This is a genomic window from Bradyrhizobium vignae (assembly GCF_004114425.1).
GTDB classification, from domain to species: domain Bacteria; phylum Pseudomonadota; class Alphaproteobacteria; order Rhizobiales; family Xanthobacteraceae; genus Bradyrhizobium; species Bradyrhizobium vignae.
This window is the reverse complement of sequence record NZ_RDQF01000019.1, coordinates 56,084-143,504: the sequence shown is the minus strand read 5'-3', so window position 1 is coordinate 143,504 and position 87,421 is coordinate 56,084. Positions and strand designations below refer to the sequence as shown.

Sequence of the window (87,421 nt, the reverse complement as noted above, 5' to 3'; positions counted from 1 at the left end):
CTGCCGTCGGTCACAACTTCCGCCGCATCCTCGCCTGGCTGAGGGTTCTTTGGTGCCTCTTCCTGGCCACCCTCATCGCAGCCATCAGCGACCGCTCACCGCTGCAATCGGCTTCTTAACGGACGACTCGCTATGTACCAGTTGACAAAGCGCACCTGCGCCGTCCGCTTGCCCTCGACGCGCGGGTTTTGCAAATCACTGCCCACGACGATTTGCCAGGGAGCTTCAATGAACCGACTAGCCATCTGGAAGAAGCGGCGAGCAATTCCTTGCGTTCCGTTTGCCAAACACTCGCGCAAGGCCAGCGATTCCAGACAGGCTACCGTCATTCCTTGACCATAGGCTGGATCGAAGCTGCACAAGGCGTCGCCATACACCAGATAGCCTTCCGGAAAGCGGCGCAACTTCTCGTAATGGCGTCGCAAGTTCGAAACAAACTTGTATGACGTAAGCGGAGTAAGTGGTTCTGCATTCTGGATCACGTTGAATATTTCCGGCTGTTGCAAGCTGCGCGCAAACTCAAGGAAACCAGCATCATCCTCTGGCACTTGATCGTCCCTGTAACCGCCTAATGTCACAGTCCAACGTTCGCCCTCCTGTGGCAAAAGAGCACCGAAGCGAAAATCAGGCGAACACGCTGCCATGATGACGAACTTCCTGCCATGCAAACAATTCGTCATATGTTCGGGTTTGAGACGATAGAAGCGGGTCACATACCCAAGATTGACAGTGATCTGCTCCTCTGGCGGCTTTGCGAAACCAAACGCACTCAGCCATGCGGGGCTCGATGATCCGCGACCGCTGGTATCAACCACGAGATCGGCGTCTATTGTTTCCCCGTCATGTGAACCATCTTTTGATTGGACGCGAACGCCAGTCACGCGGCCCGATAGTCGATCAAACACCGGCTCCACAACGTCACGTCGCTCCCACACCCGAATATTGGATAGTTGAACGAGCCGCCGTCTCACGAAGCCTTCCAGCGTCGGTCGGCTCACCCCGAGCCCGACCATCTTGCTGGGGGTGTTGTGAAGATAGACGCCGTAGTTGAACCAAAGCCCATCGTTGACGAGGTCCGCAGGTACTGCTCCCTGAGCAATCATTCCCTCGGTAAAGCCGGGAAACGACTGCTCAAGTATCTCGCGCCCACGAGCAAGCAATCCGTGCGTATGCCGTCCTTGCGGAACGCCTTTGCGAGGATCAGGCAAATCCGGAAGCGCATCACGCTCAAGTACGGTCACTTCGTCGAAATGATCCGCCAAAGCGCGAGCGGCCAACAGACCACCCATTCCCGCGCCCACCACGATCGCGTGCTTGCCAACGTGTGCCATCGACCTCTCCCAGCACTTACTTGACCGCAGGACGAAACGTTGAACATTCGCCGGTACCATCGATCGGGCCCGGTCCAGCATCCTCTTAGATGCTGGGTGCGTGATCGAGTCAGCTCCAACTGCGTTGGTGATTTTTCATCGCTAGTGATTCAGGCTTGCTTCACGGCTCTCGGAAAAGTGTTTCGCAAGGGCGGATTTCGGTTTCATGCCATTTGCGCGACGAGTCCAAAGGCTAAGCAGAATACCGTTCGTGGACGTGCCAAGGGGAGTGGGTGATCCTAAGCGGCCTTTCGGCCCTCATATGAGGCAATGAGCCTGACGTATTGAAAGCCGATTTTTCACCATGGTAGATTACCACTTTATCCCGATTGGTTTGAAGCCGTCCTGTAGTGCTTTTTTGTACTGTGGAGGACATTTATGCGAAGCTCTCGCGCAATCCTTTATTTGCAACGACTTGGTGAACTCGCCTCTCAGCTCTCAGAACTGGAAGATCTTCGAAGTCTAGTCGCAGATGCAGAGCGCGCCGCCCGCGGTGCGCCTGCATTGCGCTCCAGACGCCATGCTTCGCGCTCCCTCCGAGGTTGTGATCTCGGCGCCTCGTCGGTCCGTCTCCGTCGCTACTCGCCACCAAGCAGAGGTGCAGGAGGTCTCAGGGCCCCTCACAACGACAACCAAATCGATTGGATGTTGCTTGCGCCATTTCCCGACGGATGGTGGGCTTCCCCCTAAGCTCTTCAACGGCTGCTAGTGAATCAAGTTTTCTCGTCCGCTTATTGCCCGTCGCGGCCAACACCGCCCGCTGCCTAACCGTCAGCTATGAGGGGTAGTCCGGGTGCGGCCGAGATTCGCACCAAACCGTCGAGAATGACCCATTTGAGACTCTCGGATTTGCGCCAAGGACGTCCGCTGAGCAGATTGGCGCCGCACCCGCAGCTCTAGTGTGAGGGACCGCAGCTCAGCTCCTTGATCCTCCCGGCGGCGTCAAACGCAAAATGCGCAGTCATGACACCAGTACTGGTGCTGTACGAGATAATGATGCTGTCCTGGGAGAGATTGAGATCGTCCAACTTGCCTGCCGGATAGTCTCGAAGGCGCTCGACCCAATAGGCACGAAGTGCCTCGCGGCCGGTAATGGTTTTGGCGCCGCCACAGCCGCAATGAACCACGGCATCTTCGGCATACATGTCCAGGATCGCCTCGAGATCGCCCGCGCGGTAGGCATCGAGCCAGTCAATCGCAACGGCCATCGAGTCAAATGACATATTTTTTTTTCTTTTTTCTCACCTAAACGCCGTCAAAGCTTGCGACTTTAGGTAGGGTTAACCCCGTTAAGCCTCTTTCTCCGAGCAGTTAATTGTATTTTAATACCCTCACCCGGCCCCGGCCATATGCCGAAACTCATAGATGCCGGGCCGAGGCAGAGTCCATGTTAGACGTGACTGCCAAGCAGGGGATATCCGCGCGCATCCGGCTCGTGATCGGAGATCGACAACCGATCGTGCTACAGGGGCTGAGATCGGTGCTCGGGGCACAGCATGACTTCGACGTCGTCGCATCGTCCAGCGACGGGACGAGCTGTCTCGAGGCAATCCGGAACTTGGCGCCCGACATCGCGCTTCTTGCTGACACCCTGCCAGATCTGACGGCAACCGAGATCCTCGCGATTGCGAAAGCTGAGAACCTTGCCACGCGCCTGGTGTTCTTTACCGAGTCCGAATCCGACCGCGGTCTAACCGCAGCGATCGCTGCCGGCACCTGCTGCGCAATTTCGAAGTACGCCTCCCCCGACAGCATGCTGCGATCACTGCGGCTGATGATGAAGCGCAGTGTCTCGCCCGAGCAGTTCGAGCTCTCGCCAACCGGCAACGACGCTGACGGGGGCGGCAAAATTGAGAAAATGCTGGAGCTCTTGACGCAGCGCGAACGTCAAATTGTACGACTAGTGTCGGAAGGAATGTCGAACAAGGAGATCGCGCGCCAGCTGGACGTTTCTCCAGGAACAGTCAAAGTACACCTCTACAATATATTTCAGAAGCTTGAGATCACCAACAGAACCGTACTCGCGACCCTCGCGTTGCTGCAGCGCCCCTCCGGCTTCGGCACGCTCGCGTTGGCCTTTCTGGCGATCGCCATCGCGGACGAACTCAAGGCGTCGGAAGCGAACGACATGCTTCCGAATGACGACGGCATCGGCCACGCGGGAGAGCACGCCGAATATGAGCCTTGGAAAAAAGCCATTCTCCGCCACCTCGTCGTCTGGGAATCCTCCGAGCCGCCTCCGCTCATCCAGCGAGAGTTTTCTGCCAAGCTGAGCCGAGTCACGAGCCCGGCGGCGGCAACGGAGGCGCTGCACGCGGCCGAACAATCCGCAGGCGCGAAAGCGTGGAAAGACCACGGTCCTGCTGGATCGAGCGCGTCGAATCTTGCTCCGCTCTCGCTGCGGGGGATGAACGGCATACAGATTGGAGGTGACCCGACCCCGGAACATCAAATCCCGCGGCCTGCGTCCAATCCGACGTCGGTTCACGGGGAGTATGGCACCTTCGCCGCTCTCGCCGGCGCGCTGATCTACGCGCTGCACGATCCTCATCTCGCAGCCGCGCAGACGCATGACGCGGCTCATGCATCGATCGACAGCTTCCAGGCCGTCACCGGAGAGAATGCCACCACGAAAGTTGCCGCGATCAACAATGCTGACGCTCATCATGTCGACAACTCGGTCGCGGGTTTCCCTTCGCACGAGGCCCACCTGCCTTCCGCGTTCCTGACCACTGGAAACGATGGCGTCGCCGGAGAAGGCGCTCGGAGCCAAATGAGCGATGACGCCGCGGGTGACAACCTCCAAAAAACGTCCGGCTTGGTGGAGCTTGGTCACGATGTCAGTCTTGGCAGAGATGGCCGCGATCAACTGACGGGCGGCAACGTTGAAAAGGTTGTTCACCGTTCCTCGACCGATTCCAGTTCCACCGCGTCCGACGTTGTGTTCGATTTCGCATCCGGGCCGAGCAGGATCAATCTTGCAGCTTTCGGAGCGCTTGCCTGGTTGCATATGACCGCGGCAAGCAAGTCCATACCGCCACACACACTCGCCTGGATCTACGACTCCGCAAGCAATGAAACGATCGTCTATGTGAATCCGACCGATCATGTTCTCGATGTCGGGGATCGCAGCCTGCTGGAAATCCATCTGCAGGGGATTGTGTCCATTGCGGACGCGGATCCCGTCCATCAGCTGGAAGGCACGGCTGTCGCGATCACCCTGGAGGAGCTCGAAGGAGCGCTGATATCGGTGGCCGCAACCGATGAGACTGTCCAGAGTGCGGATAATGTCCATGGCATCGTAGGCGAGGACACAGCCGGGGCGGATGGAATCTGGAACACACTCGCCGACGACGGCTTGAGGTTTCACTTCGGGCAGACGCGGGCCGGTTCAGGAGCGTCGACGAAGTTCAGGACCGTCACCGCCGATTCGGCGGCTGCAACGGAAGAGAGGGATGGTGCCTCTCACGTCTCGGTCCGCGGTTCATCAACCGAGCCTGCTCATAGCGCGATGGCTGCGGCAGCTGGAAATCTCACGTTCAAGAGTGAGCCGGAGAAGGCGGACACCGGCATTTTGTCGCCTGTGCCGAACGAGGTGGTCGGACCGAGCTTCGCAGCGGCCGCTGACGCGGACCGCGGCAACTCGCAGCACGCATCGGAGCCAGAGTCTGCAAAGCCGGCAGCCACGGAGTCGGCTGAAGCCGACTCCAAACCGGGCAAAGGCGACGGCAATGAAGCCGAGCATCACGCTTCGGCTTCGAAGGCCACGCCGGGGTCGGCGAAGAAGGCAGAACCAGGTGGCGCGGAACACGGCAATTCGGGGCACGATTCACGCTCAGCCGCTGCAAGCGCACCGGAAGCATCCGAGATCGTCGAACCGGGTGTCGCAATGGCCGACACCAAGGGCCGCGGTAACTCCGAGCACGCTTCGGAGCCGGGGTCTGCACAGGCGGCCACAGGGTTGACTGAAAAGGGCAACGGCGTCGGCAATGGCGCCGAGCATCACGCTCCGGCTTCGGACGCTTCGCGAGGTTCGGCGAAGACGGCAGAACAAGGTGGCGTGGCACACGGCCATTCGGGGCACGATTCACACTCACCCGCTGCAAACGCATCGGAGGCAGCCGAGATCGTCGGACCGAGCGTCGCAACCGCCGAGAAGGCGGGCCACAGTAACGCGCACCACGCCGAGCCAGGCTCTGCGAAGGCGGCAGCCACGGACATGGGCGAAGCGAGGTCCGCACCGGGCAGCGGCGCAGGTACTGACAATGGGCATCATTCCTCGGCTTCGGACGGTTCGCGAGGGGCGGCGAAGACGGCAGAACCAAGCGGCGTCGAACATGGCAACTCGGGTCACGATCCACACCCAAGCCCTGCAAACGCACCGGAAGCAGCCGAGACCGCCGAACCGAGCGTCGCAACGACCGACGGCGCGGGCCGCGGTAATTCGCAGCACAGTTCGGAGCCAGGGTCTGCAAAGCTAGCGGCCACGGAGTCGACTGAAGCTGGTTTCACACCGGGCAATGGCGCCGAGCATCACGCTCCGGCTTCGGATGCTGCGAGCGCGGCAGCCGCAGTGGCGACGGCAGAACCGGCCGCCGCGGCACACGGCAGCTCGGGGCACTCAACCGCTGCAAACACGCCGGAAGCAGGCGAGATTGCCGCACCGAGTGTTGCAGCCGGCGGTGACGCTGGAGGCGGAAACGCGCAGCAGGCTGCGCAATCTGCTGCATCAGAAGCCGCACAGCCGGCTAAAGCTGCTTCCAAGGTCGGCGGCGCGGATCAAGAACTGGTGTTCCGCTTCGATGGTGAGACAGCTCCTTCCACTTCCGTCGCGGCAGTCGAGCTCAAACGAGTTCATGATCCTCTCGATCCGCACGTTCCGCTCGGTCAGGAAGGAGACCTCGAGATGATCGTCAAAATGGCGCCTCAGGCCCCGGTCGAGCACACCGCCGACCACGGCACCAATGGTCCGCATCACGGCATTGTACCCGCGCCTCATGACTTGCTGATTTGAAGCGTTGCATCGCGGCGCACCGTTCGAAAACGATGCGCCGCCATGTGATCATGCGGCCTCGGCGTCGACCTTGCCGATCCAGTCGCGGGCCAAAGTCACGTCGGCTTGTGACAATTGATGGCCAGCCGGCAGGACCTCGTGCGTCACGCTCGCGCCTGCTTGCGAGAGCAGAGCCGCTAGCCGTGCCGAGTTGCTCGCCGGCACGATCGGGTCGCCCTGTCCCGAGAGGAGCAGAACGGGCTTGCCTGCAAGGTCGGCGTTCGGCGGATCCGACAGCGGCACCATGGCGCGCAGCAGGATCGCGCCGGACAACACCTCGGGCTTCAGCAGCAACAGCGCGGCTGCAATGTTGGCGCCGTTGGAGAAGCCGACCGCGACCGGCGCGGCGATGCCATATTGCTTCCGCGCCTCCGCGACGAACTCGCCGAGCTCGATCGCGCGTCGCCGCACGTCCGCCTCGTCGAACACGCCTTCAGCCAGACGCCGGAAGAAGCGCGGCATGCCGTGCTCGAGCACGCGGCCGCGCGGCGAGAGCAGGGCCGAGCCGGGCGAGATCATCTTGCCGAGCCCGAGCAGGTCGTTCTCGTCGCCGCCGGTGCCGTGCAGCAGCAGCAGGGGAGGGGAGCCCGCGTTGATCGCGGGCTCGAAGCGATGGATGAATGCGGTTTCGGTCATGACGCGGTCTCTTCCAGGCTCGGCAAGACCTCTTCGATCTGCTTGCGATGTTGTTCGAGGAAGGTCGGCAGCTTCAGGTCACGTCCGAGCGTGGCGACGGGCTCGTCGACGGCGAAGCCGGGGATGTCGGTCGCGATCTCGAACAGCACGCCGCCGGGCTCGCGGAAGTAGATCGAGCGGAAGTAGTTGCGGTCGCGCTGCTCGGTCGGGTGCAGGCCGTGATTGCTCACGAGCCTCGCGGCCATCTTGCCCTGTTCGGCATCGTCGGCCGCACGGAAGGCAATGTGGTGCACCGAGCCGCCGCCCTGATGTCCCCGCAGGAAACCTTTGGCCTCGTAGATGTCGACGATGCTGCCTTCGGCATCGCCCGGCGCCTTGAAGCGGATCACCGAGCCTTCTCGTCCCATTTCCTTGAAGCCGAACACGTCGGTGAGGACGGCAGCCGTCTTCGCCGCGCTGTCGAGCAGCAAAGTCACGCCGTGGAAGCCGCGGATCGCATGCTCGGCCGGCACCTCGCCATTGCTCCAGCCGGGCTCGTTCTCCGCGCCGGGGATGCCGACGAGGGCCAGCGCCATGCCATCGGGGTCGGTGAACGGCAGCACGGACTCGCCGAAGCGCTTCTCCAGCGCCTCGTAGCGAATGCCCTTCTCGGTAAAGCGCTGCGTCCAATAGCCGAGCGAGCGTTGCGGCACGCGGAAGGCGGTCTGATGGGTCTCGCCGACGCCGCGGCGCCCGGCCGGAACGCCGGCCCAGGGGAAGAAGGTCAGGATCGTGCCGGGGCGGCCGGTCTCGTCGCCATAATAGAAGTGATAGGTGCCGGGATCGTCGAAATTGACCGTCTTCTTGACGAAGCGCAGCCCGAGATCCCGGGTGTAGAAGCCGAAATTGCGGATGGGATCGCCGGCAATCGCAGTGACATGGTGCAGTCCAGACATTGTCGTCCTCCAGATTCGGGAAGCGGTCTTGCTCTGCGTGGAAATATCGTTGCGCTTTGGATTGGAGACAATCCATGCAAATATGACGACTATGTCTACGATTTGGAAACAATCTGCGGGGTCGCCCCTTGGATAAGCTCGGCAGTCTCCGGGCCTTCGTGAAGGTGGTCGAAAGCGGCAGCTTTGCCGAGGCCGGTCGGCAGCTGCGGCTGTCGCGCTCGGCGATCAGCAAATACATCGCAGATCTCGAGGAGAGCCTCGGGGTCCAGCTCCTGAATCGGACCACGCGGCACGCGAGCCCGACCGAGAACGGCCAGCGCTACTTCGAGCGCGCGGTCGTGATCCTCTCGGAGATCGAGGCGGCCGACCAGGCCGTGACGCAGGCCCAGTCGGCGCCGCGCGGGCTGCTCCGCGTCAATGCGCCGATGTCGTTCGGCACCATGCGGCTCGGGCCGGTGCTGGCCGATTTCATGGCGCGTTATCCCGAGCTTCAGCTTCAGATCGTGCTCAGCGACGATCTGCTCGATCCCGTCCAGGATGGATTCGACGTGACGCTGCGGATCGCGGAGCTGGAATCGTCCAGCTTGATCGCGCGCAAAATCATGCCGGTGGCGCGCATGATCTGCGCTTCGCCGGATTATCTCGCGCGGCATGGCACACCAAAGCATCCGCAGGATCTGCGTGAGCACGCTTCACTCACCTACGGCTTCCTGCTCACGGGCAACCAGTGGAAGCTTACCGGCAGTGACGGCGACCACTGGATCCAGCCGGCCTGGTCGCTCTGCGTCAATAACGCCGAAGTGCTGCGCGACGTCGCGATCAAGGGCAGGGGGCTGGCGCTGCTGCCGGAGTTCATCGCCGCCGATGCTTTCCGGAAGGGCGAACTGCGCGTTGTGCTGAACGACTATTCTGCGCCGCCGCTCGCGCTCTACGCGGTATATCCGCCGACGCGGCATTTATCGGTGAAGGTGCGGCTGTTCATCGACTTTCTCGTCGAGCGGTTTGGGCGCGACGTGGACGAAGCCGGCGGGCGCAGACGCGCGGAGGCTGGGCCGTGAACTACCGAAGAGCGCCTTCGAAGCAAGCCTTGGTCAGCTTGATCAGATCGCCCGTTTCGACGCACCGAGGATCCCACGCTGTACCAGCTGGTTGGATGCAGTCCGCAGCCCGGCCTGAGCGCTGATTTGCTGTGACGACCACATCACGGACCGACGCGGTCACCCCACTGGTCCCGATCGTAGGCCTGCAGGATGCGGACAAAATCAGCCATGCTGGATTGATCTCGGTGTTCGGCCACAGCGGCCACCTGAATATCGGATGCAGGCTGGTTCGCTTGCCAAAACCGCACGAGGAGATCGGCGATGTTTCTCATGGCGTTCTCTCAGCACCAACTGTGACGGTCGACACCAAGAGCGGCATCCTGCCGCTCGATCAGGAGTCCGGCGGGCGCTACGCCGCCGGACCTGTCTTGCAACTGCCGCTCGCGGGACCGGTTCCGTTGCCCTTCACTGTGTGCTCGTAGATAGCAAGAGCACCTGGTTGTCGCCATTGTGCGGGGGTATGACGTGAACATACTGACGTAGGGTCAGCCGCTATGCGGCGACTTTGGTCCCGCGAGCGCTGCTCGCGGGGCGGAGCAGGTCGATCTGAAAGCCGTTCGAGCGCTGGGCCTAGCGGCGCAGCGTGAACTCGTCGGCGCCTCGTCGATGCTCCCACTTCGCCTGCTCCAGCTCGGGCCGGTCGCATTCGGCTTCCGGATAGCCGATGCAGAGATAGGCGATGAATTTCCAGGAGTGCGGCACATCGAGAATGGCGTGGATCCGATCCGGGCTCAGGATCGACACCCAGCCGATGCCGATACCGTCGGCGCGCGCGGAAAGCCACATCGCCGTGATGGCGGCGACCACGGAATATTCTGTTGTCTCCGGCATGGTCGCACGGCCGAGGCCATGACCGATGCTGCTGGCCTTGTCCGCGAACACGGCGAGATGACCGGGAGCCTGTTCGAGGCCCGACAATTTCAGCGTGGCGTAGCGCGCTGCGCGGTCGCCGAAATAACAATTCAGCGCGTCGGCATTGCATGCCTTGAAATCGTCGGTCACGGCCCGGCGCCGCGCGGCGTCATCGACAGTGACGAAGCGCCAGGGCTGGCTGAGTCCGACCGAAGGCGAGAGGCAGGCCGTCTCGATCAGGCGTTCAATTGCACCCTCCGGCAATGGATCGCTGCGAAAGCGGCGCACGTCGCGACGCCACACAAACAGCTCGCGCAAGTGCTGGCGGAAGGTATCGTCGAACTCGACCATGAGGTCAGCGTCCCATTTGGAAGGAGGCGGCCACGAGCAGGATCAGGATCTCGCCCGTCTGCTCGAACGCGCCGAGGACGTCGCCGGTCTGCCCGCCGATCTGGCGGATGGCAAGCCGCGCCAGCATGAGGCCGGCAAGCGATAGCAGGAGCAGTCCGACCAGCGCCTTGCCCGGCCCCAACGCCAGGGCAAGCGCGAGCGTTCCAAGCGCGAAGGCAATGGCGATGCTGCCGCCCGGCGGCGCTCCGGCGCTGGCCGACAGGCCGTCAGGTCTCGCAGGCGGCACCAGCGACATGAAGGCCGGCACGCCGGCGCGGGCAGCAGTTTGCGCCGCGCACAGTGCGAACGCGACGGCGAGGGGATCGGCGATGGTCGCGAGCGCACCCCAGCGCAAGCCGAACGACAGGATCAGTGCGCAGACGCCATAGGTCCCGATCCGGCTGTCGCGCATGATCTCGAGCTTGCGCTCACGCGTACGGCCGCCGCCGAGTCCGTCCGCGGTATCGGCAAGCCCGTCCTCGTGCAGCGCGCCGGTGATGAGGGCGGTCGTGGCCAGCGCGAGCAGGGCGGCAAGGTTCGGTGTCAGTCCGAACCGGATGGAGATCTTGTAGACCAAGGCGCCGGCGAGGCCGACCAGCAGTCCCGCGACGGGCAGCGCCCAGGTCGCGCGCGCGATCGCTCCGTCACCGGCGGGCTTCGACGACGCGACGGGCAGGATCGTCACGAATGATGCTGCGATTCGAAGATCGGCGACGACGTCCCGCAAGAGTTCGGCGCGCGGCATCATTTCAATTTCATCGGCAGGCCGGCGACGACGAATTCGACCTCGTCAGCGACATCGGCAATGATCTGATTCATGATCCCGGCGGCATCGCGGAAGCTGCGCGCCAGTGCGTTGTCGGGCACGATGCCGAGGCCGACCTCGTTGGTGACGAGAACAGCCGGGCTCTTCAGCCGGGGCAGGGCGCCGGCAAGCGCATTCACCTCGTGCTCCCAGTCGCGCTCTGCATGCATCAGGTTGGAGAGCCAGAGTGTCAGGCAGTCCACCAGCCGTGCGCCGCCGCCATCGGTTGCGAGCAGCGCGGGCACGAGATCAAGCGGCACCTCGCGCTCGATCCAATCGGTTCCGCGCCGCGCGCGGTGTCTTGCGATGCGTTCCTCCATTTCGCCATCGAGCGCCTCGGCCGTCGCGATGTAGACCGGCTGGCCGGAAAAGGCGCGCGTGCGCGTTTCCGCACGCTTGCTCTTGCCCGATCGCGCTCCGCCCGTGATCAAGATGGTGGTCATGAAGGTCTCCCGTGAGCCTGACTAACCATCAATCGTGACCAAAGACAAAGCCGAAATCAGGGGGCGAGGGGCTTGCGCTCCGTCCTCGCTTTGCGCAACAGGGGTGGACAGGAGGCGGGTGTGGGCTTTGCGGGTGCGATGGTGGTGGCGATGGCGGTGGATGCCCTTCTGGGCTGGCCCGCCCCGCTGTTCGCGCGGATCGGCCATCCCGTCACCTGGCTCGGCCGGCTGATTGCCGCCATCGACGCCGCCTGGAATCGCGCGTCCGATCCGCCGGAGTGGCGCCGAGCTGCTGGCATTGCCGGAGCACTGGCGGTGATAGCGCTCTCAGTTGCGCTCGGCTGGATCGTTCAATCGGTGCTCTCGCTGGGCTGGATCCAGATCATGTTGATTGGCATCCTGGCCTGGCCATTGGTCGCGCTGCGCTCGCTCCATGATCACGTTGCCGCCGTCGCGATGCCGTTGCAGGCGGGCGACATCGCCGCCGCACGCGAGGCGGTATCGCGCATCGTCGGCCGCGATCCCACAGCGCTCGATGAAGCCGGCATCGCGCGCGCGGCGATCGAGAGCCTTGCCGAGAACTCCTCCGACGGCATCGTCGCGCCGGTGTTCTGGGGCGCGCTGTTCGGTCTGCCCGGCATCTTCGGCTACAAGGCCATCAACACGCTGGACTCCATGATCGGTCATCGCAGCGAACGACATGAAGCCTTTGGGTGGGCGGCGGCGCGCATCGACGATGTCGCCAATTTCATTCCGGCGCGCCTGAGCGGATTCCTGTTCGTGCTGCTGGCGTCAAGGCGATCGGAGGCGCTGTCGTGCATGGCGCGCGATGCGCGCCGGCATCGTTCGCCGAATGCCGGCTGGCCGGAAGCGGCGATGGCGGGGGCGCTCGGCGTGCGGCTCAGTGGTCCCCGCATCTATCACGGCAGCGCGACCGACGAGCCCTGGCTGAACCAAGGCGCGCGCGATCCGCGCGCCGCCGATATCACGGAGGCGCTGACGGTCTACCGCCGCGCCATGATGCTGCTCGCCGCCCTCCTTGCGATCCTCGCCTTCGCATGACAGAACGAGGCATGCGCGAGCACGGTGGAAATCTCGATCTGGCCCAGCAGCGGTTTGGCGGCCGCGCGGAGGATTGGATCGATCTGTCGACGGGGATCAATCGGTTGCCTTATCCCGTGGGCGAGGTGAACTCGCGCGCGTGGAGCGCGCTGCCGTCGCGCGCCGAGATCGATGCCTTGCATCAGGCCGCGCGGCAGGCCTATCGCACGCGTGCACCGGTCGTTGCGATGGGCGGCGCGCAAGCCGCCATTCAATTGCTGCCACGCCTGACGTCGTCCGGTCGCGCGCGCATCCTTGCGCCGACCTACAATGAATATGCAGGGGTGCTGTCGGCTGCAGGCTGGGATGTCCAGGAGGTGACGGAGCTCGATGCGCTGGCGGGCGCGGATCTCGCCATCGTCGTCAACCCCAACAATCCCGATGGCCGGCGTCATTCGCCAAAGGATCTGCTCGCACTGCTGCCGCGTGTCGGCCGCCTCGTGATCGACGAGAGCTTTGCCGATGCCGTTCCGCAATTATCGCTTGCGCCGGAGGCGGATCGGCCGGGACTATTGGTGCTGCGCTCGTTCGGAAAATTTTATGGTCTTGCCGGCCTCCGGCTTGGCTTCGCAATCGGCAATGCGGCCGACGTTGTGAAGCTTACGGCGATGACGGGTCCATGGCCGGTGTCGGGCACGGCGATTGCGATCGGCTGCCGGGCTTTGCGCGATGATGCCTGGGCCGAGGCCACGTCGGCGCGGCTCGCCCGCGACTGTGTTCGTCTCGACACCATGGTGCTGTCGCAAGGCTGGCGGCTCGTCGGCGGGACGCCGCTGTTTCGTCTTTACCAGATCCCCGACGCGCTGGCCGCGCAGGAGAGGCTCGCGCGTGGCCAGATATGGTCCCGCGTCTTTGCGCAAACGCCAGCATGGCTGCGCCTCGGGCTTCCCGGCAGCGAAGCCGAATGGGCGCGCCTTGGCGAGGTCCTAGCGCGCTAGCGCGAGCAGGCCTTCGATGTCGAGATGCTTTTCGATGTGATCGGCCAGCGCCTCGAGTGCGCTCTCGATCCTGGCATGATAGGGCTCTTCGCCCGCGGGAATGTCGAGCTTGGCCAAAAATGCCTTGCGGAAATCATCCGACGTGAACAGGCCATGCAGATAGCTGCCTTGCACGCGGCCATCCGGCGAGATCGCGCCTTCCGGCTCGCCATTCAGCTTCGCGAACGGGCGGACGCGATCGGGGCCGTCGGTGCGGCCGATGTGGATCTCATAGGCCTCGATCGGCTGCTCTGTGGCGGCATGCGCGGCCGCGACGCGCGTCAGCGTCTTCTGCGGGCTCATCACGGTCTCGACATCGAGAAGCCCGAGGCCCGGCGTGTCGCCCGCGGGACCTTCGATGCCATCGGGATCGGCCACGCTGCGGCCGAGCATCTGATAGCCGCCGCAGAGGCCGAGCACATGGCCGCCGCGACGATGGTGCGCGAGCAGATCGATGTCCCAGCCCTGCGCGCGCAGGAAGGCGAGATCGCCGCGGGTGGATTTCGAGCCGGGGATGATGACAAGCCTGACATCGCCGGGAATTGCTTCGCCCGGACGGACCATGACGAGATCGACGCCTGGTTCGAGCTTGAGCGGATCGAGATCGTCGAAATTGGCAATGCGCGACAGTGCGAGGCAGGCGATCTTGCACTGGCCCGGCTTGCGCGCATCGCTCAGGCCCAGCGCGTCCTCGGCTGGCAGCTCGCCGGCGCGCGCGAACCAGGGCAGCACGCCGAGGCCACGCCACGACGTCTTCTGTTCGATCAGCCTGTAGCCGTCGTCGAACAACGTGGGATCGCCGCGGAACTTGTTGATGACAAAGGCACAGATCATCGCGGCATCGTCGGGGTCGATCACCGTCTTGATGCCGACGAGCTGGGCGATGACCCCGCCGCGATCGATGTCGCCGATCAGCACCACCGGCACGTCCGCCTTGCGGGCGAAGCCCATATTGGCGATGTCGGACTTGCGCAGGTTCACCTCCGCCGGACTGCCGGCGCCTTCCACCAGCACGAGATCGGCGCGCGCCTTCAGGCGCTCAAAACTCTCCAACACCGCGCTCATCAGCGAGGGCTTCATTGCGGCATAGTCGCGAGCTCGCGCAGTTGCGATGCGCTTGCCGTGGACGACGATTTGTGCGCCGACGTCGGTCTCGGGCTTGAGCAGCACCGGGTTCATGTCGGTGTGCGGCTCGACGCCGGCGGCGAGCGCCTGGAGCGCCTGGGCGCGGCCGATCTCGCCGCCATCGACGGTGACGGCGGCATTGTTGGACATGTTCTGCGGCTTGAACGGGAGCACGCGCAGGCCGCGGCGCGTGAAGGCGCGGGCAAGGCCGGCGACGATGAGCGATTTGCCCACGTCCGAGCCGGCGCCCTGGATCATCAATGCGCGCGCCGTCATGCCTTCAGAACTCGACGCCGGCCTGCGCTTTGATGCCGGAGCGGAAGGGGTGCTTGACCAGCGTCATCTCGGTCACGAGGTCCGCGATCTCGATCAGCTCGTCCTTGGCGTTGCGTCCGGTGAGCACGACATGCGTCATCGGCGGCTTCTGCGTCCTCAGGAACTCGACGACCTCGGCGATGTCGAGATAGTCGTAGCGCAGCGCTATGTTGATCTCGTCGAGCACGACCATGCGCAAGTGCTCGTCGAGAATCAGCTCCTTGGCCTTCTCCCAGCCGGCGCGTGCGGCGGCGATGTCGCGGGCGCGGTCCTGCGTCTCCCAGGTGAAGCCTTCGCCCATCGCGTGGAACTGGCAGAGGTCGCCGAAATGGCCGGTGAGCAGGCGTCGCTCGCCGGTATCCCAGGCGCCCTTGATGAACTGCACGACCGCGCAGGGCAAGCCGTGGGCGACGCAGCGGACGATCATGCCGAAGGCAGAGGAGGATTTTCCCTTGCCGGCGCCGGTGTGGACGATGATGAGGCCCTTTTCGCCGCTCTTGGTCGCCATGATCTTGTCGCGGGCAGCCTTCTTCTTCGCCATTTTCTGGGCGTGCCGGGCGTCGGTTTCCTCAGCTGTTTGGGTATCCGGTTCAGGCGTCATCGGTCCCGGTCCTTCGGCTTGACAAGTGGCGGCCACCGGCAAATGGTGGCCGGGCGTTGGTTCCTGTCCTATGACAGGCGAAGAGGGAATGCGATAGGGTCCGAATCGGCAAGATTTGGGTCCAAAATGCAGCCGCCCCCGCGACCGTGACCGGAGAGATGCCCGAAGCCACTGATTCCCTTGGGAATCGGGAAGGCGGGGATCGAAGGGTGAAAACCCTGCTCCGCAAGCCGGGAGACCTGCCAGCGCGAACGTGTTTTGGACCGGCGGACGGGGTGTTCCGCGACGGGGAAGCGGGCCCTCAGGAGAACGGTCCGCGCGCCTCATCGCCTCCCGCTGTTTATCCTGGAAGAGGCGATGACCGTCACACTTCACGTCTGCATCACCTGCCGCGCCGGCCAGACGCTCGGCGAGGGCGACACGACGCCCGGCAAGCGCCTGCATGGTGCGATCCTCGAGGCCGGCGTGCCCGATGGCGTCAGCGTGGTTCCCGTCGAATGCCTGTCGGCCTGCAGCCAGGGCTGCTCGGTCGCGCTCAGCGCGCCCGGCCGCTGGTCCTATGTCTATGGCCGTCTGTCGGATGCCAACGCGCGCGACGTGGTCGCGGGTGCTGCGGCCTATGCCGCCGCGCCTGATGGCATTGTGCCCTGGCGCAGCCGGCCGGAAATCTTCCGCAAGCAATCGCTTGCCCGCATTCCCCCCATTGCCGTCGTGCCGGAGGCCGCTGAATGAACTCGCTCGCAAAAGTCCCGGTCACGGTGGTCACTGGTTTTCTCGGCTCCGGCAAGACCACGCTGATCCAGCATCTGCTGACCAATGCCAACGGCAAGAAGCTCGCCGTGCTCGTCAACGAGTTCGGCAGCGAGGGGGTCGATGGCGAGATCCTGAAATCCTGCGCCGACGCCAATTGCCCGGAGGAGAACATCGTCGAGCTCGCCAATGGCTGCATCTGCTGCACCGTGGCCGACGATTTCATTCCGACCATGGAGCAATTGCTGGCGCGCCCGGTGCGGCCCGATCACATCCTGATCGAGACCTCGGGCCTGGCGCTGCCGAAGCCGTTGCTCAAGGCGTTCGACTGGCCGGAGATCCGCTCGCGCATCACGGTCGATGGCGTGATCGCGCTGGCCGATGCCGAGGCTGTCGCGGCCGGCCGGTTCGCGCCAGATCCGGCGGCCGTCGAAGCGCAGCGCGCGGCGGACGAAAATCTGGATCACGAGACGCCGCTGTCGGAAGTGTTCGAGGACCAGATCGCCTGCGCCGATATCGTGCTGCTGACCAAGGCTGATCTTGCGGGCGCGGCGGGCATCGAAGCCGCAAAGGCCGCGATCGCTGCCGAGATGCCGCGCCGCGTGCCCATGCTGCCGATCACCGACGGCGCGATCGATGCGCGCGTCATCCTCGGCATCGGCGCTGCCGCGGAGAACGACCTCGCCGCGCGCCCCTCGCATCATGACGGCGAAGAGGAGCACGAGCACGACGATTTCGCCTCTGTCGTGATCGATCTTCCGGAAGTGGCGGACGTCGATGCGTTGGTCGCATCCGTCCAGAAGCTCGCCCGCGAGCAGAACGTGCTGCGCGCCAAGGGCTACATCGCGGTCGCCGGCAAGCCGATGCGGCTGTTGCTGCAGGCGGTCGGAGAGCGCGTGCGCCATCAGTTCGACAGGCCCTGGGGCGCAGGTCTCAGACAGTCAAAGCTGGTCGTGATCGGCGAGCATGGCGACATCGACGAGGCCGCGATCAGGGCAGGACTTGCTCTTTCAGGATCTGGTATCTGATGCACGTCGTCTTCCGCGAGAGCCGCGGTCTCGAGGAGACCGCGACGCCAAGAGACATCGGCCAGGACCCGGCCGATCTCGTGGTGCTCTCGTATTCGGATTCCGATCTCGCCGCGTTCGCGGCCGGCTGGCGGCGTGGCTGCCACAGCCTGCCGTCGCTGCGGCTCGCGAATCTTGCGGAGCTGCGTCACCCGCTGTCGGTGGACACCTATATCGAGCGCACGCTGTCGCAGGCACGCGGCATTCTGGTGCGCCTGATCGGCGGCGAATCCTACTGGCCGTATGGGCTGGCGGCCCTGCAACAGCTCGCCAAGGACCGCAATATCGTGCTGGCCGTGCTGCCGGGCGATGGGCGCGACGACCCGCGGCTCGATGCATATTCGACGCTGCCAGTCTCGACGCTGCGTCGGCTCAAGGTGCTGTGCGATACCGGCGGCCCCGTTGCCGCTCAAGCCGCGATCGCGCAGCTTGCGTTGGCTTCGGGCCTCTATGCAGGGCCGGTCACCGGCGAGATGACCGTGCCCGAGATGGGTTTTTATGATCCCGTTCGCGGCGTCATCACCGCCCCTGCGGCTACCAAGGGAAAACCGGGCGCGCTCGTCGCCTTCTATCGTTCCTATCTCACCGCCGCGGACACTGGCCCGGTCGACGCGCTGATCGTGGCGCTGCGCGAGAAGGGGTTTGACGCGCACGGCGTGTTCGTCACCTCGCTGAAGGCTGCGGGCGTCGCCGATTGGCTGCGCGCGTATCTCGCGCAAAATCCAGCGGCCGCGATCGTCAATGCGACGGCGTTTTCCGCGATCGGCGACGACGGCACCACGCCGTTCGATGCCACGTGTCCGGTGTTTCAGGTCGCACTCTCGACGGCGCGGCGCGAGGATTGGGCGGAATCGCTGCGCGGCCTCTCGCCCGGCGATCTCGCGATGCATGTGGTGCTGCCCGAGGTCGACGGCCGCTTGTTCGCGGGCGTGGTGAGCTTCAAATCGGCCGCTGAGCGCGATCCGGAGTTGCAGTTCTCGCACCTGGCGCACAGGCCGGATGAAGAACGTGTGAAGGCCGTCGCCGCGCGCGTCGCGGCCTGGCGGGGCCTTGCCGAGAAGCCGGCCGGCGAGAAGCGGCTGGCGATCGTGCTCTCGAATTATCCGGGACGTCCGCACCAGATCGCGCATGCGGTCGGTCTCGATGCGCTGGCCTCGGTCGAGGCCTTGGTGTCCGATCTCGCGGAAGTGGGCTTCGAGGTTGCGCCGGTCGACGCGCTCGGCGAGACGCTGCTGAGGCAGCAGCTCACTTGGCGTGTTGCCGATTATCGCGCGGCGCTCGCGCGCATGCCGCAATCCTTGCAGGAATCCTTGCAGGACGATCTCGCCCAGGCCTGGGGAGCGGTGGAGGATGATCCGAGCTGCCGCGACGGCGCGTTCCACTTCGCCGCAATTCAGTGCGGCCGCTCGATCATCGCAGTCCAGCCCGAGCGCGGCGATGCGGCCACGCGCGATGCCGATTATCACGATCTCGCCCGCACACCGCGCCATGCCTATGTCGCGTTCTACCTCTGGCTCAGGCAGCAGGGCTGCGATGCCGTCGTACATATGGGCGCGCACGGCACGCTGGAGTGGTTGCCGGGAAAGTCCGTGGCGCTGTCAACGAGCTGCTGGCCGGAGGCATTGATCGGCGATCTCCCCGTCATCTATCCCTTCATCGTCAACGATCCCGGCGAGGCCGCGCAGGCCAAGCGGCGCATCGGAGCGGTGACGATCGGCCATCTGCCGCCGCCTCTCGAAAGCTCCGCCGTGCCGGAAGGGCTGCGCCGACTCGAACGGCTCCTTGACGAATATTCGACCGCCGACGGTCTCGATCCCGCCCGCCGCCAGCGCCTGATCGCGGCGATCCGCGACGAGGCGCGAGCGGCCGGCCTCGAGGAGGATCTCGGCCTAGATGCATCGGCAGCACCGGCCGAAGCCATTCCGCGGATCGATCGCTTCGTCTGCGACCTCAAGGAAAGCCAGTTCGGCGACGGCCTGCACGTGTTCGGCCGCGGCGCCTGCGGCGAGGCGGAGCGGGATGCGCTGCTCGCTGCACTGGCAGGCCGGCGCGTTGCGCCGGGGCCGTCGGGCTCACCCTATCGCGGACGTCAGGACGTCTTGCCGACGGGGCGCAATCTCTTCGCCGTCGATCCGCGCGCGGTGCCGACGCCGTCGGCGCATGCGCAAGGAATCAAGCTCGCCGAAGAGCTGCTGCGCCGCCATCTGCAGGATCACGGCGATTGGCCGAAGGGCCTCGTCGTCGATCTCTGGGGCTCGGCGACGATGCGTACCGCGGGCGAGGAGTTCGCGATGGCGTTGCATCTGGCCGGCCTTGCGCCGCGCTGGGATCACGCTTCCGGCCGCGTCACCGGTTACGACATCATCGCGCCGGCCGAGCTCGGTCGCCCCCGCATCGACGTCACGCTGCGGGTGTCGGGCCTGTTCCGCGATGTCTTCGCAGGCCTTGCGCAATTGTTCGAAGCCGCCTCCGAGGCGCTCGCGGCGCGCGACGAGGAGGGCGATGAGAACCCGTATCGCCAACGCACCTCCCGCGTGTTCGCGCCGCGTCCCGGACAATACGGCGTCGGCCTTTCCGCGATCCCGGATGCCTTCACGCCCGAGACCCGCCAAGCAGCCGGCGAAGCGTGGCTGTCGGCATCGTCCTGGGCATTCTCGGTGGATGGTACAATGCAGCCGGATCGCGCAGGCATCGAATCGCGGCTCGCATCCGCGGACGCTTTTGTCCATATCCAGGACTTGCCCGAAACCGACCTTCTGCTCGCCGCCGACTACGCCGCGCATGAAGCAGGCGTCGCTGCGGCTGCAGCTCACCTCGGTGCAGGCGCGCCTTCGCTCTATCATCTCGATGCGACACGGCCCAGCGAGCCGCATGCGCGCACGCTGACGGAGGAAATTTCACGTGTCGTCCGGGCACGCGCGGCCAATCCGGCCTGGATCGCCGGCATGATGCGTCACGGTTTTCGTGGCGCCGCCGAGATCACCGCGACGCTGGAGCACATGGCCGCCTTCGCCCATCTCGCCGGCGCCGTGCCGCCGCATTTGTTCGATCTCTATTACGACGCGACATTCGGCAACGACGAGGTCCGCGCCTTCATGGCCCGCGAAAATCCGGCGGCCCTTGCCGCGATGGAGACGTGCTTCACCCGCCTGCATGAAGCTTCACTCTGGCGAACCCGCCGCAATTCGATCGCGGCGGCACTGCGGGAGGCCTCATGAGCGCGGCGGCAGTCAAGGGCTGGTGTCCCGGCGCGCTGCGTCCGATGCTGTCGGGCGACGGGCTCGTGGTCCGTGTGCGTCCGTTTGGCGGGCGCCTTGAAGCACCACAGATCTCCGTGCTTGCGGATCTGGCCGAGCGCTTCGGCAACGGCCTGATCGACGTCACAAGCCGGGCCAATCTCCAGATCAGGGGCGTCAAGGAGGAGGGCCATCGGCCGCTGCTCGATGGCCTTGCGCAACTGGCGCTGCTCGATCCCGACGCCGATATCGAGGCCAGGCGCAACATCCTGGTGACGCCGTTCTGGAGCGGCGGTGACGAGACGCACTCGCTCGCCGCGGAGCTCGAGGAGGCGCTCGCCGATTCCGGCCTCGCGCTTCCCACCAAGTTCGGCTTCGCCGTCGATGATGGCCGATCGCGCGTTCTGGCCGGCGATTCCGCCGACATCCGCATCGAGCGCGACCGCTCGGGCCGCCTCCTTGTGCGGGCCGACGGCGCAAGGCTCGGCCGCTGCGTCGAACGCGGACAGGCCGTGAGCGCGGCGCTGGCGCTCGCAAGCTGGTTCCTCATCTCCGGCGGCGCGAGGGGTGGACGAGGGCGCATGGCAGCCCACATCGCATCCGGCGCGACGTTGCCTCAATCGCTGCGCGGCGAGACCGAGCCCGCGCCCGTGATGGCCGCAGCGCGGCCCGGGCCCTATCCGCAAGGCGCGATGGTTGGCGTCGCGTTCGGACAAATGCTGCACGCGACGCTCCGTCAGTTCTCAGGTTACGGACATGCGCTGCGCATGACTCCCTGGCGGATGGTGCTCAGTGAGGGCAAGCGCGAGATGCCGAGCGGGGCGGGCCTCATCACCGAGCCGTATGATCCGGCGCTGCGCGTCATAGCCTGCAGCGGCGCGCCGCGCTGCCGGGAAGCCCATGCCGATACGCGCGCGCTCGCAGCAGCGCTCGCCCCGCGCATTGCCGCCGATGGGCGGCTCCATGTTTCCGGCTGCCGCAAGGGCTGCGCGCATTCCGGCACGGCTGCGGTCACGCTGATCGCGACGCGCGCCGGATTCGATCTCGTCCGCGATGGCTCGACGCGCGATGAGCCGGTGCTGCGCGGGCTGAGCGGCGCGGATATCGTCAGCGATCCCTCCATCCTGGTCGGAGGGAACTGATGCCGCACATCTACGAGACCGACGGCGCGGCGATCTACCGGCAATCCTTTGCCACCATTCGGGCCGAGGCCGATCTTGCGCGCTTTACGCCCGGCGAGGAGCCGGTGGTGGTGCGGATGATCCACGCTGCCGGCATGGTCGGCCTCGAGGCGCATATCCGCTTCACGCCTGGCATGGCGATCGCCGCGCGCGCGGCCTTGCAGAAGGGCGCGCCGATCCTGTGCGATGCGCGCATGGTATCGGAGGGCATCACGCGTGCCAGATTGCCTGCGGCCAATGCCGTGATCTGCACGCTCGGAGACGAGTCCGTTCCTGCGCTCGCGCACTCCATGCGCAACACACGTTCGGCCGCCGCACTGGAGCTGTGGCGGCCGCATCTGGGCGGCGCGGTCGTCGCGATCGGCAATGCGCCGACTGCGCTGTTTCATCTGCTCAACATGCTGGAGGATCGCGACTGCCCCCGGCCGGCAGCGATCATCGGCTGCCCCGTCGGCTTCGTCGGCGCCGCCGAATCCAAGGCCGCGCTGATGGCCGATCCGCCGGCGCCGGCACTGACGGTCGAAGGGCGCCTCGGCGGCTCCGCGATCACGGTCGCCGCCGTCAACGCGCTGGCGAGCCGGAGCGAATAGCCATGGGACGCATCATCTGCTGCGGTCTCGGCCCAGGCGATCCCGATCTGATGAGCGTGCGCGCCGATCGCACGGTGCGCGGCGCGCAGCACGTCGCCTATTTCCGCAAGAAGGGCAGGCCGGGGCAGGCGCGCCGCATCGTCGAGGGCATGCTCGCTGCCGGCGTCACCGAATATCCCATGGAATATCCGGTCACGACCGAGATCGCCTTCGACAGTCCTGACTACGTGCAAATGCTCGCCGGCTTCTACGACGAATGGGCCGAGCGCCTGGCACGGCTTTCGCGCGCGGTCGACGTCGTCGTGCTCTGCGAGGGCGATCCCTACTTCTACGGCTCCTTCATGCATCTGCACACGCGCCTGCAAGGCCGCGTCGAGATCGAGGTGATCGCCGGAATTCCCGGGATGGTCGGCTGCTGGAATGGCGTTGGACAGCCGATCGCGCTCGGCGATGACGTGACGACGGTGCTGATGGGCACGCTCGCCGAAGACGAGCTCGAGCGGCGCATGCGCGATTCCGATGCGCTCGTCGTCATGAAGACCGGCCGCAATCTCGCAAAGGTACAACGCGCGCTTCGCTCCGCAGGCAGGCTGGATGACGCCTGGCTGGTCGAGCGCGGCACCATGCCGGGCGAGCGCGTGGTGCGGCTCGCCGAGATCGATGCTGCCGATTGCCCTTACTTCGCGATCGTGCTCGTGCACGGCAAGGGCCGGCATCTGGACGCTGCCGAATGACGGGCACGCTGACCATCGCGGGCCTCGGGCCGGGCAGCGACACGCTGGTGACGCCGGAAGTCTCCGCGGCGCTTGCCGCCGCCACCGACATTCTGGGCTATGCGCCCTATGTCGCACGCGTGCCGCCGCGGGCCGGGCTCGAGCTGCATCCATCTGACAATCGCGAGGAGCTGCAGCGTGCGAGCGAAGCGCTGCGGCTAGCTGCTGAGGGCAGACAGGTCGTGGTCGTTTCCTCCGGCGATCCCGGCGTATTCGCGATGGCCTCCGCGGTGTTCGAGGCGCTCGAGCAGACGCCGCAATGGCAGGACCTGCCGATCCGTGTGCTGCCCGGCATCACCGCGATGCTGGCGGCGGCCGCCCGCACCGGCGCGCCGCTCGGCCATGATTTTTGCGCGATCAATCTCTCCGACAATCTCAAGCCGTGGACGGTGATCGAGAAGCGTCTTCGACTCGCTGCGGAAGCCGATTTCGCCATCGCGATGTACAATCCGCGCTCGGCGAGCCGGCCGGAAGGATTTGGCCGCGCGCTTGCGGTGCTTCGGGAAGCCGGCTGCGGCGAGCGCCTGGTGATCTTCGCGCGTGCGATCAGTGCTGCCGACGAGAAGATCGAGACCGTGACGCTGAACGAGGCCCGGGCCGAAATGGCCGACATGCGCACGCTGGTGATCGTCGGCAACTCGCAGACGCGCCGCATCGGCCGCTGGATCTATGCACCGAGGCAGGTGCGATGACCGAGCCACTGCATCACCTCGACGACGCTCTCCACCCGCAACCGCGCGGGCAGTTCTGGCCGCGAGATCATGATCACGGGCAGGCCGAGCCTGCGGGCGGCGTCGATCTTGGCGCGCGCGCCGTCGCCGCCGGAATTGCGGGCGACGATCCACGCGATGCCGCGTGTGCGCAGCAGCTCCAGCTCTCCGTCGAGGGTGAAGGGGCCGCGGGACACGATCATATCGGCCGCGAAGGGCAGGGGCGCTGCGGGCGGATCGACGAAGCGCAGCGTATAGGTGTGCTGCGGCTTCGTCGCGAACGGCGCGATGTGCTGACGGCCGATGGCGAGGAATACGTTTGCCGGCACCTCGGGCAGCGCGGCGACGGCGGCGTTGACGTCGACGACCTCGATCCAATTGTCGCCGGGCGCTTTCGTCCAGGGCGCGCGTTCGAGCGCAATCAGCGGCGTGGCCGTCTCCGTGCACGCCTCGACCGCGTTCCGGCTCATCTCGGCTGCGAATGGATGCGTCGCGTCGATGACATGCGTGATGCGCTCACGACGAACGTAGTCGGCAAGGCCGCTCGCGCCGCCGAAGCCGCCGATGCGGGTCGGCAGCGGCTGGTCGGCCGGCGCGCGGGTGCGGCCGCCGTACGAATACACGGCGCCAATGCCGGCGCGCGCGATCGCCGTTGCGAGCACGCTCGCGTCGCTCGTTCCGCCCAGAATGAGGGCGCGCGTCATGGCTGATCCCTGGCTGACGATCATCGGTATCGGCGAAGATGGCCTTGCCGGGCTGTCCGAAGCAAGCCGAAAGGCGCTAGCCAGGGCAGAAACCGTGTTCGGTGGCGAGCGTCATCTTGCGCTCGCGGATGTCGGCAGCCGCGGACGCCCGTGGCCCGTGCCGTTCGACGCAAACATCGTGCTGAGCTGTCGCGGTAGGCCGACGGCCGTGCTCGCCTCAGGCGATCCGTTCTGGCATGGCGCCGGGGCAAGTCTCGCCGAGAAGCTCCATGGTGACGAGTGGATCGCGCATCCCGCGCCATCGACCTTCTCGCTTGCCGCCGCGCGGCTGGGCTGGCGGCTGGAATCCGTGATTTGCCTCGGACTTCACGCCGCGCCTTTCGAACGTCTCGTGCCGCATTTGGCGCATGGGGCGCGGATCATCTGTCTCGTGCGTGACGCCAAGGCGGCCGGCGACCTCGCGAGATGGCTGAGCGAGCGCGGATGGGGGGCTTCCGCATTCTGGATTCTCGCCGCGCTCGGCGGGCCGAATGAAAGCGTCGGAGAATATCGCGCTGAAAGCTATACGCGCGCTTCGGCTGGAAACCTGATTGCGGTGGCGCTGGAGGCGGAGGGAGGGCAGGGACTGTCTCGCAGCTCTGGCCTGCCGGACGATTTCTTCGCTCACGACGGGCAGATCACCAAGCGGCCGATGCGGGCCTTGGCGCTTTCGGCGCTGGCGCCGTGTCCCGGTAGGAGGCTGTGGGATGTTGGCGCGGGTTCGGGATCGATCTCGATCGAATGGGCGCTGTGCGGCGGAACGGCGATCGCGGTCGAGGCGCGGGACGATCGGGCTGCCAACATCCGCAGCAACGCGGCCGAGTTCGGACTGGAGCATCGGATCAACGTCGTCGCAGGCAAAGCGCCCGAAGCTCTCGCGGCGCTGGGTCCGCCGGACGCCGTCTTCATCGGCGGTGGCCTCGATGGCGCGCTGTTCGACGCCGTCTGGGCGCGGCTCGCGCCTGGCACTCGAGTCGTCGCGCATGCCGTGACGCTGGAGACGGAAGCGCTGCTCGGCGAGCTGCATCAGCGCCATGGCGGCGAGCTGATGCGGGTCGAGATCGCCCATGCCGCTCCGCTCGGCCGCTACCGGTCGTGGAACGCCGCGCGGCCCGTGGTGCAGTGGAGTACGAACCGATGAAGGTTGCCGGGCTCGGGTTCAGACAGGATGTCACGCTGGCTTCGCTGCGCGAAGCGCTTCTGGCGGCGGGCGGCCCCGAGGGGCTTGCGGCGGTGGCAACTGTCATCGACAAGGCCAACGCAGAGGTGCTGAAGCAGCTCGCACGCGAGTGCGGTGTGCCGATCATGGCGGTCCCGGCCGATAGGTTGGCGGGCATCGATACGCCGACGCAGTCGACGCTTGTCGCGGAAAAGTTCGGCACAGGATCGGTCGCCGAAGCTGCGGCGCTCGCTGCCGCCGGTCCTCGCGCGCGGTTGATTGGGACGCGTATGGTCTCGAAGGATCGCACCGCAACCGCGGCGATTGCCGAAGGAGACGGCGCATGACGGTGCATTTCATCGGCGCCGGGCCTGGCGCTGCCGATCTCTTGACCTTGCGCGGCCGCGACCTGATCGCGGCCTGTCCGGTCTGCCTCTATGCGGGCTCGCTGGTGCCGGAAGGCGTGCTGGCGCATTGCCCGGCCGGTGCGCGCATCGTCAACACCGCGCCGCTTTCGCTCGAGGAGATCATCGCGGAGATCGCCGCCGCGCATGCCGAGGGCAAGGACGTCGCGCGGCTGCATTCCGGCGATCTCTCGATCTGGTCGGCGATGGGCGAGCAGCTCCGCCGTCTGCGTGCGCTCGGAATTCCCTACACGCTGACACCCGGCGTGCCCTCATTCTCGGCTGCGGCGGCGGCGCTGGAGGCCGAACTGACTTTGCCGGGCCTGGCTCAGACCGTGGTGCTGACGCGCACGCCGGGCCGCGCCAGCGCGATGCCTGAAGGCGAGAAGCTCGCTGCATTCGCCGCGACCGGCGCGGTGCTCGCAATTCACCTGTCGATCCATCTGCTCGATCAGGTCGTGGCCGAGCTGACGCCTCACTACGGTGCGGACTGCCCGGTCGCGATCGTGTGGCGCGCGAGCTGGCCGGACCAGCGTATCGTCCGCGCGACACTCGGCACTCTCGATGCGGCCGTGGGCGGCGAGATGGAGCGCACCGCGCTGATCCTGGTCGGCAAGACGCTTGGCGCTGCGGATTTCGACGAGAGCCGCCTTTATGCCGCCGCTTACGACCGCCGCTATCGGCCGGTCGGCGCCGAGCCGCGCTTTCCGGAGGTATCGTGATGGCGGCGGGCCTCGTCATCTCCGCACCTGCCTCCGGAGTGGGCAAGACCACGCTGACCCTGGCGCTCGCCCGCGCCTGGCGCAATCGCGGCCTGAACGTGCAGTGCTTCAAGAGCGGCCCTGACTATATCGATCCCGCGTTCCACGCCGCGGCGACGGGGCGCCCCTCCGTCAACGTCGACAGCTGGGCGATGGATCGCGTGAGCATTGCGCACCTCGTCGGCCGCGGTGCCGATGCCGACGTCGTGCTCGCCGAGGGCTCGATGGGCCTGTTCGACGGTGTCGCCGCACGTGGCGTCTCCGGCACAGGTGCGACCGCGGACATTGCGGAGATGCTGGGCTGGCCGGTGGTGCTGGTGATCGATCCCTCGGGACAGGCGCAGACGGCGGCGGCGATTGCCGCGGGCCTTCGCGACTATCGCCCCGGCGTGCGCCTTGCGGGCGTCGTGCTCAACCGCGTCGCCAGCCCGCGTCATGAAGACCTCGTGCGGCGCGCGCTGAACGAGGTCGGCGTTGCCGTGTTCGGCGCGCTGCCGCGCCATGCCGAGATCAGCCTGCCGAAGCGGCATCTTGGCCTCGTGCAGGCCGAGGAGCAGGCGGAGATCGGCAAGCTGATCGACGAGGCCGCGCGCTTTATCGCCGAGCACGTCGATCTCGATGCGGTGCTGCAATCGGCAGCCAAATGGTCGCCGCATCCTGCAACGAACGGTTTGAATGTGACGCCGCCGGGCCAGCGCATTGCGCTGGCTCGGGATGCGGCATTCTCGTTCGTCTATCCGCATATGCTGGAAGCCTGGCGCGCGGCGGGCGCCGAGATAGTGCCGTTCTCGCCGCTGGCTGACGAAGCACCCGATGCAAGCGCCAACGTGTGCTGGCTGCCGGGCGGCTATCCCGAGCTTCATGCCGGCAGGATCGCGGCCAACGCGCGCTTTCGCAGCGGCCTTCGCGGCTTCGCGGAGACGCGGCCCGTGCACGGCGAATGCGGGGGCTATATGGTGCTGGGTGCCGCTTTGACCGATGCCGACGGCGTCCGCCATGAGATGGCGGGGCTGCTCGGCCTGGAGACCAGCTTTGCCAGGCGCCGCATGCATCTGGGCTATCGCCTCGCCGAACTGGCTGCGCCGATGCCGGGGCATGAGGCCGGCGCACGCCTGCGCGGCCATGAGTTCCACTATTCGACCATCGTTGCCCAACCCGATACGCCGCTGGCCGTGGTGCACGATGCAACCGGCACCGTCATTGCCGAGACCGGCTCGCGCCGTGGCCATGCCACCGGCACGTTCTTTCATCTGATCGCGGAGGACCGGTGAGCGGTTTTGTCTCCTTCGTCTCCGCCGGTCCTGGCGATCCCGAGCTCCTCACCGTGAAGGGCGCCGCGCGGCTGCGCGAGGCGGACGTCGTGCTCTATGACGACCTTGCGTCCGGCGCGATCCTCGACCTCGCGCGGCCCGGGGCCAATCTTGTCGCGGTGGGAAAGCGGGCCGGGCGTCCTTCGACCAAGCAGCACCATGTCAACCGTCTCCTGGTCGACTATGCCGCAACCGGCGTGCGCGTGGTGCGGCTGAAGTCGGGCGATGCCGGCATTTTCGGCCGGCTCGAGGAAGAGATCGAAACGCTGCGCGAGGCCGGCATCGGCTACGAGATCGTTCCCGGAGTCACCTCAGCCTGCGTCGCCGCGGCGCGAGCAGGAATTCCGCTGACCCGACGGCACACCTCGCGACGGGTGCAGTTCGTGACCGGGGCCGATGTCACCGGGGAATTGCCACCAAACCTGAATTGGGCGGCGCTGGCCGACCCCGAGGCCACGACTGTGGTCTATATGGGCCGGCGCACCTTTCCGGCGCTTGCCGCAAAATTGATCGCGCATGGCCTCGCGCCAAGCACCCCGGCGCTGTTCGCCGAATCTCTCGGGAGATCGGACGAACGGCTGGTCCGCACCACCATTGTCGAGCTCGCCGAGCAGCTTGCGCGCGGTGGGGCGGCTTCCACCGCCGCCGTGATTCTGTTCGGCGCGCTGGCCGGGGAATATCCGTCATGACGGCTCCCGCAGCCAGTCGCCCCTTGACGCCTGCGATACGAAAGGGGCACACAAGAGAGGCATGGTGCTCAACGCGGCGCAAAGCGCCGGAGCATAAACGGGAATGGGGGTGGGCGGACCCAATTGCGGCGCCCAAAACCCCAGCCGCCCCCGCGACTGTAAGCGGTGAGGGGCTCCGATCAGCCACTGGGCCGCAAGGTCCGGGAAGGCCGGAGAACCCCAGTGAACCGCGAGCCAGGAGACCGGCCCTGCAAATTTCGAGGCCAAGGCCGTCGGGTGTGACGGCAGGAAGGAATTGAGCCATGCATATCGAACCCGGGATCGTGACGGGCGCCAAGCTCGTGTTGAGTTACGCAACCGGCATCGCCGCAGGCGGCGTTGCCTTCAAGCTCGCGGCCGAAACCGTGCGCGAGCAGGGCGTTGGCTCGTTCGCGGCGCGCACCTTGGCCACCACGGGCCTTGTCTTCACCTTCTTCCAAATCCTGCCGCACTTCCCGGTCGGCGTGTCCGAGGTGCACTTCATCCTCGGCTCGACCCTATTCCTGCTGTTTGGTGCTGCGCCCGCAGCCTTTGGCCTCGCGTTCGGCCTCTTGCTCCAGGGCGTGTTGTTCGTGCCGACCGACCTGCCGCAATATGGCATGAACGTCACCACGCTCCTGGTGCCGCTGTTTGCGATCCAGGCGCTCGCGACGCGGATCATTCCGCGCAATACGGCCTACGTCGATCTGCAATACCGCCAAGCGCTGGCGCTCTCGACCGCCTATCAGTCCGGCATCGTCGCCTGGGTGGCGTTCTGGGCGCTTTACGGCTCCGGCTTCGGCGCGACCAACCTCGCCAACATCGCGGCGTTTGCCGGATCCTATGCGCTGGTCGTCGTGATCGAGCCGCTCGCCGATCTCGCCGTGCTGGCGCTGGCGAAATCGCTGCGTGGCGTCACTGCGCCCGGCCTCGTCACGCCGCGCCTGCACAACGCGGCCTGAGAGACAAGCGAATGGGCGGCCGCAGCGGCCGCCCGTCGCGCTCGCGATGCTCACGCTCTCTCTGATAGGTATCGGTTGCGGCGATCCCGAGCAGCTCACGCGCGCCGCGATTCAAGCCATCAATGAGGCCGATCTCGTCCTGATCCCGCGCAAGGGGACTGCGAAGTCCGATCTTGCGGATCTCAGACGGACGATCTGCGCCGAGGTGCTCGCCAGCGACAAGGCAGTCATCGCCGAATTCGATCTTCCCGTGCGCGATGGCGGTGAAGCTGATTACCGCAAGGGCGTCGACGATTGGCATGATGCGGTGGCCGCGACCTGGTCGCAGACCATCGCGAGGCATCGCCAAGGTGACGGCAAGGTCGCGCTGCTGATCTGGGGCGATCCATCGCTCTACGACTCTTCGTTACGCATTGCGCGCCGGCTCGATCCACTACCGAATATCGAAGTCGTACCCGGCATCACCTCGATCCAGGCGCTGTGCGCCGCGCATGCGCTACCACTCAACGATATCGGCGAGCCGTTCCTGGTGACGACGGGTCGGCGTTTGCGCGACGGCGGCTGGCCGCAAGGCGTCGATACCGTGGTGGTGATGCTCGACGGCGGCACGGCGTTTCAGTCGCTCGATCCGGCCGGGCTCCACATTTGGTGGGGGGCCTATCTCGGCATGCCCGATCAGATCATCATGTCCGGCGTGCTGGCCGAGGTCGGCCCGCGCATCGTCGCGTCGCGGCAAGAGGCGCGTGAGCGGCACGGCTGGATCATGGACAGTTACATTCTCAAGCGAAGGCGTTGAGGCAGCATGCTTCCCGAATGGGTTTACCGGAACTGCCCCGAGATCTCCGCAGTCCATCGCGAGGCGGCCGCTACGCGGCAGGCGCAACTGACGAAGCCGACCGGCGCGCTCGGCCGGCTCGAGCAGCTCGCGATCGAGCTTGCGGGCTTGCAAGCGACTGAGCGGCCGCGTGCGGCGCGCGTGCCGATCATCATCTTCGCGGGCGATCACGGCATCGTCGCGCAAGGCGTGTCGGCCTATCCGCAAGCCGTGACCATCGCGATGATGGCGAATTTTGCCTCCGGTGGCGCCGCGATCTCGGTGCTGGCGCGCGAGCTGGGCTCAAACCTCGAGGTGGTCGATGCCGGCACGCTGGCCGAAGCGCAGATGCCCGGAATCGTCACCGACAAGCCGCGCAGCGGCACGCGCGATTTCAGTGTCGAGGCCGCGCTCACGCCCACGGAATTGGCCTACGCCTTCGGCGCCGGCCAGCGCGCGGTAGCGCGTGCGGAAGCCAGCCAGCCTGATCTCCTGATCTTCGGCGAGATGGGCATTGGCAACACCACCACGTCAGCGGCGATCGCGGCGAGCTTGCTCGGCGTGAGTGCCGAGGAGATCGCGGGCAGCGGCACCGGCGTCGATGCATTGGGCCGCGCGCACAAGGCGCGGGTGATCGATGCGGCGATTGCACGCCACGGCGTTGCCGGAGCCTCGGCCGAGAAGATCCTGTGCGCCGTCGGCGGCCTCGAGATCGCGGCGATCTCAGGTGCGATCATTGCGGCCGCGCAGAGCCGCATCCCTGTGCTGATCGACGGCTTCATCGTGTCGGTCGCGGCCCTGGCAGCAGTGCGGCTCAATCCGTCGTGCCAGCCTTACCTGTTGCCTTCGCATCAATCGGCAGAGCTGGGGCATCGCCTCGTGCTTCGGGCCCTGGACGTGCAGCCGCTGATCAGCCTCGATCTCAGGCTTGGCGAAGGATCGGGTGCGGCCATCGCGCTGCCGCTGGTCCGCTCGGCCTGTGCGCTTCACAACGGAATGGCGACGTTCGCACAGGCCAACGTACCGGATCGGCCTAGCTGATACGCTGATTGACGGAAACGACGCGCCAGCCGTTCGCGAGCCGATCGATCCGGGTGAGCGACAGCGGATCGATCACGAAGCGCAAGGCGGCTTGCGGTGTCAGGTCCAGCGCGATGCAGAGCGCGGCGCGGATGGTGCCGGAATGTACGACCAGCGCTGCGGAGCCTGCGCCAATCCGCGACAGACCCAGCCGGACGCGCGCGACCTGATCGACAAAGCTTTCGCCGTTCGGCGGCTGTCCGCGCGCCGGATCGCGCCAGAACTGCGCATAGGCATCGCCACCGGTCGCGGCGAGCTCGTCATGCCGATGGCCGGTCCAGTCACCGAAATCCTGCTCGCGGAATTCGCTGACCAACTCCGGTGCGAGCCCCAGTGCGCGCGCCGTCTCGACCGTGCGTCGCGACGGGCTGGCATAGCTGGTGGCGTCCGGCGGCAAGCGCTGCCGCAGAGCCGCCAATGCCGCGTGATCGCCGAGATCGGCCCGCGCATCGTCTGCATGGATCGCTCCGGCCGCGCCCTCGACGGCCGCATGCCGGATCAACCAGAGGAGCGTCTCGCCTTCCATGCTTATCTCCAAGGAAGTTGGTCGCTGTGGCCACAACGCCGCAACTGCCACATTGACTCTGTCCTGGTGGTAATCCTAGATGCTCGCGACGGTTTTCCCGAGAGGGAATGAAAAGGGAATGCGGTGCGGGGCGTTGTCCCCAATACCGTGGCTGCCCCCGCAACTGTGAGCGGATAATCCTTCGTCACGAGCCACTGGGTCCTCGGTCCCGGGAAGGCGACGAAGCGGTCATGACCCGCGAGCCAGGAGACCTGTCGTCAGCCGTGGTCACACGCGAAGATGTCGGTCGGGGAGTACAGACATTCGGCTTCATCGGACGGCTCAAGGCCAAGGGTGAGACCTCGTTCGCTGTGACGTGCCACTGACGTCATACCGAGGTCCTATACCGTGTCTTCCATCCGTAACGTACGACCGCGCCGCTTCCCGCTTGCCTCCGTCGCATTCACATTACTTGCCGTTGTTGATTTGCCGGCCGCACTGGCGCAGCAAGCCCGGGAGCCGCTGCCGCCCGTCGAGGTATCGCCCGCCCAACCGCGCAAGCCGGCTGCCCGGGACGCACCGGGCGCGCGTCGCGCGGCAGCGCGCAGGGCGGCGGCTGTATCCGCAGCACCAAAACCCGCCACGCCGGATGCGACGGCGCAAACGCCGCTCAACAGCAATGCCGTTGCCGAAAGTGCGTCACGGCTCGGCCTGACGGTGCGGCAGACGCCCGCGACGGTCGAGGTGATCTCCGCCGAGACCATGCGCGAGCAGGGCTATCGAACAGTGTCCGAGGTGGCGCAGGGCGCCGTCGGCGTCACCTCCGGCGACAATCCTGCTGAACCTTCTGCCTTCTCGATGCGCGGCTTCACCAACAGCCAGATCAACACGCTCTACAACGGCATCAAGATCGGTCCGCAGAACATGACCTCGCGGATCGTCGACACCGCCAATCTGGAGGCCGTGGAATTCCTGAAAGGTCCGGCCTCGCTGATCTCGGGCGAGGGCGCCGCGGGCGGCGCGATCAACTTCGTCACCAAGCAGCCGCACACCGGCGCGATCCGCAACGAGGCGGATTTCTCGTACGATTCCCTGAACTCGTTCCGCGCCCATTACGGCTCGGGCGGCAGCACCAACGTCCGGAGCCTCGACTACCGCTTCGACATCAGCCGCTCCTCGCTCAACGGCTTTGTCGACGACACCTATACTAGGACGTTCGACGTGTCCGGGCAGCTCAACTACCGCATCTCCGACAGTCTCAAGGTCTGGGGTGCGATCGAGTACCGCGAGGACCGCGGCAAGGCCTATTGGGGCGCGCCACTGGTGCCGATCGCTTTCAGCGGCTCGCATGCGACGACGGGGATCGTCTCCGGCAACTACGTTTCGAACTACAACAACACCAATCTTGGCGCTATCACGATCGACGACCGCACCTTCAACACCAATTACAACGTCCTCGACAATCGCAACGTGGCGCAGGAGGTGTGGCTGCGGGGTGGCTTCGAGTTGAAGCTGGCGCCCGACCTGACGCTCAAGAGTCAGGCCTATGGCTATGGCGCGGAACGGACCTGGTTCAACAACGAAGTCGAGGCGTTCAACTCCACTACGAACCTAGTGGATCGCGAGCGCTTCTATGTCGCGCACAGCCAGCGTCTTGTCGGCAACATCACCGACCTGATTTGGGACGCGAACGTCGCCGGTTTCGACAATCGCCTCGTCACGACTTTGTCGTCGAGCTTTCTTGATTTTGTTCGGCCCGGAGCGGCCTTCCCCTTCCCGAACGACTCCGTCCCACTGGTAAACTTCGACAGGGGCTTTTACGGCCCCCTTACAACTCAGCGGCAGACCGCACGGATTGACAACGAAGCGCTGTCGTTCGAGGACCGGTTGAAGCTGACACGCAGCTTCGCGCTGATCGGCGGCCTGCGTGTCGAGCACATCGGGCTCGACCGCAACTGGACCGACAAGACCGGGCTGGAGAAGGCAGGCTTTCCCTTCACGAAAGACTGGGCGCCGGTCACCGGCCGCATCGGCTACACCTGGGAGGCCGTTCCCGGCCTGACCTTCTTCAGCCAGTACGCCACTGGCGCCGACATCGCGGCCAACAACATCTTCCTGCTCGGGCCGACCCAGCCGCTCGACCTGACTACCGCGCGCACCTACGAGACCGGCGTCAAGCACCTGTTCTGGGACAACCGGGCGGAATGGTCGTTCTCGGCCTACGACATCCTGCGCAAGAATGTCTATGCGGCGGCCGGCGGGCAGGCGCTCAATATCGCCGGGCGGCAGGAATCGAAGGGCGTCGAGCTCGCCGCCTCGGTGCGACCGATCGAGCCGCTGCGGCTGTGGGGCAACATCGCCTATGTCGATGCGCGCTATGCCGACTACAATTTCGTCGGTGGCTCGTTCTCCGGCAACACGCCGCCGAACGTGCCGCGCATCGTCGCGAATGCCGGTGCGTCGTACCGGTTCTTCACGCCATGGCCGGTAGAGCTCGGCATCGTCGGCCGGCATGTCGGCGACCGCTACAACACCGACGCCAACACGGTGACGATGAACGCCTACACGGTCGGCGACGTCTACGCCTTCGTCGATATCCCGAAGACCGTCTTCAATGCCGTCGACCAGGCCCGCCTGACCTTCCGTGTCCGCAACATCACCGACAAGCGCTACGCGATCTGGGGCGATCCGTTCTATCCCGATCAGATCCTGCTGGGCGCGCCGCGCACCTACGAGATCTCGGCGGCGTTCAAATGGTGAGGCCTTGAGCGTATGATGGGCGCGATCGTCCTCTCGCATCGCTGGCTCGGGATCGCGTTCTGCCTGCTGTTCGCGATGTGGTTCGCGAGTGGAATCGTGATGCACTTCGTTCCGTTTCCGTCGCTGACGGAAGCGGAGCGATTTTCGGGACTCACGCCGGTGGATCGCGACGGGGCAAGGATCTCGGTCGTGGATGCCGTTGCGGCGAGCGGGATCGCCGATGCCACGCGTGTTCGGCTGATCCAGCGGAGCGACGGCGCGGTCTACATCGTCTCGGGTCCCTCGCGTCAGCGCGCGATCCGCGCGGCCGACGGGAGCGACGCGTCGGTGAAATCCGCCGATGTCGCACTGGCCGTTGCGCAGGCTCATGCACGCCAGCGCGAGATCGATGCCTCGCATGCGACGATCGTCGGCCGTGCGGATTACGATCAGTGGAGCGTACCGAACGGCTTCGATCGTCATCGCCCCCTATTTCGCGTGGCCCTCGGCGATGCGGCGGGGACGGAAGTCTACGTCTCGTCGCTCACCGGTGAGATCGTCTTGGATGCGACGAGGCGCGAGCGCGGGTGGAATCTTGCCGGCAGCGTGCTGCACTGGATCTATCCGACCGTTGTGAGAAGCAACTGGGCGCTATGGGATCGGATGGTGTGGTCGCTATCGCTGCTGGCCCTGATCGCGGCTGTGCTGGGTGCTGTACTCGGGATCGTGCGGATCAGGATTCACAAGAGGCAAATCTCCTCGCCTGATCGTGGCTGGCACGTCTTGCATCACCTGCTCGGCTTGACAACGGCGGTCTTCGTGCTGACCTGGATCTTCAGCGGCTGGCTCTCGATGGATCACGGGCGGCTGTTCTCGCGCGGGCAATTGACCGCGACAGAGGCCGGCCCAATGAACGCCGCCCCGGATTGGCGCGAGGCCTCATCGCTCGATCGGCAGCCAATATCTCCGGCGGCTCGCGAGGCGGAATGGTTCGCCTTCCGCGGCCACGTCTATCGGCGCGATCGGGTTGCCCTCGGCCGTCAGACTTTGATCAGGAGAGGGGATGCGCCGCAGGATGGACTCACGGGATTCCTTGATGTGCACGAGATTCAGGCTCTGACGGCGCGCCTTGCGGTCGGCTGCGGCCCACCGTCCGTCCTTCCTGATAACGACGACTACCCCGCGCTCTCCACAATGCCGGGTGCACCAGTCTACCGCTCGCGCTGTGGCGGCGATCTCTGGTTCGACATTGATGGCGCCGATGGCGGCATGCTGCAAAGACTGGATCCGTCGCGGCGCGCCTACCGCTGGCTTTACAGTGCATTGCACACGCTCGACTTCCCGGTCTTAGTGGCCCACCCGCGCATTCGTGATGTCGTGATCGTCGGCCTCTGTACGCTCGGGCTGGCATTCTCCATCACCGGCATCATCATTGGCTGGCGGCGCTTGCGGTCGTCGCTGGCTGCCTGAATTTGAGGCGCAACTGCGGCTCGATACGGTCGGGTCAGCAGATCAGCAATGCCCTTGCGGCCAATCGTCATTGACGCCTTTTCGCCGGCCGCCTTTCGGTGTAGCTCTGCGCTCGCTCGAAACGGCGGCAGTAACCCCGTCGACGACCGAAATCATGCAGGAGACAGCAAGGATGTACCCGAAAGTTCAGATGTTCATCGCCGGCGAGTGGACCGATGGGTCGTCCGGCAAGTCGGAGGACATCCTCAATCCCGCCACCGGCCAGCCGATCGGCAAGACCCCGCACGCCTCGCGCGCGGATCTCGACCGCGCGCTGGACGCGGCCAAAGCCGGCTTCGACGTCTGGCGCAAGACCTCGCCGTTCGACCGTTACAAGCTGATGCGCAAGGCCGCCGACATCATCCGCTCGCGCGCCGCCGAGATCGCGCCCGTGATGACCATGGAGCAGGGCAAGCCCGTGGTGGAAGCGCAGGGCGAGACCATGCTGGCCGGCGACCTCATCGACTGGTTCGCGGAAGAAGCGCGCCGCGCCTATGGCCGCATCGTGCCGCCGCGGATGGGCAATGTCTCCCAACTCGTGACCAAGGAGCCGGTCGGCCCGGTCGCAGCCTTCACGCCCTGGAATTTCCCGATCAACCAGGCCGTGCGAAAGATCTCGGCCGCGCTCGCCGCCGGCTGCTCGATCATCGTCAAGGGGCCGGAAGAGACCCCGGCGAGTTGCATGGAGCTGGTGCGCGCCTATGCGGATGCGGGCATTCCTGCCGGCGTCGTCCAGCTGGTGTTCGGTGTGCCGGCTGAAGTGTCGGAATATCTCATCCCGCATCCGATCATCCGCAAGATCAGCTTCACCGGCTCGACCGCGGTCGGCAAGCATCTGGCCGCGCTCGCCGGCCTGCACATGAAACGCGTCACCATGGAGCTCGGCGGCCATGCGCCGGCGATCGTGTTCGCGGATGCCGACCTCGACAACGCCGCAAAGATCCTGTCGGCCAACAAGTTCCGCAACGCCGGCCAGGTCTGCGTCTCGCCAACGCGCTTCCTGGTGCATGAGAGCGTCTACCAGCCCTTCGTCGACAAGTTCGTCGCTGCGGCCAAGGGCCTCAAGGTTGGCAACGGTCTCGACAAGGACACCCGTATGGGCCCGCTGGCGAACCCGCGCCGCGTCGACGCCATGGAAGGCTTCGTCTCCGACGCGGTCCAGCGCGGCGCCAAGGTCAAGACCGGCGGCAAGCGCATCGGCAACGAAGGCTTCTTCTTCGAGCCGACGGTGCTGACCGACGTGCCGCGCGATGCGCGCATCATGAACGAGGAGCCGTTCGGCCCGCTGGCGCCGATCACCTCCTTCCGTAGCTATGACGAGGTGGTGGCCGAAGCCAACCGTCTGCCGTACGGCCTGGCGGCCTATGCCTACACCACCTCGACCAAGACGATGCAGGCCATCGGTGCCGACATCGAGAGCGGCATGGTCTCGATCAACCATCACGGCCTCGCGCTGCCCGAAGTGCCGTTCGGCGGCATCAAGGATTCCGGCTACGGCTCCGAAGGCGGACTCGAGGCGATCGAAGGTTATCTCAACACGAAGTTCGTCACCCAGGCGAGCGCGTAACGAAAGACGCGGTGTCAGTCCGGGGCGCGCCAATTGGCGCGCACCGGAATGAAGATGAGCTCACCGCGGCCGGCGCAAAGCTCGTTCCTGTACCGGTCGACGACGAGGGGCTGGTCGTCTCGGAGGGAGTTCGGCGCGCACCACGCGCGCGGCTGATCGTGGTCACGCCGTCGCATCAATATCCGCTCGCCGTCAGCATGGGGCTGGAGCGGCGGCTCGAGCTGCTCGACTGGGCGAACAAGAACGACATCTGGGTGATCGAGGACGCTGCTCCGCTGCTTGCGAGAATCGCAGCCTGCATCGGCGGCGCTTCTCTCAACGCATCATCCGATCCTGCCAAGACGCTCTCTTGCTGATCCTACAATAAAGAGGGGCTGAGCCGACTCCCGTGCATAGCTGATAGGCACCGCGGATATCCCGCACTGCCGATTGATCGCCTGCAAATTAGACAGCTGATCTTGGTCGCTTGGATTGCGGTGCAATAGGCATCTCGATTTGCTCAGAGAAATCCGTGTTGCGCTGCACGTTTCTGGCGTGGAACGGCGCGCGCTCGCGTGCCGTCTGGGCAGGCACGGCTGCACCAAAACGTGCATCAGGTTGCGCCGTACGCCGCGCCGGCTGCTTGCTGGCCCAGCGAACTGCGGCAACTCTGGCCCTATCGGAGGCCACGGCTCTGTCGCACGCTCGCAGACGATGGCATGACAGGGGATGCATGATGAGCGCTCTCGGTTCGGCATTCGAGGTGGTGATGGACGGGCAGAAGCCGGCGTCCGGTTCGGACGTTGCGCGTAGCTGACCTCCAGACATGAGCGCTTTCGAAAATCACTGGGAAGTCGGCACCGACATAGGTGGCACTTTTACCGACATCATCGCCATCAGGCGCGATACCGCAGAGGCCCGGATCGCAAAGGTGCCGTCGCGCCCACAGGCGCCGGTTCAGGCAATGCTGGAGGCGATCGAGGCGGTGGGCCTGCGCAAGAGCGAGGTCAAGCGCTTCGTCCATGGCACCACGCGCGTGACCAACGCGATCGTCGAGAACCGGCTGCCGAAGGTGGCGCTGGTGGCGACCGAAGGATTTGCCGATGTGCTGGAGATCGCGCGCTATCGCCGCCGCGATCTTTATCGTCTCGACATTGCGCCGAAATCGCCGCCTTTGGTGCCGCCCGAACGCTGCTTCGGGCTCGCCGAGCGCCTCGATCACGAGGGCCGGGTGCTGAAGGCATTGGAGGAAGCGGAGATCGAGCGTCTGCTGGCCTGGCTGAAGGAGACCGGCGTTCAGAGCGTCGCGGTCGCTCTGCTTCACGCTTATGCCAATCCGGTGCATGAAAAGATGCTGGGTGAGCGGCTCAAGGATGTCGTCGCTCATGTCTCGCTCTCGCACGAGGTCAATCCCGAGGCGCGCGAATATGAGCGGACCTCCGCGACCGTATTCAACGCCGCCGCGATGCCGATCGCGGTCGAATATCTGAGCGAGTTGGAGCAGCGGCTGCCGATCGGCCCCGGCTTGCAGGTGTTTCATTCGGCCGGCGCGATGGTTCCGATTTCGGCGGTGAAGCGACGGCCCTTGGTGATGGCGATGTCGGGCCCGGCCGCTGGTGTCTCGGCTTCCGTCAGCATCGCGCGCCAGCTCGGCGCCTCGCGGATGCTGACATTTGACATGGGCGGCACCACGACCGACGTCTGCCTCATCGTGGATGGGCAGGCCGAGATGACCGACGGCCGCATGCTCGGCGACAAGCCGCTGCGCCAGCCTATGCTCGCGGTTCATTCCATCGGCGCGGGTGGCGGATCGATCGTGCGTAACGGTCCCGGCGGCCTGGCGGTCGGGCCGGAGAGCGCCGGCTCCGAGCCCGGACCGGCCTGCTACGGCCGCGGCGGCACGGAGCCGACAATCACCGATGCCAATGCCGTGCTCGGCTATCTCAATCCCGAGACCAAGCTTGGTGACCGCATCGGGATCGACATCGAGGCCGCAAAGCGCGTCATCGAGCCAATCGCGCGCGCGCTCGGACTGAGCCTCACCGAAACCGCGCTCGGCATCATCAAGGTCGCGAACGCGACCATGGCCCGCGCGCTCCGCCGTGTCACGGTCGAGCGCGGCATCGACGGTCGCGACTGCACGCTGCTCGCGTTCGGCGGCGGCGGCCCGATGCATGCGGCCGGTCTCGCCGATCTCTACGGGATCGCAGAGGTCGTCGTGCCCAGCGCCTCGAGTGCGTTCTCGGCGCTGGGCTGCCTCACCGCCGATTTCAGCTTCCTGCAGCAGCAGACCCTTCGCGCCGCCCTCGACGGCATCGATTTCGCGCGCGTGTCGGAGCGAATCGAGGCCTTGACTGCCGATGCCTCGGCACCGCTTCTCGCCAACGGCGTTGCGAAGGCGGAGATCCAGGTCGAGTTGGTGGCCTTGATGCGCTATGCCGCGCAGAATGACGCCATTCCGGTGCCGTTCGTGCTGCCGCTCGATGTCGCCAGGCTGAAGCAGGATTTCCTGGCGCGGCATCACGCGCTGTTCGGCTATGCGACCGGTGAGCCTTGCGTGATTGAATCCGTGCTGGTTCAGGCCCGCCGTCCATCGACGACCGCCGTGAGCCGGCCGGCCACGGCAGCGAGGGCGGAGTCTAGGAGTACGCGCAGCTGCTCGTTCGACGGCGTCCACGAGATCGCGACAGCAATCATCGACCGCGCCGCGCTCACGGAGACCGTCAGCGGTCCGGCCATCATCGAAGATGCGTGGTCGACTGTGGTAGTGCCGCCGGGCTGGCAGGCAAAGCCTGATACCGCCGGCAATCTATTCCTGACGCGGGGGGCGGCATGAAGCTCGATCCGTTCGTCGTCGAGGTTATCAGGCACGGGCTCTCGGCCGCGGCCGAGGAGATGAGCCTGGTGATGACGCGCTCGGCGCGCTCGCCGCTGCTGCGCGAGGCCGGCGACCTGTCGTCGGCGATCACCGATGGCTACGGCGGCCTAGTCGGGCAGGGTCGCGACATTCCGATCCATCTCGGCGCGATGGCCTACACCATCCCGGAGTTACTGAAGGTGATGCCGCGCGACAGCCTGAATGACGGCGACGTCGTGATCTATAATGTCGGCGCGCTCGGCGGCAATCATCTCAATGACGTCAAGGTCGTGCGGCCCGTCTTCTTCGAGGGCGAGATCGTGGCCTTCGCGGTCAGCCTCGCGCACTGGCCCGATATCGGCGGCACCTGGCCTGGCAGCTATTTTGCCAAGGCCATCGACACGTTCCAGGAGGCGATGCGGATTCCGCCGGTGCTGATCGCGACCGCGGCCGGCCTCAACCTGCCGATCGTGCAGCTACTCAAGGCCAATGTCCGCGACGCCGAATCCTGCGAGGGCGATCTTCTGGCGCAAATCGCGGCGACGAAAGCCGGCGAAAAGCGCATTATCGAGCTCTGCCGCGAGCATGGCAAGGCCGTCTTCGTGGCGACGCAATCGCGCCTGCACGATCTCTCCGAGATCGAGATGCGCGAGGCGTTGCGCGACCTGCCGGACGGCGTCTACGAAGGCGAGGACTACCTCGACGACGGCAGCGCGAACAACGCGCCGGCGCGTATCCACGTCAAGATCACCATTCGCGGCGACGAGGCGATCTTTGATCTCTCCGAAAGCTGCGACCGCGTCTCCAATTTCTGCAACACGACGCCATTCATGGCGCGCTCGGCTGTCGCTTATGCCGCGCGCATCATGAGCGGACGCGACATGCAGCAGAACGCCGGCGCGCTGCGGCCTCTGACTATCATCACGCGCCCGGGCTCGATCCTCGAGCCCGGCTGGACCGCCTCCGTTGCCGCCGGCAACCACGAGACCTCCATGCGCATCGTCGATGCGATTTTCCGCGCCATGCAGGGCACCATTCCCGAGCGCCTGTCGGCGGGCGGGGCGACCACCGCGGGCGTGCTGTTCTTTGCCGAGCCGCGGCCGAACGGATCGTGGAAGATGCTCTACGAGGTCCATGGCGGCGGCGAAGGCGCGCGGCACGATCGGGCCGGCACCTCCGCAACCCGGGTGCATCTGTCCAACACGTCGAACACGCCGGTCGAGGTGATCGAGGCGAATTATGCGATCCGGCTCGAGCAGCAGGCCATCCGCCGGCGGTCCGGTGGCGCAGGGGTCCATCGCGGTGGCGACGGCTCGGTCCGCACCTATCGTATCCTCGCGCCCTCGATGCACCTGACCACTTGCATCGAGCGGATGGTGATTGCGCCCTGGGGCATGCAGGGCGGCGAATCCGGCAGGGCCTGCCGCATCTCGCTGGTCAGGCAGGGCGCGAACATCGCGATCGACGGCAAATCGAACCTGGTGTTACAGCAAGACGATCTCGTCACGATCGAGATGTGCGGCGGCGGCGGCTACGGCGCCGTGGCCGCAGAGTAAGGAGGCCCGCGATGAGCAGATTGTTGCGAACCGGGCTGAATGCGGGCGAGGCCGCGCCGATGGCCGTGGTCGGCGGCGAGGGCGTCTACTTCCACTTGTCCGACGGCCGCAAGCTGATCGACGGCAGCAACACCGGCGGCGGTCTCGGCCATCGCCATCCCGCGATGGTGGAGGCGATCCGCCGCGCGGCGGACACGCCCGTCGTCAACGAAGGCTGGACCTGGGTCGGCCGCGAGCAGGCCGCCGATGATCTGATGGCGACCGCCTTTGCGGGCGAAGAGGACTGGGTCGGCGCGGTCCGCTTCTGCATCAGCGGCAGCGAGGCAAACGACATGGCGTTGTCGCTCTGCCAGGCGCTGACGCAGCGCTCGGCCCTCGCAACGCGCGAGCGCGCCTATCACGGCATCACCGGCCTGTCGCGCAGCATGACCGTGCAGCCGCAATGGCACGGAGGCCTCGCCGTGCACGCAGGCGGCTCGAAGCTGCCGGCGCCGATGGCGCCGGTGCGGATCCTGCCGGCGCCGGATGGTGCCATTTATGGCGCGCCGGCCAATAATTCCCCGCCGAGCGAATATCTCGCCGATGCCACGCGTCTGCTCTCGGACACGGCGGCGACGATCATCGATTACACGCAAGGAGGCATCTATTACGACAGCGCCTATCAGGACGAGGTGGCGCGCTGCGCGCGGCAGGCGGGCTCGTACTGGATCGCCGACGAGGTCGTCACCGGCGCAGGCCGAGCCGGCCGCTGGTTCGCGTTCCAGGGCGCGCGGAGCCGCCCCGACATCGTCACTCTCGGCAAATCGCTCGGCGGCGGCGCGGCAGCGGTGGCTGCGGTCGTGGTGTCCAAGGACATCGTCGAGCGGCTCAAGGGCACGAGCTGGCAGAACTACGGCACGCTGCGCGGCCATCCGATCAGCATGGCGGCCGTCAGCGCCTATTTGAAGGTCGTCAGCGACGACAATATTCTGGAGCACGTGCAAGACCTGGAGAAGCTGTTCGCCGGTCGCCTGCTTGCGATCGCGCAAAAGCATCCGAGCGTGCGGCGCGTCGCGGGGCAGGGACTGCACTGGACTGTGGAGTTGCACGGCCCGGACTGGCGCACCTGGCACGCCGACACCACCGAGGTGCCGATCGCCTCACGCGTTGCGGAGCGCGCGCTGGAGGCGGGTGCGGTGATCGGGACGAGCGGCGAGCAGACCTCGCTGTTCCTGGCACCGCCGCTGGTGATCTCCGAGCGCGAGGCAACGCTGCTGCTCGATGCGCTCGACCACGGTCTCGATATTGCTGACGAGGAGCACGGGTGAATGCAGGTCATGCAAAGCGCACCTTGCCGTCTCGCACGCCGCAGGCTGGAAATTTCGGGCGATGCTGCGTTAAGCTGCGCGCGCCGGCACATCGTTGAAACTGTGGCTTCTGCCAAGACATCTTCTACCAAGACATCACCAGGAATTCGCTGATGCGTATCGTCAATGTTGCTGCCGCCCAGATGGGCCCGATCCAGAGGGCCGACAGCCGCGAGGCCGTGGTCAAGCGAATGATCGCGCTGATGGACGAGGCCAAGAGCAAGGGTGCCGACCTCATCGTCTATCCTGAGTTGGCGCTGACGACGTTCTTCCCGCGTTGGTACGTGGAGGATCGCTCCGAGTTCGACATCTGGTTCGAGCGCGAGATGCCGAACACGGCGACGAAGCCGCTGTTCGAGCGTGCGGCGCAGCACGGGATGGCGATGAATTTCGGCTATGCGGAGCTGACGCCAGACGGCCATCACTTCAACACCGCGATCCTCACGGATAAATCCGGCAATATCGTCGGCAAATACCGCAAGGTCCATTTGCCCGGCCACGTCGAGTACGACACCAAGCGCTCGCATCAGCATCTGGAGAAGCGCTATTTCGAGCCGGGCGATCTCGGCTTCAACGTCTGGCGTACGCTGGGCGGTATCATCGGGATGGCCATCTGCAACGATCGCCGCTGGCCGGAGACCTATCGGGTCATGGGCTTGCAGGGCGTCGAGATGGTGCTGATCGGCTACAATACGCCTTCCGTGAATGCGGAAAGAAGCGAGGAGGGCGTCGAGAAGCGCCTGTTCCACAACCGCCTCTCGGTGCAGGCCGGTGCCTACCAGAACTCGACCTGGGTGGTCGCGGTGGCCAAGGCCGGCGTCGAGGACGGCCACCCGCTGTTCGGCGGCAGCCTGATCGTTGATCCCAACGGCGAGATCGTCGCCGAAGCCAAGTCCGAGGACGACGAGGTTCTGGTCCACGCGTGCGACCTCGACGCCACCACCTTCGGCAAGACAACGATTTTCGATTTCGCGCGGCACCGCCGCGTCGAGCATTATGGCCTGATCACCAGCCAGACCGGCGCGGTGCCGCCGCCGGAGACGTGAGGCCGATGGTGGACAAGGGCATCCCGCTGCGTGAACTCGATCCGCGCGATCGCTACAAGCTGCTTTGCGGCGTGGTCGTGCCGCGGCCGATCGCGCTGGTCACGACGCTGGACGAGAATGGTGCGGTCAACGCCGCGCCGTTCAGCTTCTTCAACGTGTTCTCGGAGAATCCAGCGCTGATCGTGCTCGGGCTCCAGCACAAGCCGGATCGCTCGCCGAAGGACACGACCCGCAACATCCATCGCGACGGCGAGTTCGTGGTGCACATGGTCGATGAGGCGCTGTCGGTGGCGATGAACGACTGCGCCGTCGATTTTCCCTCCGGCGATAGCGAGGTCGCCGCGACCGGGCTTGCGACGCTTCCCTCGATCGATGTGAAGGTGCCGCGCCTCGCCGCCGCGCCCTTCGCGCTGGAATGCCGGCGCCACGTCGTGCTGAACTTCTCTCCGGATCGTGAGCTCCTGGTCGGCGAGGTGCTCAGGGTGCACGCGCGTGAGGGGCTCGTCGACACCGCCAACATGTATGTCGATCTCGACGCCTACCGGCCGATCGGCCGCATGTTCGGCAATCTCTACACGACGCAGCGGGATACGTTTGCTTTGACGCGCGAGAGCCATGCGCAATGGCTCGCGCGCCAAGTTGCCAAAGAGCTGAAGGACGCCTAGTGGGCCGAGAACTGCACCGTACCCAGCGCCATGGTGACGGCCGCCTGTGTCGGGTCGATCACGGGAATGCGCAACGCGTCTTCGAGCGGGCGGCGGTGGCGCGCCATGCCGGCGCAGCCCATCACGATGGCGCGGGCGCCGTCCTCGTCGCGCAGCACGCGACCGACCTCGATCATCTTGGCCAGCGTGCCTTCACCGGAGGCCGTTTCCGCAACGCTCATGTTCAGCGGCCGCTCGCCGGCAAGGCGCTCGGTCAGTCCCATCTGCCTGAGATAGCGCATGTGCCGCGCGATCGAACGCTGCGCAATTGCGATGACGCCGAAGGTCTCAGCGCGGGAAAGCGCCGTCAGCACGCCGCACTCGGCGATGCCGAACACGGGGCGGTCGGTGCCTTCGCGGCAGACCTGAAGCCCGGGATCGCTGTAGCAGGCGATGACGAAGGCGGCCGAGCCGTTGTCGCTTTCGACGAGCTTTCGCAGCGGCATCGCAACGCTGTCGACGTCCGCCTGGCTTTCGATGCCGAAGGGACCCTCGGCCAGCGTCTGGCAGACCAGCTCCGGCCCGCCTTCGAAATCGAGCGGCTTCAGCGCGTCCTCCAGCCCTCGCGTGACCGCAGGATTGGAATTCGGATTGATGACGAGAATGCGCGGACGGGACATCATGGTCTTCCTGCGAAATTGCAATTGCGTGCCTTGAGCCTATCACGGAGTGCCTCATGACTGAACCCGCTTACGACCTGATCATCCGCGGCGGCCGTGTCGCGACCACGACCGACGTCTTCGAGGCCGACGTCGCCATATCAGGCGAAACCATCGCCGCCGTCGGCCGCGGGCTTCCGGCGGCCAAGCGCGAGATCGACGCACGCGGCAAGCTGGTGTTGCCTGGCGGCGTCGACAGCCACGCCCATATCGAGCAGTTGTCGGCCGCCGGCATCATGAACGCCGACACTTTTGAGAGCGCGACCGTCTCGGCCGCGTTCGGCGGCACCACCACGGTGATCCCGTTCGCCGCCCAGCATGTCGGGATGAAGCTGCCACAGGTGGTGGAGGATTATCACGCGCTGGCGAAGAAGGGTGCGGTGATCGACTACGCCTTTCACATGATCATCGCGGATGCGACCAGGGAGACGGTGGAGGAGCACATCCCGTCGCTGGTGAAGCAGGGCCATGCGTCGATCAAGATCTTCATGACCTACGACCGGCTCAAGGTCGATGACGAGCCTTTGCTCGACATCCTGCTCGCCGCGCGCGAGTCCGGCGCGATGCTGTGTGCGCATGCCGAGAATCACGGCATCATTGCCTGGATGGTGAAGCGGCTGCTTGCGCGCGGCTACACCATGCCGAAATATCACGCCGTCAGCCACGCGCGTGTGTCGGAGGCGGAAGCGTTCACGCGCCTGATCGGCATGGCCGCGCTGATCGACCAGCCGATCATGATCTTCCATGTCTCGACCGCCGAAGGCGCCAAGGTGATCCGCGACTCGCGCGGGCAGGGGCTCAAGGTGTTCGCCGAGACCTGCCCGCAATATCTGTTCCTCACCGCCCACGATCTCGACAAGCCCGGCGCCGAAGGCGCCAAATGGATGTGCAGCCCGCCGCCGCGCACGCATGCCGACCAGGAGGCGCTGTGGCAGGCGCTCTCGCTCGGCGATCTCCAGACCATCTCCTCCGATCACGCGCCGTATCGTTACGATGAGACCGGCAAGCTGCGCGCCGGCCCCAATCCCAATTTCAAGCAGGTCGCGAATGGCCTGCCTGGGCTTGAGCTGCGGCTGCCGCTGTTGTTCGACGCGATGGTGTCAAAGGGGCGGCTCGGCCTGGAAAAATTCGTCGAGCTGACCGCGACGGCGCCGGCAAAGATCTACAATCTGCATCCGCGCAAGGGCTCGATCGCGGTCGGGGCCGACGCCGATATCGCGATCTGGGACCCAAACCGCGAGGTCACGATTGCCGACGAGATGATGCACGATCTCGCCGGCTACACGCCGTTCTCGGGTCGCAAGCTGAAGGGCTGGCCGGTATCGGTGCTCTCGCGCGGCCGCGTGATCATCGACGGCAACAAGTGTCTCGCGAGCGCCGGCAGCGGAAAATTCCTGGCGCGCAGCGGCGGCGAGGCGGCAAAGCCGACCGGCCGGCTCGTCGCCGACATGGATCCGGAACGGAATTTCGGAGCAAAACTGCTGTGACGGTGGATCGCTCGCGATGAAGATCGTCATCTTCGGCGGCACCGGGTTTGTCGGCCTCAATCTTGCCGAGGTGCTGCTTGCGCGCGGACACGAGGTGACGCTGCATGATCGTTCGCCGCTGCCACCGGCTGCGCAGCGATCGCTGGCCGACTACCGCGAGCGGCTCAAGGTCGTTCAGGGCGACATCACCGACGCGCAAGGCATCGACGCCCTCATGGCACAGGGCTGCGACGCGATCGTGCTGGGCGCCGCGGTCACCGCCGGCGATGATCTCGAACGGGCATCGCCCGCGCGCGTTCTCGAAATCAACGTGATGGCGCAGATTCCCATTCTGCTTGCGGCGATCCGCCATGGTGTTCGCCGCGTCATCAATCTTTCGTCGGCGTCGGCCTACGGGGCAGCAGGTCAACGTCACCGGATATTGGACGAGGAAACGCCCTGCGATCCCGTCTCGTTCTACGCCATCAGCAAATTCACCTCCGAGCGCTCCGTAGCGCGCCATGCCGAGCTCTTTGGCGGTGATTTCCTGAGCGTGCGCTTGAGTGCCGTGTTCGGTCCTTGGGAGCGGCCCGGCTCGGTGCGAGATACGCCGAGCCTCCAGTTCCAAATCCTCGCTGCGTTCGCCCGCGGCGAACCGGCGCTCTTGCCAGCTCCTGGAATCAAAGATTGGACCTATGCGCCGGACGTCGCCGAGGCGGTGGCACTGCTGATCGAGGCCGAGCGGCCGCGCGATCGGCTTTACAATATCTCCAGCGGCGTGGCGTGGTCGGCGCTGCAATGGGGCGAGGCGTTTGCGGCCCTGCATCCCGGGCTGGAGTGCCGGCTCGTGTCTCCCGGAGAGAAGACCGTCATCAAGCTTCATGGCGGGGATCGCGCGCCGCTGTCGGTCAGGCGGATGGCCGACGAATTCGGCTGGCGCGCGCGGTTCGGCTGCGCCGAATCCGCTGCCGCGATGAGCGCCTGGTGGGTGCAGCACAAGGAGGGGATTTGATATGCGGCTGCAGGGGCGCACGGCGATCATCACGGGAGCGGGCTCGGGGATCGGCCGCGCCAGCGCAAAACTGTTCGCGGAGGAAGGCGCGCGCCTTGCTCTGGTCGATCGTGATGCTGCAGGGCTTCAAGACACGCTGAAGCTGCTGAGCGAGGCAACGACGCATGTCGGCGACGTCGGCGATGCCGCGTTCGCCGAGGCGGTTGTCGGCGATGTCGTCGCGCGGCACGGTCGGCTCGACATCCTGATGACCGCTGCGGGGTTCTCCTGCGGCGGCACGGTGCTGACCACGAGTCCGGAAGACTGGGACGCGGTGTTCCGCGCCAATGTCGGCGGCACCTGGCTGTGGGCGCGGGCCGCGGTGCCGCAGATGCAGCGGCAGAACAGCGGCTCGATCATCACGCTGGCCTCGCAGCTTGCGATCGCCGGCGGCAAGGGCAACAGCGCCTATATCGCCGCCAAGGGCGCAATCGTCAGCCTGACGCGGACGATGGCGGTGGATTTCGCAACGGACGGCATTCGCGTCAACGCGATTGCGCCGGGCGCGATCGACACGCCGATGCTTCGCCGCAGCTTTGCCCGTCACGCCAATCCAGATGAGGTGCGTGAGGCCTCGCGCAACCGCCACGCCATGAAGCGGTTCGGTCAGGCCGAAGAGGTCGCGCAGGCCGCGTTGCATCTCGCCAGCGATGCCTCTTCGTTCACGACGGGCACCGTGATGGTGGTCGACGGAGGCTGGCTCGCGGCATGAGTGAGGCGCTCACCCAGCTCGAAGCTGATATTCGCGCCGATCTGGCGCGGATCGCCCATCCCGGCGCCGCGTGGCTCGAAGCGAAAACGGGACCCGACGGCAAGACGGCGCTGGATGTGCTCATCGTCGGCGCAGGCCAGTCGGGCATCGCCATCGGTTTCGGCCTGCTGCGCTCCCGCGTCAGCAACATCCTGCTGATCGACAAGGCCGAGGAAGGGAAGGAGGGCCCGTGGCTCACCTATGCCCGCATGCCGACGCTGCGCAGCCCAAAGGACTACACTGGTCCGGACCTCGATATCCCCAGCCTGACCTACCAGTCCTGGCATGAGGCCCGCTTCGGCAAGGAGAGCTGGCAGGCACTCGACCTGATCCCGCGCGCCCATTGGGCGGCGTATCTGCTCTGGCTGCGGCGCACGATCGCCTTGCCGGTACGCAACGGTTGCGAGCTCCTTGAGATTGCGCCTGCGTCTGACGGCCTGCTCGCCGCGCGCGTGAAACGGGCAGGAGAGGTCGAGACGCTCTACGCCCGCAAGATCGTCCTGGCGACGGGGCAGGAGGGCATGGGCGGCTGGATGATTCCGGAGCAGCTCGCGCATCTGCCGGCGAGTTCGGTCGCGACCGTCGCCGACGACATCGATTTCGAAAGCCTGCGCGGCAAGCGCGTCGCCGTGATCGGCGCCGGCGCCTCTGCCTCGACAATGCGGCAACGGCGCTGGAAGCCGGTGCCGCCGAAGTGCACCTGCTGTGCCGGCGTGCGCAGATCCAGGTGATCCAGCCCTATCGTTGGCTGACCTTCCGCGGCTTCCTGCGCCATCTCAGCGATGTCGACGATACCTGGCGCTGGCGCTTCATGCGCAAGATCCTCGAGATGCGCGAGGGATTTCCGCAACCAACCTATGACCGCTGCGCGCGGCACGCCAATTTTACGTTGCACGAGGGCGCGCCGGTCGAGGCGGCGCGCAAGACCGGCGAGGCCATCGAATTGGAGACGCCACGCGGCGCCATCACCGCCGATTTCGTCATCTGCGGCACCGGCATCGACATGAACTTTGCCGGCCGCGGCGAGCTCGCCAAGTGCGCCGGTAACATCGCGACCTGGGCCGACCGCTACCAGCCGCCCGAGGACGAGCGCAACGAACGCCTCGGCCGCTTTCCCTATCTTGCCGATGATTACGCCTTCACCGAGCTCGCGCCGGGAAAGACACCGTGGATCTCCGACATCCATCTCTTCGCCATTGCCTCCACCATGAGCTTCGGTCCGTCGGGATCCTCGATCAATGCGATGACGACCGCCGTTCCAAAGCTGGTCCACGGCCTGACGCGCGGCCTGTTCCGCGCCGATATCGCCCGCCATTGGGCCTCGCTCAGCGCCTATGACGCGCCGCAGGCCGTGGTCACGCGGCCGGCGCGAAAAATGGGGGGATCGCTGTGACCATCCATGCGCCGCCGCGACGATTCGTCCGCAAAACGCCCGATGAGACTGGCGCGCAACTTGCTTCTCTCTTAACCTGCCTTGCTGGCGTTCTCGTTCGAAATTCAGGGAAAAACCGATGCGTTTTGTGTCTTTCAGGCCGGCGACCTCAGTGCTCGCTATCACCGCACTGTTGCTCATCGTCACCGCGCCGTCGCAAGCGCAAACCAGGGCAGAGACATTGCGCTACGTGACCGGCGCGTCCGTCAACACGCTCGATCCCAACATCCCCGGCTCGACCCGCGAGTCCTTCGCATTGAGCATGAGCACCTATGACCGTCTGGTCGCGTTCGGCCGCAAGCAGCTCAACGGCAAATGGGTATTCGATCTCGACACGATCACGGGCGAGCTCGCCGAATCCTACGAGGTCAGCCCCGACGGCCTGAAGCTCACCTTCCGCCTGCGCAAGGACGCAAAATTCCAGGACGGCTCGCCCGTCACGGCCGAGGACGTGAAATGGTCGCTCGATCGCTGCGTCACCGCGCCGATCCTCGGCAAGGCGCAATTGCTGACGGGATCGCTGACATCGGCCGATCAGTTCAAGGTGATTGATCCCCTCACCATAGAGGTGACGCTGCCAAAACCCGACAAGCTCGCGCTGCCCAATCTCGCCACCGTCTACCCGATGATCATCAACTCGAAAGTGGCAAAGGAGCACGCGACGGCTGACGATCCCTGGGCAACAGCCTGGCTGAAGGAGCACACCGCCGGCAGCGGCGCCTATGTGGTCGAGAGCTTCAAGCCCGGCGAGCAGGTGATCGTCAAGCGCAACGAGGACTGGAACCGCGGCTCGGCCAACAAGCCGGCCTTCTTCAAGCGCATCATCGTGCAATCGGTGCCGGAGCCCGCGACCCGCGCCAACCTCGTCGAGCGCGGCGATGCCGATCTCGTGCTCGATCTGCAGGCCAGCGACGTGCAGTCGCTGGAAGCCAAGGGCAAGCTGAAGGTGGTCTCGACGCCGCAATACAATGCGATCACCTACGTCTCCATGAACAACCAGATCCCGCCCTTCGACAACGTCAATGTCCGCCGCGCCATCGCTTTCGCGCTGCCCTATGACGACATGTTCAAGGCCGCCCTGTTCGGCCGCGGTTCGCCGCTGTTCGGCGCAACCTGGGCGGACGGCAAGCCGGCGAACGGAATCTATCCGTTCCAGCAGCCGGTGAAGCTCGACCTCGACAAGGCCAGGGAATATCTGAAGGCCGCAGGTCTCCCCGAGGGCTTCTCGACCACCTTCAGCTTCAACGTCGGCCAGGCCTCGACCGCCGAGCCGATGGCGGCTCTCGTGAAGGAATCGCTCGGCAAGATCGGGATCAAGGTCGACATCCAGAAGCTGCCGGATGCGCAGATGTCGACGCAGATCAACGAGAAGAAGCTTCCCTTCTACACCGAAGGCATCGTCGCCTGGCTACCGTCGACCGACTACTTCTACCGCAACTTCTACACCGGCAATCAGCGCTGGAACTACTCTTCGATCAACAACCCGGAGCTTGCCGCGATCGCGCAGGAGGCGCGCTTCGAGCCTGATAAGGCCAAGTATGAGGAAGCCGGCCGCAAGCTCAACGCGATGCACTTTGATCTGATGCCGCAGATCATGTTGTGGCAGCCAAACCAGGACGCCGTCATGGCGCCGTCGATCGAAGGCTACACCTACGAGTTCCATCGCCAGGTCGACTATCGCGACGTCAGCCGCAAGTGATCTCGGAAAGCGAAGGAGGCTCTGAAGAGCGATGACCGGTCTTGGCGCAACGCTCGTGCGGGCGGGCAGGCGGCTTCTGTCGTCGCTGCCGGCGCTGTTCGGCGTGCTGGTCTTCACCTTCCTGCTGATGCGCGTCCTGCCCGGAGATCCCGCGGTGTTCTTCGCCTCGGGGCCCAATGCCGGCAAGGAGGAGATCGAGCTGATCCGCAAGCAGATGGGCCTCGACAGGTCGGTGCTGGAGCAGCTCGTGTTCTATCTCTCCGACATCAGCCACGGCAATCTCGGCCGCTCCATGATGACCGGCCAGCCGGTGCTGAAGGATCTGCGCGAGCGGCTGCCGGCTTCGCTGGAGCTCACCTTCACCGCGCTCCTGATCGCGCTGATTGCGGCGGTGCCGCTCGGCGTCATCGCGGCGCTACGGCCGGGGTCGGTCATCGATCACGGCGTGCGGCTGTTCTGCGCGCTCGGTGTCTGCGTGCCGACCTTCGTCTCGGGCCTGCTACTGATCTACGTATTCTATTATCTGCTCGGGCTTGCGCCTGATCCGACCGGGCGGATCGACGTCTTCACCTCGCTGCCGCCGCAGCGCACCGGCTTTCTTTCGATCGATTTCCTGCTCGCCGGCGATCTCGAGGGCTGGTGGACGGCCTGCAGGCAATTGATTCTGCCGGCGGTGAGCATGGCGCTGTTCGTGATCGCCCCGCTGGCGCGGATCACGCGGGCCTCGATGCTGGTCTCGCTCGGCAGCGATTTCGTGCGCACTGCGCGCTCGGTCGGGTTATCCTGGCGCAAGGTGGTCGTGACCTACGCGCTGCGCAATGCGATCCTGCCGGTCATCACCATCGCCGGCATCGTGTTCTCGACGATGCTGGGCGCCAACGTCCTGGTGGAGAAGGTGTTCTCTTGGCCGGGCGTTGCCTCCTATGCGCTCGATGCGCTGCTGTCCTCCGACTATGCACCGGTGCAGGGCTTCGTGCTGCTGATGGCCAGCCTGTTCGTGTTGGTCAATCTCGTGGTCGATATCTGCTACGGTATCGCCGACCCCAGGGTGTCGATCGAATGACCAGCGCCACACTTCGCCATTCGGTCTGGATCCTGCGCGGCAATCCGCTCACGGCGGTGGCTGCGGCCGGGGTGACGCTGTTCGTCCTGGTCGCGATCTTCGGACCGTGGATCGTGCCTTACGATCCGGTGGCCTCGAATGTCTCGGAGGCACTGCTGCCGCCGAGTGCGGCGCACATTGCCGGCACCGACCAGCTCGGCCGCGACGTGTTCAGCCGTCTCGTCATCGCCGCACGGCTCGACCTTGCCATCGCAGTCTCCGCGGTCGGAATCTCCTTTGTCATCGGCGCCGTCGTCGGCGCGTTCTGCGGCTATGCGGGCGGCCGCCTCGATCGCACCGTCGGCCGTTTCGTCGATGTGATGATGGCGTTTCCACTGTTCGTGCTGGCGATGGCGATGGTCGCAGCCCTCGGCAACCGGATCGAAAACATCGTGATCGCGACCGCGATCATCAATCTTCCATTCTACATCCGCTTCGCGCGGGCCGAGGTCAACGTCCGCCGCAATGTCGGCTGGGTCGAGGCCGCGCGCGCCTGCGGCGAGAGTCACTTCTCCGTGGTGCTGCGCTTCCTGCTGCCGAACATCCTGCCGGCGATGGCGGTGCAGATCTCGCTCAATCTGGGCTGGGCCATTCTCAATGCGGCCGGCCTGTCCTTCATCGGCCTCGGCGTCAAGCCGCCGACGCCGGAATGGGGCATCATGGTCGCCGAAGGGGCGCGCTTCATCTCGACCGGACGGTGGTGGCTGGTGGCCTTTCCGGGCCTTGCGCTGATGCTGGCGGTGCTGTGCTTCAACCTCCTCGGCGACGGGATGCGGGACATCCTCGATCCCCGGATGCGCACATGAGCCAGGACCTCCTCAGGATCGACGATCTCCACGTCGCGTTCTCGACGCGGCGCGGCATGGTCGAGGCCGTGCGCGGCGTGACGCTCACGGTGAAGGCCGGTGAGATGCTCGGCCTCGTCGGCGAGAGCGGCTCGGGCAAGTCGGTCACGGGCTTTGCGACGACGCGGCTGCTCGATGCCGCGGGCCGCGTCACCGCCGGCAAGATCCTGTTTCGTGGGCAGGACGTCACGAAGCTCAGGGGCGATGATCTCCGACAGCTGCAGGGCGCCGCGATGTCGATGATCTTCCAGAACCCGCGAGCGGCGCTCAATCCGATCCGAGCGATCGGCCTGCAGATCGCAGACGCGATCCTTACGCACAAGCGTATCTCGAAACAGGCCGCGCGCGCCGAGGCGCTGGAGTTGTTGCGCGCCGTCCAGATCCGCGATCCCGAGCAGCGGATGAACGCCTATCCGCACGAGCTCTCCGGCGGCATGTGCCAGCGCGTCATGATCGCGATTGCGATCTCCTGCAATCCCGCACTGTTGATCGCCGACGAGCCGACCACCGGGCTCGACGTCACCACGCAGAAGGTGGTGATGGATCTCTTGGCAGACATCGCGGCCGCGCGCGGCATGGCGACGATCCTGATCACGCACGACCTCGGGCTCGCAGCGCGCTATTGCCGCCGCATCGCCGTGATGGAGCGTGGCCGCATCGTCGAGGAGGCGAGTCCAAACACTCTCTTCAGCGCGCCACGGCACGCCTATACGAGACGCCTGGTTGCGGCGTCGCCGACGGCGACGTCACGGATCGAAGACCTCGTGACGGAAGAGGAGAGGGAGCGTTACACGGCCGTTCTCGGCAAGCCGCGTCCGACGCTCGCGCACGGCACGCCGCCGCTTCTGGAAGTACGGAAGCTCGCAAAGCGCTTCGACCAGGGCTCAGCAGCAGTCGCCGACTTCTCGATGACGATGGCCAGCGGCGAAAGTGTCGGTCTCGTCGGCGAGTCCGGCTCCGGCAAGAGCACGACTTCGCGGATGATCTGCCGCCTGATCGATCCGAGCGAAGGCGACATCGTGTTCGACGGTCAATCGATCGGGCACGTAGCGTCGCGTGATTTTCACCGCTCGCCATTGCGCAAAAACATTCAGATGGTGTTCCAGGACCCGAACGAGAGCCTCAACCCGCGCTTCACCGCCTTCGACTGCATTGCCCACCCCTTGATGCGACTCGACGGCATGCGCGCTGGCGAGGCGCTGCGCCAACGCGTGGAAGAGTGCGCGCAGCGCGCGGGATTGCCGCTCGATCTGTTGCCGCGCTTTCCGCATCAGCTCTCCGGCGGCCAGAAGGCCCGCGTCGGCATTGCCCGCGCCATCGCCTGCCGGCCGCGGCTTCTGGTGCTCGACGAGCCGACCGCCGCGCTCGACGTCTCGGTACAAGCGGTTGTGCTGCAGCTGCTCGATCGCCTTCGGCGTGAAAATGACATCGCGCTGCTGTTCGTCAGCCACGATCTCAACGTCGTGCGCATGCTGTGCGATCGCACCATCGTGCTGCGCAATGGCGGCATCGTGGAGCAGGGCGAGAGCCGGGCTCTGTTCGAAAATCCGAAGACCGACTACACGCGCAAATTGGTCGAGGCGATCCCCCACATCGAGGCCGGGCCGGCGCTGGTGGCCGCCCTCTGAGCCCGTATCGGCCGGAATGGCGATGAGATCCCGCTGGCGAAGGCGGATTTAGTGGCATAGCATTTGCTTGCAAATGGGCTCGGTTTCACTTGCCCCATTGCCAATGAACAGCTGGCATCACGGCACTACTGGGAGGACTTGATGGATCGCAGGACCGTATTGAAGGGACTGGCCGGCGCGGGCGGTCTGGCGTTGACGGGTGGCCTGTCGGCCCCGGCGATCGCCCAGGGTGCGGCGGCACGCACCCTGCGTTTCGTGCCGCAGGCCAATCTCGCCAATTTCGATCCGATCTGGGGCACGCAGTATGTCGTGCGCAATGCGGCCGCGATGGTCTGGGACACTCTTTACGGCATTGATTCCTCGCTGCAGCCGCAACGGCAGATGGTCGAATCCGAGGAAGTGACCGACGATGGCACGACCTGGACGTTCAAACTGCGGCCGGCGCTCAAGTTCCATGACGGCGAGCCGGTGCTGAGCAAGGACGTCGTTGCAAGCCTGACGCGCTGGTCGGCGCGCGATCCCATGGGACTGATGATCAAGGCGCTGCAGCAGGAGCTCACGGCGGTCGACGACCGCACCTTCAAGTGGGTGCTCAAGCAGCCCTTCCCGAAGATGCTGTACGCGCTGGCCAAGAACAATTCGCCGTGCTGCTTCATCATGCCGGAGCGCATCGCGCAGACCGATCCGTTCAAGCAGATCACGGATTATGTCGGCTCCGGGCCGATGAAGTTCGCCAAGGGCGAATGGGTGCCCGGCGCGAAGGCCGTGTTCGAGAAATTTGCCGACTATCAGCCGCGGCAAGAGAAAGCATCGTGGCTCGCGGGCGGCAAGCAGATGCTGCTCGACCGCATCGAATGGATCGTGATGCCGGATCCGGCCACGGCAGCCGCTGCCTTGCAGAACGGCGAGGTCGATTGGTGGGAAAATCCGATTGCGGACCTCGTTCCAGTTCTGAAGAAGAACAAGAACATCAGCGTCGACATCGGCGATCCCCTCGGCAATATCGGCTCGTTCCGCATGAACCATCTGTTTCCGCCGTTCAACGACGTGCGGGCGCGGCGCGCGGTGCTGATGGCGCTCAGCCAGGAAGACTACATGCGCGCGATCGTCGGCGACGACACCGCGCTGTGGAAGCCGCTGCCCGGCTTCTTCACGCCGAATACGCCGCTCTACAGCGAAGTCGGTGGCGAGATCCTGAAGGGCAAGCGCGACTTCGATGCGGCCAAGAAGCTGCTCGCCGAGAGCGGCTATTCCGGCCAGCCCGTGACGTGCCTCGTGGCGCAGGACCAGCCGATCACCAAGGCGCAGGGCGACGTCACCGCGGACCTCTTGAAGAAGCTCGGCATGAACGTCGACTTCGTCGCGACCGATTGGGGCACGGTCGGCTCCCGCCGTGCGCAGAAGACGCCGCCGGGGCAGGGCGGTTGGAACATGTTCCACACCTGGCACGCGGGCGCCGACTGCATCAATCCGGCTCCCTACACCGCCATTCGCGCCAACGGCGACAAGGCCTGGTTCGGCTGGCCCAACAGCCCCGGGACCGAGAAGGAGGTCACGTCCTGGTTCGAGGCCAAGAACCTCGACGAGGAGAAGGCCGCCATCGGCCGCCTCAACAAGGCGGCGCTCGATGACGTCGTCTACGTGCCGACGGGCTTCTTCCTGAGCTACACCGCCTGGCGAAAGAACGTCTCCGGCATCACCAAGGCGCCGCTGCCGTTCTTCTGGGGCGTGTCGAAGTCCGCATGATCGCGCGCTGAGGCCAGATGCTCTCCTACATCCTCCGTCGCATCGTCGCGACCTTGCCAGTGATGGCGATCGTCGCGCTGTTCGTGTTCAGCCTGCTCTACATCGCGCCGGGTGATCCGGCCGTGGTGATCGCGGGTGACCAGGCGAGCCCGGAGGATGTGGAGCGCATCCGCCAGAGCCTCGGCCTCGATCGTCCGTTCCTGGTCCAGTTCGGAAGCTGGGTCTGGCGCATCCTGCATGGCGATCTCGGCACCTCGATCTTCACCAATCTGCCGGTCTCGGCGATGATCGGGCAGCGTCTCGGACCGACGCTGTCGCTGATGGTCGTCACACTGCTGCTCACGATCGTGGTGGCGGTACCGCTCGGCGTGGTGGCGGCGTGGAAGGCCGGCAGCCTGATCGACCGCGTCATCATGGGCTTTGCCGTGTTCGGCTTCTCGCTGCCCGTGTTCGTGGTCGGCTACATGCTCGCCTACATCTTCGCGCTCGAGCTCGAATGGCTCCCGGTGCAAGGCTATACGCCGCTTGCGCAAGGTTTCTGGCCGTGGCTGGAAAACCTGATCCTGCCGGCGATCGCGCTCGGCTGCGTCTACATCGCGCTGGTCGCGCGTATCACGCGGGCAGCCATGCTCGAAGTGCTGCAGCAGGACTATATCCGCACTGCCAAGGCCAAGGGCCTTGGGCAGGGCGGCATCCTGTTCATTCACGCGCTGAAGAACGCAGCGGTCCCGATCGTCACCGTGATCGGGATCGGCATCGCGCTGCTGATCGGCGGTGCGGTCGTGACCGAGAGCGTGTTCGCGATTCCCGGCCTCGGCCGCCTCACGATCGATGCGATCCTGCGCCGCGACTATCCGGTGATCCAGGGCATCGTGCTGCTGTTCAGTTTCGTTTACGTCCTCGTCAATCTGATGATCGACGTCGTCTATACGCTCGTTGACCCGAGGATCCGCTATTGACCGACACCACCGTCAATCCGCAATCGCTTCCCACCGGCCTCGTTCTCGCGCCGCAACTGCCGGAGATCCTCCGGCCGGTCAAGATCCGGCGCGGCTTCGTCGGCCTCTTGCGCGGCCATCCCACCGTTGCGATCGGCGGCGTGTTGTTGCTCGCACTGGTTTTGATCGCCGCCTTCGCCCCTCATCTCGGGACGGTCGACCCGACCGCGCTTGCGCCCGCCAAGCGCACACGGGCGCCGTCGGCCGATTTCTGGTTCGGCACCGACGTGCTCGGCCGCGACATCTATTCGCGGGTGCTGTTTGGCGCGCGGGTCTCGCTCACCGTCGGCCTGTCGGTCGCGATCTTCGCGTCCGCGGCGGGTCTTGCCATCGGCATGGTCTCCGGCTTCATCCGTTGGGCCGACGGCATCCTGATGCGCTTCATGGACGGCTTGATGTCCATTCCGCCGATACTGCTCGCGATCGCGCTGATGGCGCTGACGCGCGGCAGCGTCGGCAATGTCATCCTCGCCATCACCATCGCCGAAATCCCGCGCGTCTCGCGCCTCGTGCGCAGTGTCGTGCTGTCGCTGCGCGAGCAGCCCTATGTGGACGCGGCGGTCGCCTGCGGCACGCGCACGCCCATGATCATCTTGCGTCACATCCTGCCGAACACGGTTGCGCCGATGCTGGTGCAGGCGACCTATATCTGCGCCAGCGCCATGATCACGGAGGCGATCCTGTCCTTCATCGGCGCCGGCACGCCGCCCACCATTCCGTCCTGGGGCAACATCATGGCCGAGGGCCGCGCGCTGTGGCAGGTCAAGCCCTATATCGTGTTCTTCCCGGCGGCGTTCCTGTCCGTCACCGTTCTCGCCGTGAACCTGCTCGGCGACGGCCTTCGCGATGCGCTCGATCCGCGCTTGGCCAAGCGTCTTTAGATGTCTCGGGGCTGATCGCGATGGCGCTGCTTGAAGTCGAGAACCTCCAGACCCACTTCCGCACCCCCGGCGGCATCAACCGCGCGGTGGACGGGGTGTCCTTCCACGTCAACGAGGGCGAGACGCTGGCCATCGTCGGGGAGTCCGGCTGCGGCAAGTCGGTGACGTCGATGTCCTTGATGCGGCTGATCCCGGAGCCGCCGGGCAGGATCGCCGGCAGCATCCGCTTTGCCGGCAAGGATCTCCTGAAGCTGTCGGACCGCGAGATGCGCGCAATCCGCGGCAACGACATCTCGATGATCTTCCAGGAGCCGATGACCAGCCTCAACCCGGTGCTGACCGTCGGCCGCCAGATCCGCGAGACCTTGATGATCCATCAGGGGCTCGACAAGCAGGCCGCCGAGGCGCACGCGATCGGGATGCTGACGCTGGTCGGCATTCCCGAGCCGAAGCGGCGCGTCGGCGAATATCCGCACCAGCTCTCCGGCGGCATGCGCCAGCGCGTGATGATCGCGGTTGCGCTCGCCTGCAATCCGAAGCTTCTCATAGCGGACGAGCCGACCACCGCGCTCGACGTGACCATCCAGGCGCAGATCCTGAAGCTGATGCTGGACCTGAAGCGCCGGGTCGGCGCCGCCATCATCCTGATCACCCACGATCTCGGCGTCGTCGCCGAAATCGCCGAACGTGTCATGGTGATGTATGCCGGTCGCAAGGTCGAGGAGGCGCCGGTAGCCGAGCTGTTCCGCTCGCCGCGTCATCCCTATACGCAAGGCCTGCTCGGCGCGGTGCCGAAGCTCGGCTCATCGCTTGCCGGGACCGCAACGCGGCTCGCCGAGATCCCAGGGCAGGTGCCTGACCTCCGCAAGCCCATTATCGGCTGCGTCTTTGCCGGCCGCTGTGCGCTTGCGACCGACCTCTGCCGGCAATATGCGCCGGGGCTCGAAGAGAAGGGCCCGCGCCACATCGCCGCCTGTCATTACGCCGCCAAGGGAGCGATCGCGGCATGAGTCCCCCGCTGCTCCAGGTCAACGACCTCAAGAAGCACTTCCCGATCAACAAGGGCCTGTTCGGCCGCAAGTCCGAGTTCGTCTATGCGGTCGACGGCGTGTCGTTCGAGATCGCGCGCGGCGAGACCTTGTCGCTGGTCGGCGAGTCCGGGTGTGGCAAGTCGACGGTCGGCCGCGCCATTTTGCGACTGTTCGAGATCACCTCGGGCCAGGTCATTCTCGACGGCCAGCGCATCGACGACGCGCATCCGAGCACGATGCGCCAGATGCGCCGTCGCGTGCAGGTGGTGTTCCAGGACCCGTTCTCCAGCCTCAACCCGCGCATGCGCGTGCGCGACATCTTGGCCGAGCCGATCCGCAATTTCGGTCTCGCCAAGTCCAAGGAGGATCTCGAGGTCCGCGTCACCGCGCTGATGGATACCGTGCGCCTGCCGCGCGAGGCGCTGAACCGCAGGCCTCACGAATTCTCCGGCGGCCAGCGCCAGCGCATCGGGATTGCCCGTGCGCTCGCGGCCGAGCCCGAGCTGATCGTGTGTGACGAGGCAGTCTCCGCGCTCGACGTCTCAGTCAAGGCGCAGATCGTCAATCTGCTCCAGGACCTCCAGCGCGAGTTCGGCTTGGCGCTGTTGTTCATCAGCCACGACCTCGCCATCGTCGAGCACATGACGCATCGGGTTGCAGTGATGTATCTCGGCAAGATCGTGGAAGTGGCGCCGCGCCGCGAGATCTTTGCCGCGCCAAGGCATCCCTACACCAAGGCGCTGCTTTCGGCGGTGCCGCTGCCCGAGCCCGGCGCCCAGCGCAATCCGATCATCCTCAAGGGCGACGTGCCGAGCCCGATCAACCCGCCGCGCGGCTGCCGCTTCCATACCCGTTGCCCCTTCGTCTTTGACCGCTGCCGAACGGAGGAGCCGACGCTGCGTGTGGTGGGAGACGAGCAGTGGGTGGCCTGTCACCTCGAAGAGCCGCCGTAGGGGCTCACCCCTGCCGGCGCAGGAAGCCCGTGATCGTGACCTTTTCCCAAATGCCGGCCGCAGCAAAGGGATCGGCACGGTTGAAGGCTTCGACTTCGGCGCGGCCCGGTGCCTCGATCAGGAACAGGCTGCCGATCATCGTCTGGCCATCGTCGGAGACCAGCGGTCCCGACATGACGATCTTGACGCCGAAGCGCGAGGTGTCGCTCAGGAAAGCCTTGTGGGCATCGTAATTGGCAAGCCGGGTCGGCAGCGCGCCGGTGCGGTCGACGGCGTGAATGGCAAACAGCATGATGTCTCCGTTTCTTGCTTCAATTCTTGGGACGGCCGCAGGAGCGGCCGTCCGGACTCGTGGTGTTCTGATTATTTCGCGCTGAGCTTGCCGGCGTCCTCGAACGTCGGGCAGGTCCGCTGCTCCAACGGCACGTCGAAGGGCTGGTAATTATCCTTGGTGATGACGGTCGGCTTCAGCACGATCTCGCTGATGATAGGCTGATTGCGCAAGGAGCGGATCGCCATCATGGTGCCGAGGCAGCCTTGTGCAAAGCCGTTGTAATCGCCGCTCGCCAGCAGCTTGCCGGACTTGATCGCGTCGATCGCCTCCTTGGTGCCGTTGATGCCGATCACCAGCGCCTTGCGGTTGGCGCCGTCGAGCGCCTCGATCGCGCCGATCGCCATGGCGTCGTTGGCCGCGAGCACGCCGTCGATCTGCGAATTCGACTGCATCAGGTTCTCCATCACCTGAAGCGCCTGAAGCCGTTGATAGTTACCGGGCTGTGAAGCCAGCAGCTTGGCGCTGGGCGCTTCCTTCAGCGCGTCGTTGAAGCCGCGCACGCGATCGACATTGGTCAGCGAGCCCTTGACGCCCTCGATGATGACGATGTTGCCCTTGCCGCCGAGGGTCTTGAGCAGGAAGCGCGCGGTCTCCAGCCCGAGGCTGTAATCGTCGGCGCCGACGAAGGAGAGGAACTTGCCGCCGGCGGAGCGGTCGGTGATGTTGACGACCGGGATCTTGGCCTCGTTGATCTTCTCGACACCGGGCACCATCGCCTTGTAATCGACAGGCGTGAAGACGATCGCGCTCGGCTTTTTGACGACCACGTCCTCGATCTGACTGAGCTGCTCGGGAATCGAGTCCGGCTTGGTCGGGATGTATTGCAGCGTCTTGGCGTTCAGCGATTTCGCCATATTGTCGGCGCCGACCCGCACCGTCTGGAAGAACGGGTTGGTCTGGTTCTTGGTGAAGACGGCGATAGCCTCGCCGTCGGCACGCACCTCGGTCGCGAGTGCAACTGCCATCAGCAGCGGCAGCGCCAGGTAACCCAGCTTCTTTTTCATATTGCCTCCATCCCTCATTTTGCTTGTTGGATTTCTGAGTGCTCATTGCGCGCGGCGGCGGGTCTTCATGTCGAGCCAGACCGCGAGAATGACGATGATGCCTGTCACCAGCGGCTGCCAGTTGGCGCTGACTGACAGCAAGTTCATGCCGTTCAGCACCAAGGTCAGGATCAGCGCGCCAATGAAGGTGCCGAACACGGTGCCGACGCCGCCGAACAGCGAGGTGCCGCCGATCAGCACGGCCGCGATTGCCGGCAGCGTCAGGCTCTCGCCGATGTCGGCTTCGGCCGAATTGAGCCGTGACAGGAAGATGATCGAGGCGAGCCCCGCCATAGTGCCCGAGACCGCGTAGACCAGCAGCAGGCGCCGCGCGACCGGGATGCCGGAGAGCCGCGCCGCGACCGGATTGGCGCCGATCGCGTAGATCTCCTGGCCCCAGATCGTGCGCTGCGCGAACAGCGTGCCGATCCCGAGAAACACCAGCAGCAGATAGACCGGGATCGGCAGGCCGAACAGATAGCCGCTGCCGATCTGGCGGAATCCGGCCGGGAAGCCATGCAGCGTCTCGCCCGCCATGTACCAATAGGTGAGGCCGTTCAGCACCCAGAGCATGCCATAGGTGGCGATGAAGGAGGGGATGCGCAGCGCCGTGACCATGATGCCGTTGAGCAGGCCGACGATGCCGCCGCACGCGAGCCCGGTGAGGATGCCGAGCGCCGGCGACCCCGTCTTGTGGATGATGGTGCCGGCGATGCAGGCCGACAGCGCGACGTTGGCGCCGACGGAGAGATCAAGACCCGCGGTCAGCACCACCAGCGTCAGGCCGGAGGCGATGAAGAAGGTCAGGCTCGCCTGCCTCAGCACGTTGAGGATGTTGCCGAGGCTGAGGAAGGAGTCGCTGAGCACGGCCAGCACGGCGCAGATCAGGAGCGCGGCGAGCAGGCGGTAGAACAGCTGGACTGCGTCCTGCGAGAGGAAGGAGCGGGGCGGCACGATGGCGCCCTTGGTGATGTCGGTCATGCCCGGCTCCTGAGGCCGTCGAGGAACAGCGCGAGGATGACGAGCACGCCGACGCTTGCGACCTGCACCGAGGACGGCAGCGAGATCAGGTTCAGCCCGTTCCGCAAGACGCCCACCGCGATCACGCCCAGTACGGTGCCGAGCAGCCAACCATTGCCGCGCTCGAAAGACGTGCCGCCGACGGCGACGGCGGCGATGGCGTCGAATTCGAGGCCAAGGCCGGCGGTAGGGTGGCCGGAGTTCATCCGTGCGGTCATCAACAGACCGGCGATGCCGGCCATGGCTCCGCCGATCGCGTAGACCGCGATCAGCAGCCTGTTCGGCGACAGGCCGGCGTAGCGCAGCGCCTCGCGATTGCCGCCGAGCGCGAAGATGTAGGTGCCGAAGCGGGTGTGATAGAGCAGGCCGTGAAAGGCGGCGTACGTCACCAATGCCATCACGACCGGCACGGGAATGCCGAGAAGCGTCGCCGAATAGATGTCGCGGACGCTGTGGGGAATGCCGACCACGCTCTGCCCATCGCTGACGATCAGGGACAGGCCCTGAGCCATGCCGAGCGTGCCGAGCGTCGCGACGAAGGGCGGGATGCCAATGATCGCGACCAGCCAGCCATTGGCGACGCCGAACGTTGCGCCGACAAGGAGGCCGGCCCCTAGGCCCAGCAGCATCGACTTGGTCGCGAGCGACACGATCGCGACGCAGAGAGAGGTCAGCGTCAGCACCGCGCCCATCGACAGGTCCAGCCCCTCGGTCATGATGATCAACGTCATCGGCAGCGCGAGCATGGTCAGGATGGTGGACTGCACCAGCACGTTGGAGAGGTTGGCGACCGACAGGAAGCCGGGCGCGATCACGCTGAACAGTGCGATCAGCAGCACCAGCACGATGGCAACGCCGGGAATGCGCTGCAGCGGATTGGGTTGCGAAATGACCGCGGCTTCACGCATGATGCATCCCCAGTCGCACGATGTTCTCCTCCGTGAGTTCGCTGCGTGTCAGGTGCCCGGCAATGCGCCCCTCGCGCATCACATAGGCGCGGTCGCAGACATGGCAGATCTCGATCTGTTCGGACGAGATCATCAGGGCCGCCGCGCCGTCGGCGACGAGGCGGTCGATCAGCGCAAAAATCTCGGACTTGGCGCCGATGTCGATGCCGCGCGTCGGCTCGTCGAAGATGAAGAGTTTTGAGCCAGCCGCGAGCCATTTGCCGATCACGACCTTCTGCTGGTTGCCGCCGGAGAGCAGGCCGACGGTCTGGCGCGCGCTCGGGGTTGCAATGCGCAGCTGCCGGATCAGGCCATCGGCGGTGCGCTGGGCCGAGCGCTGGTCGAACAACCCGCTCGGAAAAAGCTTCTTCAGCGCCGAGACCACCAGATTATCGCTCACCGATCGCAGCAGCGCGAGGCCTTCGCTCTTGCGGCTCTCCGGGATCAGCGCGATGCCGCGGCGGGCGGCGAGGTCCGGCTCGCCCGAGATAGTTTTGCCGTCGAAGATGATCTCGCCCGACGTCACGGGATCGGCGCCAAAGATGGCGCGCGCGACCTCGCTGCGGCCCGAGCCGACCAGGCCGCACAGGCCGACGATCTCGCCCCGGCGCACCTCGATGTTGATGTCGAAGATCCCGGTCGGCGCAGTCAGGCCCTTGACCTCCAGCAGCACCTCGCCCGGCTTGTCGGCGAAATTCCGCGGGTAGGTCATGTCGACATTGCGGCCGACCATCATGCGGACGAGCTGGTCCGGCGTCACGTCGGCCGGTCGGACGCCGTCGATGCGGCGGCCGTCGCGCAGCACGGTGATGCGGTCGCCGAGCGCGAACACCTCGGCCATCCGGTGCGAGATGTAGACGATCGCCACCCCATCGCCTTTCAGTCGTGCGATCAGAGCGAACAAGAGCTCGGTCTCGCGGTCGGACAGCGCCGCGGTGGGCTCGTCCATCACGAGGATGCGGGCGTTTTGGCTGATCGCCTTCGCGATCTCGACCATCTGCTGCTGCGCCACTCCCAGCTTATCGACGGTGGTGGATGGATCGATGTCGAAACCGATCGTGTCGAGCACGCGCCTTGCGTCGGCCAATATCCTGCGGCGGTCGATGGTGCCGGGGATGCGGCCCTTCGGTTCGCGGCCGAGGAAGATGTTCTGGGCGATGTCGAGATAGGGGACCAGCGAGAATTCCTGGAAGATCACGGCAATGCCGAGCTTCTGCGCATCGGCCGTGGAACTGATCGCGACCCTCTCACCCTTGTGGTAGAATTCGCCAGCGTCGGCACGGTAGGCGCCGCACAGCACCTTCATCAGGCTCGATTTTCCGGCGCCGTTCTCGCCCAGCAGCATATGGACTTCGCCGGGATAGATGGCAAAGGACACGTCGTCCAGCGCCTTGACGCCGGGAAACTCCTTGCTGATGCCGCGCAGCTCCAGCAGCGGCGTGGGCAAGGTGACCTCGATCGGAAGCGCGTCGCTCATGCTTTGGCTCCGCTCGCAAAGATCTTTCCGGGGTTCATCAAGCCATTCGGGTCGAGTGCCGTCTTGATGGATCGCATCACATCGACGGCCTCGCCGAGTTCGTCGGCGAGATAGTCGATCTTGCCGAGCCCGATGCCGTGCTCGCCGGTGCAGGTGCCGTCCATGGCGATGGCGCGGGCGACCATGCGGGCCTGCAGCGCCTTGGCGCCTTCGGTCTCCTCCGGCTTGTTGGGATCGATCAGGATCAGCATGTGGAAATTGCCGTCGCCGACATGGCCGACGATCGGCGCGGTGAAGCCGTGCGCGTCCGCATCGCGCCGTGTCTCGGTCAGGCATTCCGCGAGACGCGAAATCGGCACGCAGATGTCGGTGATCACCGCGCGAGCGCCGGGGCGGAGGCCGAGGCCGGCATAGAGCGTGTTGTCGCGGGCGTGCCAGAGCCGGCTGCGGTCTTCCTGAGCCTTGGCCCAGGCAAAGCCGTGGCCGCCATGGTCGGCGGCGATCGCCTGAGCGGCCTCGGCCTGTTCGGCTACGGAGCTCTCGGAGCCATGGAATTCGAAGAAGAGGGTCGGCGCCTCGCGATGGCCGAGCTTGGCGTAGGCGTTGATGCCGCGCATCATGACGTCGTCGAGTAGTTCGACGCGCGCCACGGGGATTGCGGACTGGATCACGGAGATCGCGGTGTCCACGGCATCGTGAAGGGTGTCGAAGCTGCAGACCGCGGCCGAGATCGCCTGCGGCACCGGGTGCACCTTCAACGTGATCTCGGTGATCACACCGAGCGTGCCTTCAGCGCCGACGAACATTCGCGTCAGATCATAACCGGCGGCGGACTTGCGGGCGCGCTTGGCGGTGCGGATGATACGGCCGTCGGCCAGCACCACCTCCAGCGCCATGACATTGTCCTTCATGGTGCCGTAGCGCACCGCCATGGTTCCGGAGGCGCGGGTGGACGTCATGCCGCCGATCGACGCGTCGGCGCCGGGGTCGATCGGGAAGAACAGGCCGGTGTTGCGCAGCTCCGCATTGAGCTGCTTGCGGGTGATGCCGGGTTGCACCACCACATCCATGTCGCTGTCGTGGACGGCCAGCACCCTGTTCATGCGCGCGAAGTCGAAACAGACGCCGCCCGCGGCTGCCGCGGCATTGCCTTCGAGCGAGGTACCGGCGCCGAACGGAACGATCGGCATGCCCGCGTCGGCGCACAGTTTGACGATCTTAGCGACTTCCTGCGTCGTCTCGGGATAGACGACGATGTCGGGCGGCAAATTGCGATAATGCGACTCGCTCTGCCCATGCTGATCGAGCACGCCGCGCGCGACGCTCGCGCGCGGACCGATCATGCCGGTGAGGCGCTCGGCAACTATGCTCGTGCTGACCCGCGGTCCCATCCTTGCTCCTTGTCTCCCCGATCGCGGACTCTTGCCGGTCCGCGTTGTCGTTCGGCTTAGGCGGCTCTTGCGTTGCTCGCAACCTGCTTCAAGCCGAAATCATAGTTGAGGTGAAAATACGCGCGTTCGACCATGCGACCATCCGGCGCGCGGCCGGCGGGATGACGGACGAAATCCCGGATCAGGCTGTCCTTCACGCCGAACACGACGTCGCTGTCGAGATATTGGTCGCCGGCGACGAACACGTGCGTCACGAGCTGTTCGAAGCCGGGTGCCGAGATCATGAAGTGCACATGTGCGGGGCGCCAGGGATGGCGTCCCTGCGCCTCCAGCATCTCGCCGACCGGGCCGTCATGCGGAATGGGATAGGCGGCGGGCTTGATCGACCAGAAATGGAAGCGGCCATTGGCATCGGTGTGGAAGCGGGCACGCATCGCGAGATCGCCGATGGCGTCGAGCTGCTGCACGTCATAATAGCCGTCATCGTCGGAGTGCCAGACGTCGACGATGGCGCCCGCGAGCGGCTTGCCGTCAACAGTCGAGACCGAGCCGGTGACCAGCATCGGGTCGCCTTCCATCGGGCCGGAGATATCTGCGCCGCTGTCCTTCTCCGGCGCGGCCTGGACGAAGAAGGGGCCGAGCACCGTGGTTTCGGTCGCGCCTTCCGGCACCGGATGGTTGATGGCATCGACCAGCATGGAGACGCCGAGCGTGTCGGAGAGCAGGATGAACTCCTGGCGCTTGTCATCGCACATGTGCCCGGTGCGGGTCAGGAAGTCGATGCCGTACTCCCATTCCTTCTGGGTCGGCCGCACCTCGCGGACGAAGGCATGGAGATGGCGCACCAGCGCCTCGCTGACCTCCTTGATCCGTGGGTCGGTTGCGCCCGCGATCCGCTCCAGCACGGCGTCCGTGATGGTGGTCTCGTTGAAATTACGCATATGTGCCTCCGTTGATCACAGCTTCGGCTCGCCGAGGCCGGACAACCGTTCGAGATGCTTGACGGTCGCGATGAAATCGGTGTCGCCCTCGCCCTGCGCGACCAGCGAGCCATAGGTCTCGCGCACCTGGGCGGCGAGCTGCAGCGGCACGCCGACGGCATGGCCGGCACCCAAGATGAGGTCGAGGTCCTTGGCCATCTGCCTGCAGGAGAAGGTCGACTCGAAATCGCGGGTCCGCAGCGGCGCGGTCTTGTACTTCACCATGGGCGAGGCAACCGCGCTGTCGTCGAGCACTTTCAAGATGTCCTGCCAGGCGATGCCGCCCTTGCGCGCCAGCGCCAGGCTCTCCGCCATCATCGCCGCCGACACCGCGATCATCAGGTTGACCGAGAGTTTTGCGTAGCGGGCTTCCTCGGCCGGCCCGAGATAGGTCTGGGCGCGCGTGAAGGCGGCGAACAGCGGCTTTGTATTTTCGAAAGCGTCCTTCGGCCCCGAGACGAAGCAGGTCAAAGCGCCGGTATGAACGATGCTGGCGTTGCCGGAGACCGGTGCACGAAGATAGGCAATGCCGCGTGCCTGCGCGGCGGCTGCAACTTCGGTCGAGGCCTCGACACTCACGGTGCTGGTCTCGATCAAGACGGCTCCGGGTGTCATCGCGGCGATGAGGCCGGCAGGACCGAGCAGCGCGCCGCGCAAAGCGGCGTCGTCGGGTAGGGACGTGACGACTGCGGTCTTGCCGCCCACGGCCTCGGCCGGCGAAGCGGCAGTTGCAATGCCCTGCGCGCGTGCTTCGGCGATGCGCGCAGCGTTCTGATCGAATGCGGTCACGGTGTAACCGGCCTTGGCGACGAGCACCGACATCGGCAAGCCCATCTTGCCGATCCCGATGAAAGCGACGTCTTTCAGAGCATCAGTCATTATTCTTGTCCATTGGCGCCCTCAGGCGGCGCCTCCCTGTCGTTCGATGTCCTGCACCAGTCGCCGGCCGGATTGTGCCAGCAGCTCCTTCTTGGTCTCCAGCCCCTCGGCCAGCAGCCGGCCATTCCGCTTCTTCCAGACACCGCCGATCATGACGGCCTCGATGTTGGCGAGGCTCGTCTGCATCACCACGGTCGCAAGGGGATCGTGCACCGGATAAAGATTGAGATCGGAGGCGTTGATGATGACGAGGTCCGCGAGCTTGCCCGGCGTCAGCGAGCCGATCTGGTGTTCGCGGCCGAGCATGCGGGCGCCTTCCGTCGTGATCCAGCACAGCGCCTCGCGCACTGCAATCGTGGTCGTTGCCGGAATGGCGCCGCTCGCCTTGCGCGACTCCGCATTGTCGAGCGCCCGCTGCATCGACAGCGCGACGCGTGCGGCGGAAAGGAGATCGCCCGCAAGCACGGATTCGAGATCGATGCCGATCGTCGGTCGCACGCCGCGGTTCAGCAGACGTCCGGTGATCGGAAAGCCATGGCCCTGGATCATCTCGTTCTCGGGCGTGACCGAGAACGACACGCCGAGGTCAATCATCCGGTCCAGCAACTCATCGGGCAGATCGTTGCCGTGAACGACATTGACGCCGGTGCCGACGAGCCCGGCCTCGATCAGTCTCTCCCAGCCGCCTTGTGTCTTGGCCGGGCCGCCGCCCTGATGCATCGACGCGATCAGCTTGAACTCCCGCGCCAGGCGGAAGTCGCGCATGGCGACGTCGAGCGTCGAATAATGCGGGCCGAGGATGGCGAGCCCGAGCGTGACGAGGCCGTCGCGGGCAGCGAGGGGGCCGGCCAGCAGCCGCTCGACCTCGCGGCGAGGATGCGGCACCTCCGAGAAGTGCGGCTCGCCCGGCTTCGGCTCCGGTTTTGGCGAGCCGTGGAAGAACGCGGCGCGGATGCCGCTCTCGATCAGGCCGCGCACCGCGGCGTCGGTATGATCAGGCGTCGGATTGTTATGGCACCAGTCGACCAGCGTGGTGACGCCGTGGTTGATCTGGTTCAGCGCGCCGACCAGCGTCGCGATATGGATGTCCGCAGGCTGGAACACGGTTGCGAGGCCGGCATGCATGCGGCGGAAATATTCGAGCAGCGTCCAGTTCGCGGCAAAGCCGCGCAAGCCCGTCTGCCAGGTGTGCATATGCGCGTTGATCAGGCCGGGGATGATGATGCGCCCCGTGCCGTCGACGATCTCAGCCTCGGCGGCGCCACTGCCAAGATCGATCGACGGGCGCACGTCAGCGATACGGTTGCCTTCGACCAGCACATCGCCGCCCGAAAGATCGCCGATCGCGTCATCCATGCTGATGACAGTGGCGGATTTGATCAGCGTGCGTCGCATCGCGTCACGCGCCCGCTTTGATGGCGCTCGGCGGCTCGCCGGCCCAGGCGCGCGCGATCAGGTCGCGGATGTCGCCCCGTTCGAGTGGCCGCGGATTCCAGTACGCATTCGTCACCGCGAGATCAGCCGCCTTGTCGATGCCGCTCTCGGGCATGCCGACATCACGCAGCGCAAGCTTTGCACCCAACCCCTTCGCAAGGTCGTACAGCCCCTGCGATGCATCGGCGGCGCCGATGGCGCGCGAGATGCGCGCCATCGCGTCGGGCACCGCCGGTGCGTTGTAGGCCAGCGCATGCGGCAGCACGATGGTGTGGGTTTCGGCGTGCGGGAGATCGAAGGTGCCGCCGAGCGTATGGCACAGCTTGTGGTGCAGCGCCATGCCGACGGTGCCGAGGCAGACGCCACACAGCCAGGCGCCATAGAGCGCTTCGGTGCGGGCCTCGCGGTCGTCGCTTTCGGCGACGATCGCGGGCAGGGCGCGCGCCAGCGCGCGGATGCCTTCCTCCGCCATCAGCGATGTCACGGGATTGGCGTCGCGTGCATAGAGCGCTTCCACCGCATGCGCGATCGCATTGATGCCCGATGTCGCAGCCAGGCTTGCCGGCAGCGTCAGGGTGAGATCCACATCGTAAATCACCGTCTCCGGCAACACCGCTGCATCGCGCACCGTGGTCTTCAGGCCGTTCTCGGTCTGGCCGACGATCGGCGTCATCTCCGAGCCGGCATACGTGGTGGGGATGCAGAGCTGGTTGACGCCGGTGCGCAAGGCCAAAGCCTTGCCGAGACCCGTGGTTGAGCCGCCGCCGAGCGACACGACGCAGTCGGCCTCGCACGCCTTCATCACAGCGAGCGCACGTTCCGTGACCTCGACCGGCGTGTGCATGGTGGCGCCGGGAAAGATGCCGGCATAGAGCGGGCCGAGCGCGATCCCCAGGCTCTTGCCTTGCGCCTCCTGCTGCGGCGTCGTCAGCACCAGCGCGCGCTTGCCGCCGAGCCGCTCGACTTCGGCCTTGGCGGAGGCCAGCGTTCCGCTGCCGAACACGACGCGGCAGGGCAGGTTTTCAAAGATGAACGAACCGATCATGCGCCGGTCTCTTTGATGGGATAATCGACCTGGAAGCGCCCGATCCGCAAGTCGCCCAAGGCCTCGCGCACGCGCAGATGTTCGGGGTGGTTGGCATAGGCGGCAAGCGCCGCCTGGTCCTTGAATTCGGAGAACAGGACCACGTCGCAGGCGTAGTCGACAGCGCTGACGTCCACGCCGACTTCGATATGGGTGAGGCCCTCGATCCGGCCCTTGAGGCCCTCGAACAGGGTCTTGACCTTGAGGCGGGCGGCAGAACGCTCCGCAGGCGTCTCCCCGCGCAGCCGCCACATCACGATGTGCCTGATCGGGCCCGACATTTCCTGATTTCCTCGCCTGCGACGGTGTTTTGTTGGCGCTATATTGCCTTGCAGAAATCGGCAATAAAGGTCAAAATTTGTAAGTCTCTTTTCCTCATAGCGTAAGAATGGACCGGCTGCTCCAACTCGAGGTCTTCTCCAAAACCGCTGAGCTCGGCAGCCTTTCCAAAGCCGCCGAAACGCTGCGGATGTCGAACGCGGCCGCCAGCCGTCACCTCAGCGCGCTTGAGGAGCGGCTCGCGGTCCGGCTGATCGAGCGCAACACCCGCCGGCAGTGGCTGACCGAAGCAGGGCAGGAGCTCCTGCAGCGCTGCAGTACGCTCTTGAACGAGCTCGCCGAGGCCGAGGACGCCGTCTCCGACCGCGCGCTGTCGCCCAAGGGCATGCTGCGCGTGACGAGCTCGCTGTCATTCGCGATGATCTATCTCGCGCCGATGCTGCCCGCCTTCCGCGCGCTCTATCCCAATCTCAGCGTGCAGATCATCAGCGCAAACCGCTACCCTGACTTCATCGAAGCCGGCATCGACGTCGCGATCCGCACGCGGGAGCACGAGCCGGATTCCAACATCATCGTCCGCCGTATCGGCCAGATGCACCGCGTGCTCGCGGCCGCTCCCACCTATCTGGAGAAGCACGGCCGGCCGGAGCATCCCGCCGATCTCGCCCGCCACAATATGCTGATCTACAATCTCGCCAATGATCCCTATTCACTGCGGCTGAGCAAGGGCAGCACGACGCAGACGGTTCGGATCGCACCGACGCTCGACAGCAATGACGGCCAGATCATCTGTGGTGCGGCGCGCGCAGGGCTCGGCATCCTGATCCAGCCGCTTTACATCGTGCAGGGCGACATCGCGGCCGGCCGGTTGGTGCCCGTCCTGAGGGACTGGCAGCTGCCGCTGCTGACCATGAACATCGCCTATCAGAACCGCGTCAGGCTGCCCGCCAAGATCAGGGTCTTCTCGGACTTCCTGGTCAGCCATATCCGCGAGCATTCCGAGCCGGGGATCTGGATCGACGCGGCGAAGTGAGCGGGAAGCATTCATGTATCTTGGAATCGATCTCGGCACCTCCGCGGTCAAGACCGTTCTCGTCGACGATGCGCAGCGCGTGATTGCAAGCGAGAGCCGGCCGCTCGCGACGGCCTCGCCGCAATCAGGCTATTACGAGCAAGATCCCGCGCAGTGGATCGCTGCGACCTTTGCCACGGTGGATGCGCTGAAGGCGAGCCGTGCGTCTGCGCTGGCGGCGGTCGAAGGCATCGGACTGTCCGGCCAGATGCATGGCGCCACGCTGCTCGACGCGAGCTTGAGACCCTTGCGGCCCTGCATCCTCTGGAACGACGGACGCGCGGCCGCGGAGTGCCGCGTGCTGGAGCAGCGCTGGCCCGCCTTGCGTGCGGTGACGGGCAACAAGGCTATGGCGGGTTTCACTGCGCCAAAGCTGCTCTGGATCGCCACGCACGAGCCTGACATCTTTGCGGCGACCTCGCTCGTTCTGCTTCCAAAGGCCTATCTGCGCCTGGTGCTATCGGGCGAGGCCGTCGAGGATGTCTCGGACGCATCGGGATCGCTGTGGCTCGATGCCGCGCGCCGGGACTGGTCGGACGCAGCACTGGCAGCGACGGGCTTATCGCGCGAGCACATGCCGCGCCTGGTCGAGGGCTGCGCGCCTGCAACAACGCTGCGCCGCGAACTCGCGCAGCGCTGGGGCATGGCGAGGCCTCCGGTGATCGCGGGCGGCGCCGGCGACAATCCCGCGGGCGCCGTCGGCATCGGCGCGATCCGGCCGCGCACTGCGTTCATCTCGCTGGGAACTTCGGGTGCCTTGCTGTTGCCGACCGACAGAATAGCCGCCAATCCCGATCGCGTGGTGCACACGTTCTGCCACGCCATCCCCTGCATGTGGATCCAGGCCGGCGCGATCCTCTCGGCCGCGTCCTGCCTCGCCTGGGTTGCGCGCCTGTTCGGTGTCACAGAAGCCGAGCTGCTGGCGCCACTTGGAGCACGCCCGCCGGCGCCGTCGCCCGTGAGCTTTCTGCCTTATCTCGCAGGCGAGCGGACCCCGCACGACGATTCCGCGGTGCGCGGCATGCTCGATGGCTTGAGCCATGATACCGATCGCTCCGCGATCGTGCAGGCGGTGCTCGAGGGCGTTGCCTTCGCGCTTGCCGATTGCCGCGACGCGCTCGCGGATGCCGGCATTGCGATTGCGCAAGCCGATGTCATTGGTGGTGGTTCACGGTCCCCGTTCTGGCTCTCGGTGCTGGCCAGCGTGCTGAATATTCCAGTCCATCGCTTTGCCGGAGGCGAGACCGGCGCCGCATTCGGTGCGGCGAGATTGGGGCGACTTGCTGTCACGGGGGAGGCAATCGACGTCGTGTGCACACGTCCGCAGCGCATCGAGACATTCGAACCCGACGCCGGACTGGTCGATGCCTATGCCGAGCGGCTTCCCGCGTGGCGTGAACTGTATCGGCCGCGCCACTAGCTGGTCCAATCTGGTGTGCATACTTCGGTATACTCGCCTTCGGTATTGCCCTGCGTCACCCGCTTTTGTTTAATGACCAAACCGCGCTGACAGGAAGATCGAGACGCGGGTGGGAAACGCATTGTGCGCCGGGAGGCACGATGAACGATCCGATCCTCGAGATGCGCGGGGTCTCGAAGACCTTCTTCGGCATCAAGGCGCTGCGTGCCGTCGATCTCATCGTCTATGCCGGCGAAATCCATGCTTTGATGGGGGAGAACGGCGCCGGCAAGTCGACGCTGATGAAGATTCTGTCCGGCGCCTACAGGCCTGATCCCGGCGGCGAGATCCGCATCGAGGGCAAGGCAGTGCGGATCGAAGGCCCGCTCGGCGGCCGCGCTGCGGGCATCTCCATCATTTATCAGGAGCTGTCGCTCGCTCCCAATCTCACCGTGGCCGAGAATATCTATCTCGGCCGGGAAATGTCGCGATCAGGTTTGCTGGCGCGCGGGGCGATGCGCGAGGGCGTTGGCCCCATCTTGACGAGACTGGGCGCGGACTTTCTGCCATCGACACTGGTGGCGCATCTGTCCATGGGCCAGCGGCAGCTGGTCGAGATCGCGCGTGCGCTGCACGCCCGATCAAAGATCCTGATCATGGACGAGCCGACCACCTCGTTGTCGGCTGCCGAAAGCGAGCGGCTATTCGCGCTGATCCGCCAGCTTCGTGCCGAGGGGCTTGCCATCATCTACATCTCGCATCGCATGGACGAGGTCTACGCGCTCGGCGACCGCGTCACCGTGCTGCGCGACGGCCGGCTGGTCGGTTCGCTGGACAAGCCCGAGATCCGCGCCGACACCATCGTCCGGCTGATGGTCGGGCGTGACGTCTCCTCGTTCTACAAGAAGGACCACGATCCGGAGGCGGGGCGGGGGCACCCCGTGCTCGCAGCGATCGACATGGCCGATGGCCAGCGTGTCAAGGGTTGCTCGCTCACCGTGCATGCGGGCGAGGTGGTCGGGCTCGCCGGCCTGATCGGCGCCGGCCGCACCGAGCTTGCGCACCTCATCATCGGCGCGTCACCGAAGACCTCCGGCCGGCTCGAACTGGAGGGGCGCCCGGTCGAGATCCGCACGCCTGGCGAGGCGCTCGAGGCCGGCATCGCCTATCTAACGGAGGACAGGAAGGCGCTCGGGCTGTTTCTCGACATGTCGTGCCTGGACAACATCAATCTCGCCGTGCTCGCGCGCGATGCCAAGCTCGGCTGGGTGCTGGATCGCGACAAGGCGCGTGAGCGCGCCGACCGGGCCTTCGCAGGCCTGAGCATCCGCGCCGCCAATGCCGGCGTTCCCGCCGGTGGCCTGTCCGGCGGCAACCAGCAGAAGGTGCTGCTGTCGCGGCTTCTCGCCATTGCGCCGAAGGTACTGATCCTCGACGAGCCGACGCGCGGCGTCGACGTCGGCGCCAAGTCGGAGATCTATTCGATCATCGATAATCTGGCCAAGGCCGGCACCGCGATCCTCGTCATCTCGTCCGATCTGCCCGAGATCATCGGCATTTGCGACCGCGTCGTCGTGATGCGGGCCGGTCACATCGCCGGTGAGGTCACCCGCGGCCCGAACTCGCCGCTGACGCAGGAAGACATCATGGCGCTTGCCACGGGAATGGAGCATCTCGATGCCTAGTAATGGTGCTGCGGAGGCCAAGCCGGCATCGACGACGACCAACGGTGCTGCCGCAGAGACAAGGCGTCAGCGGATGAGAATGCTGATCAGTGCGCTCGGCATGCTGCCGGTGCTGCTTATTCTGTGCATCGGCTTCCACGTGCTGTCCGAGGGCCGCTTCTTCACCGGACAGAACCTCGGCATCGTGCTGCAACAGGCCGCGGTGAACACGGTGCTCGCGGCCGGCATGACCTTCGTCATCCTCACTGGCGGCATCGACCTCTCGGTCGGCTCGATCCTGGCGGCCTCCGCAATGGCAGGATTGACGCTCTCCAAGCTGCCGGAACTCGGCATGTTGTGGCTGCCGGCCGCGCTGCTCACGGGCCTTGGCTTCGGTGTCGTCAACGGCGCGCTGATCGCGCTGCTCCGCCTGCCGCCTTTCATCGTCACGCTCGGCTCTCTCACCGCGGTGCGCGGCCTCGCGCGACTGCTCGGGGCCGACACCACCGTGTTCAATCCATCCATTCCCTATGCCTTCATCGGCAACGGTTCGCTGACGCTGGTTCCCGGCGCCCTCTCGATCCCGTGGCTCTCGGTGATCGCCTTGCTGGTCATCCTCGTCTCGTGGCTGGTGCTGCGCCGGACCGTGCTCGGCGTGCATATCTATGCGGTGGGCGGCAATGAAAGCGCGGCGCGGCTTGCCGGCATCAAGGTCTGGGCCGTGCTGATCTTCGTCTACGGTGTCTCCGGACTTTTCGCCGGGCTCGGCGGCGCCATGCAGGCGGCACGGCTCTATGCGGCCAACGGCCTCCAGCTCGGCCAGTCCTATGAGCTCGACGCGATCACCGCCGTGATCCTCGGCGGCACCTCCTTCGTTGGTGGCATCGGCTCGATCTGGGGCACGCTGGTCGGCGCGCTGATCATCGCCGTGCTGTCCAACGGCCTCATCCTCATCGGTGTCTCCGATATCTGGCAATATGTGATCAAGGGCCTGGTGATCATCGGCGCCGTGGCGCTCGATCGGTACCGGCTGCAAGGCTCGGCCAGGACCTGACAGGCTTGGCGCGCCTTCGATGCGAATTCCGTTGCGGCAACTGGTCTGCCGCGCCGGGGACGAAGACAGACCAGGGAGGAAGTCCATGTTGAAGACAATCATGCTCGCCGGCGCCGCGACGGCGCTTGTTCTTAGCACCGTGCCGTCCTCGGCGAAGGAGCTCAAGTCGATCGGCGTCTCGCTGGGATCGATGGGCAATCCGTTCTTCGTCGCGCTGTCGAAGGGCGCCGAGTTCGAGGCGAAGAAGACCAATCCCAACGTGAAGATCACGACGGTCGGATTCGAATACGATCTCGGCAAGCAGGTTACCCAAATCGACAATTTCATCGCCGCAGGTGTCGACCTGATCCTGCTCAACCCCGGCGATCCCAAGGCGATCGGGCCGGCAATCAAGAAGGCGCAGGCGGCGGGCATCGTCGTCGTCGCCGTCGACACCGCGGCCGAAGGCGCCGACGCCACCGTGACCACGAACAACGTGCAGGCCGGCGAGATCTCCTGCCAGTACATCGTCGACAAATTGGGCGGCAAGGGCGACGTCATCATCGAGAACGGGCCGCAGGTCTCCGCCGTGATCGACCGCGTCGTCGGCTGCAAGAACGTCTTTTCGAAAAATCCCGGCATCAAGGTGCTGTCCAGCGACCAGGACGGCAAGGGCTCGCGCGAGGGCGGGCTCACCGTCGCGCAGGGTTATCTGACCCGCTTCCCCAAGATCGACGCCATCTTCGCCATCAACGATCCGCAGGCGATCGGCACCGATCTTGCCGCGCGCCAGCAGAACCGTAGCGGCATCATCATCACCGCGGTCGACGGCGCGCCTGATATAGAGGCCGCGCTGAAAGATCCGCAGTCGCCGCAGATCCAGGCCTCGGCGTCGCAGGACCCGTTCTTCATGGCGCGGCGGGCCGTACAGGTCGGTGTCGGCATTCTCAACGGCCAGAAGCCGGCCTCGACCGTCGAGCTGCTTCCGTCCAAGCTCGTGACCAGAGACAACGTCGCCGAGTACAAGGGCTGGACCTCGGATCGCTCCCAGTAAGTCGCGGCTCCTCGCGAGCACCCAAACCCAAGATGACGGACGGCGTTCTGATCGACGCCGTCCGTCGCTGACGCAGGTGCGTCATCGGCCGCACGAGCGCGCCGGTGGCTTCAGCGGACAGTATATGGACTGGTGCGCGGAGCCAGCATGGCGGATGGAAATCTGCTTGCGAAGGCACTGGTCTTGGGCTGGACGCGCGATCCGTCGATCACCTCGAGCCGACCGCAGCGGTTCAAGGTGTGCAGCTTCCTGCCGGGCCAGGCCGGTCCGGGTTTCAGAGAGTGACGGACGATCTGCTTGAACGTCGTCGGTGACAGTTCGACCACTTCCGCCAGGGCAAGCGCTGCGCCGTATCCCTCGGTGCAGTCCTGGACCGGGCGCCACAATTTGTCATCGAGGGTGACGAAGTTCCCCGCGGGCCGCGTGCTTGCACGGTCGATCAAGACCGGATTGCTGGCGTGGGGCAGCCAGGGCCCCAAGAGGCGATCGGCGCAATAAATCGCCAGCGAATCCGAATAGCCAGCCGTTCCGTCGCGCCAGGCGCCAAACAGATAATGCAGGCCGTTGTGCCGCGTGATCGTGACGTCGGCCAGCTCGAGGCCGGAAAGGAGCGTCGCGTATCGCTCCCATTGGTCCGGAAATCGAACGCATTTGTAGAGGGCGACGTCCCCGCGGACCGAGCTCTCCGGGATCATCCACAGCTCGCCATCGTCTTCGATCAGAAACGGATAGGAGAGGTGCCAGGGCTCCTCCAGCACCGGCATCACCTCGCCGACCGGCCCCGCGTCATTGAACTCGATCGCCGAGATGATGCCTTTCCCGACACGGTGATCGAGGTCCTCGAAGAAGACGAATGTCCGTCCCTGCCATGTGATGGGAAAGGGATCGGCGTAGAAGTGGTTTCCTGGATCTGCCAGAACGTTCCAGCTTGGACCTGACAGATCTCCGGTCTGCCAGACGCCCGCGCCGTCATTGAAGCGCCATCCGATATGCCAATGCGGAGCATAGCAGCAGAGACGATAGATTTCCTTGGCGATCGACATGGCAAGGCCGCGCACGACATAGCCAACGGGTCCGCGGGGCAGGCCATGTCCGGCGGGGCGCGCCAGTTGCGGCACGATACGCGGCCTTCCCGACAGGATCGCCGCCACCATGGTCAGGGTCCGCGCCATGACCGTTTCGAGCGCGCCGCTGAGACCTGCGGCAATTTCTCCGGATGGATGGCCGCGGTCGAGGACTGAACCGTCGACCTCGTTGACGATGTCGATCACGGGCAGGTCGCCGGCGAGAATGGCGGCGAGCGCGGCATTTTCGCCCGCAACCCCGTTGAACAATGGCCGAAGATACAGCCGGGCAGGGCGGTCCGGATCCCGCGCGGCACCCGTAAAATCGACGACCACATCGGCCGTCTCGGTACGGACCTGTGTTCGTTCCGGAACGATCTTCAGCTTGTTGGCGCCGCTATGTCTGCCCTTGTGCAGCACCACGCGCTCGAGCTCGAACAGGGCATCGAGACCCGCGGGCCGCGGCTCCGCCGTTGGCGTCCATTCGATTTGAACCGGAACGTCCCGGCCGTCGATCGGCAGTGTCTCGCGGCCCATCCACTGGCGCGCGTACTCGCGTTCACAGCGAAACTCGATGATCATGTCGAGCCAATCTATTTCAACGTATCAGGTCAAATGACCTGGTCGAGAATTCGACCGTATTCCTCCACCATGGCATCTACCGAATAGCGCAATCGTAGGCCCTTGGCATTTTGTCGCAGTTCGTCGCTCAGCTGTTTGTCCGTCAGCAGCTTGGAGACGGCTGCGGAGAGCTTTGCGTGATCGGCGGCATCGACGAAGAGTGCAGTCGGTCTTCCTTCGTAGGACAACACTTCACGCAGGACGGGAAGATCGGTCACGACCGAGGGAACCCCGGCGTTCGCGGCCTCGACCGCGGCGAGACCGAAGGTTTCGGCCTGTGTTGGAAATACGAACACGTCCAGACAGGCCAGGAAGTCCGCCATCCGGCTGGGGGCGATTTCCCCGAGCAAATGCAGTCGGTCCGAGACGTTCAAGTCGTTCGCGAGCTGCCTCAGCCGGGCCTCGTCGGCTCCCTGGCCGGCAAGCGCAAGGTGCCAGGACGGTTGATCCGGCAGCAGACGTATCGCCATGTCGAGCCGCTTGTGCGGATGCAGCCTTGCCGCGCAGCCCAGCAGGACGCAGTCCGGCGGCAGATTGAACTCATGCCGTGCAGCCTCCTTCGACAGGGTGAGGGCCTTGTCGTCGAAGCCGTGCGGCACATGCACCATGCGCGACCGGTAGGCTGCGGGGTAGCGCGAGTATTCGCGCTGCATATCCTGCGAATTGAGCGTGATGCGGTCAAAGAAGCCGAGGCTGCCCATGACGATGTCGGCGGTGCGGACCGGCCAGCTCATCGACAGCGCGGATGAGACCTGATTTGCGACGACCGGTGCACGGCTGACGAGGCGCGTGACGCCGCCGCCGATGACGTTGCCGAAATGCTGGAACGTCAGGACGGCATCGGGCCTGGTGGTCCTGATATGGCGGCCGAGCGTCCACAGCATCCGCAGCAGCGCCACCGGATCGCCCGGTCGGCTCGGCGCGCAGTAGAGCGTATCGGGCGGCTCATCGAAGGAGTCCGATTTGCGGAAGAAGAATAGATTGGTGACCCGGTAGCCGCGAGCGGTCAGTCCGGCGCCGAGAAGCCGGGAGATCTCCTGCGCACCGGCGTTCTCGGCCTGAGTTTGCGCGAGAAGCACGTGCAGCTTCGGCCCGCCGCCGTCTGGCCGCGCGGGTGCCGTCGCGCTCGTCTCGCCCAAGTCCTTGTTCGGCTGATAATGGAGCACGGATCCCGACCCGCTAAAGAAACGAAATCTTCACCTTCTTAACTCCGTACCTATCATGCGGCCATCGGGGTGGACACCGACTAGCAACAAACGGAGTTAATGCGAGGCTATGGCTACGACGTCGTTCGCGCAGCATTTTCGCTCGTTCCCGGACGACGCACAGCGCGCGCGTTAACCAGTCTGTCTTGCGCACTGCCGGCGCGTGACTGCGGACCTGAACGACGGCGTGATGACATCTAGTCACGCGAGTCGGCACTGCGGACTGCATAGGTGCCGCGCCTCGATGCAGAGAAGCGCAACAGCACGAGAACGGATGGATCCACCCCGGTTCGCCGGCGGCAGAGGACGTTCAGGGCGATCGTCGCGAGCGCGAGCGACACAGTGGCCGAAATCGCCGCGCCGAGCACGCCGAGCCAGGGAATGAGGACGAGAAATCCCACGAGCCGCAGCGCGACGTTGGCGGCAACGACGGGAACATAGATTCTCTCATGACCGGTCAGCTGCAGGATCGCAGCCGACGGGCCGCCAGCAGCCTGGATGGCGGTTCCGATTGCGAGCACGATCAAGGCCGAATGCTGCGCGGTGAAGTGAGGTCCGAACAGGTTGAGGAGATAGGGGCCGCCGATCCAGATCGTGGCGAGGCCGGCGATGACGCAGAGCGCGGTCACTTCCGCCATCAATTGTAAGGTCCGCTCGAACTCCTGGTGGTTCTTGCTGAAATACAGCGAAGGAAGTCGGCGCGCGCCGAACGTGTACAGCGCCGCGGACAGCATGGCGAAGATGTTGGCGAGGCGCGAGGCGGCAAAATAGATTCCTGCGGTGGCCGGATCCAGCATCCAGTAGACGAGAATAACGTCGAAATACTGGTTGGCGACTTCAAGGATGGATGCGAGCCAGAAGTGAAGGGCGCTCGATCGCCAGCGGGCCGTCTCCGAGCGCGCCGGCGTACCGCGCAAATCCGGCAGCACTCGCGCGATCGAAACGATTTGCGCAACCAGCCCTGCCGACATGGCCATTGTCATCACCGCGAACAGTTCGGCGGGATCGAGTCGCCGATGGCCGAGCAGCATCGCGAGCAGGAACAGGACGACGATGACCCGCCAGAAGAACTCGCGATTTCCTTCGCCCATGAGAATGCTGACCAGCGAGCGCGCGATCTGGCTGCCGAGCATCACGCCGGCATTGACGGCGGTATAGGCGGACACCGCAAGGATCAGCAGCCACCAGTCGCCCCTCACGCTCGCCGCGACGGCGATCCCGCCGATCACGACCAGCATTGCGACCGAGGCGATCTTCAAGCTTGACAGGAGGACACCTTTGGTGAGGTCCGGCCGGCCGCCGACCTGATATTCGTTCAGGAATCGCACCAGCAAGGATTCCTGTCCGACCAGTCCCACGACGGCTGCGATCTGCGCCACCGAAAGCCAGGTCGCAAAGATGCCGAAGCCATCAGGCGACATCGTTCGTGCCGCCAGCGAGAACAATGCAAACGCGAGCACGCCGCTGCCAACCTTGAGAAGGATGGTCCCGACAACACCGCGCGTGACGTCGCGCCGCATGAACTGGAGGATGGATTCGATCATGGAAGGGGACATGTTCCGATACTGGCGACAGCCTAGCATGCCGAAAAATCGTGAGTGTTAATGGACGGCTCGCGAGATCGCGCCGGTCGCGACGATATCGCGGTTACGCCGGTTGCTTCACTCTTGAACATCGCCGTACCCATTGTCCCAAGCAATGCAAAGTCCGACCCGATCAACTGACGTGATAGCGCCGCATCGACGACCGAAAGAGGCGAGATCAGCCGTTTGAGTGCGGAATGGCTCGCGCAGATTGGCCGCCGAGACGGAATCCGGAATTTGCAGAGCCTCCCGAGCAAGACGCGTGCCGCGATGGCGGCGGCGTGCCCGACGCTCCCGGTCGTTAACCTCAATCTCCGGAAATGATCGCACTTGGCTCTGCGATGCGACATCAGGCGAGAGAATTGCACTGGAAGCGCCCGTTAACCGTGGGAGCAGGAGCCATGACGACGGATAGAACCGTGACCGGGCCGATCGACGGGGGCGGGACCGCACCGATCGTCTCGGACATCGCAATTGTCGGCGGCGGCCTTGCGGGATCGCTTGCGGCGGCCGTGCTGGCGCGGGCAGGGCATCGCGTTGCTCTCGTCGACAAGCGGGCGGTCTATCCGCACGAGTTCCGGGTCGAAAAGATCGGCGGCCATCAGCTGCAGTTGCTCCGCAAGCTGGGCTTCCTCAGCGCGCTCGACGGCGTCGCTTGTCGATATCAGCGGGTGCTCAATATCCGGGAGGGTAAAGTGGTCGATGTCAGCGTCGGCCAGGCTTACGGTTTTCCCTATGCCGATCTCGTCGCCATGGCGCGCAGCCAGATTCCCGATCCGTCCAACCTGATCGTCGACGAGGTCACAGCGATCAGCAGCAGCGACGACGTCCAGCATCTCGAGCTGGCCTCCGGACGGTGTGTGACGGCTCGCCTCGTTGTTCTCGCCACCGGCATGGCGGGAGTGCTGGGTTACAAGCTTGGCATCAGGCGGCGTGTGCTGGCCGAGCGCCATTCGGTTTCTTTCGGCTTCACGATCGCTCGCAAGGACGGTCGCCCGTTCGATTTCGAGGCGTTGACCTGCTACGGCGAACGCACGGCGGACGGCATCGACTATCTCAGCCTGTTTCCCGTCCGTGCCGGCATGCGGGCCAATCTCTTCATGTTCCGCGATCCGACCGATCCGATCATGCGCGAATTGCGTCGCGAACCGGAAGCGACGGTTTTGCGCCTGCTGCCGGGATTGCAGTCCTACCTCGGCGATTTCCGCGTGACCGACCGGGTCCAGAATTGGGTGATGGATCTGACTGTCGTCGAGGGACATCTCCAGCCCGGCGTCGTGCTCATCGGCGATGCGTTCCAGACCAACTGTCCCGCCGCCGGCACGGGCGTCGCCCGCCTGCTGGTGGACGTCGACCGTCTTTGCACCGAATACGTTCCGCGGTGGCTCATGACCGCAGGCATGGGCCGGGAGAAGATTTCGCAGTTCTATTCCGATCGCGACAAGATCGCGGCGGACCAGCAGTCGCTGAAGATGGCGCGCTTCCGCCAGGCCCTGACGTCCCGCAACGATATCGGCTGGGACGTGCGGCGGCGGTTGCACTTCCTGCGGCGCAGTCTTGCACACCGCGTCGACCAAATGAATCCGGGCTGGCTCGGGCGTGTCCGCGGCGCGTTGCGTGCCTAGGCTCTGCGCCCCTGCGCCTGCCGCCGGTCAGCGCGTCGGAGTTGTGGGGCGGGCGGGCTGGAGCCTCAAATCCGACAGCCGCTTGGCCGCCAGCTTGAGCCAGGGAGCCTGCTTCAACGCGAAGAGGGCGATGGCCCCTATGGTGCTGCCCGCCTGCGTGACCGCCCACATCGGCGAAGGCCGCCCGCCGAACAACTTCTTGTATGGCTCATCGCCGATGGTGAAATCGAGCATCTGATCTCCGCGCTCGATACAATCCCGCGCCACTTGTTCGAACATCAGCGCGCCGAGGGATTGGCTCTTGTAGCCCTCGATATCGAAGGCGCTCATGATGACGAGGAAGCTGCCCCGGTGGCACAGTCCCAGCACGGCGGCAATCACGTCGCCGTCCATCTTCATGGCATAGACGCGGACAAAGGAGCCCATGCCGCGAAGGGCGACATCGGAATAGAAGCCGTAATATTCGGGACGCTGAAGCAGATCTCCGTCGCCCTGTGCGTGAAAGCGCGGGCCGCGAAACTTCCTCATCACGTCCAGCGTCTCGAGCACGGCGGGGCCGTCGCCGCAGCATGAGAAGCTTAGCGCGCCTTTCTTCTGCAGTTGACGATACTTCTTTGCGAGCTCCTTCTGATAGGAGCGATCCATCGCGCTGGCGCGCCATTGCTCGAACGGCGCGACGAGAACCGTGGCATAGGCATTGGTGTCCATCGATACACGTCGTGGCGCGCCCAGGAGGTCTTCGATCGGAAGCCGCGCGTCGGGCAGCTTGGCCATTCGGAGCAGATCGAAAGGGCGGACAAGGCGCCGAATCTGCGCGCATGCAGCGGCGTCACCGAGCAGTTGCGACAACACGTCAGGGCTGCAAACCGGCGCCAGATAGTCGGAAACGCGGAGGTCGGCGAACTCGACGGTTCGTATCGGACCGCGCCGGATCCGGAGCAGGGGCAACACCATCGCAAGGGCCCCCGTCGCGCGGTAGCGGACCACGAGGACCAAAGCTGTCGCACCCGCTTCGGGCGCGAGCCTGGTGTAGAGGCTGTTCAGCCAGATCGGATGCTGGAACGCAGTGGCGGCCGAGCGATCAAACAGCTGTGCATATTCCGGAGACAGAAAGTCGAACGACTGTTCGATGACGATGTCGAACGTGTTGCTGAGCTTGTTCATGCGCAATCAGGGAAGCCAAATCATTCGCGAGCGTCGTCGAGCCGTAGCTGCGCTTATAGCAAGGTCGTTACGGGTCAAACACCGGCGGCGCGCGATTTGCATCAATGCGTTCAACCATGTTCGTATCGTTACCAAACCCTTAAGATGCCGGAGATGGATATGGGGCCCAAGATCGACTCGCGCCAGCAAACGGTTGGTAGCGGTGGAGCGTCGGCAAGGATTGCGACACAGCTCGCGCGGCCATTGCCGCCCGCACAGTGCAGGGCAGCGACCTCCTTGCACGGATTTTCCAGACCTCTCATTCGTGCAAGATGATCAGCTCGGTCCCGAATACGCAGAAGATGTCCCTTTCACGGCGAGAACTGCTCGATATGGCGGCGTGCCTCGCGGCGCTGGCTGCCTGGCCCGGTGGTGCAACCGCCGACGATTACCCCTCCCGCTCCATCAAGCTGGTCATTCCCTATTCGGCTGGCGCTGCAGGTGATCAGATCGGCCGTCCATGGGCCGACAAGGTCACTCCGCTGCTGGGGCAGGTCCATGTCGAGAATATCGGCGGCGCCGGCGGTGCGATCGGCTCCGCCGCGGTGGCGCAGAGCGCACCGGATGGCTACTCGCTTCTGCTCGGCAATGGCAGCACCCAAGTGACGATTCCGTTGTCGTCGGCGCAGCCCGCCTACGACGCGGTTCGCGATTTCCGCGCCATCTACCGGCTGATTACGAGCACGCTTGCATTCGTCGTTCATCCGTCCCTGCCGGTGAAGGATCTGCGGGAGCTGGCAGCTTTTGCGAAGGCCAATCCGGGTGGGCTTACCTATGGCACTCCCGGCGTCGGCACCGGCAATCATCTCGTCGGAGAGATGTTCAGACAGCAATCGGGTCTTGCGGCGGATTTGGTTCACGTCCCTTACCGGGGCATGGGGCCCGCGACCAGCGACCTCGTCAGTGGCCAGATCAACTCGGTCATTGCAGTGGTCTCGAGCCAGATCCTGCAATTGCACTTTGCGGGCAAGCTGCGGCTGATCGCCGTGACGAGCGACCGGCGGTTGAGCGGAGCGCCGGAAGTTCCGAC

At 65.4% G+C, this 87,421-nt stretch carries 76 protein-coding genes, 1 pseudogene and 3 riboswitches (1 of these 80 only partly in view); of the genes and pseudogenes, 50 read left to right on the top strand and 27 right to left on the bottom strand.

The features are described from left to right. Window positions 1–95 precede the first annotated feature (95 nt). Complete coding sequence (locus tag EAV90_RS18595; protein WP_129144300.1) at window positions 96–1,331, bottom strand: FAD-dependent oxidoreductase; 1,236 nt, start codon at window positions 1,329–1,331, stop codon at window positions 96–98. A gap of 935 nt (window positions 1,332–2,266) precedes the next feature. Further along, entirely contained in the window at window positions 2,267–2,593 is a 327-nt protein-coding gene (locus EAV90_RS18590) for a nuclear transport factor 2 family protein (protein WP_129144299.1), read from the bottom strand. A 164-nt stretch (window positions 2,594–2,757) separates the two neighbouring features. On the opposite strand from EAV90_RS18590, the gene EAV90_RS18585 reads away from it, so the two are divergent. Next, window positions 2,758–6,384: a LuxR C-terminal-related transcriptional regulator gene (locus tag EAV90_RS18585; RefSeq protein WP_129144298.1), complete on the top strand. Its 3,627-nt coding sequence runs from the start codon at window positions 2,758–2,760 to the stop codon at window positions 6,382–6,384. A 48-nt stretch (window positions 6,385–6,432) separates the two neighbouring features. Here the strand turns inward: EAV90_RS18585 and EAV90_RS18580 are convergent, their stop codons facing one another. Both EAV90_RS18580 and EAV90_RS18575 read right to left on the bottom strand, forming a co-directional pair. Further along, window positions 6,433–7,059 (bottom strand): alpha/beta hydrolase, encoded by a 627-nt coding sequence (locus EAV90_RS18580; RefSeq protein ID WP_129144297.1) that lies wholly within the window; start codon window positions 7,057–7,059, stop codon window positions 6,433–6,435. After that, window positions 7,056–7,994 carry a ring-cleaving dioxygenase gene (locus EAV90_RS18575; protein WP_129144296.1) on the bottom strand — a complete coding sequence of 313 codons (939 nt, stop codon included), beginning with the start codon at window positions 7,992–7,994 and terminating at the stop codon, window positions 7,056–7,058. The genes EAV90_RS18580 and EAV90_RS18575 overlap by 4 nt, the downstream gene beginning before the upstream one ends. A 128-nt stretch (window positions 7,995–8,122) precedes the next feature. On the opposite strand from EAV90_RS18575, the gene EAV90_RS18570 reads away from it, so the two are divergent. Both EAV90_RS18570 and EAV90_RS39565 read left to right on the top strand, forming a co-directional pair. Continuing rightward, the gene (locus EAV90_RS18570) at window positions 8,123–9,052 is read left to right on the top strand and encodes a LysR family transcriptional regulator (protein WP_162500347.1); all 930 of its coding nucleotides are present in this window, start codon (window positions 8,123–8,125) and stop codon (window positions 9,050–9,052) included. A gap of 131 nt (window positions 9,053–9,183) precedes the next feature. Then, window positions 9,184–9,516 carry a hypothetical protein gene (locus tag EAV90_RS39565; RefSeq protein ID WP_164937007.1) on the top strand — a complete coding sequence of 111 codons (333 nt, stop codon included), beginning with the start codon at window positions 9,184–9,186 and terminating at the stop codon, window positions 9,514–9,516. Between the two features lie 148 nt (window positions 9,517–9,664). Here the strand turns inward: EAV90_RS39565 and bluB are convergent, their stop codons facing one another. The 3 genes from bluB to cobU are packed head-to-tail and all read right to left on the bottom strand — an operon-like array spanning window position 9,665 to window position 11,584. After that, window positions 9,665–10,297, bottom strand: a complete 633-nt coding sequence (bluB, locus tag EAV90_RS18565; protein ID WP_129144295.1) for a 5,6-dimethylbenzimidazole synthase — start codon at window positions 10,295–10,297, stop codon at window positions 9,665–9,667. Window positions 10,298–10,301: 4 nt separating this feature from the next. Then, complete coding sequence (gene cobS / locus EAV90_RS18560; protein ID WP_129144294.1) at window positions 10,302–11,084, bottom strand: adenosylcobinamide-GDP ribazoletransferase; 783 nt, start codon at window positions 11,082–11,084, stop codon at window positions 10,302–10,304. After that, the gene (gene cobU, locus EAV90_RS18555) at window positions 11,081–11,584 is read right to left on the bottom strand and encodes a bifunctional adenosylcobinamide kinase/adenosylcobinamide-phosphate guanylyltransferase (RefSeq protein WP_129144293.1); all 504 of its coding nucleotides are present in this window, start codon (window positions 11,582–11,584) and stop codon (window positions 11,081–11,083) included. Before cobU ends, cobS begins: the two co-directional genes overlap by 4 nt. Before the next feature lie 138 nt (window positions 11,585–11,722). Here cobU and cbiB point away from each other — a divergent pair, with 138 nt between their 5' ends. Beyond that, on the top strand, window positions 11,723–12,646 hold the full coding sequence (gene cbiB, locus EAV90_RS18550; RefSeq protein ID WP_129144307.1) for an adenosylcobinamide-phosphate synthase CbiB: 924 nt from the start codon (window positions 11,723–11,725) through the stop codon (window positions 12,644–12,646). A gap of 11 nt (window positions 12,647–12,657) precedes the next feature. Further along, a complete protein-coding gene (cobD, locus tag EAV90_RS18545) occupies window positions 12,658–13,623 on the top strand; it encodes a threonine-phosphate decarboxylase CobD (RefSeq protein WP_164937005.1) in 966 nt (321 codons plus the stop codon). Here cobD and EAV90_RS18540 read toward each other — a convergent pair. Together EAV90_RS18540 and cobO are read right to left on the bottom strand one after the other, a co-directional pair. Then, window positions 13,612–15,063 (bottom strand): cobyric acid synthase, encoded by a 1,452-nt coding sequence (locus tag EAV90_RS18540; RefSeq protein WP_129144291.1) that lies wholly within the window; start codon window positions 15,061–15,063, stop codon window positions 13,612–13,614. The genes cobD and EAV90_RS18540 overlap by 12 nt on opposite strands. A 4-nt stretch (window positions 15,064–15,067) precedes the next feature. Continuing rightward, window positions 15,068–15,703, bottom strand: a complete 636-nt coding sequence (gene cobO / locus EAV90_RS18535; protein WP_129144290.1) for a cob(I)yrinic acid a,c-diamide adenosyltransferase — start codon at window positions 15,701–15,703, stop codon at window positions 15,068–15,070. Window positions 15,704–15,743: 40 nt separating this feature from the next. Continuing rightward, window positions 15,744–15,964: riboswitch (cobalamin riboswitch) on the top strand. Between the two features lie 96 nt (window positions 15,965–16,060). Between cobO and EAV90_RS18530 the strand changes: the two genes are divergently transcribed. Genes EAV90_RS18530 through cobJ form a run of 7 tightly spaced genes read left to right on the top strand, consistent with a single transcriptional unit; the run spans window position 16,061 to window position 23,992 of the window. Continuing rightward, window positions 16,061–16,435, top strand: coding sequence for a DUF1636 family protein (locus EAV90_RS18530; protein WP_122403997.1), 375 nt, complete (start codon window positions 16,061–16,063; stop codon window positions 16,433–16,435). Next, complete coding sequence (cobW, locus tag EAV90_RS18525) at window positions 16,432–17,481, top strand: cobalamin biosynthesis protein CobW (protein ID WP_122403996.1); 1,050 nt, start codon at window positions 16,432–16,434, stop codon at window positions 17,479–17,481. The genes EAV90_RS18530 and cobW overlap by 4 nt, the downstream gene beginning before the upstream one ends. After that, on the top strand, window positions 17,481–20,738 hold the full coding sequence (gene cobN / locus EAV90_RS18520; RefSeq protein WP_129144289.1) for a cobaltochelatase subunit CobN: 3,258 nt from the start codon (window positions 17,481–17,483) through the stop codon (window positions 20,736–20,738). The genes cobW and cobN overlap by 1 nt, the downstream gene beginning before the upstream one ends. Then, complete coding sequence (gene cobG, locus EAV90_RS18515; protein WP_129144288.1) at window positions 20,735–21,898, top strand: precorrin-3B synthase; 1,164 nt, start codon at window positions 20,735–20,737, stop codon at window positions 21,896–21,898. The genes cobN and cobG overlap by 4 nt, the downstream gene beginning before the upstream one ends. Then, the gene (locus EAV90_RS18510) at window positions 21,898–22,527 is read left to right on the top strand and encodes a precorrin-8X methylmutase (RefSeq protein ID WP_129144287.1); all 630 of its coding nucleotides are present in this window, start codon (window positions 21,898–21,900) and stop codon (window positions 22,525–22,527) included. Before cobG ends, EAV90_RS18510 begins: the two co-directional genes overlap by 1 nt. Window positions 22,528–22,529: 2 nt before the next feature. Then, complete coding sequence (locus tag EAV90_RS18505; RefSeq protein WP_122403992.1) at window positions 22,530–23,261, top strand: precorrin-2 C(20)-methyltransferase; 732 nt, start codon at window positions 22,530–22,532, stop codon at window positions 23,259–23,261. Next, entirely contained in the window at window positions 23,258–23,992 is a 735-nt protein-coding gene (gene cobJ / locus EAV90_RS18500) for a precorrin-3B C(17)-methyltransferase (protein ID WP_129144286.1), read from the top strand. The genes EAV90_RS18505 and cobJ overlap by 4 nt, the downstream gene beginning before the upstream one ends. On the opposite strand, the gene EAV90_RS18495 is transcribed toward cobJ, so the two are convergent. Further along, window positions 23,968–24,714, bottom strand: coding sequence for a cobalt-precorrin-6A reductase (locus EAV90_RS18495; protein ID WP_129144285.1), 747 nt, complete (start codon window positions 24,712–24,714; stop codon window positions 23,968–23,970). The two genes, cobJ and EAV90_RS18495, sit on opposite strands and share 25 nt — an antisense overlap. Here EAV90_RS18495 and cbiE point away from each other — a divergent pair. From cbiE to cobT, 8 genes are all read left to right on the top strand, one after another. Further along, window positions 24,713–25,894: a precorrin-6y C5,15-methyltransferase (decarboxylating) subunit CbiE gene (gene cbiE / locus EAV90_RS18490; RefSeq protein WP_129144284.1), complete on the top strand. Its 1,182-nt coding sequence runs from the start codon at window positions 24,713–24,715 to the stop codon at window positions 25,892–25,894. The genes EAV90_RS18495 and cbiE overlap by 2 nt on opposite strands. After that, window positions 25,891–26,259 carry a cobalamin biosynthesis protein gene (locus EAV90_RS18485; protein ID WP_162500344.1) on the top strand — a complete coding sequence of 123 codons (369 nt, stop codon included), beginning with the start codon at window positions 25,891–25,893 and terminating at the stop codon, window positions 26,257–26,259. The genes cbiE and EAV90_RS18485 overlap by 4 nt, the downstream gene beginning before the upstream one ends. Continuing rightward, window positions 26,256–27,038, top strand: coding sequence for a precorrin-4 C(11)-methyltransferase (gene cobM, locus EAV90_RS18480; RefSeq protein ID WP_129144283.1), 783 nt, complete (start codon window positions 26,256–26,258; stop codon window positions 27,036–27,038). The genes EAV90_RS18485 and cobM overlap by 4 nt, the downstream gene beginning before the upstream one ends. After that, window positions 27,038–28,348, top strand: a complete 1,311-nt coding sequence (locus EAV90_RS18475; RefSeq protein ID WP_129144282.1) for a cobyrinic acid a,c-diamide synthase CobB — start codon at window positions 27,038–27,040, stop codon at window positions 28,346–28,348. The genes cobM and EAV90_RS18475 overlap by 1 nt, the downstream gene beginning before the upstream one ends. Beyond that, window positions 28,345–29,076, top strand: coding sequence for a uroporphyrinogen-III C-methyltransferase (gene cobA, locus EAV90_RS18470; protein ID WP_122403986.1), 732 nt, complete (start codon window positions 28,345–28,347; stop codon window positions 29,074–29,076). Before EAV90_RS18475 ends, cobA begins: the two co-directional genes overlap by 4 nt. Before the next feature lie 45 nt (window positions 29,077–29,121). Next, window positions 29,122–29,341, top strand: a riboswitch (cobalamin riboswitch). Window positions 29,342–29,378: 37 nt separating this feature from the next. After that, a complete protein-coding gene (locus EAV90_RS18465; protein ID WP_122403985.1) occupies window positions 29,379–30,056 on the top strand; it encodes an energy-coupling factor ABC transporter permease in 678 nt (225 codons plus the stop codon). A gap of 46 nt (window positions 30,057–30,102) precedes the next feature. Next, window positions 30,103–30,852: a precorrin-6A synthase (deacetylating) gene (gene cobF / locus EAV90_RS18460; protein ID WP_122403984.1), complete on the top strand. Its 750-nt coding sequence runs from the start codon at window positions 30,103–30,105 to the stop codon at window positions 30,850–30,852. 6 nt (window positions 30,853–30,858) lie between these two features. Beyond that, complete coding sequence (gene cobT, locus EAV90_RS18455; RefSeq protein WP_129144281.1) at window positions 30,859–31,911, top strand: nicotinate-nucleotide--dimethylbenzimidazole phosphoribosyltransferase; 1,053 nt, start codon at window positions 30,859–30,861, stop codon at window positions 31,909–31,911. Here cobT and EAV90_RS18450 read toward each other — a convergent pair. After that, the gene (locus EAV90_RS18450) at window positions 31,904–32,476 is read right to left on the bottom strand and encodes a histidine phosphatase family protein (RefSeq protein ID WP_164937004.1); all 573 of its coding nucleotides are present in this window, start codon (window positions 32,474–32,476) and stop codon (window positions 31,904–31,906) included. The genes cobT and EAV90_RS18450 overlap by 8 nt on opposite strands. A gap of 72 nt (window positions 32,477–32,548) precedes the next feature. Continuing rightward, window positions 32,549–32,749, top strand: a riboswitch (cobalamin riboswitch). Between EAV90_RS18450 and EAV90_RS41275 the strand changes: the two genes are divergently transcribed. The 10 genes from EAV90_RS41275 (at window position 32,707) to EAV90_RS18405 (ending at window position 45,719) form a co-directional block, all read left to right on the top strand. Continuing rightward, window positions 32,707–32,841 carry a hypothetical protein gene (locus tag EAV90_RS41275; protein ID WP_283810491.1) on the top strand — a complete coding sequence of 45 codons (135 nt, stop codon included), beginning with the start codon at window positions 32,707–32,709 and terminating at the stop codon, window positions 32,839–32,841. It overlaps the preceding riboswitch by 43 nt. 22 nt (window positions 32,842–32,863) lie before the next feature. Beyond that, window positions 32,864–35,215: a TonB-dependent receptor gene (locus EAV90_RS18445; RefSeq protein ID WP_129144279.1), complete on the top strand. Its 2,352-nt coding sequence runs from the start codon at window positions 32,864–32,866 to the stop codon at window positions 35,213–35,215. Between the two features lie 12 nt (window positions 35,216–35,227). Next, window positions 35,228–36,664 carry a PepSY domain-containing protein gene (locus EAV90_RS18440; RefSeq protein ID WP_129144278.1) on the top strand — a complete coding sequence of 479 codons (1,437 nt, stop codon included), beginning with the start codon at window positions 35,228–35,230 and terminating at the stop codon, window positions 36,662–36,664. 172 nt (window positions 36,665–36,836) lie between these two features. Next, entirely contained in the window at window positions 36,837–38,270 is a 1,434-nt protein-coding gene (locus tag EAV90_RS18435) for an NAD-dependent succinate-semialdehyde dehydrogenase (protein ID WP_245509560.1), read from the top strand. Window positions 38,271–38,281: 11 nt separating this feature from the next. After that, entirely contained in the window at window positions 38,282–38,626 is a 345-nt protein-coding gene (locus tag EAV90_RS41730; protein WP_430644734.1) for a hypothetical protein, read from the top strand. Between the two features lie 449 nt (window positions 38,627–39,075). Further along, the gene (locus tag EAV90_RS18425) at window positions 39,076–41,085 is read left to right on the top strand and encodes a hydantoinase/oxoprolinase family protein (RefSeq protein ID WP_129144276.1); all 2,010 of its coding nucleotides are present in this window, start codon (window positions 39,076–39,078) and stop codon (window positions 41,083–41,085) included. Next, on the top strand, window positions 41,082–42,662 hold the full coding sequence (locus EAV90_RS18420) for a hydantoinase B/oxoprolinase family protein (RefSeq protein WP_122403977.1): 1,581 nt from the start codon (window positions 41,082–41,084) through the stop codon (window positions 42,660–42,662). The genes EAV90_RS18425 and EAV90_RS18420 overlap by 4 nt, the downstream gene beginning before the upstream one ends. 11 nt (window positions 42,663–42,673) lie before the next feature. Beyond that, window positions 42,674–43,969 (top strand): aminotransferase class III-fold pyridoxal phosphate-dependent enzyme, encoded by a 1,296-nt coding sequence (locus tag EAV90_RS18415; RefSeq protein WP_164937003.1) that lies wholly within the window; start codon window positions 42,674–42,676, stop codon window positions 43,967–43,969. Window positions 43,970–44,121: 152 nt separating this feature from the next. Further along, entirely contained in the window at window positions 44,122–45,054 is a 933-nt protein-coding gene (locus tag EAV90_RS18410) for an N-carbamoyl-D-amino-acid hydrolase (protein WP_129144274.1), read from the top strand. A 5-nt stretch (window positions 45,055–45,059) separates the two neighbouring features. Beyond that, the gene (locus tag EAV90_RS18405) at window positions 45,060–45,719 is read left to right on the top strand and encodes a flavin reductase family protein (RefSeq protein WP_174221588.1); all 660 of its coding nucleotides are present in this window, start codon (window positions 45,060–45,062) and stop codon (window positions 45,717–45,719) included. Here the strand turns inward: EAV90_RS18405 and EAV90_RS18400 are convergent. Then, window positions 45,716–46,378 (bottom strand): aspartate/glutamate racemase family protein, encoded by a 663-nt coding sequence (locus EAV90_RS18400; RefSeq protein WP_129144306.1) that lies wholly within the window; start codon window positions 46,376–46,378, stop codon window positions 45,716–45,718. The genes EAV90_RS18405 and EAV90_RS18400 overlap by 4 nt on opposite strands. A gap of 56 nt (window positions 46,379–46,434) precedes the next feature. Here EAV90_RS18400 and hydA point away from each other — a divergent pair, with 56 nt between their 5' ends. The 13 genes and pseudogenes from hydA (at window position 46,435) to EAV90_RS18335 (ending at window position 62,000) form a co-directional block, all read left to right on the top strand. Beyond that, on the top strand, window positions 46,435–47,904 hold the full coding sequence (hydA, locus tag EAV90_RS18395) for a dihydropyrimidinase (RefSeq protein WP_129144273.1): 1,470 nt from the start codon (window positions 46,435–46,437) through the stop codon (window positions 47,902–47,904). 16 nt (window positions 47,905–47,920) lie between these two features. Next, window positions 47,921–48,895 (top strand): NAD-dependent epimerase/dehydratase family protein, encoded by a 975-nt coding sequence (locus tag EAV90_RS18390; protein WP_122403972.1) that lies wholly within the window; start codon window positions 47,921–47,923, stop codon window positions 48,893–48,895. 1 nt (window position 48,896) lies between these two features. After that, window positions 48,897–49,646 (top strand): SDR family oxidoreductase, encoded by a 750-nt coding sequence (locus EAV90_RS18385; RefSeq protein WP_129144272.1) that lies wholly within the window; start codon window positions 48,897–48,899, stop codon window positions 49,644–49,646. Further along, window positions 49,643–51,078: pseudogene (locus tag EAV90_RS18380) on the top strand (NAD(P)-binding domain-containing protein). Before EAV90_RS18385 ends, EAV90_RS18380 begins: the two are co-directional and overlap by 4 nt. A gap of 118 nt (window positions 51,079–51,196) precedes the next feature. Next, a complete protein-coding gene (locus EAV90_RS18375) occupies window positions 51,197–52,816 on the top strand; it encodes an ABC transporter substrate-binding protein (RefSeq protein WP_129144271.1) in 1,620 nt (539 codons plus the stop codon). Between the two features lie 31 nt (window positions 52,817–52,847). Continuing rightward, the gene (locus EAV90_RS18370) at window positions 52,848–53,879 is read left to right on the top strand and encodes an ABC transporter permease (protein ID WP_129144270.1); all 1,032 of its coding nucleotides are present in this window, start codon (window positions 52,848–52,850) and stop codon (window positions 53,877–53,879) included. Next, window positions 53,876–54,724, top strand: coding sequence for an ABC transporter permease (locus EAV90_RS18365; RefSeq protein ID WP_122403967.1), 849 nt, complete (start codon window positions 53,876–53,878; stop codon window positions 54,722–54,724). Before EAV90_RS18370 ends, EAV90_RS18365 begins: the two co-directional genes overlap by 4 nt. Continuing rightward, the gene (gene nikE / locus EAV90_RS18360) at window positions 54,721–56,391 is read left to right on the top strand and encodes a nickel ABC transporter ATP-binding protein NikE (protein ID WP_129144269.1); all 1,671 of its coding nucleotides are present in this window, start codon (window positions 54,721–54,723) and stop codon (window positions 56,389–56,391) included. Before EAV90_RS18365 ends, nikE begins: the two co-directional genes overlap by 4 nt. Before the next feature lie 141 nt (window positions 56,392–56,532). Further along, window positions 56,533–58,137, top strand: a complete 1,605-nt coding sequence (locus EAV90_RS18355) for an ABC transporter substrate-binding protein (protein ID WP_129144268.1) — start codon at window positions 56,533–56,535, stop codon at window positions 58,135–58,137. Window positions 58,138–58,154: 17 nt separating this feature from the next. After that, window positions 58,155–59,096, top strand: a complete 942-nt coding sequence (locus EAV90_RS18350; protein WP_129144267.1) for an ABC transporter permease — start codon at window positions 58,155–58,157, stop codon at window positions 59,094–59,096. After that, complete coding sequence (locus EAV90_RS18345; protein ID WP_129144266.1) at window positions 59,093–60,016, top strand: ABC transporter permease; 924 nt, start codon at window positions 59,093–59,095, stop codon at window positions 60,014–60,016. Before EAV90_RS18350 ends, EAV90_RS18345 begins: the two co-directional genes overlap by 4 nt. Before the next feature lie 20 nt (window positions 60,017–60,036). Beyond that, entirely contained in the window at window positions 60,037–61,026 is a 990-nt protein-coding gene (locus EAV90_RS18340; protein ID WP_129144265.1) for an ABC transporter ATP-binding protein, read from the top strand. After that, entirely contained in the window at window positions 61,023–62,000 is a 978-nt protein-coding gene (locus tag EAV90_RS18335; protein WP_122403961.1) for an ABC transporter ATP-binding protein, read from the top strand. The genes EAV90_RS18340 and EAV90_RS18335 overlap by 4 nt, the downstream gene beginning before the upstream one ends. 4 nt (window positions 62,001–62,004) lie before the next feature. Here the strand turns inward: EAV90_RS18335 and EAV90_RS18330 are convergent, their stop codons facing one another. From EAV90_RS18330 to EAV90_RS18280, 11 genes are all read right to left on the bottom strand, one after another. Next, window positions 62,005–62,292, bottom strand: a complete 288-nt coding sequence (locus EAV90_RS18330) for a YciI family protein (protein WP_129144264.1) — start codon at window positions 62,290–62,292, stop codon at window positions 62,005–62,007. A 71-nt stretch (window positions 62,293–62,363) separates the two neighbouring features. Next, window positions 62,364–63,338 carry a sugar ABC transporter substrate-binding protein gene (locus EAV90_RS18325; RefSeq protein ID WP_164937002.1) on the bottom strand — a complete coding sequence of 325 codons (975 nt, stop codon included), beginning with the start codon at window positions 63,336–63,338 and terminating at the stop codon, window positions 62,364–62,366. A gap of 42 nt (window positions 63,339–63,380) precedes the next feature. After that, entirely contained in the window at window positions 63,381–64,358 is a 978-nt protein-coding gene (locus EAV90_RS18320; protein WP_122403958.1) for an ABC transporter permease, read from the bottom strand. Continuing rightward, on the bottom strand, window positions 64,355–65,305 hold the full coding sequence (locus EAV90_RS18315; protein WP_122403957.1) for an ABC transporter permease: 951 nt from the start codon (window positions 65,303–65,305) through the stop codon (window positions 64,355–64,357). The genes EAV90_RS18320 and EAV90_RS18315 overlap by 4 nt, the downstream gene beginning before the upstream one ends. After that, a complete protein-coding gene (locus EAV90_RS18310) occupies window positions 65,298–66,821 on the bottom strand; it encodes a sugar ABC transporter ATP-binding protein (protein ID WP_129144262.1) in 1,524 nt (507 codons plus the stop codon). Before EAV90_RS18310 ends, EAV90_RS18315 begins: the two co-directional genes overlap by 8 nt. After that, the gene (locus EAV90_RS18305) at window positions 66,818–68,212 is read right to left on the bottom strand and encodes an FAD-linked oxidase C-terminal domain-containing protein (RefSeq protein WP_129144261.1); all 1,395 of its coding nucleotides are present in this window, start codon (window positions 68,210–68,212) and stop codon (window positions 66,818–66,820) included. Before EAV90_RS18305 ends, EAV90_RS18310 begins: the two co-directional genes overlap by 4 nt. Before the next feature lie 56 nt (window positions 68,213–68,268). After that, window positions 68,269–69,153 (bottom strand): intradiol ring-cleavage dioxygenase, encoded by an 885-nt coding sequence (locus EAV90_RS18300; RefSeq protein WP_129144260.1) that lies wholly within the window; start codon window positions 69,151–69,153, stop codon window positions 68,269–68,271. Window positions 69,154–69,168: 15 nt separating this feature from the next. Then, window positions 69,169–70,071: an NAD(P)-dependent oxidoreductase gene (locus EAV90_RS18295; protein ID WP_129144259.1), complete on the bottom strand. Its 903-nt coding sequence runs from the start codon at window positions 70,069–70,071 to the stop codon at window positions 69,169–69,171. A gap of 21 nt (window positions 70,072–70,092) precedes the next feature. Beyond that, complete coding sequence (locus EAV90_RS18290; RefSeq protein WP_129144258.1) at window positions 70,093–71,466, bottom strand: amidohydrolase family protein; 1,374 nt, start codon at window positions 71,464–71,466, stop codon at window positions 70,093–70,095. Window positions 71,467–71,470: 4 nt separating this feature from the next. Then, on the bottom strand, window positions 71,471–72,550 hold the full coding sequence (locus EAV90_RS18285) for a maleylacetate reductase (protein WP_129144257.1): 1,080 nt from the start codon (window positions 72,548–72,550) through the stop codon (window positions 71,471–71,473). After that, the gene (locus EAV90_RS18280; protein ID WP_122403950.1) at window positions 72,547–72,870 is read right to left on the bottom strand and encodes a Dabb family protein; all 324 of its coding nucleotides are present in this window, start codon (window positions 72,868–72,870) and stop codon (window positions 72,547–72,549) included. The genes EAV90_RS18285 and EAV90_RS18280 overlap by 4 nt, the downstream gene beginning before the upstream one ends. A 107-nt stretch (window positions 72,871–72,977) precedes the next feature. On the opposite strand from EAV90_RS18280, the gene EAV90_RS18275 reads away from it, so the two are divergent. The 5 genes from EAV90_RS18275 to EAV90_RS18255 all read left to right on the top strand — a co-directional run bounded on the left by EAV90_RS18275 (window position 72,978) and on the right by EAV90_RS18255 (window position 79,090). Beyond that, window positions 72,978–73,901: a LysR family transcriptional regulator gene (locus EAV90_RS18275; protein ID WP_122403949.1), complete on the top strand. Its 924-nt coding sequence runs from the start codon at window positions 72,978–72,980 to the stop codon at window positions 73,899–73,901. A gap of 13 nt (window positions 73,902–73,914) precedes the next feature. Beyond that, window positions 73,915–75,360 carry a xylulokinase gene (xylB, locus tag EAV90_RS18270; RefSeq protein ID WP_129144256.1) on the top strand — a complete coding sequence of 482 codons (1,446 nt, stop codon included), beginning with the start codon at window positions 73,915–73,917 and terminating at the stop codon, window positions 75,358–75,360. A 140-nt stretch (window positions 75,361–75,500) separates the two neighbouring features. Further along, a complete protein-coding gene (locus EAV90_RS18265; protein WP_129144255.1) occupies window positions 75,501–77,024 on the top strand; it encodes a sugar ABC transporter ATP-binding protein in 1,524 nt (507 codons plus the stop codon). Next, window positions 77,017–78,057 (top strand): ABC transporter permease subunit, encoded by a 1,041-nt coding sequence (locus tag EAV90_RS18260; protein WP_129144254.1) that lies wholly within the window; start codon window positions 77,017–77,019, stop codon window positions 78,055–78,057. The genes EAV90_RS18265 and EAV90_RS18260 overlap by 8 nt, the downstream gene beginning before the upstream one ends. Window positions 78,058–78,142: 85 nt before the next feature. Continuing rightward, a complete protein-coding gene (locus EAV90_RS18255; protein ID WP_122403946.1) occupies window positions 78,143–79,090 on the top strand; it encodes an ABC transporter substrate-binding protein in 948 nt (315 codons plus the stop codon). A 110-nt stretch (window positions 79,091–79,200) separates the two neighbouring features. Here the strand turns inward: EAV90_RS18255 and EAV90_RS18250 are convergent, their stop codons facing one another. From EAV90_RS18250 to EAV90_RS18240, 3 genes are all read right to left on the bottom strand, one after another. Beyond that, complete coding sequence (locus tag EAV90_RS18250; protein WP_129144253.1) at window positions 79,201–80,736, bottom strand: glucosamine inositolphosphorylceramide transferase family protein; 1,536 nt, start codon at window positions 80,734–80,736, stop codon at window positions 79,201–79,203. Window positions 80,737–80,765: 29 nt separating this feature from the next. Continuing rightward, the gene (locus EAV90_RS18245; RefSeq protein ID WP_129144252.1) at window positions 80,766–81,941 is read right to left on the bottom strand and encodes a glycosyltransferase family 4 protein; all 1,176 of its coding nucleotides are present in this window, start codon (window positions 81,939–81,941) and stop codon (window positions 80,766–80,768) included. 236 nt (window positions 81,942–82,177) lie between these two features. Continuing rightward, window positions 82,178–83,524, bottom strand: a complete 1,347-nt coding sequence (locus tag EAV90_RS18240; RefSeq protein ID WP_129144251.1) for an oligosaccharide flippase family protein — start codon at window positions 83,522–83,524, stop codon at window positions 82,178–82,180. A 440-nt stretch (window positions 83,525–83,964) separates the two neighbouring features. Here EAV90_RS18240 and EAV90_RS18235 point away from each other — a divergent pair, with 440 nt between their 5' ends. Then, the gene (locus tag EAV90_RS18235; RefSeq protein WP_164937001.1) at window positions 83,965–85,188 is read left to right on the top strand and encodes an FAD-dependent oxidoreductase; all 1,224 of its coding nucleotides are present in this window, start codon (window positions 83,965–83,967) and stop codon (window positions 85,186–85,188) included. Window positions 85,189–85,215: 27 nt separating this feature from the next. On the opposite strand, the gene EAV90_RS18230 is transcribed toward EAV90_RS18235, so the two are convergent. Further along, window positions 85,216–86,352 carry a GNAT family N-acetyltransferase gene (locus EAV90_RS18230; protein ID WP_129144249.1) on the bottom strand — a complete coding sequence of 379 codons (1,137 nt, stop codon included), beginning with the start codon at window positions 86,350–86,352 and terminating at the stop codon, window positions 85,216–85,218. Window positions 86,353–86,693: 341 nt separating this feature from the next. On the opposite strand from EAV90_RS18230, the gene EAV90_RS18225 reads away from it, so the two are divergent. Continuing rightward, a protein-coding gene (locus EAV90_RS18225; protein ID WP_245509559.1) for a Bug family tripartite tricarboxylate transporter substrate binding protein crosses the window boundary here: on the top strand, window positions 86,694–87,421 show its 5' portion. Its footprint extends 265 nt past the window's final position; only the first 728 of its 993 coding nucleotides appear in the window; the start codon lies at window positions 86,694–86,696; the stop codon falls past the right edge of the window.

What these genes read in the sequence shown, in the direction of transcription:
- EAV90_RS18595 (WP_129144300.1), bottom strand. Translation starts at nt 1,331, where the DNA reads ATGGCACACGTTGGCAAGCACGCGATCGTGGTGGGCGCGGGAATGGGT.
- EAV90_RS18590 (WP_129144299.1), bottom strand. Translation starts at nt 2,593, where the DNA reads ATGTCATTTGACTCGATGGCCGTTGCGATTGACTGGCTCGATGCCTAC.
- EAV90_RS18585 (WP_129144298.1), top strand. Translation starts at nt 2,758, where the DNA reads ATGTTAGACGTGACTGCCAAGCAGGGGATATCCGCGCGCATCCGGCTC.
- EAV90_RS18580 (WP_129144297.1), bottom strand. Translation starts at nt 7,059, where the DNA reads ATGACCGAAACCGCATTCATCCATCGCTTCGAGCCCGCGATCAACGCG.
- EAV90_RS18575 (WP_129144296.1), bottom strand. Translation starts at nt 7,994, where the DNA reads ATGTCTGGACTGCACCATGTCACTGCGATTGCCGGCGATCCCATCCGC.
- bluB (WP_129144295.1), bottom strand. Translation starts at nt 10,297, where the DNA reads ATGGTCGAGTTCGACGATACCTTCCGCCAGCACTTGCGCGAGCTGTTT.
- cobS (WP_129144294.1), bottom strand. Translation starts at nt 11,084, where the DNA reads ATGATGCCGCGCGCCGAACTCTTGCGGGACGTCGTCGCCGATCTTCGA.
- cobU (WP_129144293.1), bottom strand. Translation starts at nt 11,584, where the DNA reads ATGACCACCATCTTGATCACGGGCGGAGCGCGATCGGGCAAGAGCAAG.
- cbiB (WP_129144307.1), top strand. Translation starts at nt 11,723, where the DNA reads ATGGTGGTGGCGATGGCGGTGGATGCCCTTCTGGGCTGGCCCGCCCCG.
- cobD (WP_164937005.1), top strand. Translation starts at nt 12,658, where the DNA reads ATGCGCGAGCACGGTGGAAATCTCGATCTGGCCCAGCAGCGGTTTGGC.
- EAV90_RS18540 (WP_129144291.1), bottom strand. Translation starts at nt 15,063, where the DNA reads ATGACGGCGCGCGCATTGATGATCCAGGGCGCCGGCTCGGACGTGGGC.
- cobO (WP_129144290.1), bottom strand. Translation starts at nt 15,703, where the DNA reads ATGACGCCTGAACCGGATACCCAAACAGCTGAGGAAACCGACGCCCGG.
- EAV90_RS18530 (WP_122403997.1), top strand. Translation starts at nt 16,061, where the DNA reads ATGACCGTCACACTTCACGTCTGCATCACCTGCCGCGCCGGCCAGACG.
- cobW (WP_122403996.1), top strand. Translation starts at nt 16,432, where the DNA reads ATGAACTCGCTCGCAAAAGTCCCGGTCACGGTGGTCACTGGTTTTCTC.
- cobN (WP_129144289.1), top strand. Translation starts at nt 17,481, where the DNA reads ATGCACGTCGTCTTCCGCGAGAGCCGCGGTCTCGAGGAGACCGCGACG.
- cobG (WP_129144288.1), top strand. Translation starts at nt 20,735, where the DNA reads ATGAGCGCGGCGGCAGTCAAGGGCTGGTGTCCCGGCGCGCTGCGTCCG.
- EAV90_RS18510 (WP_129144287.1), top strand. Translation starts at nt 21,898, where the DNA reads ATGCCGCACATCTACGAGACCGACGGCGCGGCGATCTACCGGCAATCC.
- EAV90_RS18505 (WP_122403992.1), top strand. Translation starts at nt 22,530, where the DNA reads ATGGGACGCATCATCTGCTGCGGTCTCGGCCCAGGCGATCCCGATCTG.
- cobJ (WP_129144286.1), top strand. Translation starts at nt 23,258, where the DNA reads ATGACGGGCACGCTGACCATCGCGGGCCTCGGGCCGGGCAGCGACACG.
- cbiE (WP_129144284.1), top strand. Translation starts at nt 24,713, where the DNA reads ATGGCTGATCCCTGGCTGACGATCATCGGTATCGGCGAAGATGGCCTT.
- EAV90_RS18495 (WP_129144285.1), bottom strand. Translation starts at nt 24,714, where the DNA reads ATGACGCGCGCCCTCATTCTGGGCGGAACGAGCGACGCGAGCGTGCTC.
- EAV90_RS18485 (WP_162500344.1), top strand. Translation starts at nt 25,891, where the DNA reads ATGAAGGTTGCCGGGCTCGGGTTCAGACAGGATGTCACGCTGGCTTCG.
- cobM (WP_129144283.1), top strand. Translation starts at nt 26,256, where the DNA reads ATGACGGTGCATTTCATCGGCGCCGGGCCTGGCGCTGCCGATCTCTTG.
- EAV90_RS18475 (WP_129144282.1), top strand. Translation starts at nt 27,038, where the DNA reads ATGGCGGCGGGCCTCGTCATCTCCGCACCTGCCTCCGGAGTGGGCAAG.
- EAV90_RS18465 (WP_122403985.1), top strand. Translation starts at nt 29,379, where the DNA reads ATGCATATCGAACCCGGGATCGTGACGGGCGCCAAGCTCGTGTTGAGT.
- cobF (WP_122403984.1), top strand. Translation starts at nt 30,103, where the DNA reads ATGCTCACGCTCTCTCTGATAGGTATCGGTTGCGGCGATCCCGAGCAG.
- cobT (WP_129144281.1), top strand. Translation starts at nt 30,859, where the DNA reads ATGCTTCCCGAATGGGTTTACCGGAACTGCCCCGAGATCTCCGCAGTC.
- EAV90_RS18450 (WP_164937004.1), bottom strand. Translation starts at nt 32,476, where the DNA reads ATGGAAGGCGAGACGCTCCTCTGGTTGATCCGGCATGCGGCCGTCGAG.
- EAV90_RS41275 (WP_283810491.1), top strand. Translation starts at nt 32,707, where the DNA reads ATGACCCGCGAGCCAGGAGACCTGTCGTCAGCCGTGGTCACACGCGAA.
- EAV90_RS18440 (WP_129144278.1), top strand. Translation starts at nt 35,228, where the DNA reads ATGATGGGCGCGATCGTCCTCTCGCATCGCTGGCTCGGGATCGCGTTC.
- EAV90_RS18435 (WP_245509560.1), top strand. Translation starts at nt 36,837, where the DNA reads ATGTACCCGAAAGTTCAGATGTTCATCGCCGGCGAGTGGACCGATGGG.
- EAV90_RS18425 (WP_129144276.1), top strand. Translation starts at nt 39,076, where the DNA reads ATGAGCGCTTTCGAAAATCACTGGGAAGTCGGCACCGACATAGGTGGC.
- EAV90_RS18420 (WP_122403977.1), top strand. Translation starts at nt 41,082, where the DNA reads ATGAAGCTCGATCCGTTCGTCGTCGAGGTTATCAGGCACGGGCTCTCG.
- EAV90_RS18415 (WP_164937003.1), top strand. Translation starts at nt 42,674, where the DNA reads ATGAGCAGATTGTTGCGAACCGGGCTGAATGCGGGCGAGGCCGCGCCG.
- EAV90_RS18410 (WP_129144274.1), top strand. Translation starts at nt 44,122, where the DNA reads ATGCGTATCGTCAATGTTGCTGCCGCCCAGATGGGCCCGATCCAGAGG.
- EAV90_RS18405 (WP_174221588.1), top strand. Translation starts at nt 45,060, where the DNA reads ATGGTGGACAAGGGCATCCCGCTGCGTGAACTCGATCCGCGCGATCGC.
- EAV90_RS18400 (WP_129144306.1), bottom strand. Translation starts at nt 46,378, where the DNA reads ATGTCCCGTCCGCGCATTCTCGTCATCAATCCGAATTCCAATCCTGCG.
- hydA (WP_129144273.1), top strand. Translation starts at nt 46,435, where the DNA reads ATGACTGAACCCGCTTACGACCTGATCATCCGCGGCGGCCGTGTCGCG.
- EAV90_RS18390 (WP_122403972.1), top strand. Translation starts at nt 47,921, where the DNA reads ATGAAGATCGTCATCTTCGGCGGCACCGGGTTTGTCGGCCTCAATCTT.
- EAV90_RS18385 (WP_129144272.1), top strand. Translation starts at nt 48,897, where the DNA reads ATGCGGCTGCAGGGGCGCACGGCGATCATCACGGGAGCGGGCTCGGGG.
- EAV90_RS18375 (WP_129144271.1), top strand. Translation starts at nt 51,197, where the DNA reads ATGCGTTTTGTGTCTTTCAGGCCGGCGACCTCAGTGCTCGCTATCACC.
- EAV90_RS18370 (WP_129144270.1), top strand. Translation starts at nt 52,848, where the DNA reads ATGACCGGTCTTGGCGCAACGCTCGTGCGGGCGGGCAGGCGGCTTCTG.
- EAV90_RS18365 (WP_122403967.1), top strand. Translation starts at nt 53,876, where the DNA reads ATGACCAGCGCCACACTTCGCCATTCGGTCTGGATCCTGCGCGGCAAT.
- nikE (WP_129144269.1), top strand. Translation starts at nt 54,721, where the DNA reads ATGAGCCAGGACCTCCTCAGGATCGACGATCTCCACGTCGCGTTCTCG.
- EAV90_RS18355 (WP_129144268.1), top strand. Translation starts at nt 56,533, where the DNA reads ATGGATCGCAGGACCGTATTGAAGGGACTGGCCGGCGCGGGCGGTCTG.
- EAV90_RS18350 (WP_129144267.1), top strand. Translation starts at nt 58,155, where the DNA reads ATGCTCTCCTACATCCTCCGTCGCATCGTCGCGACCTTGCCAGTGATG.
- EAV90_RS18340 (WP_129144265.1), top strand. Translation starts at nt 60,037, where the DNA reads ATGGCGCTGCTTGAAGTCGAGAACCTCCAGACCCACTTCCGCACCCCC.
- EAV90_RS18335 (WP_122403961.1), top strand. Translation starts at nt 61,023, where the DNA reads ATGAGTCCCCCGCTGCTCCAGGTCAACGACCTCAAGAAGCACTTCCCG.
- EAV90_RS18330 (WP_129144264.1), bottom strand. Translation starts at nt 62,292, where the DNA reads ATGCTGTTTGCCATTCACGCCGTCGACCGCACCGGCGCGCTGCCGACC.
- EAV90_RS18325 (WP_164937002.1), bottom strand. Translation starts at nt 63,338, where the DNA reads ATGAAAAAGAAGCTGGGTTACCTGGCGCTGCCGCTGCTGATGGCAGTT.
- EAV90_RS18320 (WP_122403958.1), bottom strand. Translation starts at nt 64,358, where the DNA reads ATGACCGACATCACCAAGGGCGCCATCGTGCCGCCCCGCTCCTTCCTC.
- EAV90_RS18315 (WP_122403957.1), bottom strand. Translation starts at nt 65,305, where the DNA reads ATGCGTGAAGCCGCGGTCATTTCGCAACCCAATCCGCTGCAGCGCATT.
- EAV90_RS18310 (WP_129144262.1), bottom strand. Translation starts at nt 66,821, where the DNA reads ATGAGCGACGCGCTTCCGATCGAGGTCACCTTGCCCACGCCGCTGCTG.
- EAV90_RS18305 (WP_129144261.1), bottom strand. Translation starts at nt 68,212, where the DNA reads ATGGGACCGCGGGTCAGCACGAGCATAGTTGCCGAGCGCCTCACCGGC.
- EAV90_RS18300 (WP_129144260.1), bottom strand. Translation starts at nt 69,153, where the DNA reads ATGCGTAATTTCAACGAGACCACCATCACGGACGCCGTGCTGGAGCGG.
- EAV90_RS18295 (WP_129144259.1), bottom strand. Translation starts at nt 70,071, where the DNA reads ATGACTGATGCTCTGAAAGACGTCGCTTTCATCGGGATCGGCAAGATG.
- EAV90_RS18290 (WP_129144258.1), bottom strand. Translation starts at nt 71,466, where the DNA reads ATGCGACGCACGCTGATCAAATCCGCCACTGTCATCAGCATGGATGAC.
- EAV90_RS18285 (WP_129144257.1), bottom strand. Translation starts at nt 72,550, where the DNA reads ATGATCGGTTCGTTCATCTTTGAAAACCTGCCCTGCCGCGTCGTGTTC.
- EAV90_RS18280 (WP_122403950.1), bottom strand. Translation starts at nt 72,870, where the DNA reads ATGTCGGGCCCGATCAGGCACATCGTGATGTGGCGGCTGCGCGGGGAG.
- EAV90_RS18275 (WP_122403949.1), top strand. Translation starts at nt 72,978, where the DNA reads ATGGACCGGCTGCTCCAACTCGAGGTCTTCTCCAAAACCGCTGAGCTC.
- xylB (WP_129144256.1), top strand. Translation starts at nt 73,915, where the DNA reads ATGTATCTTGGAATCGATCTCGGCACCTCCGCGGTCAAGACCGTTCTC.
- EAV90_RS18265 (WP_129144255.1), top strand. Translation starts at nt 75,501, where the DNA reads ATGAACGATCCGATCCTCGAGATGCGCGGGGTCTCGAAGACCTTCTTC.
- EAV90_RS18260 (WP_129144254.1), top strand. Translation starts at nt 77,017, where the DNA reads ATGCCTAGTAATGGTGCTGCGGAGGCCAAGCCGGCATCGACGACGACC.
- EAV90_RS18255 (WP_122403946.1), top strand. Translation starts at nt 78,143, where the DNA reads ATGTTGAAGACAATCATGCTCGCCGGCGCCGCGACGGCGCTTGTTCTT.
- EAV90_RS18250 (WP_129144253.1), bottom strand. Translation starts at nt 80,736, where the DNA reads ATGATCATCGAGTTTCGCTGTGAACGCGAGTACGCGCGCCAGTGGATG.
- EAV90_RS18240 (WP_129144251.1), bottom strand. Translation starts at nt 83,524, where the DNA reads ATGATCGAATCCATCCTCCAGTTCATGCGGCGCGACGTCACGCGCGGT.
- EAV90_RS18235 (WP_164937001.1), top strand. Translation starts at nt 83,965, where the DNA reads ATGACGACGGATAGAACCGTGACCGGGCCGATCGACGGGGGCGGGACC.
- EAV90_RS18230 (WP_129144249.1), bottom strand. Translation starts at nt 86,352, where the DNA reads ATGAACAAGCTCAGCAACACGTTCGACATCGTCATCGAACAGTCGTTC.